Origin of the sequence: Wolbachia endosymbiont (group A) of Lasioglossum fulvicorne (genome assembly GCF_964028605.1) — a bacterium.
Lineage (GTDB): Bacteria > Pseudomonadota > Alphaproteobacteria > Rickettsiales > Anaplasmataceae > Wolbachia.
The window spans coordinates 115,343-230,685 of record NZ_OZ034798.1 but is presented as its reverse complement, the minus strand read 5'-3'; the positions used below and the strand labels follow the sequence as shown (position 1 = coordinate 230,685).

The following is a 115,343-nucleotide window of genomic DNA, read 5'->3' as shown; positions in this document are numbered from 1 at the left end:
TATTAGCTAGTTGTCACTCTCTAATCCTGCAAATTGGCGTGCTATACTGTCTTAAACGACTTATAAGCGCGTTTCAGCTTATATAGGTAAAAACCCAGAAATGTTGTGAAGACATAAGGTGCACATAGTGCAAAAAATTAAAAATAAGACGCCAACTACGTTGTTTTCTTGCTGTTTAATCTGCACAGATGAAGATAACTGAATACCTTCAGTTTCATGATAAGGGGGCTGGCGGAGTTTGTCAAGGAAGTTTTTTCGTTTCTATTCCCAATGTTATATGGTTATGCAAGAAGTCTATTGTATGTTTACATTCTGCATTAAAGCTTTCAGTTAAGAACATATCCATCCACCGCCAATTACTTGCTCATCTTTATACGCTACACAGGCTTGACCTGGACTGATGCCAAAGTAATCGTCGTTTAAAATGACACAGGCTTTATTTTTTTCGTCAGTTGAATGTATTGTTGCTAAACTTCCCGCATGTGATGATCTCAGCTTCACAGTTACTTCCATACCTTCCTTTGGTTGTTCTAACCAATTTAACTCTTTGATCAATATCTTTTTTTGCATTAACGCGTTGATCGGACCTACTATAACCTCATTATTTTCTGTATTAATTTTTATCACGTAAAGAGGTTCACTGTACCCAACACCTAAGCCTTTTCTTTGTCCTACTGTAAAATTTACTATGCCACTGTGCTCACCTAACACTTTTCCATTCACATCCACTATTTTTCCTTTCTGTACAGATTGTGGAGCTAATTTAGCTATTGTTTTACTATAGCTTTCGGAAACAAAGCATATATCTTGACTGTCAGGCTTTTCAGAAATTTGTAAGCCAAAATACTTTGCTAATTTTCTTATATCACTTTTATAGAACCCACCTAGTGGAAATCGCAAAAGCTTCAACTGCTCCTCTGTTGTAGCAAATAGAAAATAGCTTTGATCTTTACTTTTATCAATGCTTCTGCACAACTTTACTTCACCATTTTTTTCTAACCTTCTCACGTAATGTCCTGTTACGAGCACATCCGCACCAAGATTTTTTGTAACTTGCAATAGATCACGAAATTTTACCGTTTGGTTACATCTCACGCATGGTATGGGAGTTTCCCCACGCATATAGGTACTCGCAAAATCCTCTATTACTTCCTTTTTGAATATTTCCTCATAGTTTAAAATATAGTGAGGGAAGCCAACACTTTCAGCCACGCGCTTAGCGTCATAAATATCCTGTCCAGCGCAGCATGCACCCTTTCTTGCGTTAGCATTACCGTCGGTGCCATAGAGTTGAAGAGTCACACCTATCACCTGATACCCAAGGTTATGTAGCAGTGCTGCAGCAACGGAGCTATCAACTCCCCCGGACATTGCAACAATAGCCTTGGTCTGGTGCGGAGCTTTATCTTTTAGCAGAGGTTCAATTTCAAATTCTTTTAGCATAATCGCCTTAATTTATAAACGCAAATCTTGTGTCATTCCAACATACAACTGTGCAAATGTTTTGATTTGGGGGCAATTTACATAGTAGATGATGTCATGAAAGTAGCTGACACTGGAATCTAGTGTCTATTTATGCAAATTCATTTAAACAGCATATTTATTTGTAATCAAGTTTCCTGGATCCCAGTGTCACGCTACTTGGATGATACCCTTTCCTGCTAGAAGTTGCCTTCAAATTACTTAGTGCATGACACTGGGATCTCATTTATATTACATAATTCCATCAAAACAATTCGATAAACTACCTTCAAAAACAATTTAATCTTGCTTGAATAAAACATGGCCAAAATAATCCATGTTTTCAAGCACTTTTCCGCTACCCAAAGCAACACAACAAAGTGGGTCATCTGCAACACGAACCGGTAATTTTGTTGTTTCACTGATAACTTTGCCCAAGTTACGCAATAATCCACCACCACCAGATAAAACTATTCCTTTATCGACTATATCAGAAGAAAGTTCAGGTGGAGTGCTCTCCAGTGCAGTCCTAATAGCAGAAATTATCTGATGTACAGGCTCTATTAAACTCTCTGCAACTTGGTATTCTGATAAAAGCATTTCTTTTGGCATGCCACTCACTAAATCCCTGCCTTTAATTATCATTCCCTCTTTGTTATTTTCATCTGGCAGACTGGCTGAACCTACGTTTTTCTTAATTTTTTCAGCAGTTGTTTCACCGATTAATAACTTATGATTTTCACGAATATACGATTTTATTGCTTCATCCATAATATCGCCACCTACTCTAGCAGAACGTGAATAAACAATTCCGCCTAAAGAAATAATTGCAACTTCAGTTGTACCGCCTCCTATATCAACGATCATAGAACCCTCAGGTTCAGTAACCGGGAGCCCAGCTCCGATTGCTGCAGCCATTGGTTCTTCAATTAAAAATACTTCATTTGCACCAGCACTTTCTGCTGCATCTTGTATAGCACGCCTTTCAACTGGCGTGGATCCAGATGGAACGCATATGATAATATTAGGTTTATTAACAGTGAATCTTGTGTTTGCACTGCGTATAAAATATTTTAGCATTTCTTCCGCACTTTTAAAATCAGCAATAACTCCATCTTTTAAGGGCCTTATCGCCTCTATCTCTCCAGGCGTTTTTCCAAGCATCATTTTGGCTTTTTTACCAAAAGCATAAGGAACGTAGCTTCCTTTTTCCTTTATTCTTGCTACAACTGAAGGCTCATCAAGCACTATTCCCTGATTTTTCTGATAAACTAAAGTGTTTGCAGTACCAAGGTCTATAGCAATATCGCTAGCAAACAAACCTTTGAAAGTAAAAAGGCTATAAAACTTTCCGGTTAATTTTCGAACAAAATTCATACATAACTCAAGAAAACCATTTATTGAGACAAATTATACTTTTCAGATAAGTAGTAAGTAACACACTCAACGTCTAAACCCTTACCTGTTACTTTTCTTAGCAGTTCCAGGTCACACTTTGCACTGTATATATTTTGAGATAACCAACTGATAAGTAAACTAAAATCTCCTTTTATTATAGCACTTAATGACTCGTAATGATTCTTTTTAACGAAAGAGAAAATCTGCACAGCAGCAATTAAAGCAATAATTTTTATAGGAAAGTAGCCCATAACACCGCTTGCCCAATATTCATCTTGAAAATAAGTGTCCAGCTCATTTTTAGCTTTTACTGGAATTTTATAGTGCTTCATACCTTCCAACCACTCATCATGCAGGTCTTTAACTTCCAATGTGCCATTTATTATATCCTGTTCTAACTTAGTTCTCAACATAATATGAGCTAACAGACTAAATTCATCTGCATTTTTTAAAAAAGAAGAAAGATTTATTTCATTGAAAACCAAGTACAAATTTTCAACACTGCTATTGGTTTTGCCTTTTATAGTAAATTTCTCTTTTATGTGTGGTTGAATAAACTCAATAAATTCTCTGGATGTTCCAATCATCCTTTCCATGAATAACCCTTGAGTTTCATACATAACATGTCTCGTAATTGGACTACTTATAGAATTTTGCGCTAAACATTTTTGATAAATTGCATAACCACTATGCCGTAAAAGTGAAAATAAACCATAACAAAAATCAGATTCATCATAATCTATAGGGTAGTAATAAGAAGTACGAATCTCATTTAGTGCAATACCCATTTGCTGTAAACATAACGAGCCAAGTTCAATCTGTTTCTGAGTAGCAATTTTTTGTATATTAGTAACCTTACCCTTTTTCTGCTTTTCAATTATTTTATCTACATTTTCGCTAAAAAATTTGCCTACCTTGGGGAATACTTCCCTTATATTCTTTTCTGTGATATCAGAGTCATAGTCAGCAAGCAGTGAGTCGTATTTTGAGCATTTTAATTGCTGCGATTTTATAGAAGCTACTTCGCGAATGAGTGTGATTAAATCAGTAAAACGTTCTTTTAGTTTTTCTAAGTTACTGGTTTCAGAATGAGATAGCTTCCATAAATTTTGGCATTCAACTTTAGCTTTGGATAAAGACTTTACTAAATCAATAGGAACAGCACTGTTGCTTTTATGTATTCTCTCTATTAACTTTAGCTGCTGAGTATTTGCACTTTTTTTGTTACCAAGAGCATCTGCTAATGATTCCTTTATTGCGTCATGAGAGATAATTTCATGTCTGATTTCTTCTAGAAGACTCATTTGTTCAACTTTGTCCTCTATATTCAATTGGCTTTGGTTTAGCACTTTTAGCGTATTTTCGATATTCTTTACCCTATATAATACTTCCTCTAAAAACTTATAAGATTTCATAATTTGTTCATTATTTTAGAAAACATCTGTTTAACATCGTGATAGATTAATAATAAAGTTAAAAGTATATTTGCTTAAAGTACAATAAAAAATTGTACTTTTTATTCCTTTATTGGATTTTTCTACTCAGAGTCTAGCATATTATAGGAAAATTAATTGTAAGGTTGTAGAAAAAGTATTTAGTATTTTATTTCTCTTGACTATATTACAATATGGAGAGATATTAGCTACTGAAATTAAAGTTACGCACTATTTAAAATTTATGGAGGTTTAGTAATGTGGAGTAGACTGGTTATAATGTGCTGTTTTTGTTTATTACTTACTGGTGTAAGTTCTTGCCCAAAAAAAGGAGCAAATACAACAAATAAAATAAATTCTGTTGTTAAGCAGATAGGTGATAAAAGAGTTTTCTTTGGTTATGATGAATCTAGTATTACTGAAGTAAGTGCAGATGCATTACTTGACGTAATGGAGGTGTTACAAGATAACCCTGACGCGAAGGTTACTTTAACTGGTCACACTGACAACCGTGGTTCTCATGAATATAATCTTGCGCTAGGCGCTAGAAGGGCAGATGCAGCTAAAAAATTTATGGTTAGTTGTACACCCTACATAGAAAACAGAATAAAAACTGCTTCTAAAGGTGAAACTGAGCCTTTGGTTAATGTAAAAGATGATTCTAGAAATTCTAAATATGAAAAAGAGCATGCTAAAAATCGTAGAGTGGAATTTTCATTTTCTGGAATAAAGAAATAGTTTCTTGCATTAAAACCTGGATCCCAGTGTCAAGCACTGGGATGACAAAAGAGAGCAATCCCGCTGCTTGTTAGCGGGATCTATATATACCACAAATAAGTCGCAGTATGATGTAAGAGATCTGACCTATCTGGCCATCAAGAGACATAATGGAATTAGAGTTATTATTTCAAAATGTGGTTAATAGTTTTGCTTTCTATAATAATCAAGTTGCAGTTGCAGTATCAGGTGGTGTAGATAGTATAGTCTTGCTGCACTTAATGACTAACTGGGCAAAAAAAAACAAGCTTTCACTTCCTATGGCATTAACAGTAAATCATGGATTACGTTCAGAGTCTCAAAAAGAAGCTGATTTTGTTGTAAGTTATGCAAAGGAACTTGGAGCAAAGGAATCGTTCATATTAAATTGGGAAAAGCAAAACATTAAAGGTAATATTCAGTTACAGGCACGAAAAGCACGGTATGAGTTACTAGCAGAGTGGTGTAAAAACAATAATGTTAAATGTTTGCTCGTCGCTCATCACAAAGATGATCAAGCAGAAACGTTCTTATTAAGATTAGAGCGAGGTAGCGGCGTAGATGGATTATCATCAATGGACTACAAGTCTTTCTTAAATGGTATTTATATATTTAGGCCATTGTTAAATTTTAGTCGTAGTGAAATAGAAAAGTACGCTAAGCTTCACCAGTTAAAATGGATCGAAGATAGAAGCAACTATGACTTGAAATACAGGCGAACTTTATACCGTAACTTACTTAAAGCAAGTGATAATCAAGAGATTTTAACAGAGCGAATATGCCTCACAGCCCTTCATATGAAAAGAGCTGCAAAAGCGTTGATGCACTACACACGCCTTGCGTTTAATGACTGTGTTAATGTTCATGATCTTGGTTATATTGAAATTAAACTAAGTGAATTTTATCAATTGCCAGAGGAAATAGCCTTGAGGCTTCTTCTTTACTCTATAATGGCAATTGCCAGTAAACATTATAAACCAAGGTACAACAGCCTTATCGTAATATTTAATAAAATATTGCAAAAGGATAGTAATGTTAACTGTACACTTTCTGGGTGTAAAATAAGAAAACATGGAGAAAATATCTTAATAATTAGAGAATCGTCAAGGATACAAGAAATTACCGTAAACCTACCTTTAAATGAACCTATTGAATGGGATAACAGATTTAGCTGCACAATACTCGGAAATCAAGAGTGTTCAGTTATCATCGCTCCATTAAAAAAAACACAAAAAGTTCCTGAATTTCTGAAGGATTACAACTGCTGCTCTGAAGTTTTCTATTCTTTGCCTATAGTACAAAAAGATAGAAAGGTGCTTGCTTATCCTGATGTAAATTATAACGGAAAAAATACCAATGACGATAAGGCTCAATGCATTATTAATAGCACGATAAAACAAAATTTGGTAAGCTTGATTAGTATTTAGTTAGAAATAGAAATGAAAAAATTTTTAGAAGGCTTATTGATCTGGTTAGTAATTATTGTTCTTATTTCAGTTGCTTATATTCAGTTCAGCGGAAATGTAGGTAAAAATAAAACAATTATACCTTTTTCGGAATTTTTAACTAGACTAGAAGACAATGATGTAGAAAATATTGTCATAAAAAATCAGAGCATTGAAGGCAAGTTCAGAGATGGTTCAAGTTTCAATTCAAACGGTGTCATATATAGCGACCTAATAAAAAATTTACATGATAGAAAAGTGAGGTTCTCCTTTTCAACTGGAGATTCTGCCATGAGCGTAATAGGTGGATTACTTATCTCATGGGTCCCAACATTTATCTTTATTGGCTTTTTGCTATTCTTTCTTAAACAAACACAAGCGGGGGGCAACAGAACTATAAGCTTTGGCAAGTCAAGAGCTAGACTCATGACTAGTGGAAAAAAAGTAACATTTGATGATGTTGCCGGAATTGATGAAGCAAAAGAAGAGCTAGTAGAAATCGTTGATTTCCTTAAACAAAGGCAAAAATTTCAAATATTAGGTGGAAAAATACCAAAAGGGTGCCTTTTAATTGGCTCTCCTGGAACTGGTAAAACTTTACTTGCTCGTGCAATTGCAGGAGAAGCTAATGTGCCATTCTTTAGTATTTCTGGATCTGATTTTGTTGAAATGTTTGTGGGTGTTGGTGCAAGTCGTGTTCGTGATATGTTTGATCAAGGCAAGAAAAATGCTCCTTGTATAATTTTTATAGATGAAATAGATGCGGTGGGTAAACATCGTGGCATTGGTCTTGGTGGCGGCAATGATGAAAGAGAACAAACATTAAATCAGTTATTAGTTGAGATGGATGGCTTTGAGTCTAATGAAGGTGTAATAATAATTGCTGCAACTAACCGTCCGGATGTCTTAGATCCAGCACTGCTTAGACCTGGTCGTTTTGACCGACAGATTACTATTTCTTTACCCGATATAAATGGGCGTGAAAAGATATTAAATACTCATATAAAGAAAATATCAATAGCACCAGATGTAAACGTGAAAACAGTTGCAAGAGGAACACCAGGCTTTTCTGGAGCTGATTTAGCAAATTTAGTGAACGAATCTGCACTTATCGCTGCAGGAAGAAACAAGAAGATTGTTACCATGGACGATTTTGAATATGCACGTGATAAAGTGATGATGGGCGTAGAAAGGCGATCTCTCATTATGACAGAAGAGGAAAAGAGACTGACTGCATACCATGAAGCTGGTCATGCGATGATTGCTGTTAATATGCCTGCTTCTGATCCTATACACAAAGCAACAATTATTCCACGCGGTAGGGCACTCGGTTTAGTGATGAGACTACCAGAAACAGATAGAGTGTCCCTCACAAGAGAAAAGATGCTAGCAGATATAACTGTTGCTATGGGTGGAAGAGTGGCAGAAGAGCTAATTTTTGGCTATGATAAAGTCACAAGCGGTGCATCTTCGGATATAAAACAAGCATCAGATTTATCACGTTCTATGGTAACAAAATGGGGAATGAGCGACAAAATAGGTCCGATCTATCACAATCGCGAACAAACCATGCATGGTTCTGACATAATTTCTGAAGATACGTTAAAACTTATAGATGAAGAAGTAAAGAAAGTTGTGTCTTCTTGCTATGAAAAAGCAAAAGACATTTTGACCAAGCATAAGAAAGGCTTAGATCTTATTGCTGAAAATCTACTGGAGTTTGAAACTTTAACAGGAGATGAAATAAAGGATATACTAAATGGAAAAAAAATTGTCAGAGAGGAAAATGAGAAGAATGAGAAAACAAAAAAATCCTCTCTCTATTAGATCTGACCCTAGCTTAAAATGCTAATTAGCTAACGCTGCAATAAAACAATTCAGAATTGTAGCTGTCAATATAAATTATATTAAAATATTCATAATATTGCATTTTCATCACACACAATAATGCTATCATTCAGTTAGTATTACTGTTTAATGAGGTATGAATAATGGTTGATGTCGTTTCTATTGGTGTAAATGCAGTCATTGATCATAAGTATAAAAAAAGAGCGCAATTAACTTTATTAGGGCTATTTCTTGTTGTATCAGCAGCAACTGCTGTCTGGTTTATCTTTCCTGTATCACAAAATGTACTAGTACCATTCTTGCTCCCAGCCGTATTCTTGTTCTTTACTCTATCTATGGGTTATTATAGCTCTTTTCATAGAAGTCCGGATGTGATAAGATAAGGATAGACGATGATAAGGAGGTTGAGTGCCAGCAGCATATAGTTATGACTTAAGGAAAAAAGCAATGGAAGCGCTAGAGGAGGGAGGAAGCAGAGAAACAGTGGCAGCAAGATTTAAAATTGGACGAACTACTTTATGGGAGTGGCAGCAGAGAAGAAAAGAAACAGGAGACTTTCAATCAAAAAAACTTGGAAATGGAAGTTACAATCACAAAATTACCGACTGGGATGCCTTTGCTAAATTTGCCAGAGAAAACGGAGGAAAGACTCTGTCGGAAATGGCTAAACTTTGGGGCAACGTTAGTATCCAAACGATCCACCGAGCTCTCAGAACCTGTACATGATCTCAAGAAAGGAATAAACTAAGAGATAATATATATAAGTTAGGATATATGAGGAGTTTATACCCAAGTGATATAAGTCGGGAAAGATTTGAGATTATGTTACCAGATCTAGAGTCCTGTAGAAAAAAAACAAAACCAAGGAAACTTGATTTGTATGATGTATTTTGTGGAGTGTTATACGTTCTGAAAAGCGGTTGTCAGTGGAGAATGCTACCAAAAGAGTTTCCAAAATGGCGCAATTGTTACAACTATTTTAAGAAGTGGAGTGAAAAACCAGATGCAGATAAAGAAAGTGTTCTGGAGCTGGTGTTAAAAAAAAATAGTTGGCGTGGTCCGACAAAACAATGGTCGGAAAGAAAAAACCAGCTTCTGCATAATTGATGCACAGAGTGTAAAAAATACAGATACTGCTGAAGAAAAAGGCTATGATGCAGGCAAAAAGATTTCAGGAATAAAACGCCATATTGCAGTAGATACGCAAGGTTTGCCCCATGCAATTTATATAACAACAGCAGAGATAACTGACCGTAGCAGTGCTGTGAGAATGGTCGAAAATGCAAAAGAAAACCTCTCGGGAGTTAAAAATGTACTGGTTGATGCAGGCTATACTGGAGAGAATTTTGCAACTCAAATAAAAACGATTATTGGTGCAACCGTTGAAGTGATAAAAAGAAATGAATTACATTCCTTTGTTGTATTGCCCAAAAGATGGGTTGTGGAGCGATCTTTTGCTTGGTTAGAAAAATGTAGAAGATTGTGGAAAAATTGTGAGCGAAAACTCAATACTAGCCTACAAATGGTCGTTCTGGCTTTCACTGCCTTACTTCTGAAAAGATTATGAACAGGCTCTCAGAAAAATTGGATTTACGCGCAAAAAAAGACATATGGATACAAGGAAAGAAACGAAGAAAAACGTGCTGAATTCTTAAAAATTATAGCAACAAAAGAACCAGAAAACTTAGTTTATATAGATGAGTCTGGCATTGATAACACAGAGGACTATCCATATGGGTATTGCCAGAAAGGACAGCGGTTTTATGGCCTAAAATCTGGGAAGAAAACTCAACGAATCAGTATGGTTGCAGCCTTAAGTAGAAGAAAGATAGTTGCTCCATTAACCTTTGAAGGCCACTGTAATATGGATGTTTTTAATGGATGGTTTGAGCAATTTTTGACACCGATCTTGGAACCTGGACAGACTGTCATTCTTGACAATGCTACTTTTCATAAGTCTGGTAAGATTATCGAGCTTGCTAGAGGAGTTGGTGCAGAAATTTTGTATCTGCCGCCGTATTCTCCAGATTTCAACAAAATTGAGCATCATTGGTTTGCTATAAAAAACAGAGCTAGGAAAAACATTCCTCTATTCGAATCCTTTCGTCGTGCTGTTGATTCTGCCTTCTTATGACCTGTTCGGACTATTATGAGAAATGCTATAAAGAGGTCAACAAAGAAAAGAAAAATTTATCTAAAGAATTAAAAGAGAAATTTGAAGAGTGAGATGAAGCAAATGGTTTAATTAAAAATCAATCTTTTGAGTTAGATGGGATAAGAAAAGATTGTGATAATGAGGTGAAAAGATTAAAAAAACTACTTTTAGAACGAGACAGTCAAATAGAAGATTTTTTGAAAGAGAAAGAAAAACAAGTGAATTTTGCGCAACTGTTGATAAGATGCGTAACAGACAATATAGAAGAACCAATAAGAAATAATGATGGAAAAGCAATATTAGATACGATTCAAATATTAAAGTCTGCGTTACAAGGAGAAATTGCACGGCTTTTGCCAGACGAAACGCCTTCTTCTTCACCGAAAGATTCTGGATATGGATCACCTAACAGTCGTCCATCCACCCCGACCAAACCTTTATTTCCACTGTGGGCAGAACGTTGTAAACGCAGTCAATTTCGGAATGTAGGGCTTGTAGAATGAGATAATTAGTCTTATTATAAAATAAATCATGCAAGGAGGTATATAATGAACCCAATAATATGCGCACTGGATACACAAGACTTAAATAAGGCTGTTTCTCTAGCTAATGCCTTACGTGATAGAGTTGGCATGGTAAAGCTGGGATTAGAATTTTTCGCTGCTCAAGGTCTTTCTGGAGTGCAAGAAGTTGCAAAATGCAATGTACCAATTTTTTTAGACTTGAAGTTGCATGACATTCCAAACACTGTAGCCAAAACAGTTGAAGTAATAAAAGTTCTGAACATTGAAATGTTAACTCTGCACATCAGCGGTGGAACAAAAATGCTTGAAGAAGCGCTAAGTGTAGTGCAAGGCACAAAAATAAAGCTGATTGGAGTGACAGTGCTAACTAGTATGAGCAATGAGGATTTAAACGAGCTTGGAGTAGCAAGAGAGGCAAAATCACAGGTAATTTTGCTTGCAAAGCTTGCAAAAAAGATTGGACTCCATGGAGTAGTCTGTTCTGCACTAGAAGCTCAAGAAGTGCGCCGAGAATGCGGTGAAGACTTTAAAATTATTACTCCAGGAATTCGTATAGATCCAGGTCATGACGACCAAAAAAGAACAGCAACACCAAAAGAAGCAATAAATTCAGGAGCTGATTATATCGTCATTGGCAGACCCATTACAAAAACTACAAGTAGTGCGGAGCTAATATTGAAATCCATGAAAGAATTTTAATATAATAACTTAATTTATAAAAATACTAACATATTAATTAGGAATAAGCATGAGTAATATCAATAGAATAATACGCGAAGTAATCAAGGAATTCCGCTCAAAATTACCAGATAAGGAAATAGAGGAATATTCTGGCAAATTGAATAAGCTACATATCTACCAGTGCAATAAGCATATAATAGAAAATAAGAAGCTATATCATTATACAATAAATGGGAAAACCCATGCTATGGGTCAGCATGGGCATAATTTTGTCAAGAGTTTAGAAGTTATCTTGAGGAATAAGCCACAAATTTCCTTAGAACCTGTACATGATCTCAAGAAAGGAATAAACTAAGAGCCTGTTCATAATCTTTTCAGAAGTAAGGCAGTGAAAGCCAGAACGACCATTTGTAGGCTAGTATTGAGTTTTCGCTCACAATTTTTCCACAATCTTCTACATTTTTCTAACCAAGCAAAAGATCGCTCCACAACCCATCTTTTGGGCAATACAACAAAGGAATGTAATTCATTTCTTTTTATCACTTCAACGGTTGCACCAATAATCGTTTTTATTTGAGTTGCAAAATTCTCTCCAGTATAGCCTGCATCAACCAGTACATTTTTAACTCCCGAGAGGTTTTCTTTTGCATTTTCGACCATTCTCACAGCACTGCTACGGTCAGTTATCTCTGCTGTTGTTATATAAATTGCATGGGGCAAACCTTGCGTATCTACTGCAATATGGCGTTTTATTCCTGAAATCTTTTTGCCTGCATCATAGCCTTTTTCTTCAGCAGTATCTGCATTTTTTACACTCTGTGCATCAATTATGCAGAAGCTGGTTTTTTCTTTCCGACCATTGTTTTGTCGGACCACGCCAACTATTTTTTTTTAACACCAGCTCCAGAACACTTTCTTTATCTGCATCTGGTTTTTCACTCCACTTCTTAAAATATAGCTCTTTTCATAGAAGTCAGGATGTGATAAGATAAGGATAGACGATGATAAGGAGGTTGAGTGCCAGCAGCATATAGTTATGACTTAAGGAAAAAAGCAATGGAAGCGCTAGAGGAGGGAGGAAGCAGAGAAACAGTGGCAGCAAGATTTAAAATTGGACGAACTACTTTATGGGAGTGGCAGCAAAGAAGAAAAGAAACAGGAGACTTTCAATCAAAAAAACTTGGAAATGGAGGTTACAATCACAAAATCACCGACTGGGATGCCTTTGCTAAATTTGCCAGAGAAAACGGAGGAAAGACTCTGTCGGAAATGGCTAAACTTTGGGGCAACGTTAGTATCCAAACGATCCACCGAGCTCTCAGAAAAATTGGATTTACGCGCAAAAAAAGACATATGGATACAAGGAAAGAAACGAAGAAAAACGTGCTGAATTCTTAAAAATTATAGCAACAAAAGAACCAGAAAACTTAGTTTATATAGATGAGTCTGGCATTGATAACACAGAGGACTATCCATATGGGTATTGCCAGAAAGGACAGCGGTTTTATGGCCTAAAATCTGGAAAGAAAACTCAACGAATCAGTATGGTTGCAGCCTTAAGTAGAAGAAAGATAGTTGCTCCATTAACCTTTGAAGGCCACTGTAATATGGATGTTTTTAATGGATGGTTTGAGCAATTTTTGACACCGATCTTGGAACCTGGACAGACTGTCATTCTTGACAATGCTACTTTTCATAAGTCTGGTAAGATTATCGAGCTTGCTAGAGGAGTTGGTGCAGAAATTTTGTATCTGCCGCCGTATTCTCCAGATTTCAACAAAATTGAGCATCATTGGTTTGCTATAAAAAACAGAGCTAGGAAAAACATTCCTCTATTCGAATCCTTTCGTCGTGCTGTTGATTCTGCCTTCCTATGACCTGTTCGGACTATTATGAGAAATGCTATATAGTGCTGACATTAGCCAACTGAGAAACAGAGTTTTTGATCGAGACTTTGGAGTAAAGCTTATGTGTTAAGGTGGCACATAGAGGAGTGCTATAAACGACTCAAAGTAGGAGCAGAGTTAGAGAATTTTTCTGGAGAGGCTGTATTACAAGAATTTTGGGCAAACTTGGTCATGTGCAATATATTATCGCTTCATATGTGTGATGCACAAGGGCCTTGGAACCCAGATCAAATTACTGAGTATCGTTTAAATTTTTCAGTTTTATTTGGTGTAATGAGGCAGAAACTCTATCAGGTACTTATTGCGCCAAAAAACTTTCAAGCCCTTTTTAAGTATACGCGCTAAAGTTAAAATCCGACCGGGACAGCCGCGATAAGGTAGATAAGCCCAAACGCCATCATGTCTTTAGGAGAGTTTGCTAATGAAGGCTCTTAAGTTGACGCCATTGGCTGAACGGATACGGAATGACACCATCCTTTTTTCTGGATTCCAGACTGGAATGACACCTCTGGACATTTCCGTCGTAAAGGAACCAGTGTCAGCTACTTGGATGACACCTTTTTTCTACTTAGTTTGGGTTATGCAAGAAGTCTAATGAAGTGAAAATAAATTTATTTACCAAAATAGAGTTGCCTTGGTCTACAGATCTTAGTTTCTTTATCATTTATCATTTCATACCACTGAGTAACCCAACCAGTGGTTCTTGCAAGTGCAAAAATAGGCGTGAACATATTTGAGGGGATATCAATAGCATTCATTATTATACCTGAGTAAAAATCAACATTTGGATATAACTTACGCACGATAAAATATTCATCCTTTAAAGCTATTTCTTCAAGTTTTTTTGCAATTTTAAGCAGTTCATTATTTTGTTCTAGTTTACTTAGAACCTCATGGCAAGCGCCTTTCAATATACGCGCGCGCGGATCATAATTTTTATAAACACGATGTCCAAATCCCATCAATTTAAATGGATCTTTATCATCTTTGGCTTTTTCGATGAATTTATCTATATCTCCACTTTGCTCTATCTCTTTTAACATATTTATAACTGCCTCATTAGCTCCACCATGTGCTGTTCCCCAAAGTGTAGCAACTCCTGCAGAGAGGCTTGCAAACAGATTAGAACCAGCCGATCCCACCAATCTGACAGCCGCCGTAGAAGCATTCTGTTCATGATCAGCATGGAGAGTAAATATTTTATCCAGAGCTTTTGCAAAAAGGGCGCTTTTATCATTATCAACAGCATCGCCAAATATCATCTTTAAGAAATTTCCACTGTAACTTAATTCATGGTTAGCATTTATGAATTCCTGATTGTTGATATGCCTATAAATCATTGCAACAATTGCAGGAACTTGCGCTATTGCAGAAATTCCAAAATCTAGATCTTCACCATTGACACTGTTGCCATGCTTTTCATGGTAAGATGCTGACAAACTTGCAAAACATGCAATTAAAATCGACATAGGGTGAGCAGTCTTTGGAAATGCTTTAATTACATTTGTAACTTGCTCTGATACTTTGGATGATTCTTGTATTTTGAGAAGAAATTTTTTGTGTTGCTCTAAACTGGGTAATTCACCATAGAGCAATAAATAAATCACAGCAGTAAAATTATTACTTTCTGCCAAATCAGCTATATTATGTCCCCTATATTTAAGAACTCCTTCATCTCCATCAATGAATGTAATTGTAGAAGAGCATGAAGCTGTAGAAACAAACCCTGGATCGTAAGTGAATAATCCTGTCATCTTATGTAAATCCTTGATATTTAACACATCAGGACCTGTTGTTCCGCTTAATACAGGTAGCTCGATTTTTAATCCATTACTTAGTTCTAATAGCACTTTTTTATCCATCACTTAAGCTACCTAAATTTTATACAGAATATACAAACTGAGGAGTATATATTAATACAGTTAACTTTACATTAACCGTATTAAGCGGTCATCAATGCTTTTACTTTTGCATTTAAGCGACTTATTTTACGCGCAGCAGTATTCCTATGAATAACACCTTTATTCACACACTTGTGTAAATTAGATTCAGCATTCCGAAATGCCAGAACAACATTTTTTTTGTCGCCAGACTTGATTATATCAACCAATTTTCTAATAGCGGTGCGAGTTTTACTCTTCCGCATCTTATTTATTAAAGTGCGTTTTGCTATTACCTTTATCATTTTTTTAGCACTCTTATGATTTGCCATATATTAATACCTAAAATACTGTACTTTTCTTTTAATTATAAAGTTTTTTTGTTAATTTGCAATATCAGTTTTTTCTATGGTTAATCTACTGCTTCTCTCTTCAATAATTTTTTCTAAACTTTGCAAGAATTCATTTTTGTTTAACCCAGGATATATTGGGGGCAATATTTCTATTACTGCCTTTCCGGGATTCTTTCTCAGAGAAAGTATGCTTTTTGGCCAAAACAAACCAGTGTTTAAAGCAACCGGTAACACAGGAACAGATAATACGCTATATAAAGCAGCAATACCTGGTTGATATTTTATATTTTGGTTTATAGTTGTTCTTGTACCTTCAGGAAATATTATTATGCTTCTATTTTCTTTTATACGCATTTTTGCTAGTTTGATTATATGGCGTATAGAACTGATACCATCTGAACGGTTAATAAAAATCATTTTCAGCGCTATAAGATGCAAACCAATGAATGGAATCCATTTCAATTCACGTTTTAAAATAAAAACCGCTTTTCTAAATAGTAGTATAAAAATAAATGTTTCAAATGGAGATTGGTGTTTAGATGCAATGATAAAAGGTTGCTTAGGGATGTTTTCCATTCCCCTCACTTCATATTTAATGCCACATAATAAATGCAGCATGAATAATACAACTCTCACCGAACAGACGAGGAAAATGGTTATTACACACTCAGGAAAGAAAATTACAGGGAGAGTAATGAAAGTATAGAATACTTCCCATAATATAAGAAAGAAATTAAATAACAAACTTGAAATCACAAACTCACATAAATTTATTTAAATTTAACTTTATTACAAATTAAAAACAATAAGTTTAATTATTTATCATCTGAGTAATAGGATGCGAATCAGCTAATTTGTCCTTTAACTTTTCGTTAGCAATATGAGTATATATTTGTGTTGTAGAAAGGTTAGTATGGCCAAGAACTTTCTGTATCAACACAATATTTGCTCCGCTATTTAGTAGATGGGTAGCAAAAGAATGCCTAATTACGTGTGGAGAGATCTTATTTTCATCAATATTGCATTTTCTTGCTAACTCCTTCATTAATTGACCAACCCTCTGCCTTGAAATTGGTTTATTAGGTTTATCACCTGGGAATAGCCAATCAGACTCCTTTCTGTTAGAGAGCAGATTGTCACGAACTGATAAATAATTTCTAAGGCTCTGCAATGCTTGTTCATTAAAAAGAATTTGCCTCTCTCTACCACTTTTTCCTTTTATTATTATATAGCATTCTTTGTTATTACTGTTTATTAAATGTGACACTTCACATAATTTCATATTAATTAGTTCAGAAACACGCATTCCAGAAGAGTAAAGGATATCTAAAATCGCACACAGCCTTTTACTGCTTATCTCTTTATTCGATTCGCTTGCCGATTTTCTCACTGTGTCCATTAGCAAAAATATTTCTTCGACACTTAAATACTTAGGCAAAGGACGAGAAAGTTTTGGATTCTTTAATTCAGCATCATTAGCCGGCGCTGGATTAAAATCTATTATTCCGTCATTAAATAGACACTTGTAGAAATTTTTCATAGCGGATATTTTTCTTGATATAGAGCTACTTTTATATTTTTTTTGTGTACATAGAGATTTCACATAATCTTTAATATTGGTTTTGTTTACACCAACCAAGGTAGTGCTGCTTTCTAATAAAAATTCTTCAAAATGGTGTAAATCCGAACGATAACTTTCCAAAGTATTTTGCGTAGCGGACCTCTCTGAAGCCAAAGCATCTATGTAATATGCTATGTAAAGATTTTCTTTTTTATTTTGCGACTGTTTATTTTTCATTATCAGCTCCTATATTTATTTCTTTGGCTATAATTTGATTGGAAGTGTTTCCTGTGTTTCTTATGAGAAAATATGAGACAAATAAAGCATTTATCAATAGAGTGAACATCACAAACTTTTGCTTTAACCTTTTTCTTAAATTTAATCTTACTCTTATCATAGTTAAATTATAACGTCAAATCTATAAAAAACACCTTATAAAGTGAGCTCTACTATAAATATAGAATACTTCTTAGCTGTATCTATCTATATTTATTATAACATAACATTGATTATAATTCTAACATGGACAGATAGAGATTTCAATTACGTTAGTGTTATGGGTGTTAATAAATTTTTAATATACACCTTTACAAAAGAAGAAATCAAATGGCATCTTTTTTTAATAAAGTGCTAATAAAAGGAACGGTCACATTCGACCCTATAGATTCATTATCTATCTTTTCTATAATTTTATCAATGCTATAGAAAGAACGTTCTATTCTTGCTAAAATATAATTAATCACCTTTAAATCAATTTTTAACTGTTTATCTGAAAATCGTTTTATTAGCATAATTCTTAATAATTCCTCGCTTGCAGGCAAAATTTTTACGCTGATAGTTGATAATATTCGAGAACTTAAATCTCTTAATTTGAAGTTAAGCTTTTTTGGTGAAATTGAAGAAGTGATTAGCAGCCTCTTGTCACTTTCTTTCATGTAATTGTAACAATGTAATAACATTGCTTCATCTTTAATGTTTTGTACGTCTTCTAAAATAAAAGCATCGCTATACCTAATCTCGCTTACGAAGTTATTCACATTGATAAAAATTGCATCGTTTATTGATTGCCAAATATGAGCAAGATGAGTTTTACCGGAGCTTTTAGGTCCAAAAAGAATCAGACATTTCCAAGATAAATCATTAACTACCGAATTATATACGTGCTTATTTTCATCTAAGATGATGTAATTTTGCCGACTATAATCAGCTTGATTGTTGTTAAATAAATTTAATTGCACGTTAAACCTCTTACGTAACCTCTTTCTGGTAGTAATCTTTGCGCAGAAATTTACTTACGCTCCTCAAATATCTCAGGTATTCTGGGCTCATTTCTCCTCTTACCATAAATTGATTATGCAAAAGGTCTGTTAGCCGTTTTTATAAAGCTCACTTTTAAAATATTTATTGATTGCATATTCTACTGGTACATTGAACATTGCTATTATTGGAATAAAAAGTAATATACCTGTAAATCCAAAATATGAAGCGCATATAGTAATTCCCAGAATAATTACAGTTGGATGTATATGAACTTTTTTTCCTATTAATAAAGGAACTAATATGTTTGAATCTATTAATTGCCCAACACCAAATAATAGCAAAACAGCAGCACTTTCAAACCATCCACTAAATTGAGTGATAGCGCTCAAAAACCCAATAATGGTATATAATAATGGCCCTACGTAAGGTATGAACGTTAACATTCCTGATGAAATTCCAATAACAATAGAGTGTTTCAATCCGATTATGCTCAGGCTCACAGAGTAAAAGACCATCATGACAATACATACATTTACCTGCCCCTTTAGATAATTAGATATAATGAAATCCACTTTGGAAAAATAATCTGCAATTTTTCCTCTGTAAGGAATAGGGATTAATTTATTAGCTTCTTCTATAATTAAAGGCCAATCACGTAATATGTAGAAAAACACTACAGGAGTAATCACCATTAATGATACCGTGTTAAAGCTTGAACTTAACACTTGGATTATAAAGTTACTAGCAATATCAAGAGCATTCATGAAATAAGATACATAGTTGCTGTAATTTTCTGCTAGATTTTTAGATAAGTGATCAAATAAGCTATCCTCGATTTTTATATTAAGAAATTCTAATACAGAGGGGATTACTTTAAGCTTTAATGAAGGCACTTTACTCACTAAGAAATTTAATATTGAAGTAATTTGAACATATATAATAGGTAAAACAAATGTTATGACTAGTATAAAAGCTATTAATAAAACAAGTATTATAAAAATTACAGAACATGAACGTGGTATTCTATACTTTTCAAACTTGACTACTAGCGGATTAAACAAATATGCAATAATAATAGATATTAAACATGGAAAAATCATAGGACGCATCAGGAATAACATCCCTATTATAAAAAGCAGTATGAAACAAATAGTTATATGACGTTTTTGCATGTGCTTAGCATAGCTAATTTACTGAAAAATATGCAATTTATTTTTCCTATGTTGAAAGTATAGCTCTTTTCATAGAAGTCCGGATGTGATAAGATAAGGATAGACGATGATAAGGAGGTTGAGTGCCAGCAGCATATAGTTATGACTTAAGGAAAAAAGCAATGGAAGCGCTAGAGGAGGGAGGAAGCAGAGAAACAGTGGCAGCAAGATTTAAAATTGGACGAACTACTTTATGGGAGTGGCAGCAAAGAAGAAAAGAAACAGGAGACTTTCAATCAAAAAAACTTGGAAATGGAGGTTACAATCACAAAATTACCGACTGGGATGCCTTTGCTAAATTTGCCAGAGAAAACGGAGGAAAGACTCTGTCGGAAATGGCTAAACTTTGGGGCAACGTTAGTATCCAAACGATCCACCGAGCTCTCAGAAAAATTGGATTTACGCGCAAAAAAAGACATATGGATACAAGGAAAGAAACGAAGAAAAACGTGCTGAATTCTTAAAAATTATAGCAACAAAAGAACCAGAAAACTTAGTTTATATAGATGAGTCTGGCATTGATAACACAGAGGACTATCCATATGGGTATTGCCAGAAAGGACAGCGGTTTTATGGCCTAAAATCTGGAAAGAAAACTCAACGAATCAGTATGGTTGCAGCCTTAAGTAGAAGAAAGATAGTTGCTCCATTAACCTTTGAAGGCCACTGTAATATGGATGTTTTTAATGGATGGTTTGAGCAATTTTTGACACCGATCTTGGAACCTGGACAGACTGTCATTCTTGACAATGCTACTTTTCATAAGTCTGGTAAGATTATCGAGCTTGCTAGAGGAGTTGGTGCAGAAATTTTGTATCTGCCGCCGTATTCTCCAGATTTCAACAAAATTGAGCATCATTGGTTTGCTATAAAAAACAGAGCTAGGAAAAACATTCCTCTATTCGAATCCTTTCGTCGTGCTGTTGATTCTGCCTTCTTATGACCTGTTCGGACTATTATGAGAAATGCTATATTTTACGATTTGTAATACTATCGTTTTTTACTAAAATTTAGTTGTTTAATCTGCAGAATTTTGAGCTCTCTAAATATCTCTTTTGCTATTATAATTATGCTAGTTAATAGGGGAAGTAACTTTTATATGATGTCAGAAATTTTATTTTTCAAAAAGAATCTTGGATAGAGAGGAAAGCTTCTACAAAAAGAAATATGTGCGCTAAGAGATACAAAATAGCAGCATTAATAGTTGCAGCGGGAGTAGGCAGTAGATGCAATTCTACGCTTCCTAAGCAATATATAAAACTGGCAGGTAAATCTGTTTTATTTCATACAATTAAAAGATTTCTGGCTAACCAATATATAGATTACATAAGAATAGCAATTAATAGAGACCATGAAAGTTTCTATGAGAAAGCTATATCACTAATTACAGACACTAAATTACTAAGTCCAATATACGGAGGAGAAAACAGGCAAAGTTCAGTTAAACTAGGGCTTGAAAGCTTACAAAAAGTTAACCCAGATTTTGTAGTTATACACGATGCTTGTAGGCCTTTTGTGTCAGATCTTCTGATAGATAACTTGGTTGAATCTATGATTAATGATCAATATACAGGAGTAGTTCCAGCAATAGAAGTCGAAGACACTATGTCATTGGTGGGTAATAATTTCGTTGAATCTACGATTTCAAGAGGAAAGCTCAGAGCCATACAAACCCCTCAAATTTTTAATTTCAAAGAATTATTATCGTGCCATCAATCAGACAAAGAATTTACTGACGATTCATCACTAATGGTAGAGCACAAAAAACATGTTGCGATTATTAAAGGTGAGAAAAGCAATTTTAAGTTAACCACAAAAGAGGATATCAATATGGCAAAGCTTCTCTTTGAAGAGCCAAAATTTCGTGTCGGAGCCGGTTATGATATACATAAGTTCATTAAAGTTCAAAATGGTGCTGAGAGCTTTATAAAAATTTGCGGTGTGAAAATTGAGCACAACATGGCAATAGAAGCACATTCAGATGGTGATGTTGCAATACATGCAATCGTTGATGCAATACTTGGAGCACTGGGATATGGCGACATAGGAGAGTATTTCCCCCCTAGTTCCTCTGAATGGAAAGATTGCAATTCATCTCACTTTCTTGACTTTGCTGCTAAAAAAGCAAAAGAAAAAGGGTACAGCGTGTCTAATTTAGATATTACTATAGTTTGTGAAGAGCCTAAAATATCGCCTTATAAAGTAGAAATGAAGAAATTCATATCAAAAGCATTAGAAATTGATGATGAATTTGTAAATATCAAAGCAACCACTGCAGAAAAATTAGGTTCTATTGGAAGAAGTGAAGGAATAGCAGTGCATGCTTCTGTGTTATTGCATACAAACTTTTATTGGGAATAGAAACGAAAAAACTTACTTGACACCCTTCGCCAGCACCCCTATCATGGTACTGGAGGTATTCATTTATCTTCAATCTGTGCAGATTAAACGACAACAGTATTACGTAATTGGCGTCTTATTTTTAATTTTTTGCACTATGCGCACCCTACGTCTTCACAACATTTCTGGGTTTTTACCTATATAAGCTGAAACGCGCTTATAAAGCGTTTAAGACAGTATAGTACGCCGATTTGCAGGATTAGAGAGTGACAACTAGCTAACACGGGGTTTCTTTTGCCTTTTTTTTCTGCTTAGTAAATTTCTTAAACATTTAAACTAAGGTGAGTTGCATTTAAAAGCAGCTAAATTGCAGTGTTTAAGAACCTGTACATGATCTCAAGAAAAGAATAAACTAAGAGATAATATATATAAGTTAGGATATATGAGGAGTTTATACCCAAGTGATATAAGTCGGGAAAGATTTGAGATTATGTTACCAGATCTAGAGTCCTGTAGAAAAAAAACAAAACCAAGGAAACTTGATTTGTATGATGTATTTTGTGGAGTGTTATACGTTCTGAAAAGCGGTTGTCAGTGGAGAATGCTACCAAAAGAGTTTCCAAAATGGCGCAATTGTTACGAATATTTTAAGAAGTGGAGTGAAAAACCAGATGCAGATAAAGAAAGTGTTCTGGAGCTGGTGTTAAAAAAAAATAGTTGGCGTGGTCCGACAAAACAATGGTCGGAAAGAAAAAACCAGCTTCTGCATAATTGATGCACAGAGTGTAAAAAATGCAGATACTGCTGAAGAAAAAGGCTATGATGCAGGCAAAAAGATTTCAGGAATAAAACGCCATATTGCAGTAGATACGCAAGGTTTGCCCCATGCAATTTATATAACAACAGCAGAGATAACTGACCGTAGCAGTGCTGTGAGAATGGTCGAAAATGCAAAAGAAAACCTCTCGGGAGTTAAAAATGTACTGGTTGATGCAGGCTATACTGGAGAGAATTTTGCAACTCAAATAAAAACGATTATTGGTGCAACCGTTGAAGTGATAAAAAGAAATGAATTACATTCCTTTGTTGTATTGCCCAAAAGATGGGTTGTGGAGCGATCTTTTGCTTGGTTAGAAAAATGTAGAAGATTGTGGAAAAATTGTGAGCGAAAACTCAATACTAGCCTACAAATGGTCGTTCTGGCTTTCACTGCCTTACTTCTGAAAAGATTATGAACAGGCTCTAAGACTTAAAAAACGCCAATACTGAAAATAGACAATGACTAGGGTTTCGTGTGCCTTTTTTTTCATTTGGTAAATTTCTTAATGTTTGTGGCTAAAGCAATTTAAGAGACCGAAAATGGTGTCATTCCAGTGCTTGGCACTGGAATCCAGTTCTTATTGTACATTCACCTGGTGTAAAGTTAAGTTTTCTGGATCCCAGTGTCTGGGCACTGGGATGACACCCTTCCTGGCGGAGATTATTCTCAAATCACAATGTTCGTACAGTTGTGGCGGTATGACGTAGAAAAACTGTTAACTTATAGCTCTTTTCATAGAAGTCCGGATGTGATAAGGTAAGGATAGACGATGATAAGGAGGTTGAGTGCCAGCAGCATATAGTTATGACTTAAGGAAAAAAGCAATGGAAGCGCTAGAGGAGGGAGGAAGCAGAGAAACAGTGGCAGCAAGATTTAAAATTGGACGAACTACTTTATGGGAGTGGCAGCAAAGAAGAAAAGAAACAGGAGACTTTCAATCAAAAAAACTTGGAAATGGAGGTTACAATCACAAAATTACCGACTGGGATGCCTTTGCTAAATTTGCCAGAGAAAACGGAGGAAAGACTCTGTCGGAAATGGCTAAACTTTGGGGCAACGTTAGTATCCAAACGATCCACCGAGCTCTCAGAAAAATTGGATTTACGCGCAAAAAAAGACATATGGATACAAGGAAAGAAACGAAGAAAAACGTGCTGAATTCTTAAAAATTATAGCAACAAAAGAACCAGAAAACTTAGTTTATATAGATGAGTCTGGCATTGATAACACAGAGGACTATCCATATGGGTATTGCCAGAAAGGACAGCGGTTTTATGGCCTAAAATCTGGAAAGAAAACTCAACGAATCAGTATGGTTGCAGCCTTAAGTAGAAGAAAGATAGTTGCTCCATTAACCTTTGAAGGCCACTGTAATATGGATGTTTTTAATGGATGGTTTGAGCAATTTTTGACACCGATCTTGGAACCTGGACAGACTGTCATTCTTGACAATGCTACTTTTCATAAGTCTGGTAAGATTATCGAGCTTGCTAGAGGAGTTGGTGCAGAAATTTTGTATCTGCCGCCGTATTCTCCAGATTTCAACAAAATTGAGCATCATTGGTTTGCTATAAAAAACAGAGCTAGGAAAAACATTCCTCTATTCGAATCCTTTCGTCGTGCTGTTGATTCTGCCTTCCTATGACCTGTTCGGACTATTATAAGAAATGCTATAAATTGCATGGGGCAAACCTTGCGTATCTACTGCAATATGGCGTTTTATTCCTGAAATCTTTTTGCCTGCATCATAGCCTTTTTCTTCAGCAGTATCTGCATTTTTTACACTCTGTGCATCAATTATGCAGAAGCTGGTTTTTTCTTTCCGACCATTGTTTTGTCGGACCACGCCAACTATTTTTTTTTAACACCAGCTCCAGAACACTTTCTTTATCTGCATCTGGTTTTTCACTCCACTTCTTAAAATAGTCGTAACAATTGCGCCATTTTGGAAACTCTTTTGGTAGCATTCTCCACTGACAACCGCTTTTCAGAACGTATAACACTCCACAAAATACATCATACAAATCAAGTTTCCTTGGTTTTGTTTTTTTTCTACAGGACTCTAGATCTGGTAACATAATCTCAAATCTTTCCCGACTTATATCACTTGGGTATAAACTCCTCATATATCCTAACTTATATATATTATCTCTTAGTTTATTCTTTTCTTGAGATCATGTACAGGTTCTGAGAGCTCGGTGGATCGTTTGGATACTAACGTTGCCCCAAAGTTTAGCCATTTCCGACAGAGTCTTTCCTCCGTTTTCTCTGGCAAATTTAGCAAAGGCATCCCAGTCGGTAATTTTGTGATTGTAACCTCCATTTCCAAGTTTTTTTGATTGAAAGTCTCCTGTTTCTTTTCTTCTTTGCTGCCACTCCCATAAAGTAGTTCGTCCAATTTTAAATCTTGCTGCCACTGTTTCTCTGCTTCCTCCCTCCTCTAGCGCTTCCATTGCTTTTTTCCTTAAGTCATAACTATATGCTGCTGGCACTCAACCTCCTTATCATCGTCTATCCTTATCTTATCACATCCGGACTTCTATGAAAAGAGCTATAAATCTATATTGACATGTCCCATTTTACGCTTATCCCTAACCTCTTTTTTCCCATATATGGTTAAACTAGCTTTTTCGTTGCTCAAATACTTGTGAGAATCATATATATCATTACCTATTATATTTTTCGTCATACAAGGAAAGCGTAATACTACTTCCTGCATAGGTAGCCCGCATATTATCCTAACTAGCTGTTCAAATTGACTAACGTTACATGCATCCAAGCTCCAGTGGCAAGAATTGTGAGGTCTGGGAGCTAGTTCATTAACTAACAATTCGTTATCTTTAGTAACAAAAAATTCAATAGCCAGAATTCCTATTACATCGAGCGCATTTGCTATTTTCTTTGCAGCTCGTTGTACCTCTTGAGTTAATTTACTATCTATTTTAGCTGGCACTGTTGAAGTATCAAGTATTCCATCAACGTGGTAATTTTCTGCTATAGGAAAAAAAGCTACTTTACCGTTTTTATCTCTTGCAACGACTATTGAAACCTCTTTCAGTAAATCAACACTTGCTTCAAGAATGTACTCTGTATTCCAATCAAAGGAAGCAAATTGCTTCACTTCAGAATCATTCTCAAGCACATATTGTCCTTTTCCATCGTAACCCATTTCTGTTGTTTTCAGCCTTATTGGATAGCCAAAAGTTCCACTGCTTTTCAGTAGCTCATTATAATTTTGTATACTCTTATAGTTAGCAGTTTTTACACCCAAGTTTTTAATAAAATACTTTTCTCTCAATCTGTTTTGCGAAATGTGTAACGCTTTTTTACCCGGATAAAAATTTACATCGATATCAATTGCGCTACATGGAATATTTTCAGACTCAATAGTAATTAAATCCACACTCTGTGCAAAAGATTCAAGCGCTTTCTTATCAGAGAAATCTGCTATTGTGAAATCATCAGCAACGGAGCAAGCCGGATCGTCTTTAGCACTGGCAAAAACATGTGTTTTTTGTCCAAGTTTTGTTGCAGCGATAGCAGTCATTTTACCTAATTGTCCACCACCTATTATTCCTATTACTTTTTTGCTAAGCGCATCTGGTTCGTTCATACTATAAATTGATATTTCCTAATTAAAGTATACTTGAAAAATCTATGAAAAAAGTATATAATTAGAATATTATCTTTTTATCATGAATATTCTATAATGATTCTAGAATACACATTGACTACCAACTTTGTTGAAGTTACAGTTTTACCAATTTACATTGAAGAGCAATCCATTCCTTATGAAAATTGCTATGTATGGATGTATAACGTTAAGATAAAAAACAAAAGCCAATCAACTATTCAATTGTTAAGTCGTCATTGGCAAATAATAGATTATAAGGGCAAAGTAAATGAAATTGCCGGAGTTGGTGTTATCGGAGAACAGCCTGTGATAAAATCTGGAGAGGTATTTAAATACACAAGTGGAACATACTTAAATGTACCGTCAGGAATAATGCAGGGTAAGTATGAATTTCTGAATGAAGAAAGCATAAAAGTTTTTGAAGTTATGATACCACCCTTTTCTTTGGATAGTCCATACATCAAAACTAGACCCCATTAACTGTCAAAATAGTTTATTTGTAACCAGACTGCATTCTGTGATTTTTAGCAAAGCACGATCTTTCATTTGCGCTTTCTTCAATTTAAAATAAATACAGAAACTAGCTATCTTCAAAAATATGGTTGAATAATTGTTAATAATAGTGTATAATTATTAATATTTTCAAGCATTTTTGCCATGGCTCTTTCAAAATTTCTCGATCCTCGCAATGATTTGTGTTTCAAAAAAATCTTTGGAACGGAAAAAAATAAGAATATCCTGATCCACTTTTTGAACGATATTTTAGGGTTTACTGAGATAAATGCAATACAAGAAGTTGAGTTTCTTAGCACTATTATGGATCCCGAAGTTGCCTCTGATAAACAAAGTATTGTTGATGTTCTCTGCAAGGATTCTCACGGAAATAGATATATAGCAGAAATGCAGCTCGCTAGAGACAAGGGCTTCGAAAAACGCGCTCAATTATATGCCGCTAAAGCCTACTCAAGACAATTAGATAAATCTGGCAACTACATTGATTTAAAGAAAGTCTTCTTTATTGCTATATCAAATTGTAACTTACTTCCTGAAGAAGTTGATTATATTTCTACTCACAATATACGTGATATAAAAACTAACGGCCATTACTTAAAAGATTTTCAGTTTGTCTTTATTGAGTTGCCTAAATTCGCAAAAAATAAAGTAGAGCAGTTAGAAAGTATAGTAGAAAGGTGGTGTTTCTTTTTTAAATACGCAGAAGAAACAACAGAAGAAGACTTAAAAGAGATAGCAGAAAAAGCGCCAATAATAAAGCTAGCATATGATGAATTAGACAAGTTTCGTTGGAACGAAAAAGATTTAGTAGCCTATGAAGAAAGGATAATGGATCTACGCAAAGAAGAAGCTATTCTTGAATACAGACTTGATCTTGCTGAAGAGAAAGGTATACAAAAAGGTATAGAGAAAGGGAAAATTGAAGTCGCAAAAGCAATGCTGGCTAATAATGTTGATGTCAACACTATTGTTAAGTTTACTGGCCTTTCTATTAGTGAGATTGAAGAATTAAGTGGAAATCTGTGAACGGTTACGTTTATTTTTTATCCTTATCATCAAGTGTAAATAAGGTTATTGTAGAGATTAAGCCTATTATAACTATTATTAACGAAAATGGGGCAGCTTCTCTATAGCGCTCATCGCTTACAAGTTCATATATTCTAGTTGATATAGTTTCAAAATTAAATGGTCTTATAATAAGTGTTGCTGTGAGCTCTTTGATAGTATCCATAAATACGAGCAAAAATCCCGATAATATACTCTTCTTGATGAGAGGGATATGAACATTCAAACATGTGGAAATAGGTCCATGACCCATAGTATATGCAGTCCACTCAATTTCATTTGGTGTTTTTTTGAGCCCTGACTCTACCGCCTTGAAAGATATAGCAAAAAAACGAAATAAATATGAGTAAACTAATGCGCCAATAGTTCCTACCAAGCTAATTTCCACAATATATTGAGTAATGAAAGAGGATATTCTGCTTAAAAATATTATTATGCTAATTGCGATAATTGCATTTGGAATTGCGTAGCCTAAAGAAATGAGACGTGCTACATTATTGATTACCTTATTTTTACGCGCCGTATATCCAATAATTATTGCAATGCTAATTGAGATTAGTGCAGTGATGAATGATAAACTAACGCTATTTGCTATTATGTTATAGAACCTTGCTTCGTATATGAAAAACCCCTTCTCTATGCTCCAATATATGAGAGGAATCATTGGCAAAATAAAACCTATTAATATCGGCAATACACACATAAGATAAGCAAAGATCAATGGTATAGTGCCACTTATACTCCGTTTGTTGTGATAATCTGAATTGGTATTGATTGAAGAGTAAGATATTCCTTTTTTTTGTAGTTTTTTTTCGATAGCTATTAGTGTTGCAACGAAAATCAATTCTGCAACTGCTAAAACAGTAGTTGAATATTTGTCATGCAGTAAAAACCAAGTGCGATATATTCCTGTCGTGAAAGTATCAATAGCAAGAAACTGTGGTGTGCCAAAATCCGTAATTACTTCCATTAGTACTAAGGACAACCCTGCTATAATTGATGGACGTATGGAGGGTATGATGACAGAAAACAGGCTCTTCAATGAGGAGAACCCAAGTGTTGATGCAATAGTGACTGAGTTACTAACATTCTTTAGACTTGAGCGGACTAACATATAAACGTATGGATATAGGCTAAATCCCATTACTAATATTCCACCACCTAGGGATTTTATTTCAGGAAACCAATAGTCACCTTTGCTCCAATCTAAAATGTCTCTTAATGAGCTCTGCACCGGACCTGAAAACTCTAGCGTATTTACATAGACGAACGCTACTATATATCCAGGAATCGATATCGGAAAGAACAAAGCAATCTCAAAAATTTTACTTCCAGGAAATGAAAAAAATGTGGTGAGCCAAGCTGGAATTACTCCAAATATGAAAGATATTCCCCCTACTCCTACCATCAAAATTAACGTACTCAGTATATATTCAGGAAAAAGTGTACTAATTACCCATCCGGAGTTCGCTGTATCTGTAAATAAGATTGATATTAATGATAATATTGGGCAGACGAATAATATACTTACTAAAAATAAGAATATATTTTTAAATACTCTCAAAAACATTAATTTGTGTCTATATTTGATATTAAAATGTTATATGTAAAAACTGAAGATATCCAGTAATTAACAGCCGTACTATTGAATATCTTTATAATTTTGTGTATCATGTTCTTAGTTGATAAGTGAATAATCATGAGCTTCGTCATTGCAACTTTCTATCACTTTGTAGAACTTTCTAATTATTATGACATGAAAGATGAAATAAAAACTGCATGCGACAACGTTGAATTAAAGGGTACTATACTCCTTGCAGAAGAGGGTATTAATGCAACCGTATCTGGTGAAAGAAACGCGATTGATAAAATATTTGATTTTCTACGTTCTGATTATAGGCTAAGGGACCTTACATGGAAAGAGAGTGCAGCAGAATATCAACCATTTAGTAAGATGAAGGTAAAGTTAAAAAGAGAGATTGTGAATCTTGGTGTAAGCAATCTTGATATTTCCCTTAAGGGTAAATATGTTGATCCAGAGCATTGGGATGATTTTACTTCTCAACCTGACGTTTTAGTAATAGATACACGAAATGAGTATGAAGTGAAATTAGGCAAGTTTAAGAATGCAATTAATCCACACACACAATGTTTCCGTGAATTTCCTCAGTGGACAGAGTCATTTTCTGAGAGTAAAGACCTGAAAGTGGCTATGTACTGCACTGGTGGAATTAGATGCGAAAAATCTACAGCATATATGAAAAGCCTTGGATTTAGCGATGTTTACCATCTTAAAGGCGGCATTCTTTCTTACCTTGAAAAAACTTATAATAAAAATGGTAATTGGGAAGGTGAGTGTTTTGTTTTTGATGATAGAATTGCTGTTGATAACTCACTTACTCCAAGCAACACAATAAAATGCATATTCTGCTCAAATCAAGTTTCAACTGATAAACTGAAATCAGTTCCACGTGGCCAGGTGGTTTGTTCTGGTTGTAAACTTTAGCATTAGAAAAAAGCTCCTGTACTAGAATTTAACACGGATCTTCAACAACTCCTTCGTGCTTGCATATTGTTTAATTCAGTGCTTTCAAGATATGTACTCACAGCATAACCCACCCCAGCTCCAAGCAATGCACCAATTACAGCAGATGCAATAAACACTGCAACAGAGACGCCAACAGGAGTTAAAGCAGCAGCCCCTAAACGATATGCTGCAACTAGACCAATAACTAAACCAACTGCTGCTCCACAAATATAGTATTTGCTACTGCTTTTAAGTTTTTCTTGCGAGTTTGATACCTCATTCTGCAGTTTTACGTTTGCACCTTTACCGCTAATCTTGTAACCAATTATATTAAGTGAAGAAGGATTTTTTTTGAGTTTATCTAATTCTTTTGCAACTTCATTGCTAATCTTGCAACCAATTAAATTGAGTAAAGTAAGATTTGTAAGTTTGGTTAATTCTTTTGCAACTTCAACACCAATCTTGCACTCAATTAAATGAAGTGAAGTAAGATTTTTGAGCTCAGCTAATTCTTTTACAATTTCAACACTAATCTTGCACCCTCTTAAATCAAGTGAAGTAAGATTTTTGAGCTCAGCTAATTCTTTTACAATTTCAACACTAATCTTGCACCCTCTTAAATCAAGTGAAGTAAGATTTTTGAGCTCAGCTAATTCTTTTACAATTTCAACACTAATCTTGCACTTACCTAAATCAAGTGAAGTAAGATTTGTAAGTTTGGTTAATTCTTTTGCAACTTCAACACCAATCTTGCACCCACTTATAGCTCTTTTCATAGAAGTCCGGATGTGATAAGATAAGGATAGACGATGATAAGGAGGTTGAGTGCCAGCAGCATATAGTTATGACTTAAGGAAAAAAGCAATGGAAGCGCTAGAGGAGGGAGGAAGCAGAGAAACAGTGGCAGCAAGATTTAAAATTGGACGAACTACTTTATGGGAGTGGCAGCAAAGAAGAAAAGAAACAGGAGACTTTCAATCAAAAAAACTTGGAAATGGAGGTTACAATCACAAAATTACCGACTGGGATGCCTTTGCTAAATTTGCCAGAGAAAACGGAGGAAAGACTCTGTCGGAAATGGCTAAACTTTGGGGCAAAGTTAGTATCCAAACGATCCACCGAGCTCTCAGAGCCTGTTCATAATCTTTTCAGAAGTAAGGCAGTGAAAGCCAGAACGACCATTTGTAGGCTAGTATTGAGTTTTCGCTCACAATTTTTCCACAATCTTCTACATTTTTCTAACCAAGCAAAAGATCGCTCCACAACCCATCTTTTGGGCAATACAACAAAGGAATGTAATTCATTTCTTTTTATCACTTCAACGGTTGCACCAATAATCGTTTTTATTTGAGTTGCAAAATTCTCTCCAGTATAGCCTGCATCAACCAGTACATTTTTAACTCCCGAGAGGTTTTCTTTTGCATTTTCGACCATTCTCACAGCACTGCTACGGTCAGTTATCTCTGCTGTTGTTATATAAATTGCATGGGGCAAACCTTGCGTATCTACTGCAATATGGCGTTTTATTCCTGAAATCTTTTTGCCTGCATCATAGCCTTTTTCTTCAGCAGTATCTGCATTTTTTACACTCTGTGCATCAATTATGCAGAAGCTGGTTTTTTCTTTCCGACCATTGTTTTGTCGGACCACGCCAACTATTTTTTTTTAACACCAGCTCCAGAACACTTTCTTTATCTGCATCTGGTTTTTCACTCCACTTCTTAAAATAGTCGTAACAATTGCGCCATTTTGGAAACTCTTTTGGTAGCATTCTCCACTGACAACCGCTTTTCAGAACGTATAACACTCCACAAAATACATCATACAAATCAAGTTTCCTTGGTTTTGTTTTTTTTCTACAGGACTCTAGATCTGGTAACATAATCTCAAATCTTTCCCGACTTATATCACTTGGGTATAAACTCCTCATATATCCTAACTTATATATATTATCTCTTAGTTTATTCCTTTCTTGAGATCATGTACAGGTTCTTATATCACAATGTTCGTACAGTTGTAGGCTTGACCATAAATTATGTTAAGATAGAAAATGACTATTTTAGATAGAGCTTGATGTAATGCAGTGCGATACAAAATAACGGTAGAATATAATGGTAGTAGTTTCTCTGGTTGGCAAAAACAGCAACACTCTGCTAACTCAATCCAGGAGAAGATAGAAAATGCTATATTTAATTTTAGTGGTGAGAAAGTTACTTTGTACTGTGGTGGCAGGACTGATGCAGGGGTTCATGCTTTAGGACAAATTGCTCATTTTGATATGGAAAAGGAATTTGAGCTTTATAGAATAAGGAATGCAATAAACTATCATTTAAAATCAATTCCTATAGTTGTGCTTAATGCGGAAGTTGTAGATGATACGTTTCACGCACGGTTTTCAGCAAAAAAAAGATATTACGAATACAGAATAGTTAATCGCTATGCTCCTGCCGCTCTGGAGAGGGGTTATGTATGGCAAGTGTTTAGCCCACTTGATGTAAATATTATGCGTGAAGCTGCTAAACATCTACTTGGAAAACATGACCTTTCAAGTTTCCGTTCAAAAGATTGTCACGCCGCAAATCCGATAAGAACAATTGATGATATCGATATAATACAAAACGGGAATCATATACACATCAAAATATCTGCTATTTCCTTTTTACATAACCAAGTGAGAATTATTGTGGGTACTTTAGTTGAATTTGGAAAAAATAGAACCAATCCGCAAGAAATGCTAAATATATTAAGCCAATGCAAAAGAAGTGCCGCTGGGGTTACCTCGCCGCCTTTTGGCTTGTATTTGGTAAAGATAGATTACTAATTAATAAAAAATAACATTCTTAGTGAAATAAGTGTCATACCGCCACGGTATCTCCAGATCCAGCTAACAAGCAGCGGATAACGTGTTTAAGTTCTCATTGGCATCACTACATATAATACACTTGAATCGTCTTCATCAGTGATAATTGTAGCACTATTACCATCGGCTAAGCTAAACTTACATTTATTTTTTATGCAGGATAGAACATCAAGCAAATATCGTGAATTGAACCCTATCTCCATAGGGGATTTATCATAGTACACTTCTATGGATTCAGTTGCATCACTGCACTCTTGGGAGTTTGAATGCAGAGTTAGCAGCTTTTCTTGTAGTGAGAATTTAATGGATTTTACTTTATCAGGTACAACAACGGAAACTCGATCTATAACATCTGAAAGTTTTTTACTTTCAATAATCATATGCTTATCTTGAGATGCTGGAATAACTGCTTTATAATTTGGAAAAGTCCCATCTATTAATTTTGATATTAGAATATATTCACCGCATGTAAACTTGATTTTTCTGTCTGAGAGTTTTACTTTAATTTCATTACAATCGTCCAATATTTTTAACAGCTCCATAACAGTTTTACGTGGAATGATCACACCAAATTCGCCATTGATGTTCCCAGGCTTTGGCCTCTTTATACATGATAAACGATGGCCATCAGTTGCAACGCAGTACAGAAACTGCTCATCTGTATGTAGATATATTCCATTTAAATTATACCTTGTATCATCTAGTGATACAGCAAATTTTGTTTTAGTTAATAAGTCTATCAGGTCCGTATTTAGTAGAATAAAATCATGTTTATAATTGTCTTCTTCAAGAGCAGGAAAACTGCTTGAAACTACATTCGGTAAAGAAAAGTTTGCATTTCCGCAAGACATCAATAATTTTCCTTGGTTATTTACTTCAAAATTGACATCCAAATCAGCGGGTAACTTCTTCACTATGTCATGTAAAGTATGCGCTGAAATTTTTACTTCTCCTTCTGTTAATACGGTTGCAGCAAGTGAGGCAAACATTGAAATGTCAAGATCAGTTGCCATTAATTTTATGCTGCCGTGTTGTGCTTTGATATTTATACATGCCAAAACATCTATTGCATTACGCCTTTCAACCACTCCACTTACTCTGGATAATGTATTTAAAAGACTTGTGCGGCTCACGCTAAAATGCATCTGCTCGCACACAGAATTTTGCTTTTTGATTTCTGTATCTACACCTGCAACCTCTGACATTGCTAACTCTCAAAAATATATTTTAAATGATATCCACATCCCATATAAAGTAAAGTGCTATTTATATTCCCATTGAAAGAGTAGTCTAGTTTATACTATAGCTAGGTATTCTGTTACAATAGTTTACTTTGTATGGCATAAATCATGCATTTTTTGATACGCTTTTTGAAAACCAAGTAGGGAATAAGTATCATCAATGGTCACTGTTTTTGCTTTTCCATTCACTACCATTGATAATCCCTGCTTCATTTTTAGAATGAGATCTTGATCTATTTTTGTATGATCTACCCACGCAAAACTTCCCTGTATTATAGGCAATGTATATTTAATTTTTTTGTCGATATTGAGAGCTACAGGCTCCTTGTCATACTGAAAACCAGAGGTAACGCTTACCTCATCTGCTTTTTTATCAACATAACTGACCATTACATACGGCTTGCGGTTGGTTGTATAATGTTCGCTTTTTTTTTTAGGATAGGATACAATATAACATACTTTCTCTCCATCTTCCAATGCAGTATACACGAGCCAATCTTTATATTTTTCCTTCAATTGCACATCACTAACTGATGCAAAAGCGCCTATTGAAAAAAATATTAGAAATATAAAAAAACTACGCATGCAAACCAAATTTCAAACTTTCAGATTGTATATATTGTTTTACCTTAGCCATCGCCTGCTCAGCCAACTGCCTTATTCTTTCTCTTGAAACACAATATTTTTTACTAAGTTCATCCAGAGTTTGAATGTTTTCAGACAAATATCTACTGATAAAAATGTCTCTTGCCCTTTCGTTGAGGCTCGCTAGTGCATTGTTTAAAATTGTTTCTTTTAATTCTTTTTCTTCATGATTCTGATAGGTTACTTCTTGACTGACCAAGTTACATGGGATCATATCTTGCAACTCCCTTTTAGAGTCATCACCTATTTTTATGCAATCGTTTAGCGACTGATCCTTACAAGCCAAACGGTAATTCATTTGTACAACATCTCCTTCGGATACAGAAAGCTCATTAGATATTGCTTTTATTTCTTCATTATTTAAAGTTTCTCTGTTTGTATACCGTAAAATTCTTTTTTTTATTTTACGTAAACTAAAAAATAATCTTCTTTGTGCTTGCGTTGTGCCTATTTTCACAAATGACCAAGATTTCAATATAAAGTCTTTTATTGAAGCTTCAATCCACCACACTGCATAAGTTGAAAAACGAAACCCTAAATCAGGATTAAACTTTTTTACTGCATGCATTAAACCCATATTCCCTTCCATGACCAGGTCCATCAACAATAGCCCATAATTTTTGAATTTCATTGCAATTTTCACTACCAAATTCAAATGGCTGGTAATCAATTTATGAGCAGAAGAAACATCCTTATATTGGTTCCAATTTTTTGCTAATCGTACCTCTTCCTCTTGAGACAGCATAGGAAATTTTTGCACCCTAGCAATATATTGCATGAGATTGGTTCTGCTATCGACACATAAGTTTGCCATTGAGGTCAACATAACAACTTAAATTAAAACTTCATATATATAATATATTGATTTTCCAGCAAAAATTCAAGCTTTGATTTGAAAAAAGTACAAACCTTCCATCTAATTGGGATCTTAGAAACCCCAGCATCAGCTACCTGGGTGACACCATATAATATTAAAATGACATCCTGTCAGCTTGTAATGATGAACATTATAGCTTAAACACACAGCAAGTAGTGTTATCCCAGTGCCTTGACACTGGAATCCACATTTCTTTTTTCTAGATCCCAGTGTCATGCTACTTGGATGACAAGAAAAAACCCACTGGGATAACAAGACTGAGATAGACTAGAAATTAAACGCTACTCCAGCTTCTGCACCAACAGTGCTGTAAAGAACTTTGATTCCGGCATCGTCTTTAGTTGCCTTACCAAAGTTAGCACCATAAGAGCCGAAATAACGAGCTCCAGCATAAAGTTTGACTTCTGGAGTTACATCATAACTAACACCAGCTTTTGCTTGATAAGCAACACCAAACCCAGAGGCTTTATCATCAGTAACTTTTGTTGCTAAAGGATTGCTTACATATGCTGCACCAACACCAACACCAACATACGGAGTAATAGGCATATCTTCAATTGCTATATCGTAATAAACGTTAACTAGTCCTGAAATTGCTGTTAAATTATCTGCAACTGTGTCACCTACTACATCTGCATCTTTATTCAACCATGAGTAAAGTCCTTCAACGTCAACCCTGATGTCGTCCATTTTATAGCCAAACGCACCACCACCAGCTATAAAAGATGCTTTTAAGGGACTATCCTTTTCTTTGCCTGTTGCATTTGTAATACCATCAATTTTTGTGAAAAGAGGTAAAATTTCACCGTTGTATTGCAAACGAACGTAGTAGCTAGTTTCTTCATCACTTATTGGACCAACAGGATCTGAAAAAGCAGAGTTTGATAAACTTAGCAACGTTGCTAAAGCGGCTGCTGAAAAAAACTTTTTATAATGCATAATTGTCCTCGTAAAAAAATTAAAATTCCACTTTAGCAGTCTAAGTAACAACTAAAGTTAAGTCAAGTGCTAACTTAATAACACAAAGTATCCTACATTTTAACTAATTTTTAGGAGAAGACAAAGATTTTATTAATGAATAAATACAACTTTTTTACTCTTGATTTTTTGGTATAGCTAACATAGGTAAGATTTACTATCGAAAGACCTCGTCATTCCGCTGCTTGTTAGCGGATGAGATACCGCGAATGAATCCATAACTGCACGAACATTGCAATTTGGGTCTACCAGGAGGGCAATGCCTCTTATTCAAGTACCCTCTTCTTGTCATCCCAGTGCTTGACACTGGGATCCAGGAATTTTATTAAGTTGGTAAGCATAAAAGTAGCCGTTTTATGTTAAAGCACAACGTTCTTGATGAGATTACGGCAAGGCTGGATTCCAGTGTCAAGCACTGGAATGACATCGTTTACTATGTGCCATATTGCAATGTTCGTACAGTTATGGAATGAACCGCGGCATGACGTAGGGTTGTGCTAGCTATAGGTGCATTATATGAAGAAGTACTAGCGTTGGAAATATTAGAAAAAAATACTTACACTAAAAGAAACTTCAGTAGTATAGAAATAAATTCAAAAAGGAAGTTTAAACCCAGGTGGTAAAACCATCATACCTGCAAGATCAGAAGTTGCATTCGCCATATCTTCTTCTGCTTTTTTAACGGCATCATTAAACGCTGCTGTTACTAAATCCTCTACTATATCTTTTTCCTCATTTCTCATAAGTTCTAAGTCTATGTTCACCTTTTTAGCTTTATAGCTACCTATTTTTATGACTTCCACTAATACAGAAACTTTGCCACCACCAGAAATACCTTGAAACTCTTTTCCAATATATTTTTCTTGAGCTTCTGCAAGCTTTTTTTGCATCTCTTGCGCTTGTTTCATTATTTGACTAAAATCCACAACTTACTCCTTATTTTCTATATTAACTACTTTTGCACCTTTAAACGTGTCAAGTATATCCTTAACTGCAGGTGCATAATTTAAATTACTCACTTCCCTGTTTATATAACCCGTATCAACTGTAATAACCCACTCCTGCTGAGTCACCTGGTTTAAGTAGTTTTTTAAATCATTGCAAAAATTACTATCCAACTTAGATACAGCTTTTAATTTTAAATATCCAGGTTTACAATCTATTAGTTGTAGATTATTACACAGTTGTTTGTAAAGATAAATTTGGTTACTCCGCCTTAATAGTTGCAAAACTTTGTCAAAATCATAATTTTGTTGCTGTTCATTTCTTACATTACGCGTATTTTCCGGCTGTGCATTCTGCGAAAGAATTTTTTTGACCACCTGTTCCGGAGAAGGCAGATCAGAAAGATAACAGAGGCTAATTAACATCATTTCAGCAGCAACATCGTTGCATGTTGAAGTTTTTATATCTTGAATACCTTTAAGCAACACCTTCCACAATCTCGAAAAAAATATTAAAGATCTCTTTATACTTAAATCTTTTATCCTATTCTTTTCATGCTCTGTAACTGCACTATCAATCTCTTTCGTAATTAAAAAACGGCATATTAACTGAATTGTTTGCAATAGACCTTCAAAAATACTAAGTGGGTTTGCTGTTTTTATCGCCTTGTCAAACACTGATAGAGCTTTCTGTAAATCACCTTCTAATATTGCCCCTAATAGATCGAATATAATATCTTTATCCACTAGGCCAAGTATGTCTGTCACATTTTTAGTGGATATTGCACCATCTTTGCTATATAGCACTGCTTGATTCATCAAAAACAAGGCGTTACGCATTGAATTTCCAGAATGTCGTGCAATTAATTCTAATGCTCCCTTTTCAATGGAATAACTCTCTTTTTGTGCAACATCATTTAAACGTTCCACTATTTTAGCTACAGGAATGTTGTGTAAATCAAACCTTTGACAACGTGCAATAATAGTTATCGGTATCTTTTTTATTTCCGTAGTTGCTAAAATGAATTTTACACTAGATGGTGGCTCTTCTAGGGTTTTAAGTAATGCGTTAAATGCGCTGCTGGATAACATATGTACTTCATCTATAATGTAGACTTTGAATTTAGAGCTTATAGGTGAATAGCAAATATCTCCCAGGATTACTTTAATATCGTCAATGCTAGTGTGACTTGCCGCATCGATTTCAATTACATCTGGATGGCTTGAATTTTTTATTGCTAGACAATTTTCACATGATCCGCAAGGTTCAAAAATTGGTCCCATGGAACAATTCAAACATAAAGCTATTATCCTTGCAGTGGTGGTTTTACCAACTCCACTACTACCAGAGAGCAGTATAGATTGTGGGATTTTGTTTAAAATAAAAGCATTTTCTAATACACGCACTAGTATATCTTGACCTACTAGATCTTTGAAGCTACTAGGACGATGTTTTAATGCTATATTCATAGCCTCGGATAAAACAAATAATGAAATAGGTATGCAACCCAAAAAGGTTCTGATATGGCTGCTTCATTTCTGATCTGACCAAATTACAGAGTTCTTGCCTGCATACCTTATAAAATATTATACTTTTTTTTTTATTTAGCAAGGTATATCCTATATTAGCTCTATAATTTGATATGTTAAATTTTTTACAGTGCTATTTTGAAGTAAACAAAAAGTTAGTTGTCATGCAAAGATTGTCATTTCAGCCCTCACCTTTGTCATCCAGGTGCTTGTTAATGCTACCCCAGTGCCAATTTTTGTCATCCCAGTGTGTGACACTGGATCTCTTCAACAACTGGACCATGTGGTCAAGTCATAAAATGATAAGTGCTGAAGCAATAAAAGGTTATGCAAGAGATCTACTAAGATCCATATCTTTTTTTCTGGATCCCAGTGTCAGCTACTTGGATGACAAAGGAAAGGGAGATGACAAAGGAGAGATGTTATGATTTTATATCATTTTCCTCTTTGTCCATTTTCACGAAAAGTTAGAGCTTTTCTAAAAGAAAAAAAATTGGGCTGTGATCTAGTATATGAAAATCCGTGGGAAAAGCGGAATGAATTTATGGAGATCAACCCAACCGGGCAAGTACCAGTATTAATAGATAATAACTTTGTAATAGCGGACAGTAATGCCATTTGTGAATATATAGAAGAGACTTACAATAGCGACGTCAAATTACTTGGTTCATCCACTATTATTAAGTCTAAAATACGCGCTCTAATCAATTGGTTCGATAACAAATTTTACAATGAAGTTACTAAGTATATTATGAATGAAAAAGTAATTACTAACCGCAGCCCTGACTCTAGATTTCTTCATGCAGCTCAGCATAACCTGCCTTGCCATATGGAATACATCGAACACTTAATTAACAAGAACGTTTGGCTTGCAACTGATAAGTTCACTTTAGCTGATATTGCTTTAGCATCGCATATTTCCGTAATGGATTATGTAAGTAGTTTTCCATGGGAAAAAAGTAAAATTTTAAAAGAATGGTACTCCATTGTTAAATCAAAGCCTTGTTTTCGTGAGATATTATTAGAGAGGATTTCTGGTTTAATCCCTCCTAAACATTATGCTGACCTTGATTTTTAACTTATGTTAGCTTTAAAGCTACAGTCATTCCTTCATCAGTTGGAATCAATATAGAGAAATATTTCTTTTCATCTGATAATCTATTATTAAACTCCCTCATAGCATGCCATGATTTTTCTGATACTTCTTTTGGAGGCGATTCTAAAAATACTGTGTTAAACAGTAGAGTGTTATCTGCAACGATTAGCCCATCTTGTTTAATGTATGACTCTGCCCAATCTAAATACTTAGGATAACTACTTTTGTCAGCATCGATAAATATCATGTCAAATGGTGCTTTTGCTGATAATTCATTAATTTTTTCCAGTGCATCGCCTTCTATTAGAGTAATTTTATCACTTAGATTAAAAGCACTAAAATTTTTTTTTGCTATTCTTGAGTGTTGAGGATTATTTTCTATTGTATATATATGACCGTCTTCTAGTAAAGCTTTTGCCATGCAAATCGACGAATAACCATATAACGTGCCAATCTCAACAATACTTTTGATTTTTTGGATTTTTATAAATAAACTTAATAGCTTTCCTTCTTCAGGGCCAATTTGAATATGTTGCTTTTTTTCAAGAATACAATATTTTTCTATTTTTTTATATTCTTTTGCAAATAGATTTCTTATATATGACAATTTTATACAAAAGTTGTTACGCATTACGTTTCATATTATAAATTAGGGAGACTTAATTCATACACAATTTATAAATATAATAATATAGTTTAAAATAATAAAAACATTTATTTTAAGTTATTATTTCATAGTATAAAATTTTAAGTGACAAAAATTATTATATATCGTACTATAGTTAACTAGTATAATAAACAGTCGATTATTATGCTAGAATTAAAGGGATTGTTTATGCGCATTTCTCTTTTTAAAATATAATTTTTATAATCAATTAGAGGGGGTTATATGTCTTATACTATTGCTGGTGAAGTTGAAACGTTAAACAAAAAATCTAACAAGAATGAAGGGGTTATGTTACTACATAATCCAGCTTATCGTGAAAAGTATAAAGAACGTTTTGATGAAGCTCAGAGAAAAGTTATGGATATGGTTCAGTTTTATGATGGGACAATAGTATTAATAGAGAATAAAATCGCTATGTATTACTACACTTGGCACAGTAAAAAAAGAGAGTTTGAGCGTAAAAAACAACAAACAGTAGTGAAAAACAATGACTCAGCATAGAGTCTTTTATATGGTAAGCTACAGTGGTATTACTCCACTATGGCTTTTCCATATAATTTATCTATCACATCAGTGAAGTATTTCAGCTCTTTATACCCTTCATGTTTAACTTTATTATGCTCTATATATGATTTATTATCGTTAAGCTTGATGAAAAATATTGGAGTGGCTGTGATACCAAGTTTATTAATTGCCAGTGATTTATCATTTACGATTTTATCCATTATTTTCTTATCATTAATGCATTGGTTAAATGCATCTTGCTTTAAGTTGCTTAGTGCAGCAATTCTTTGTAGTAAAGTCAAATCACTTAAATTGTAGTAATTCCACGAATCTATTGAGTTAAAAACAGCTTTGTTAAAATTAAAGTAGTCTTCTTGTTTTTCGTAGCAATGACTTAGCATTGCGGCCTTTAGCCCTCTGTAATCCAAAGGAAAATGACGAAATATATATAACATCTTACCTGTGTCTATATATTTCTCTTTAATTTTAGGAAAAACATTCCTATGAAAAAGAGAGCAGTGATAACAAGTTAATGAAGCATATTCTACCATTAGAATTGGTGCTTTTGGATCTCCTAATAATTTATCATCAGGTAATGGCGATAATAGCTCATTTGATGTTATTTCATTGGTTTTTTTTTGAATGTATTGGTTATCGGATAAATCTTGCTTAACAACTGCATAAGAATTAACACTTATGAAAATTAATAAAAACAATAGTCTAAAAATCATTACAATATAAACACTTAACTTACTAAAAAAAATTATACATTTATATTAATAATGTCAAGATAACTTTTGTTTAGCAAGGCTTTCAGCCCTATCTTTAAATGCAGCAATTATTTTACTTTGTGTATACTTATATACTGAGTTTAATAAAGTGGAAAATGAGTTGGACTTAAACTTAAACTCTATATAAAACTTTACCATAGTTTTATTTTCATCTATGGGAATGAATTGCCATTCATTGTATAGATGTTTAAATATTCCATTTGATGATACAGCTTTTATCCAACCTTCATTTGTTCCACTTGGAGAAAGAGAAGTAACTTCTGATGTATATCTACCTTTAATTCCATGAAAAGCTGCGAGGAGATCCACAACCATTTGGTTGTTAATTTTTTCTTTTATATAAACTGCTTTGCACCAAGGAACAAAATCAGGATACCTTTCAACATCAATTACAATTTGGAATACTTCATTAGGCGAACATAGGAAAACACCCTGTTCTTTGTACTGATGAAGCATAAATGTTAAACCAATCAAAATAGGATCCGTATCTACCGTCAGCCTTAGTAGATTCCTGAGACTAAAGTTAAGGTGGGCATCGCGTATCAATTTCAACGAAATTAACAGAGGCAATTCCCTTGACTAGAAATTATCGCTCGGGAAATTTAACTTAACTCATAACGCATAGAACAGACCCTTAATTAATTGTAGATGATTTATACAAGGTGTGTCTATAGATATATTAAAGCTAGCGATCATTATTTAATCTTTATTAAACTTTGCATTCTAAGTATCATAGCTAATAAATATATCTTATGAACATTACTAAAGTTTTAACCATTATTGTTTTTATTGTAACTTCCTCAAGTGCTTACACTAATTGTACAGATCACAAAATTTTTGTGCATACTATGAAGCAACAAGTGGATGGTATATCTACAAAGGAGAATAAAAAAAACCGGGAATGTGTGCGAAAAAAGCTTCAGGAGGTCATTCAAAACAATGTTAACCTCAAAGGAATATCGCAATTCGTTATAGGAAAACATTGGGCTTTAGTTAAACAAAAAGAAAAAGAAGATTTTTTAAGAGAGTATGAAGTGTATCTTACGCATTTGTGCGTTAAAATTTTATATAAATACATGCATGATAGTGAAATGATCATAATGAGTACAAAAGCAGTTGATGATGAAACTTGCTTAATTGGTACAAGATTTTCTTACGGTGATGAAGAATTTACAAATATTGATTTCAAAGTTACTAAAAATCACAGTTCTTTCTTGATAAGTGATGTTGTAATGAGTGGAATAAGTATTGCTATTAATCAACGTTCTCAATTTAGTGAAAAAATCGACACGCATGGCATAGCAAGCGTTATAGCTGAATTAAAATGCAATAACAATCCATGATATATATGCCTCATTGGCCTAAGCCACTTGGTAGCAGGCCGAATGATTTTTCTCTTGATCGCATAAGAAGCTTTCTTAGTAAACTAGATAATCCCGAGAAAAAAGTGCCTCCCGTAATTCATATAGCTGGAACTAACGGGAAAGGCTCAACACTAGCATTTATAAGATATATAATGCAGGCAGCAGGGTATAAGGTCCATGCATACACTTCTCCACATTTGGTGAATTTTAATGAAAGAATAGTTATTGCAGGCAGTTATATCGATGATAATGAATTATATAGCTTGTTAGAAGAATGCCGTGCCGTAATTGCAAAGCAGCCTATCACTTTGTTTGAAGCTGCAACTATTGCAGCTTTTTTAGCTTTTTCTCGTCATAAAGCCGATATAACTTTAGTTGAAGTGGGTATGGGTGGAAGGCTTGATGCAACAAATGTTATAGATAGTCCGATTTTAACAATCATTACTTCCATTGCCCTTGATCATACAGAATATCTTGGCCCTACTGTAGAGACCATAGCAGGTGAAAAGGCTGGAATAATGAAACCTAATATTCCTTGTGTAATAGCACCACAAAAAAAGTCTATAATGAACACACTAGAATTCCATGCAATAAATAGGAAATCTCCTCTGTATAGAGGAGGCCTTGAATGGAATTGTGAAAAACAAGGTAATAGGATGGTCTTTCAATCAGCTATTCAATCAATAGAATTTTCTTTGCCATCTTTAAAGGGTGATCATCAGGTGATTAATGCAGGCAATGCTATTGCAGCATGTAGCATTTTGAGTGGAAAGTATGAATTTGATATTGGAGAAGAGGATATCACTTCAGGTTTACAGTGCACTTATTGGCCTGCACGGCTAGAGTCTATAAAAGAAGGTAATTTAATTTCCCTACTACCGAAAGATTGGCAATTATTTTTAGATGGTGCGCACAATAATGACGGTGCTAGAGTGCTATCTCAGTGGGTAAAAGATAATTTTGCTGAAGGTATTTATGTGGTTTTTGGTGTTACTCGTAACAGAAATGTGGAAGAGTTCTTAGAGCACTTAAAGCCATATATTAAGCTACTATGTGCGGTTTGTGTTAAGTCTGAACCTAAAGCAACAAATACAAATTTGATTAGGGAAAAAGCCAATAACATAGGAATAAAAGCAGTTGAATGTGAATCAATTGGCGATGCAATATCAAATCACATATTAAAAGCCTCTATCCAAAATGTCAAAACCATACTAATCTGTGGCTCATTATTTCTAGCGAGAGATTTGAGTATGGAGAATACTAACTTTTATGATATGTGAGCATTAACTGACCGATGGGGAAATAACTTTATAGTACTGTATGAAGCGACTAAAATTGTCGTTACAGCGCTTAGTGTACGACAGTGCTCCAACATTTAGGGTTGCAGTTTTCATGGCAGATCTGAGTAGCTGACCCATCCAAGAGGTGTCATTCAAGTAGCTGACACTGGAATGGCTTTGTTGCATCGCACCTTATACAGTAGTAATTTACAATAAATTCATGTAGCCATTTCGAATTTAGTCATTTCAGTGTTGGCTACTTGGATGACACCACCTGCTATGCTGCAAATTGCAACGTTCGTACACTAAAGTATAGTGTGTTACTAACGAAGGCAAACAAATATCTGCTTTATGAAAACGTTAATATTTTTCATTGAAATAATACATAAATACTAGAAAAACCTTGGCAGGTTATTCGCGTTTGATTATCACAGAGAATTATATAAATTAATAAATGATCTATGGCAAGTAACCCAGAAGAAAGAAATAGTGATAAACAAAAAGCGCTAGATAACGCAATAAGCCAGATTGAAAAAGCATTCGGTAAAGGTGCAATAATGAAGTTGAAGCAAAACCCTGTAGAAAAAATAGACACAATATCCACAGGATCAATTGCGCTTGATTCGGCTCTAGGTGTTGGAGGTCTGCCAAAAGGGCTTATAATTGAAATATTTGGTCCCGAGAGTTCTGGTAAAACCACTCTTGCCTTGCATGTGATTGCTGAAGCACAAAAAAAAAGGAGGATCATGCGCATTTATCGATGCAGAACATGCATTGGATGTCTTATATGCTCGTAAACTTGGGGTAAGCACTGATGATTTAGTGATTTCACAACCAGACACTGGAGAGCAGGCGTTGCATATTGTTGAGTATTTAGTGTGTTCTGGCGCGGTTGACGTGATAGTTATTGACTCTGTTGCAGCGTTAACTCCAAGAGCTGAAATTGAGGGTGATATGGGTGATCAGCACATGGGGCTGCAAGCAAGGCTTCTAAGTCACGGGCTACGAAAGCTAACCTCTGCTGTTTCAAAAGCGAACTGTATATTGATATTTATTAATCAAATTCGTACGAAAATAGGAGTAGTGTATGGAAATCCTGAAACTACCACGGGTGGAAATGCATTAAAATTCTATACTTCTGTAAGGCTTGATATAAGAGCCTGTTCATAATCTTTTCAGAAGTAAGGCAGTGAAAGCCAGAACGACCATTTGTAGGCTAGTATTGAGTTTTCGCTCACAATTTTTCCACAATCTTCTACATTTTTCTAACCAAGCAAAAGATCGCTCCACAACCCATCTTTTGGGCAATACAATAAAGGAATGTAATTCATTTCTTTTTATCACTTCAACGGTTGCACCAATAATCGTTTTTATTTGAGTTGCAAAATTCTCTCCAGTATAGCCTGCATCAACCAGTACATTTTTAACTCCCGAGAGGTTTTCTTTTGCATTTTCGACCATTCTCACAGCACTGCTACGGTCAGTTATCTCTGCTGTTGTTATATAAATTGCATGGGGCAAACCTTGCGTATCTACTGCAATATGGCGTTTTATTCCTGAAATCTTTTTGCCTGCATCATAGCCTTTTTCTTCAGCAGTATCTGCATTTTTTAGAACCTGTACATGATCTCAAGAAAGGAATAAACTAAGAGATAATATATATAAGTTAGGATATATGAGGAGTTTATACCCAAGTGATATAAGTCGGGAAAGATTTGAGATTATGTTACCAGATCTAGAGTCCTGTAGAAAAAAAACAAAACCAAGAAAACTTGATTTGTATGATGTATTTTGTGGAGTGTTATACGTTCTGAAAAGCGGTTGTCAGTGGAGAATGCTACCAAAAGAGTTTCCAAAATGGCGCAATTGTTACGACTATTTTAAGAAGTGGAGTGAAAAACCAGATGCAGATAAAGAAAGTGTTCTGGAGCTGGTGTTAAAAAAAAATAGTTGGCGTGGTCCGACAAAACAATGGTCGGAAAGAAAAAACCAGCTTCTGCATAATTGATGCACAGAGTGTAAAAAATGCAGATACTGCTGAAGAAAAAGGCTATGATGCAGGCAAAAAGATTTCAGGAATAAAACGCCATATTGCAGTAGATACGCAAGGTTTGCCCCATGCAATTTATATAACAACAGCAGAGATAACTGACCGTAGCAGTGCTGTGAGAATGGTCGAAAATGCAAAAGAAAACCTCTCGGGAGTTAAAAATGTACTGGTTGATGCAGGCTATACTGGAGAGAATTTTGCAACTCAAATAAAAACGATTATTGGTGCAACCGTTGAAGTGATAAAAAGAAATGAATTACATTCCTTTGTTGTATTGCCCAAAAGATGGGTTGTGGAGCGATCTTTTGCTTGGTTAAAAAAATGTAGAAGATTGTGGAAAAATTGTGAGCGAAAACTCAATACTAGCCTACAAATGGTCGTTCTGGCTTTCACTGCCTTACTTCTGAAAAGATTATGAACAGGCTCTAAGAGGTCATCAAGGATCTGGAAGAGTAATGGCAGTCAAAGGTGTAAACAAAGCGCTAGTACCACTTAGCAGCCCAAGTAGAGTAGATATAACAGTTGGAGGGCAAAAGCTAAAAAGAGGAATAAAGCTCTGGCCAGTAGGAGTATCGATATTAAAGTCAGAGCTTTTTCAATTGCTTAATATTTTAAAAGAAGGTGAAGAAACACCTCCAGGGTACTGCCATTTTCCGGAGTATGCACCTGAATATTTTAAGCAGCTAACGGCAGAGCAATTAGTCAGCAAGGTAGTAAAAGGATACACAAAACAAGAGTGGCAAAAGGTAAGAGAAAGAAATGAAGTACTAGATTGCCGAATTTACGCGAGAGCAGCATCGATAGCACTGGGAATAGACAGATGGCCAGAGAGTAAATGGAATAGTTTGAGTGGAAAAATGGAAAGTAAAAAGCCTAAAAAAGTAAGGCAAAGCCAATGGTTGAATGAGAAGTGAAATGTATAACGAAGAGTATTTGTTTCAGGTTGAACAAGCAATTCAAAAGCTTCAGAGTGGCGAAAGAGTAGTATCAATTGCATATGGTGACCATGTTGTGAGATATGCTGAAGTTCAGATAAATGACTTGCTGAATCTACGGCAACGTATTAAGGCTGAATTGAAAATTGCAGGTATAAAGCAAAAGAGAAAGATTGTTTTTTCAACGAGTAAGGGGATTGACAAAATTATGTAAAAATGTTATAGTTTAGAGTTGATATCTTACAGTGAATAATATGGATCAAAGTCAAGGAAGGCTTAATGTTAATGTAAATTTTGAGGGGGAATTTGCTCAGTACCTTACAGAAATGGCAAAAGTTCAAAATAGAACTATTGAAGAAATTGTAAAAGATCTAGTAGAAGAAGAACTTGAGGTAAGTAAACTATCTGAAGGTGACGAAATGGATGAAGGAGAAATAGCTCTACTTGAACTTGCTGATAAACGTAATGTTCCTGGAGCAAAAATAATTAGACATGAAGATATCAAGTGGGGATAATTTACCAAATTGGTTATTTAGAAGGTGTAGATACCGAAGATCTTCCTTCTCTTCCGAAAACAATACGGTTAAGGGTGCAAAAAGCTATAGAAAAACGTCTCACAATTATTCCTGATAAAGTGGGTGAGGCTTTATCGCATAAATGGGTAGGCTACTTTAGGTTGCGTGTTGGCGATTATCGAGTCATATACTTAATAGATAACTCAGAGCACATGGTCAAAATTGCAGCAATAGGACATCGAAAAGAAATTTATAAACGTAGTCCAGAGTAATGACTCTCTACATACAATCTGTTGACCAAATTCTCTAGCAACTTGCTATAATTTTTCAATGTCAAATTGTGCAACAACTTGTTGCATAATCAAAGAGGCAAAATGTTATTAAAATCATTCAAGCAATTATTTAATAAACCAAAGATCAAAAGTTCTGCATGGGATGCGTCAGGCTCAGGAAGAAGGGTAATGTATTGGCAACCGGAGAAAAGTAGTATAAATAGCTTACTCTCTCACAGCCTTGAGCACTTACGTAGTAGATCACATGACATGGTAAGAAAAAATCCTTACGCTGCAAATATAATTGATACGATAGTAAGTATAGCTCTTTTCATAGAAGTCCGGATGTGATAAGATAAGGATAGACGATGATAAGGAGGTTGAGTGCCAGCAGCATATAGTTATGACTTAAGGAAAAAAGCAATGGAAGCGCTAGAGGAGGGAGGAAGCAGAGAAACAGTGGCAGCAAGATTTAAAATTGGACGAACTACTTTATGGGAGTGGCAGCAGAGAAGAAAAGAAACAGGAGACTTTCAATCAAAAAAACTTGGAAATGGAGGTTACAATCACAAAATTACCGACTGGGATGCCTTTGCTAAATTTGCCAGAGAAAACGGAGGAAAGACTCTGTCGGAAATGGCTAAACTTTGGGGCAACGTTAGTATCCAAACGATCCACCGAGCTCTCAGAAAAATTGGATTTACGCGCAAAAAAAGACATATGGATACAAGGAAAGAAACGAAGAAAAACGTGCTGAATTCTTAGAGCCTGTTCATAATCTTTTCAGAAGTAAGGCAGTGAAAGCCAGAACGACCATTTGTAGGCTAGTATTGAGTTTTCGCTCACAATTTTTCCACAATCTTCTACATTTTTCTAACCAAGCAAAAGATCGCTCCACAACCCATCTTTTGGGCAATACAACAAAGGAATGTAATTCATTTCTTTTTATCACTTCAACGGTTGCACCAATAATCGTTTTTATTTGAGTTGCAAAATTCTCTCCAGTATAGCCTGCATCAACCAGTACATTTTTAACTCCCGAGAGGTTTTCTTTTGCATTTTCGACCATTCTCACAGCACTGCTACGGTCAGTTATCTCTGCTGTTGTTATATAAATTGCATGGGGCAAACCTTGCGTATCTACTGCAATATGGCGTTTTATTCCTGAAATCTTTTTGCCTGCATCATAGCCTTTTTCTTCAGCAGTATCTGCATTTTTTACACTCTGTGCATCAATTATGCAGAAGCTGGTTTTTTCTTTCCGACCATTGTTTTGTCGGACCACGCCAACTATTTTTTTTTAACACCAGCTCCAGAACACTTTCTTTATCTGCATCTGGTTTTTCACTCCACTTCTTAAAATAGTCGTAACAATTGCGCCATTTTGGAAACTCTTTTGGTAGCATTCTCCACTGACAACCGCTTTTCAGAACGTATAACACTCCACAAAATACATCATACAAATCAAGTTTTCTTGGTTTTGTTTTTTTTCTACAGGACTCTAGATCTGGTAACATAATCTCAAATCTTTCCCGACTTATATCACTTGGGTATAAACTCCTCATATATCCTAACTTATATATATTATCTCTTAGTTTATTCCTTTCTTGAGATCATGTACAGGTTCTTAAAAATTATAGCAACAAAAGAACCAGAAAACTTAGTTTATATAGATGAGTCTGGCATTGATAACACAGAGGACTATCCATATGGGTATTGCCAGAAAGGACAGCGGTTTTATGGCCTAAAATCTGGAAAGAAAACTCAACGAATCAGTATGGTTGCAGCCTTAAGTAGAAGAAAGATAGTTGCTCCATTAACCTTTGAAGGCCACTGTAATATGGATGTTTTTAATGGATGGTTTGAGCAATTTTTGACACCGATCTTGGAACCTGGACAGACTGTCATTCTTGACAATGCTACTTTTCATAAGTCTGGTAAGATTATCGAGCTTGCTAGAGGAGTTGGTGCAGAAATTTTGTATCTGCCGCCGTATTCTCCAGATTTCAACAAAATTGAGCATCATTGGTTTGCTATAAAAAACAGAGCTAGGAAAAACATTCCTCTATTCGAATCCTTTCGTCGTGCTGTTGATTCTGCCTTCCTATGACCTGTTCGGACTATTATGAGAAATGCTATATCTCTTAGTTTATTCCTTTCTTGAGATCATGTACAGGTTCTGAGAGCTCGGTGGATCGTTTGGATACTAACGTTGCCCCAAAGTTTAGCCATTTCCGACAGAGTCTTTCCTCCGTTTTCTCTGGCAAATTTAGCAAAGGCATCCCAGTCGGTAATTTTGTGATTGTAACCTCCATTTCCAAGTTTTTTTGATTGAAAGTCTCCTGTTTCTTTTCTTCTTTGCTGCCACTCCCATAAAGTAGTTCGTCCAATTTTAAATCTTGCTGCCACTGTTTCTCTGCTTCCTCCCTCCTCTAGCGCTTCCATTGCTTTTTTCCTTAAGTCATAACTATATGCTGCTGGCACTCAACCTCCTTATCATCGTCTATTCTTATCTTATCACATCCGGACTTCTATGAAAAGAGCTATAATTGTAGTTGCAGTAAATCTTAATTTCAAAACCAATAAGTTGATTTTATACTTCAAAAATCAGGTAAACCTTTCTCAGGTATATTTTCAAACTCACCAATTAAAGTTTTTATATCTTGCGGTAAATCAGAGACAAATTCCATGTATTCCTTACTTTTTGGGTGGTATAAGCCCAGTGTATAAGCATGTAGTGCTTGTCTGTTGAAATTACGAATGAAATTAGAGTTTTTAGCATATTTTGTGCTTTTACTACTATTTTTTCCATAAACCTGGTCACCAACTATGGAATGTCCTATGTGGCTCATGTGGACTCGAATTTGGTGTGTTCTACCTGTCTCTAGAACACATTTGACTAAGCTTACTTGTCCTATAATTTTCTGCACCAAATAGTGAGTGATTGCTAATTTTCCGGTTGTTTTTGTAACACACATCATTTCTTTATTACCGCGTTTGGGAGCAATGTTAGTTTCTATAGTTCCCTGCTGGGAAGATAATGCTCCCCAAACTACTGCTAAATATTCTCGCTTTATTTTACGATTTGATAACAATTCAGACAAAAAACCATGGGCTTCTTCATTTTTTGCAATTACCATTAGTCCACTGGTATCTTTATCGAGTCTATGAACAATTCCTGGTCTTACATCAAGGTAAGCGATAACTGCGTTCAAAAGCGTATCATTGTTTGTACCAGCACCTGGGTGCACTGTTAATCCACTTTGTTTACTCAGAACTATAATGTCCTCATCTTCATAGACGATATCAAGTTTTATGTCATAATTAGGCTCGATTGATGTGGATATGTCAGGTTGAACGAAATGTACTACATACTCTTCACCTGGTTTTACTATGTGGTCATTATTAATTATCGGTGTGCCAAGTAATTTCACCTGCTCATTTTGTATCAATCTTTGAGCTTTGCTGCGTGATATGTTGCACTTTTCAGCTACGTAGATATCTAGCCTTAATTTCTCTTTATCATTATTAACACTTAAGGTTATTACTGAGTGATCTATAGTGATTTACCCCGCGCCATTTCCCATGCTGCTTGAACATTTGGGTCTGTAAACATTGTTGCACTAGACTCAATTTGTAGATCACCTTGTTTTTTAGTATGGCAAGTTGTTTGAAAGCCATCTTTCCAGTGAATTGTAACTTTATTATCAAAATTTCGTAATGTTGCCTCAACCTTATTATCTTTTTCTTCCAGCTTAATAGATTCTAATAAATAATATAAAAATTCACTTGGTTTGCCGTTGATTTTTTCTTCCCATTCATCTGTTTCTTTCTGCTCAGAAGACTCTTGTTCTAATTTTTTTTGTTTCTTTGCTAATCTGCGGCTTTCTTTTTGTGATTCCAAATCTCTAACTTTTTTACGTTGTTCTGCCACTGTGTTTTCTAATGAGTCAGCGTTATCATTCCTTCTATCATTATCGCGACTGCCATTAGTCCTACTATTTTGCGTTGAATTTTGCAATTCTGTAAGTTGTGTTTGCATTGACTGAAGTGCTTTTTGAACTTCATCATGTATTGCTCTATTTATTCTTTCTCTATCTTCCTGAGTCAAGCCCAAAGAATCAAGATACACATTTCTGTCAGCACTCTCTGAAGAGCTATCATGATTATTATCATTATAAGTGCCCTCAGTATTACCAGGTTTTATATTATTTGCAGGAGGAGAAAGCGTACAAAACCAACTTGCTGCTTTTCCAAGTTTAACCTGGTTAAGTTTTTCTTTTACATCAGTACGTATTTCTTTCAATGACTCATCTATACTTTTACTGATATCTTGTGAGCATTTAGCGATTTCGCTGTTAGCCTTTTTCTTAACTTCATCTACATCTTTTTTTATGCTTTCTTCTAAATTATTAAAAAAAGTTTCTATATTACTTCCTATGCCATCAAGCGTTTTCTCGATGTTAGCATTCGCAAGCTCCAAAAATTCTTTACCAAGTGAATTTTTTACTTCATCTAAGTGCTTGTCAAATGAGTCAACAATCTTATCTGTGAAATTAGTTAAATGCGTATCAAGTAGTTTTATCAATCGAGATATAGGATCATTTTCCTCTTTACTTTCAAATTTATTCTCCATTACCGATACAATCGTACCACTTCTGAATGGGAGTAGAATATCCACATTGTTAAATTTTTTAACGATATTATGTGCGTTACTTACTTCATTATTTTTTAACTTACTTAGTGCTATACATACTCCAGCGATGAAAATAGCACTCACGAATGCAATGAAACCCCATTCTGCCCAACCCTGAACATTGGCAAAACTAAATTTATTTTGTATCAATGCACCAACTACAATTAGACCACTTAGCACATATGGCACAGTAAGAAAAATAACTTTATTCCTATTCTCTTGTCTTTTGTTTTCTAATATTTCTCCCTGTTTTTTAGAGATTGGTAAAACTATTGAAAAACCTTGCTTTTTATCGACCAAATCAGGAACAATTTCTATTGTTAATGCATTTTGAGCGATCTCATTTATTTCATCACTTTTTCCACCTCTAATCTTTTCATCTATTGGGCTATCACCATCTTTTGATTTCTCATCTTTTATCTCTTGCCTGTTCATATGTTTTATAGCAAGAGATGCTACAAGAATCACCCCAAAAATAATAGAAGCATAAACATAGGCTGGCACTATTCGTGAATTAAGAATGCTTGTGATGAAACTTACATCACTATCAGTTATCATGACTGCAGCAACATAGGCTAAAGAAAATTGAAGCCAAGTATTCACAGCTGCTATGGGTAGGGTATTATTTACAGAATATTTTTTTGCTGCACGCCACAATTGAGTGGGGTACCTAATGACGTTGTTTAGCTGAGTTACATCGTGATCTATCTTAAAATTACGAGAGTCTTCTTTAGTACTTTCAGTCACAAATTTCCTTACATTTCAATTTAATTAATTATATATTAATAACACTTTAAAATCAAGCTTTTTAACTTATGCCAAGGCCTATTGGAGCGCACTTTATTAATCTTTATGTAACGATTTGTTAACCAAATTGAATGTGTGCCATATGTTTTTAGATTGGCATATTTGATAGTTTTAGTATTACAAACTGAATAGTCGAATTCACTTAATTGAATTATTAAATCAACTTTATCACAATTTTCTAGAATATTTTCTTTTTTATAAGCTAGCAACACTGACTTATTATTTCCTTTATTATATATACAGCCATAATCGTCACACTTTAGCCTTTTATCTGAGTTATTGTATTTTTTATGATTCAAAATTTGATTCTGCCCATTTTGCTTCGCCCATGTTTTGACAACAAAGTTCCTATTTTTTCTGGTGAGAGAATATAGTAAGTTATCACTTTCTTTTACAGCAATATTGTCGCTACTCACTAAAATATTAGGAGTTTTATATGTGGCACTAAAACAAATACCCAGCACAATAAAGAAAATTCCGAAGAAACGCCAATTTCTTTCCCACAAGCACAGCCACAATAAACCAAGTGTTATTATAATAATTGATGATGCAGGAAAAGTACGAATGGGAATAACCAAATACTGAAGACTAGCGATTGCGTTTGTAATATACAAAATACTGTCAATTGGGCGCTCTATAAATGGCGCTATAATCCATTCAATACCTAAAGGAATCAACAAAACATAAATTATTCCAAGTGGAATAATAATTAATGTAACTATTGGTATAGCAACTAAATTTGTGATAATGCCACTAATTGAAAAATAATTAAAATTGTATATCGTATACGGAACAGTTGCTAAACTTGCTATTACTGAGCTGGTCATTATCGATACAAAATATTTCATGATTTTTATTTTGAACAATTTATTAGCATTAATTTGATAACTGGCAACCAGTGCCAAAACAGCAGAAAATGACATCTGAAAGCCTGGCTTTAAAATTGCTTCTGGTTCTACTGAGAGTATCACTGAAGCAGCAAACGCAATTGCTATTAACCCTCGATATTTTCTCTCTATCATTATTGCAACGAGTACTAAAATCACCATGATGTAGGCACGCTGAGCAGAAATTTGCATACCGGTAATCAACAAATAAAACGTGGTTGGCAAGATAGTAAGAAATGCAGATATTTTCTTGGTGTTATACTTAAGAGTCAAAGTTTCAGATATTGCGAATAAATTACGAAACACTACAAAAAACAGACCAGCAACGAATGATAAATGCAAACCAGATATGGCAAACAAATGTGCTATACCTGAATCTCGTATCGCGTCCATAGTTTTTTGATCTATGCCATCTTTTTTACCGATCAGTAATGCAGAGATTATATCCGCATGTGGTTTTTTGATATTTTGCTGCAGGTTTTCATAAATGTATTGACGGAAAGATTCTATATATTCTTGAAATTTCCTTGCTTCAGCCTTTTTATGCAGGGCTATTTTGCTTGTTGCAAAGCCTGTTGCACTTATTTTCTGGTAATATGCTATTCTTGCAAAATCGTATGCATACTCCGAGGGCGCAATCTTTAGAGGGAAGAGTTTTGCTGATAATTTTACTTGATCGCCTATTTTAATGCCTTTTTCCACTTTGGTTCTAACTGATATTCTGATGTTATCTAGAGCTCTATCCGGTGTCATTCCAGCGCGTGACGCTGAAATCCATATCTTTTTTTTCTGGATCCCAGTATCAAGCACTGGGATGACAAAAGGGGGCACTGGGATGACAGAAGAGGGTGCTGGGATGACAGAAGAGGGCGCTGGGATGACAGGAGAGGATTTTGAGATAGTAGGGGATTTTTCAACAGAAAGCAGAAATTGTTTATATGAGCCCCTGTCGTTAATATCCTTCACTGTGGCAACGATATCTTTTACATATCTCTCTTTATCAAGAATTTGAGTATCAACTAAAGCTGTTCTTAATTTACTAGCTGTAAATCCTATGAGCACTGCAATCAAAGCAATGCATAATATCGCGTACTTTTTGTATAATATTGCAATCAAAATTAGTGTGGGTAAAAGCAAAAGAAAAATAGATATGCAGCTTGGTTCAAAACTTAGGGAAAAATAGGTTAAAATCCCTACACACTGAAAAACAGGAACCCACAGTATCAAGTTATATTTTTCATTACGTAGGTTATGACGTATATAACTAACTATTATGTCAAAGAAAGTTAGTAAACATATCGACATGTGACTGTGACGCAATTTTATTCTTTTATTTTCTATTATTGTATATATAATAACTAAATAAGCAACGACGCGGGATGGAGCAGCTCGGTAGCTCGTCAGGCTCATAACCTGAAGGTCGTAGGTTCAAATCCTACTCCCGCAACCATTTTTAAGGATATAGTTGTTCTATTTTCCAATCGCTTCCCTCAACAAGGGTGTATCTAAATCTAATATGCTTCCTATATTCACCTTCTTGCCAAGATTCAATTACTTTTGGGATTACGCAAAATCCCACCCAAAAGTCAGGACGAGAAACTTGTGTATTGTGAAATTCTTTTTCCTTCAATTTTATAGCTTGCTCAAAATCTTGCCAATCTTTCAGAATGCTCGATTGTTTTGAGCACCATGCGCTAATTTGACTATCACGTGCTCGAGAAGAGAAATATTCATCAGCTTTTTTACTGTTTAGGAGTTTAACCTCTCCTTCAATTCGCACTTGCCTAGCAAATTCTATCCAATGAAACACTAACGCAGCTTTGGGGTTCTCAGTCAATTCTTTCCCTTTTTTACTGTTTACGTTAGTGAAAAACACAAAACCTTCTTTGCTGTATTCCTTTAGTAATACTACTCTTGCAGATGGAATACAGTCTTTGCTACAAGTTGCTAGCGTCATTGCAGTTGGTTGTTTACACGGAGAATTAAGTACTGCTTTGTACCACTTTGAAAACAAATCAAATGGATCTTTTTCAGGTGAAAATGTCATATCAAAAAATAAAATCTTAATTCTGGCACGCGTTGCAAAAATAAGTGCTACGGCCATTTTGTCGTATAAGTGTTATGATATTATTGCAAATCTTGCAAGGTTTTTGAACTTTACCATATACGTAAAAGTTATTTTGAAAGTATCCAGCAGATCCAGATGGCTGTGCATAATCTTTCAGTGTTGAACCGCCTGCAGCAATTGCGTCACTCAGAGTATTTTTTATTTCAGCAGCAAGTTTTTCGCACTCTCTATAGGTCAAGTCTTTTGCTGACCTGAGTGGTGATATGCGAGCTCTAAACAAGCTCTCAGAAGCATATATGTTGCCTACGCCAACTATTAATTTATTGTCCATTAATGCTGATTTGATATTCACTTTTTTGTTTTTCAGCAACTCCTGTAAATAGTCTCCACTGAATTCATCCGTGAGGGGCTCTATTCCAAAATCGCTAAAAAAATCCGTTTCTTGTTCTTTATTTAAAACGATAACTAATCCAAACCTTCTTGGGTCATTAAAAACTATTGAAGTATTGTCGGAAAATAAAAATACCACGTGATCGTGCTTATTCCGCACTTGATCGTGGTCAGCATATATAAGCTTTCCGCTCACGCCAAGATGTATGATTACAGCCACACTACCATCTGTATTCCAGATGGTATACTTACCTCTACGCTTGATGTTGCGTATGACTTTGCCCTTTAGCACATCATCAATATTTTTTGTTATTGGGGCACGTAAATTCCAATTATTCACTATAACATTACTAATTTGCTTGTTTTTAATTTTATCAAGCAAGAAGTTAGAGATTACTTCCACTTCCGGTAGTTCTGGCATGATACCTCCTTCAAAACTTAAGTTTCTGATGGTAATTTTGTCGTTAAAGCTTCCTCAAATACATTCGAGTATTCTGCGGTGCTTTCTCCTAAAAATTCCTCACCACAAACGAGTTTTGAAAGGGTTCTCTGTCTACTCTGTTGCTGCTTTTTTCTTTTCAAAATATTTTGCTTTAAAGCTTTCGCTAATCTTTTTTTCTCCTCTTCTTTTTCCTTATTCTTTTTTGTGTTATTCATTATCATAATATATAAACTTGCCGTTGTAGCTCAGGTGGTAGAGTACGTCATTGGTAATGACGAGGTCCCAAGTTCGAGTCTTGGTAACGGCACACTATTATACTTATAATATTGCATAACTTGTAAGCAAGGCTTAAAAGAAAGTTACAGAGGTAAGTTGTCATGCTTTTTCCATATCCTTTCTACCTTCTTGTTTTTGAGTAGCTCTAATGCTTTACAAAAGTGATAGCTTGTTTTACTTGGCACTATAATGTCATCAATGTATCCATGTGATGCAGCAAAAAATGGATTAGCAAATTTTTCTTTATATTCTTTGATTAACGTTTGCTGATCTTTTTCGTGTCGAAATATAATCTCAACTGCACTTTCAGGGCCCATCACAGCTATTTCAGCAGTTGGCCAGGCATAATTTATATCACCTTTTAGATGTTTCGAATTCATAACAATGTATGCACCACCATACGCTTTTCTGGTGATCAAACTAATTTTCGGCACGGTCGCTTCAGCGTAAGCGTAAAGCAGTTTCGCTCCGTGTTGTATTATATTATTGTATTCTTGATTTGTACCTGGCAGAAATCCTGGAACATCAATAAGTGTGATGATGGGAATGTTAAATGCGTCACAGAATCTTACAAACCTCGCAGCTTTTCTTGAAGAATCAATATCCAAACATCCTGCAAGGTGCATAGGTTGATTTGCAACAATACCGACAGTATTTCCTCCAATTCTACCAAAACCAGTTATGATATTACGAGCAAAATCAGGTTTTAACTCAAAAAATTTCCTTCCATCACAAACTTTTTCAATAAGTTCATACATATCATAAGGAGTATTGGGATTGGTAGGAATTAGAGTGTTTAAGGATTCATCAATGTTGTCAACATCATTGCAGATTGGTGCAGATTTTGGTGATACTTGATTATTTGCTGGTAAGAAAGTAAAGAATTCACGCATTTTCAGCAGCATTTCAACATCATTATTGAATGCAAAATCCGCTACTCCTGTTTTGCTTGTATGAATTTTTGCTCCACCAAGGTCTTCGAAACTTACATCTTCGTAGGTAACCTTTTTTACTACATCTGGCCCGGTTATAAACATATATGAACTGTTTTTCACCATAAAAGTAAAGTCAGTTAATGCTGGGGAATAAACTGCACCTCCTGCACACGGACCCATAATTAAAGAAATTTGTGGTATAACACCCGATGCATTTACGTTCCTTTGAAAGATTTCTCCATAACCAGCAAGGGAATTTACTCCCTCCTGAATTCTGGCTCCACCAGAATCGTTTAGCCCAATGATTGGAACTCTGGCATTAATTGCCATATCCATAATTTTGCATATTTTTTTTGCATGTGACGCACCAAGTGATCCACCAAAGACAGTAAAATCTTGAGAGTAAACAAAAACTTTTCTGCCATAAATAGTACCATGACCAATCACTACCCCATCACCTAAAAAATTAGCATTTTGCATGCCAAAATCATTTGCATGATGTTTTACGAATTTATCGTATTCTGCAAAAGAACTTTCATCGAGCAATATACTGAGCCTTTCTCTAGCAGTTAATTTCCCTTTTTCGTGTTGTTTATTGATTCTGTTAGAACCGCCTCCTTTTTCAGCTTCTAGTGCTTTGGTTTTTAGATTTTCTAGTATTTTAAAGTCTTGCATACAATAAAGTAGTTTTCAAATTAGTTGTAGTATACATTACCTTATTGAGCTCATAAAGACTAGATTTTCTTACCAGCTATACACATACAAACCATTTCTGTCATTCTATCCATAGGACCCAGTTTTAAAGGATCTGGGTCAAGCGCACAACTGTACGAACATTGTGATTTGAGAACAATCTCCGCCAGGAAGGGTGTCATCCCAGTGCTTGACACTGGGATCCAGAAAACTTAACTTTAAATGAGCACACCAGGTGAGTGTACAATAAGAACTGGATTCCAGCGTCAAGCGCTGGAATGACAATTTCGGTTGCTTTACTATGTATATCAACTACTCACACTCTGGCCACTACTTTGAGAATGTTGCGATATGTCAGCACTTTTCATATTAGAAAGAGGTGGACTAACTTCACTGCTTTTCTTTTGTGCGAAACTTTTAGCAGCTTCAACAACCTTGCTTATACGTGGTTCTTTTTCTAGCTCTTCACGGTACTTTAAGAATATTTCACAACTTTTATCATCCATATGTACCATTATTTTGCCAAAACTCTCAGCTTTTTCAGAAGATAAAATCATTTCAATCTTTTCATCATTATCTACTTTAAAAGTCATCTTTACTTTGCCTTTCATATCGCAATATTGTCCATTTTGTATTCGGATTACATTATCTCCTTCTCCCATTTGTAACGCACCATATTCTAAGTTCTTAAATTCCTTTAAGTTCATAAATTTTGCAGGAGTGATCACACTTTCTTCTGGACATTTTACGCAATAAAATTCATTATCTTTTTGTGCTACAATACCTTCTTTGTCACCATTTTCGATGCTATCACTTACAATTTGTTTTAGGGTTGACAAGTAACTTTCGCGGTTTTGCAGTATATCGCTTTGCAGCTTCCCCGAAGCTTCTTTGCTCACATTATTACCTTTTGAAACTAGAGCAGACATTTCTAACCAAAGAGGCATTAGTTTGCTTTTTCCAATCTCAGTAACGTGTGCATCATTCTTCATGAGGTGGTGTAAAACCAGTATCGAATAATCTATTATTGATAACTTGTTGGACAAAATAGGAGACGGCACGCTAAACATGCACTTGTTCTCTTTTGCGTCTTTTATGGATTTTTGAAATTTCTTTACTAAGTTTTCTATGGCTTTATCGTTGGATAGGTGTTCTGATTCGCCATATGACTCAAAAGCATCATATATTTTACGCAATGTACTTGAAATGTTTTTTTCCATATGTTGATTAACATGTCCATATATTGTTGTCTCTTCTGAACACTCTGTATCTTTACGTATATGATTTTGTTGCTTTAATTTTTCTCTATCTACACTCTCTATTTGCTCTAGCATAACCACCTCCTAGTTTACATAACGAAATAAAAAAAATTCTAATTATAGTATACTTATGTAATCTACGAAGTCAATAGTTAAATTGAAAAGTTTCGGTTATAATTCACCTCATATAGAACATGCCCTTGAATTATGCTAAAAATCGCCATAGTAGGTCTACCAAATGCTGGAAAATCGACCCTATTCAACAGATTAGTGGGAAGAAAAGCAGCAGTAGTGAGTAATATTCCAGGGGTGACGAGGGATAGGCGAGAGGGAATAGGGAGAATTAGCGATTTGGAGTTTAAAGTTATAGATACAGGAGGATGGAACGACCAAACTAGTTTTTCACTACAAGTTATTGAGCAAATAGAGTTTTCTTTATCCAGTTCAAACATAATTTTCTTTCTTGTTGATGCAAAAGTGCAAAATGAGCGAAACAAAGAATTTGCAAAGTGGCTGAAGAGAAAAATAAATAAACCTGTGATACTGATAGCAAATAAATGCGAGAGTCATAAATCCGAAAATGTTGATTATTTGCAGTTTTTTGATTTTCTTGGCCCGGTGTATATCTCAGCCGAACATAATCTTGGCATGGTTGATCTTTATGATGCGTTGGCTAGTGTTATTGAAAATATCAGTGCAAATAGTCCTCCTTTCGGTGTCATTCCAGTGCTTGACACTGGAATCCAGAAAAAAAATAGTATGGATCCCAGTGTCAAGCACTGGGATGACAATAAGAGCTCTAATGAGTCCGGTAAATTAAGAATTTCGATAATCGGTCGCCCAAACGTAGGCAAGTCAACTTTTTTAAATGGTTTACTTGCAGAAAACAGACTAATAACAAGTTCAGAGCCAGGTACCACACGTGATTCTGTGGATATTACATATGATCATGATGGAGAGTTAATTACTCTAATTGACACTGCCGGAATCCGCAGAAAGGCAAATGTTATAGATGAATTAGAATCAAGATTTGTTGAGAAAAGCATGGAATCAATCAAGCGCTCTCATGTGGTAGTTTTAATGCTAGACTCCCTAGTTGGTATTGAGCAGCAGGATTTATCAATTGGTGAAGCTGCAATTAAGGGAGGGAAAGGGATTATTGTTGTTTTAAATAAGTGGGATTTAATAGGTAAGGATGACAGAAGCAAGTTAATAAAATTTGTCAAACAACAGGAAGTGACTCGGTTATTCTTGGAAGTGCCAACTATAACAATTTCTGCGTTAAAAGGCATGCGCTGCAGTGATGTGATAGATAAGTGTCTTGAAGTGAGTGAATCCTTGAACAAGAAGATCAGCACTGCAAAACTGAATAAGTGGCTAATCGATGCTCTAGATAGGCACTCTCACCCGCTTGTAAAAGGCAAAGCAGTTAAAATGAAGTATATCGCTCAAATTGGTACTAAACCTCCAGCTTTTTCTTTGATATGTAACATACCTGAAAGTGTTGATGAAAGTTACAAACGCTATTTAATTAATGACCTTAGAAAAAATTTCTTTGCTGAAGGCGTGCCAGTCAGATTACTTTTGAAAAAAAATAAAAATCCCTATGTAAAATGAATACTCTGCTTTATACTTTCAGGGATAATTTACTTAAAGTTATGTGTAATAATTCCAGAATTCCTACAATTTTTCTGCTATCAAGTGCTTTCGCTCTAATTTTTGCATATGTGCTAGAATATTTTTTCAACATGCTGCCATGCAAGTTATGTACATACGAGCGGGTAGTTTACTATGTTGCAGGGTTACTTGCAGTAGTATGCATGCTTAAAGACAACAAAATTCTAATCTATGCAATGTTTTGCAGTTACCTCGTAGGGGCAATAATATCTTTTTATCATGTAGGTCTTGAACTCCACTTGTTTCATGATGTTTTAGGTTGTACAGAGCAAGCAAGTGGTAACGTTAGTATAGAAGAGCTCAGAAATAATCTACTAAATCCTAATTACTCTCCATCTTGTGACAGACCTCATTACGTTCTAGGTGTTTCCTTAGCAACATGGAATTTAATTTATCTCATAGTAGCTCTGTTCGTATCAGGTAAGGTGTATTGTGGAGAAAGAAAGAAATCTAAATAATTTAAGGTACAGCAACAATCAGTTCTTGCAACAGGCAATTAGAGTAGATCACGCTGGAGAATATGGAGCTATTTGCATTTATTCTGGTCAAAAATTTATTCTTAAAAAATCTTCTATAATCAATGAAATAATTGAAATGGAAGAGCAGGAAAAAAAGCATTTTCACTATTTTAATGAGAAAATCAAGGAGCAAAAAGTTCGTCCTACTGTTTTGTTGCCAGTTTGGCGTGTGTTAGGAGTGTCGCTTGGCGTTGCAACTGCCATTATGGGCAAAAAAGCTGCTATGGCTTGCACTGCTGCAGTTGAAGAAGTTATAGGGGAGCACTACAAAGAGCAAGTTTCATATTTAGAAGATGGGGAGTTAAGAGAAACTATAAGTAAATTTCGCGACGAGGAGTTAGAGCACAAAGATATTGCAATTCAGCACAATGCTGAAAGCGCATTTGGCTATAACATTTTATCTTCATTCATAAAAACAGGCTGCAAAGCTGCTATTTACTTGTCTAAGTTAATTTAACTAAGCAGCTTTCTTAAAGTGTTTTTAATGTTTTGATAACAATAGAAACCAGAAAGAAATTCAAGTGTAACAATTATTCTATAACTATATTTACATATCACCATTATTAATCAATAATTAATGTTTGTAAATTATAGCATTTCTCATAATAGTCCGAACAGGTCATAGGAAGGCAGAATCAACAGCACGACGAAAGGATTCGAATAGAGGAATGTTTTTCCTAGCTCTGTTTTTTATAGCAAACCAATGATGCTCAATTTTGTTGAAATCTGGAGAATACGGCGGCAGATACAAAATTTCTGCACCAACTCCTCTAGCAAGCTCGATAATCTTACCAGACTTATGAAAAGTAGCATTGTCAAGAATGACAGTCTGTCCAGGTTCCAAGATCGGTGTCAAAAATTGCTCAAACCATCCATTAAAAACATCCATATTACAGTGGCCTTCAAAGGTTAATGGAGCAACTATCTTTCTTCTACTTAAGGCTGCAACCATACTGATTCGTTGAGTTTTCTTTCCAGATTTTAGGCCATAAAACCGCTGTCCTTTCTGGCAATACCCATATGGATAGTCCTCTGTGTTATCAATGCCAGACTCATCTATATAAACTAAGTTTTCTGGTTCTTTTGTTGCTATAATTTTTAAGAATTCAGCACGTTTTTCTTCGTTTCTTTCCTTGTATCCATATGTCTTTTTTTGCGCGTAAATCCAATTTTTCTGAGAGCTCGGTGGATCGTTTGGATACTAACGTTGCCCCAAAGTTTAGCCATTTCCGACAGAGTCTTTCCTCCGTTTTCTCTGGCAAATTTAGCAAAGGCATCCCAGTCGGTAATTTTGTGATTGTAACCTCCATTTCCAAGTTTTTTTGATTGAAAGTCTCCTGTTTCTTTTCTTCTTTGCTGCCACTCCCATAAAGTAGTTCGTCCAATTTTAAATCTTGCTGCCACTGTTTCTCTGCTTCCTCCCTCCTCTAGCGCTTCCATTGCTTTTTTCCTTAAGTCATAACTATATGCTGCTGGCACTCAACCTCCTTATCATCGTCTATCCTTATCTTATCACATCCGGACTTCTATGAAAAGAGCTATAACTGTGTCTAAAACATAGACCACAAAGGAAGGGAAAATGCGTTTTAAACTAGAAAAGGAAGATGACCCAGGTAAAGACTGTAGTAACGCATCTCGTTATGTGATAACTACTAAAGTAAGAGTAAATAACGAAACAACAGTTAGTTTACCTACTACATCTTATGTCATTATTGATGAGCCTGGAGATCAGCGCCTTATTGTGATTGACCATAGCTGTAGAACACAAAAGGTGCTGAATGGTTTATCTCAAGGACTACAACTAAAGCTAGAAAAAGTAGGAGATGACAACAAGTTAGCTTTGGTTACTGACTCAGGTGAATATTACTATTATTACCATGATGGCAATATTATTAGTATAGCTACTATTGATTTTATACTTCAATCCCGCAAGAATGGTGAATATGTTCATGTATATGATTATGATACACGTTCTATAAAACTTAAACCACTTGAAAGTAGTAAGGTTTTAATAGATCCAAAAGATATAATAAGTAGTAAAAATATGAGTCTTATTGGCAATAGACTTGATATACGAATTGGAGACAATTTTTTTAAGGGATCGGAAAATCAATTATACCAATCTTACAGGAGTGTTGAGGTATATAACTCCGCTAGCAGTAAAGTTGGTATGTTGAATAATGTTGTTCCAATATTCGATCGGAGAGATGATAATTTCAAATTATTTCCTTTTCATGAAATAGAGAGATTGAATGTGAAAAATAGCTATTTCGCAACAGAAAAGTTAGGCAGCAATTACGTTGGTTGTATATCAGACGAAAATAGCGAATGTAAGAATTTTTATGGTTTAAAACCTGATTTTGTAGGATATAACTACAGCCATAACTTATGGTTTATACCCTTATTATTATAACTTAGAAAATTTTGGTAACTTTTTGGAGGTTGATATGAAACTTGGAGAACTTATAGATTTAGAAGAAAGGGTTAGAATTTTAGAAGATAAAATTAAAAAACTAAACGAAATACAAATGGTAGGAATGCCTGGACCTCCAGGTCTTCCAGGCTCTAAAGGTGAGCCTGGCGTTTCAAACATTCCAGGTCCAAAGGGTGAGTCAGGTCTTCCGGGTTGGGATGGTTTACCAGGCTCTAAAGGTGAGCCTGGCGTTTCAAACATTCCAGGGCCAAAAGGTGAGTCAGGTCTTCCGGGTTGGGATGGTTTACCAGGCTCTGAGAGCCTGTTCATAATCTTTTCAGAAGTAAGGCAGTGAAAGCCAGAACGACCATTTGTAGGCTAGTATTGAGTTTTCGCTCACAATTTTTCCACAATCTTCTACATTTTTCTAACCAAGCAAAAGATCGCTCCACAACCCATCTTTTGGGCAATACAACAAAGGAATGTAATTCATTTCTTTTTATCACTTCAACGGTTGCACCAATAATCGTTTTTATTTGAGTTGCAAAATTCTCTCCAGTATAGCCTGCATCAACCAGTACATTTTTAACTCCCGAGAGGTTTTCTTTTGCATTTTCGACCATTCTCACAGCACTGCTACGGTCAGTTATCTCTGCTGTTGTTATATAAATTGCATGGGGCAAACCTTGCGTATCTACTGCAATATGGCGTTTTATTCCTGAAATCTTTTTGCCTGCATCATAGCCTTTTTCTTCAGCAGTATCTGCATTTTTTACACTCTGTGCATCAATTATGCAGAAGCTGGTTTTTTCTTTCCGACCATTGTTTTGTCGGACCACGCCAACTATTTTTTTTTAACACCAGCTCCAGAACACTTTCTTTATCTGCATCTGGTTTTTCACTCCACTTCTTAAAATAGTCGTAACAATTGCACCATTTTGGAAACTCTTTTGGTAGCATTCTCCACTGACAACCGCTTTTCAGAACGTATAACACTCCACAAAATACATCATACAAATCAAGTTTCCTTGGTTTTGTTTTTTTTCTACAGGACTCTAGATCTGGTAACATAATCTCAAATCTTTCCCGACTTATATCACTTGGGTATAAACTCCTCATATATCCTAACTTATATATATTATCTCTTAGTTTATTCCTTTCTTGAGATCATGTACAGGTTCTAATATAACAATCTGTCTTGTATCAAAAAGACTTTGCTGAAGCAGTTAAAAAAAGCTTTTCATGAGAAATTATAAATGATAAATTGTTAACAATAGGTTATTGTGAATAAGATTATGTGTTTTGGTTTACCTAATATAAACAGGGAAGGTTACTCATTTATAGTAGTTTCCTTTATAGTAACGTGTATAGCATTCTCTATATCTTGGGGGTTTGGTGTTACGTGCTTGTTCCCGACATTATTGTGTACTTATTTCTTTCGTGATCCAGCAAGAGCTGTGCCAAACAATAAGGATCTTATATTAAGTCCTGCTGATGGTGTGATTTCAAAAATTGAAGAAGTTAATTATCCTTTATCGGCAGAAAATGGAGAAGAGAAGAAGTTTACGCTTGTTAGCATATTTTTAAGTGTTTTGAACGTCCATGTGAACCGTATACCAATATCTGGTACGATAAAGGAAATGAGTTATAAAAAAGGCAAGTTTGTATCCGCAATGAGCAATAGGTCTAGTAATGAAAATGAAAAGCAGGTTATTGTAATTGAATACGAAAAGGGAAAAGAAATTATTGTGGAGCAAATAGCTGGATTAATTGCACGTCGTATCGTTTGTAATTTAGGAGTATCCCAGAACGTAAAAGCAGGTGAAAGGTTTGGAATTATAAGATTTGGCAGTAGAGTGAATATTTATGTTCCTGCTGATATAGAAGTAAGAGTTTCAGAAGGGCAAACTGTTATTGGTGGTGAAACAATTATAGCAAACTTAAATAAGGAAAACGTTCAAGAGAAGCTTACTTTTGACGTTATATGAATAACGATGGAAGTAACAGTAGATCCTTACCTATTACTAAATTATTCCCAAACTTTATAACTTTATTGGGTTTATGTTCTGGTCTCACTTCACTTAAATTTACATTTAATGAACAATGGGAATTCTCAGTAATTTTTATCATCATTGCAGCAATAATAGATGGAATGGATGGCAGAATAGCTAGAATTCTAAAATCAACCAGCGATTTTGGAGCCCAGCTTGATTCTTTTGCAGATTTTCTAAATTTTGGTGCAGCGCCTGCATTTCTTTTGTATTTTTGGAAGCTAAACGAAATCAAAGTCATAGGTTGGATTTTAGTAATGATATACGTAATCTGCATATCAATAAGACTTGCAAGATTCAATGTTTCGCTACACTCAGAACAATCACACTGGGAAAAATTTTTCTTTTCTGGTGTTCCAGCTCCAGTGTGTGCTTTACTTTCTTTGTTACCAATAATTATTACCTTTCAATCTCATGAGAGTGAATACTTACTTTTCATAGAGCGATTTTTTAACACAAGAAACGTAGCTTGTTACTTTCTGGCCATTTCATTTTTTTCGATAAGTCACATTCCAACTTTCTCTGCAAAATATATTTATATTCCCAAAAGCCTATCCTATATATTTGTGTCATTTTTTGGAGTACTTATTGTATTTTTCATCAGTAAGCCCTGGATGACTCTACCAATTTTAGGTATAGTGTATACACTTACTATTCCAATAAGCATCGGGTTTTACATATATTTTACATATAAAACTCGTTAGCTAACAAAAAATAGAAAACTGCATGATTTTGAAGATAAGTGAACTATTAAATTCATTTCTGTATATAAAGATATTCAACATTCCATTTATAATTATTTGGGTAATTGCAACTGGAATCTTTTGTACTGCTCAGTTCAAATTCATTAACTTTAGGTTACTTAAATATGGAATACAGACGCTATTCAATCTAAAGTGTAATAACAGCAACAATGGCATAATCACTCATATTCAAGCGTTTGCAACAGTAATTTCAGGAACAGTTGGTCTTGGAACAATATCAGGAGTTGCAATAGCTATCACAATAGGAGGCCCAAGTGCAGTTTTTTGGATGGTAATTACTGGAATACTTGGTATGTCGATAAAGTTTGCCGAGGTGGTGCTTGCATTCACTTATCGCTCTGAAAATACAACTGGTGGTGCTTTTTATTACATGGAATACGGGCTTGCAAAGATTGGATTTGCAAAAACTGGTAGATTTCTTGCCTTCACTTATGCGATTATGCTACTTATTGCAATGATTTTGGGTGGTATACCATTTCAAGCAAATCAAATAGCAGCACTATCAAATAACCTCCTAGAATACAATGCGTCCATTATTATATCCCTGCTTGTCTTTATTGTAATATTGGGAGGAATAAAGCACATTGCTTTCGTTTCAACGAGCTTAGCACCAATTATGATAGTGCTATATGTTTGTATGTGTATATATTTAATTTATGTAAACGGAAGTAATTTGCTGAATGCTCTATCCATAATATTCCAAGATATCTTCAATAAATCAGCTATAGGAGGCGGAGTATTGAGCGGATTAATAGCCGGAGTGAGAAGATCAGTGTTTGCTAACGAAGCAGGTACCGGAACAGCAGCTATAGCACATTCAGCTGTAAAAGAAGAAGATCCAATTAAAGTTGGGTGCGTTGCAATGATTGCACCACTTATAGACACAATATTAATCTCATTTTTGACTGGTATCGTGATAATTATCACTGGTATGCACAGCACTGATAACGTGAGTGATATTACACTAATTAGTTCGGTATTTTCAACAGCTTTGCCCTTGTTCAGCAAGTTAGTTTTTCCGCTAATGATGTTTTCCTTTGCATTTTCCACAATAATAGCTTATTGTTACTACTGTGAAGTTGCTTTGCTGTACTTATTTGGTAATAAAAAAATACTGATATTGTTCCAAATTCTTATAGTGGTTTCAGTGTATATTAGTTGTATGTCAAAGAATATAGAATTTATATCTTATCTAGGTGACAGTTTATTTATGTGCCTTATGATTCCAAATGCTGTTGCAATATATCTACTGAGAAGGGAAGTTTTGAATACAATAGATTCTTATTACAATTCTAAAGGGTATTAAACATGATTTATAGATTGCTTTGTATGGTATTATTTTGCCTATCGTTTAATGATGTGTACGCTGCTTCAGGTTTTCACGAAAGTTATGATGCTGTGTTGAACGGAATAAGTAATTTCATGAATGAAGTACTGTTTTTCAAGATCCTTTACGTGCCATTTATAATCCTTCTACTAGTTTTTGGTTATGTGTTTCTAACATTACGTTTTGGATTTCTCAACATAAGAATGTTTAAGCATGCGTTTGCTATTTTATGTGGAAAATATGACACGAATCACCATGATGGTCATATTACGCATTTTCAGGCATTTATGACTGCACTTTCAAGCACAGTAGGCCTTGGAACTGTTGCTGGAGTCGCAATTGCAGTTTCAATGGGTGGACCAGGAGCGGTGCCTTGGATGATGATTACAGGTTTTTTTGGTATGTCAGCAAAATTTGCTGAGGTAACGTTGGCGTTTAGACATAGAACAGAAGATCAGGACCAATTGTTTAGTGGTCCCTTTCAGTATATAAGGAATGGTCTGGAGGAATTTGGATTTAAAAAACTTGGTATTGTGCTGGCTGCCATGTATGCAGTATTCTTTGTATTATCAGGTCTTGGTGGAAGTGTAGCGTTTCAAACCAACCAAATGGTTTCCATATTATCTGGCTATTCAAGTTGGGTAGATGGTCACTCTTGGTTTCTTTCTTCCATAATCTCTGCGCTGCTTGCTCTAGTGATTATTGGCGGAATTAAAAGGATAGCTAGAGTATCTTCTGCACTAGTGCCTATTATGTCACTTATATATATCTTTAGTTGTATTATTATTATTGCATTTAATATTCATAACCTTGGTTATACGTTGAAAATATTATTTTCCACTATGATAGATTTCAATGCTGTTGGTGGAGGGATGGTAGGAGCATTTGTTGCTGGAATTCAAAGGGCAATCTTTGCCAGCGAAGCGGGTGTTGGTTCTGCTTCAATTACTCATGCAACAACTAAAGATGAAGAACCAGTAAGAACTGGGCTTGTTGCTATGATAGAACCATGCTTTGACACAATGTTAATTTGCTGTTTAACAGGAATAACAATAGTAATAACAGGTGCATACCAGACTAGTGTTGGTGAAGGGATATTAATTACTCAAAAGGCATTTGAGACAGTTTCTCCATGGTTTCCTATACTTTTAACCATAGCTGCACCTTTGTTTGCATTTTCTTCGGTAATTTCATTTGTATATTGTTGTGAAATGGGGTGGTTATATTTGTTTGGTGCAAAAAGTATAGTGATATATCGCATAGCGGTAATAATTGTGGCATTTTTCTCTGGCCTTTCTAAAGATATAATGGCTATTGCTAATATTGGCGGAACTTTATTCTCTTGTTTAGCTCTTATCAACATGACAGCGCTTATACTGTTTAGTAATCAGATTAACGACGAAGTTCAGTGCTACCTGAAAAGGCTGAGGAATAATAAAATTAATTAAATTTTGGCATATGCGGAGAGGTATAGCTATAATAAGTAAGATTTCCCTACGTCATACCGCGATTTATTCGCGGTATCTCAGCATAGATCCCGCTAACAAGCAGCGGGATGACGAAATTTTGCGATTATTAATCAGTAAATTTTACCTGTGTTAGTTATAGTCCTTATACTATCCTACGTACTCGGTTCAATACCGTTTAGCTTAATCATTACAAGAATAAAAGGGATAAACTTAAGAGAAGTAGGTTCAGGAAATATTGGAGCTACAAATGTCCTAAGAACTGGAAATAAATTTCTTGCTGCTTTGGCATTACTTCTGGATTCCTTGAAAGGATTTATTGCAGTTTATATAGCACAACAATTTTGTGATAATAACGATTTTTATATGTATGCATCCGCAATTTTAGCAGTTTTAGGACACATGTTTCCTATTTGGCTAAAATCCAGTGGAGGAAAGGGCGTTGCAACCACTCTAGGGATACTGATAGCATTTAACATTGATATTACTTTAGTATTCGTAATAATTTGGATAATAGTCTTTCTTGCCTTTAGATACTCTTCCCTTGCTTCACTCAGTGCTACTTCAACGGCTGTAGCATGGTCCTTTTTTTTTCAGAGGAATTTGTTCTTAACATTACTAGTTATAGGAGCACTAGTTTTCCTAAAACACCACAGAAATATTGCAAATCTTCTGCAAGGTAAAGAGTATAAATTTTATAGATAATGTACTGCCAAATTATTGACACTTAAACTACGAGACAAATTGCTTGACGGTATGATTTTGTCCTCTTTGTTTAAGTCTATGATTTTTGCTTTTGTTATATTCTCTACTTCTTGAGGTGTTAAAAGACCATCTTCAATGAATTCCTTTTTTGTTTCTCTTATTTTTTCATAAAGTTGAGTAACGTGATCTTTATAGCTCTTTTCATAGAAGTCCGGATGTGATAAGATAAGGATAGACGATGATAAGGAGGTTGAGTGCCAGCAGCATATAGTTATGACTTAAGGAAAAAAGCAATGGAAGCGCTAGAGGAGGGAGGAAGCAGAGAAACAGTGGCAGCAAGATTTAAAATTGGACGAACTACTTTATGGGAGTGGCAGCAAAGAAGAAAAGAAACAGGAGACTTTCAATCAAAAAAACTTGGAAATGGAGGTTACAATCACAAAATCACCGAATGGGATGCCTTTGCTAAATTTGCCAGAGAAAACGGAGGAAAGACTCTGTCGGAAATGGCTAAACTTTGGGGCAACGTTAGTATCCAAGCGATCCACCGAGCTCTCAGAAAAATTGGATTTACGCGCAAAAAAAGACATATGGATACAAGGAAAGAAACGAAGAAAAACGTGCTGAATTCTTAAAAATTATAGCAACAAAAGAACCAGAAAACTTAGTTTATATAGATGAGTCTGGCATTGATAACACAGAGGACTATCCATATGGGTATTGCCAGAAAGGACAGCGGTTTTATGGCCTAAAATCTGGAAAGAAAACTCAACGAATCAGTATGGTTGCAGCCTTAAGTAGAAGAAAGATAGTTGCTCCATTAACCTTTGAAGGCCACTGTAATATGGATGTTTTTAATGGATGGTTTGAGCAATTTTTGACACCGATCTTGGAACCTGGACAGACTGTCATTCTTGACAATGCTACTTTTCATAAGTCTGGTAAGATTATCGAGCTTGCTAGAGGAGTTGGTGCAGAAATTTTGTATCTGCCGCCGTATTCTCCAGATTTCAACAAAATTGAGCATCATTGGTTTGCTATAAAAAACAGAGCTAGGAAAAACATTCCTCTATTCGAATCCTTTCGTCGTGCTGTTGATTCTGCCTTCCTATGACCTGTTCGGACTATTATAAGAAATGCTATATATCTTAGTGAAAAAATATAAGTAATTAATTTAATATGAACAATATAAGATATAGCTATAACTAAAGCAATTTAGATTTACCGATAATTTGGTAAGCTATGAACTCGTCATTCCGCTACGTGTTAGAGCCTGTTCATAATCTTTTCAGAAGTAAGGCAGTGAAAGCCAGAACGACCATTTGTAGGCTAGTATTGAGTTTTCGCTCACAATTTTTCCACAATCTTCTACATTTTTCTAACCAAGCAAAAGATCGCTCCACAACCCATCTTTTGGGCAATACAACAAAGGAATGTAATTCATTTCTTTTTATCACTTCAACGGTTGCACCAATAATCGTTTTTATTTGAGTTGCAAAATTCTCTCCAGTATAGCCTGCATCAACCAGTACATTTTTAACTCCCGAGAGGTTTTCTTTTGCATTTTCGACCATTCTCACAGCACTGCTACGGTCAGTTATCTCTGCTGTTGTTATATAAATTGCATGGGGCAAACCTTGCGTATCTACTGCAATATGGCGTTTTATTCCTGAAATCTTTTTGCCTGCATCATAGCCTTTTTCTTCAGCAGTATCTGCATTTTTTACACTCTGTGCATCAATTATGCAGAAGCTGGTTTTTTCTTTCCGACCATTGTTTTGTCGGACCACGCCAACTATTTTTTTTTAACACCAGCTCCAGAACACTTTCTTTATCTGCATCTGGTTTTTCACTCCACTTCTTAGAACCTGTACATGATCTCAAGAAAGGAATAAACTAAGAGATAATATATATAAGTTAGGATATATGAGGAGTTTATACCCAAGTGATATAAGTCGGGAAAGATTTGAGATTATGTTACCAGATCTAGAGTCCTGTAGAAAAAAAACAAAACCAAGGAAACTTGATTTGTATGATGTATTTTGTGGAGTGTTATACGTTCTGAAAAGCGGTTGTCAGTGGAGAATGCTACCAAAAGAGTTTCCAAAATGGCGCAATTGTTACGACTATTTTAAGAAGTGGAGTGAAAAACCAGATGCAGATAAAGAAAGTGTTCTGGAGCTGGTGTTAAAAAAAAATAGTTGGCGTGGTCCGACAAAACAATGGTCGGAAAGAAAAAACCAGCTTCTGCATAATTGATGCACAGAGTGTAAAAAATGCAGATACTGCTGAAGAAAAAGGCTATGATGCAGGCAAAAAGATTTCAGGAATAAAACGCCATATTGCAGTAGATACGCAAGGTTTGCCCCATGCAATTTATATAACAACAGCAGAGATAACTGACCGTAGCAGTGCTGTGAGAATGGTCGAAAATGCAAAAGAAAACCTCTCGGGAGTTAAAAATGTACTGGTTGATGCAGGCTATACTGGAGAGAATTTTGCAACTCAAATAAAAACGATTATTGGTGCAACCGTTGAAGTGATAAAAAGAAATGAATTACATTCCTTTGTTGTATTGCCCAAAAGATGGGTTGTGGAGCGATCTTTTGCTTGGTTAGAAAAATGTAGAAGATTGTGGAAAAATTGTGAGCGAAAACTCAATACTAGCCTACAAATGGTCGTTCTGGCTTTCACTGCCTTACTTCTGAAAAGATTATGAACAGGCTCTTAGCGGAATCTATGCTGAGATACCGCGAATGAATCGCGGTATGACGTAGGAAAACCTGACCTGCACTAGCTATAGGCTCTATAGCTTGACTACAAAAAAATCTAGATTCTAACGTTACGTTAGGATAGGGTAAGAATTTAAAAGCAAATTGACTTTCATTCCACCAAAGCACTATACTAAAACCACGATGGGTAATTAGCTCAGTTGGTAGAGCACTTGCTTGACGTGCAAGCGGTCGCTGGTTCGAACCCAGTGTTACCCACGTTTTTGTTTATGAAAAGATTTTATATGACAGCAGTGCATAACGGTAAACACTCAGCAGCGCAGTCCAAGCGCTTAATCTATTCCATAATAATAGTTGCGATAACAATGTTTATGGAAATAGTAGGTGGAATAATTTCACATTCGCTTGCTCTATTATCAGATGCAGGGCATATGCTTACTGATCTTTTTGCCTTGGTTTTAAGCTGGTTAGCACATAGGTTTTCAGCTAAGAAATCCGATTTGCAGAGATCATACGGGTATCATCGGTTGCAGATAATTGCAGCATTTGTTAATGGTTTAACTCTATTCCTCATTGCAGTAATCATTATAATTGAGTCAATAAAAAGGTTTATTTTTCCAGTCAATGTTGAGTGGAAAGTAATGTTAATAATTGCTACACTTGGCCTGATCTCTAATATCATAGTCTTTTTTATATTACATAGTAAATGCGAAAGCAATATAAACATAAAAAGTGCTGTACTACACGTTATAGGAGATATCTTAGGTTCTGTAGCTGCTATACTTGCATCCATAATTATCATGCTTACCGGGTGGCAAGTGGTGGATCCAATTCTGTCAGTACTTGTTAGTGTAATAATTTTAAATAGTGGCTACAAAATTCTAAAGAATTCTTGCCACATACTTCTTGAAGGTACACCTGAAGGCATATCAACTGAAGAAATAAAAAGTAAGATCACATCAGAATTACCTGAAGTGATAGATGTGCACCACATACATACATGGTCGCTGTCTGATAATTATTTTATAATTACCATGCATGCTAAAATAAAGCAAAATGTGCAGCACACCAATGTTTTATATGAAATAAAAAAAATATTGCTAGATAAGTTCGAGATAGCACACTCTACAGTCGAGATCGAATACGATGAGTGTGCAGATAATAAGATACTTAAACATTGACGTTTTAAATTATTATACTATTACTATAATGTAATGATGTTGAAGGTAAGCTATGATAGGTATTTCTCAATTACAATTTCCTTCAAAGGAATCTAGCAGGCTAAAGTTTGTTAGTTATTTTGCAACTTTTGTTTCTTTAAGCATTATCACTAATCCCGTTAATGTTCTTTTTTCTCTTGGTACTATATTCTTCAGGTCTGAAATTAAAACTCTTTATACCTACAAAGAAATAAAAGCGGCAAAACAGCAAAAAATGAGCAAAAGGGAATATTGGGAAATATTTTTTAAAAACAATACAATCAAGGTAGCAGCCTTCCTCTTGTTTTCTGCTTTCATAACATATCTAACTTTCACTACCACTTTCTTGCTTATTTCGTTACTGGGAACTATACCACTTACAATGCTATTAATTTTATTGCAGAGTGAACTAAGGCCAAAAGATTTTAACCCATTTACGCTGCTTAAAGCTTCTATAAATTTCTTTTTGGAAGGTATAAAAGAGAATTTACGTGGTATGGTTAATAGTTTTGATGTTAAGCTCGAGCATTTGCTTCCTCATAAGTTAAATGATGATATCATTAAAAATATTGATAAATTAAAAGATAAGTATGGTGAAGAAGTATCCAAAGACGTTATTAATGATAGGGAATTCAAGCAATTTATTGAATATATAAATGATTTATATGAACTTAATTATCGTCAATTTAGTGATGAAGATAAAGGAAGAGTAATTGCATTTTTAAATGACTTTTGCAAAGATGATCAAAAGCATAGCTCCGGCTTTACAGGTGGACGGATTTTACTTTTAGTTCTGAAAGCCTGCAATGATGGAGACAGAGAAGCTGTAAAAAATAAAAAAGACGCGTTAATTACAAATTTGCTTGATAGCCAAACTTTCTCTAGAAAAGAGCGAATTCCTAACACTTGCTTCACCGGTATTATCTATAGAATGTTAAGCACGCTAGAGGGTATTCATCCTGATCCAGAAATTAGATTTACTCCTCCAAGGCAAATATTACTTTCAGAAGCACAAAATGAAGCACGTGAGTTTATGTTAGAACCTGTACATGATCTCAAGAAAGGAATAAACTAAGAGATAATATATATAAGTTAGGATATATGAGGAGTTTATACCCAAGTGATATAAGTCGGGAAAGATTTGAGATTATGTTACCAGATCTAGAGTCCTGTAGAAAAAAAACAAAACCAAGGAAACTTGATTTGTATGATGTATTTTGTGGAGTGTTATACGTTCTGAAAAGCGGTTGTCAGTGGAGAATGCTACCAAAAGAGTTTCCAAAATGGCGCAATTGTTACGACTATTTTAAGAAGTGGAGTGAAAAACCAGATGCAGATAAAGAAAGTGTTCTGGAGCTGGTGTTAAAAAAAAATAGTTGGCGTGGTCCGACAAAACAATGGTCGGAAAGAAAAAACCAGCTTCTGCATAATTGATGCACAGAGTGTAAAAAATGCAGATACTGCTGAAGAAAAAGGCTATGATGCAGGCAAAAAGATTTCAGGAATAAAACGCCATATTGCAGTAGATACGCAAGGTTTGCCCCATGCAATTTATATAACAACAGCAGAGATAACTGACCGTAGCAGTGCTGTGAGAATGGTCGAAAATGCAAAAGAAAACCTCTCGGGAGTTAAAAATGTACTGGTTGATGCAGGCTATACTGGAGAGAATTTTGCAACTCAAATAAAAACGATTATTGGTGCAACCGTTGAAGTGATAAAAAGAAATGAATTACATTCCTTTGTTGTATTGCCCAAAAGATGGGTTGTGGAGCGATCTTTTGCTTGGTTAGAAAAATGTAGAAGATTGTGGAAAAATTGTGAGCGAAAACTCAATACTAGCCTACAAATGGTCGTTCTGGCTTTCACTGCCTTACTTCTGAAAAGATTATGAACAGGCTCTTAAAAATTATAGCAACAAAAGAACCAGAAAACTTAGTTTATATAGATGAGTCTGGCATTGATAACACAGAGGACTATCCATATGGGTATTGCCAGAAAGGACAGCGGTTTTATGGCCTAAAATCTGGAAAGAAAACTCAACGAATCAGTATGGTTGCAGCCTTAAGTAGAAGAAAGATAGTTGCTCCATTAACCTTTGAAGGCCACTGTAATATGGATGTTTTTAATGGATGGTTTGAGCAATTTTTGACACCGATCTTGGAACCTGGACAGACTGTCATTCTTGACAATGCTACTTTTCATAAGTCTGGTAAGATTATCGAGCTTGCTAGAGGAGTTGGTGCAGAAATTTTGTATCTGCCGCCGTATTCTCCAGATTTCAACAAAATTGAGCATCATTGGTTTGCTATAAAAAACAGAGCTAGGAAAAACATTCCTCTATTCGAATCCTTTCGTCGTGCTGTTGATTCTGCCTTCCTATGACCTGTTCGGACTATTATGAGAAATACTATAAAGATTTTCATGAGTGATTTAAAAAAAGTATATCAGGCTTCAAGTAGAGAAATAGCTGAAAATTATAGCTCTTTTCATAGAAGTCCGGATGTGATAAGATAAGGATAGACGATGATAAGGAGGTTGAGTGCCAGCAGCATATAGTTATGACTTAAGGAAAAAAGCAATGGAAGCGCTAGAGGAGGGAGGAAGCAGAGAAACAGTGGCAGCAAGATTTAAAATTGGACGAACTACTTTATGGGAGTGGCAGCAAAGAAGAAAAGAAACAGGAGACTTTCAATCAAAAAAACTTGGAAATGGAGGTTACAATCACAAAATCACCGACTGGGATGCCTTTGCTAAATTTGCCAGAGAAAACGGAGGAAAGACTCTGTCGGAAATGGCTAAACTTTGGGGCAACGTTAGTATCCAAACGATCCACCGAGCTCTCAGAAAAATTGGATTTACGCGCAAAAAAAGACATATGGATACAAGGAAAGAAACGAAGAAAAACGTGCTGAATTCTTAAAAATTATAGCAACAAAAGAACCAGAAAACTTAGTTTATATAGATGAGTCTGGCATTGATAACACAGAGGACTATCCATATGGGTATTGCCAGAAAGGACAGCGGTTTTATGGCCTAAAATCTGGAAAGAAAACTCAACGAATCAGTATGGTTGCAGCCTTAAGTAGAAGAAAGATAGTTGCTCCATTAACCTTTGAAGGCCACTGTAATATGGATGTTTTTAATGGATGGTTTGAGCAATTTTTGACACCGATCTTGGAACCTGGACAGACTGTCATTCTTGACAATGCTACTTTTCATAAGTCTGGTAAGATTATCGAGCTTGCTAGAGGAGTTGGTGCAGAAATTTTGTATCTGCCGCCGTATTCTCCAGATTTCAACAAAATTGAGCATCATTGGTTTGCTATAAAAAACAGAGCTAGGAAAAACATTCCTCTATTCGAATCCTTTCGTCGTGCTGTTGATTCTGCCTTCCTATGACCTGTTCGGACTATTATGAGAAATACTATATCTGCTTGAGTTGGAAGAAAAATGGAGAGAAAAATATCCACTAGTCATAAAATCCTGGCAGAATAATTGGGAAAACTTATCCGGCTATTTCAAGTATTCTGGCCCAGTCAGGAGGCTAATTTATACTACCAATCCTATTGAGGGGCTACATAGACAGATCAGAAAATTCACTAAAACCAAGGGTTCATTTACCAGCACAAATGCCTTGTATAAACAAGTGTATTGTGCTATAAAAAAGGCAGAGCAAAATTGGACTATCCTAATCGGGCTTTAACTATATCTCAACTTGATATCTTCTTTCCCGGCAGATTGTGAAAATTGAGTTGAATTAAAAATGCGGTTTGACACACTTTTTTGAACATTCCCAACGAAAAAAGAAAAACAAGGTTTAATTTTCTTTTTTATTTGCGATTCATCTATTAATTAACCGTGAAAGGTTACGTGTAATGCTCCTTCACATAATTATCAATAATTGCCTTAAATTCTTCAGAGACATTATCACCTTGTAAAGTTTTGAAATATTTGCCGTTTTTGTAGACTGCTGAAACAGGTTTTTCTCCATATCCAGGCAAGCTGATTCCCAAATTTGCGTGTTTGCTTTCTCCAGGACCATTTACTATGCATCCCATAACAGCAATGTTCATATGCTCTACACCTGGATTTTTTTTCTTCCACATCGGCATATGAGTTTTTATATAGCCATTCACCTCTTCAGTTAATATACGAAAACGATCGCTACTCGTGCGCCCACAACCAGGACATGAATTAACCTGAGGGTTAAAGTATCGCAAGCCTATAGACTGCAATATTTCCTGACACACCACCACTTCATTAGTACGCGATTCACCAGGACGTTGAGTCAAAGAAGCCCTTATTGTATCTCCAATGCCATTTTGCAATAAATAAGTAAGCCCTGCTGCGGTATTCACCACACCTTTATTGCCCATACCAGCCTCAGTTAAACCCAAATGCAGCGCATAATTGGAAGATTTTGCAAGTGCCATATAAACTAAAATTAAATCTTGTACTTTGCTAACTTTACATGAAGTGATTATTTTGTTTGAATTTAGACCAATTTCTTCAGCTTTTCTTGCACTATCAAAAGCAGACATTACAAGTGCTTTGCGCAGTATAACATCAGAAGGCCTTGAATTACTAAGCGAAGAGTTTTCATCCATCAATTTTTGCAAAAGGTATTTATCAAGACTACCCCAATTTACTCCAATTCTAACCGGAAGATCGTGCATTATTGCATACTCTATCACCCTTTCAAACTTCTCATCACGTTTGTCGCCAAAGCCTATATTGCCTGGATTAATTCTAATTTTACCCAGCATTTTGATGTTGTCTGGATAATCTTGAACTAATTTATCTAGCTCATATTGACCGCAGCCTACCAATATTTTACCGTCAAAACCTTCTTTATTTATCTCTTCTACTATATAAGGTATTGCTCTTGCTACCTCTTCTGAGTTCAAGGCAATTCGCACCAATTCTGAACCTGTACGCGCTAGTTCTGTTATCTCTTTTGCATAATGTTTTGCGCTACTTTTTATATTATCAGAATCTATATGCACACCAAGCGCCATAGATTGTACAACTACAGGATTATTTCCGCCTATCTTTACTTTTCCAACTTCTACAACATGAGTTTTGTGCCTGGAAATCGGCAATAATTCATATGCATCATCATTTAATATCAGGTCTTTATCTAGCATATTATTAATTGTGATACTATTTTACTGTGTCAGCTACGCTGCCAAATGAACTTGAACCATTCAAACTATAAGCATCTACGTTATCCAAATTAGCAATAGAATCATGTGAGCACGTTCTTCTTGATGGAGTTTCTTTTATAGTGACATTTATAGGAGAAACTTTTTTTTCTCGTGTTGAAGTAACTTTCCTCTCTTTTTGTTGTTCACTTTCATGCTGCTTATTTTCATACTGGGAAACTGGCTCTTGATCTATAAATACAGCACCCTTTAAACGTGCGATATTAATACCATGCTGATTTATCATAGCGCTCTCTTCATCGTCAACTATGCAAGCTTCCATGTCATTTAGTTCATTATCAAGACTAGCAATTTTCTTCTCTTTTAATTTTTTGATTAGATCTTCTTTATTTATAGCTCGATCTTGTAATTTTTTTTTCTTGAGCAATTCCCTACGCTTCTCATACAGTTTATATGACTCAGCAAAATCCTCATCTGTATGAAAGTTTGCACCACCAGGGTTACCAGGAGGTATGTATTTCTTACTGAGCTTTACCTTAGACTTAGCTTCAGCACTATGCACAGTAAAAAAGCTAGAAACCAAAAACATTAATATAAACAAAACTTTAGAAAAAATCCTAAGCATATGGTGCTATAGTAAATATCGTGTTTTAAAAGATAGCAATTAACAAACTTTAAGTAAACCAGAATCTTTACTAACTTTACAATACAAATATTTTTCTAAAAAGTGATATATTTACTATCAAAAACCTACATAAGCTAAGAGAAGAGCAAGGTGTTACAAGTTGTGTAACACCTTTTCAAGAAGAGTATAGCTCTTTTCATAGAAGTCCGGATGTGATAAGGTAAGGATAGACGATGATAAGGAGGTTGAGTGCCAGCAGCATATAGTTATGACTTAAGGAAAAAAGCAATGGAAGCGCTAGAGGAGGGAGGAAGCAGAGAAACAGTGGCAGCAAGATTTAAAATTGGACGAACTACTTTATGGGAGTGGCAGCAAAGAAGAAAAGAAACAGGAGACTTTCAATCAAAAAAACTTGGAAATGGAGGTTACAATCACAAAATCACCGACTGGGATGCCTTTGCTAAATTTGCCAGAGAAAACGGAGGAAAGACTCTGTCGGAAATGGCTAAACTTTGGGGCAACGTTAGTATCCAAACGATCCACCGAGCTCTCAGAAAAATTGGATTTACGCGCAAAAAAAGACATATGGATACAAGGAAAGAAACGAAGAAAAACGTGCTGAATTCTTAGAACCTGTACATGATCTCAAGAAAGGAATAAACTAAGAGATAATATATATAAGTTAGGATATATGAGGAGTTTATACCCAAGTGATATAAGTCGGGAAAGATTTGAGATTATGTTACCAGATCTAGAGTCCTGTAGAAAAAAAACAAAACCAAGGAAACTTGATTTGTATGATGTATTTTGTGGAGTGTTATACGTTCTGAAAAGCGGTTGTCAGTGGAGAATGCTACCAAAAGAGTTTCCAAAATGGCGCAATTGTTACGACTATTTTAAGAAGTGGAGTGAAAAACCAGATGCAGATAAAGAAAGTGTTCTGGAGCTGGTGTTAAAAAAAAATAGTTGGCGTGGTCCGACAAAACAATGGTCGGAAAGAAAAAACCAGCTTCTGCATAATTGATGCACAGAGTGTAAAAAATGCAGATACTGCTGAAGAAAAAGGCTATGATGCAGGCAAAAAGATTTCAGGAATAAAACGCCATATTGCAGTAGATACGCAAGGTTTGCCCCATGCAATTTATATAACAACAGCAGAGATAACTGACCGTAGCAGTGCTGTGAGAATGGTCGAAAATGCAAAAGAAAACCTCTCGGGAGTTAAAAATGTACTGGTTGATGCAGGCTATACTGGAGAGAATTTTGCAACTCAAATAAAAACGATTATTGGTGCAACCGTTGAAGTGATAAAAAGAAATGAATTACATTCCTTTGTTGTATTGCCCAAAAGATGGGTTGTGGAGCGATCTTTTGCTTGGTTAGAAAAATGTAGAAGATTGTGGAAAAATTGTGAGCGAAAACTCAATACTAGCCTACAAATGGTCGTTCTGGCTTTCACTGCCTTACTTCTGAAAAGATTATGAACAGGCTCTTAAAAATTATAGCAACAAAAGAACCAGAAAACTTAGTTTATATAGATGAGTCTGGCATTGATAACACAGAGGACTATCCATATGGGTATTGCCAGAAAGGACAGCGGTTTTATGGCCTAAAATCTGGGAAGAAAACTCAACGAATCAGTATGGTTGCAGCCTTAAGTAGAAGAAAGATAGTTGCTCCATTAACCTTTGAAGGCCACTGTAATATGGATGTTTTTAATGGATGGTTTGAGCAATTTTTGACACCGATCTTGGAACCTGGACAGACTGTCATTCTTGACAATGCTACTTTTCATAAGTCTGGTAAGATTATCGAGCTTGCTAGAGGAGTTGGTGCAGAAATTTTGTATCTGCCGCCGTATTCTCCAGATTTCAACAAAATTGAGCATCATTGGTTTGCTATAAAAAACAGAGCTAGGAAAAACATTCCTCTATTCGAATCCTTTCGTCGTGCTGTTGATTCTGCCTTCCTATGACCTGTTCGGACTATTATGAGAAATGCTATAAGTTTCCTGGATTCCAGTGTCAAGCACTGGAATGACACCATAGGGGGAGCTACTTGGATGACGGGAGAAGGAGGTTGCTTGGATGACACCCTGACAACCGTCATCCCGCTACGTGTTAGCGGCTAAGAGATACCGCGGCGGTATGACGGTTAAATAATTCGTCATCCCGCTGCTTGTTAGCGGGATCTCTTGTTAGCGGCTGAGATACCACGAATGAATCGCGGTATGACGGCTAAGTAGGGTGTCATCCCAGTGCCCAGACACTGGAATCCAGTTTTCTTTACAAATTCACCAAAAGTGCTTCATTCTATAACGCAAAACCCATACTCACCAAACCCAATGCATTACTTGCAATTAAGTTTCCTGGATTCCACTGTCTGGGCACTGGGATGACGTTATACGGTTCTTGGATGCAAAGAAGAGTGAGAAAAACTCTATAGTTAGCAAACTTTCAATCAGAAACAGCCAAAGATCTCTCTAAGATGTCAGTTTCTTTTGTATCTGCAACTTTACCGTCCTGGTCGAATGAAATTTGCAGAGACTTACTGCTATACTTCCTTTTTCCTAAGAAGTTAGCTTGTTTAATTTTATATGAGACATAGTACCAAACGTTATCATCGAACTTTGATACTAATGTTGGTGATCCTAAAGTGTGAACCACTTTTTCTTTATCGTCACCTACTTTTATCTTGCTCCACAATTCAACACTAATGCCAGGAGCTCCGTGATTGTGAATAGTGTGAGTGCAGCTCACTGTAAATAATAAAATAAAAGATATTAATACTCGCATTTCTGTTGATAAATTACTTGAAGCTATAATACACTAATAAATTACCTGCCGTCAAATTTCAAAAAAGTTAAATTGACTAGTTCTCAATATCACTTAATATAATATTTACTTTAGAAAATAATAGGTGTCTTATGTCATTGTTAGAAGCAGATCCAATATACAAACCTTTTAATTACCCTTGGGCTTATGATGCATGGCTGCAGCAGCAAAGAATCCATTGGATACCTGAGGAAGTTCCGCTTGCTGATGACGTAAAAGATTGGAAAGCTAAACTTTCAAACGTAGAGAAAAATCTACTAACTCAGATTTTTAGATTCTTTACTCAAGCGGACATTGAAGTAAATAACTGCTACATGAGGCATTATTCAAATATATTTAAGCCAACAGAAATATGCATGATGCTTGCAAGCTTTTCCAATATGGAAACTATACACATTGCAGCTTATTCTTATCTTTTAGACACAATTGGCATGCCAGAAAGCGAGTATCAAGCATTCTTAAAGTATGATGCTATGAGAAAGAAGTATGAGTACATGCTAGAATTTGAGGAAAGCAAAAAACATGATAAAAAACATGTAGCTAAAACCCTAGCAGTGTTTGGTGCATTTACCGAGGGGTTGCAGTTATTCGCATCGTTTGCAATTTTGCTCAATTTCCAACGCTTTGGAAAAATGAAAGGAATGGGGCAGATAATCGCCTGGTCAGCCCGTGATGAAACTTTGCACACCAATTCAATTATTATGTTATTTAATACATTTATTAAAGAGAATAATGAAATTTGGAACGAAGGGTTTAAAGAGGAATTATATTCTGCATGCCGCACTATTGTTGAGCTTGAGGATGAGTTTATAAAGCTTGCTTTTGACTTCGGAGACGTTGAAGGACTGTCTGCAGAAGAAGTGCGCAATTACATACGCTACGTAGCAAACAGAAGGTTAATGCAATTAGGTCTTGAGTCCATATATGATGTTAATGATAATCCCATTCCGTGGCTTGATGAAATACTAAATGGCGTGGAACATACGAATTTCTTTGAAAATAGAGTAACAGAGTATAGCCGCGCAGCAACTCAAGGCACATGGGAGGAGGCTTTTACTGAAAACGACACGAATAATAAGTGAGTGCTAATTTCACTCTTTTTTGTCATTCCAGTGTCAGCTACTTTCATTACACCATTTGCTATGCAGTTTACAGCAGTTTAGACAGTTTTGCTTTACTTAACAACTAACTTACCATATATATGTCCATAGGACATTGGTATATAAGAACGTGCTACAACTATTAATCTTACTCACGGTCATCACTTCAGTTGCATTCTTTGGTCATTTAGTTCCAATGGAAGCAAAAACCTTCTTGTACTCAACGAGCCTGAGTATAAAAGAGGTTTTGCTATTTATAATGCCTTTTATTATTTTTGCGTTAATCTTTAGCAGTGTTAACAATCTTAAGCAGTCAGCTATAAAGTTCATATTGTTACTTATTATAATGATCTTCTTGTCAAATCTGACTTCAAGTTTAATAGCTTATTCTGTTGGGCATTTTATCATACAAAACACTTATTCAATACAAGATATAACGTATGAAGAAACAATTGTTCCCTTATGGTCGTTTAGGCTGCCTGCATTGCTTTCTAATTTTTATGCCCTTGCTTGTGGATTTGTGTCCAGCATAGTAGTGTCCACACTCCTGCCCAAGAAAAGCAAAGAGCTTTCGAACAAAATGTTAGATTTAACTCTCTTTATTTTGAAGACGTTTTTGACGCCGATTATTCCAATATTTGTACTTGGGCTTGCTTTAAAAATGCAGCATGATCAAGTTTTATCTATAATATTTAAGGATTACTCGATAATTTTCATTATTATAGCATCTGCAACCTACCTTTATGTTTTCCTCTTATATGGAGCAGCAAATTCATTCAAAATCACAAGCTGGATAGCTAGTATAAGCAATATGATACCGGCATTTATTACTGCGATGAGCACAATGTCTAGTAATGCAACTATGCCTCTTACTCTTGAAGGAAGCAAAAAAAATGTAAAGCAACCTGACATAGCATCGTCTGTTGTACCAATAACTGCTAGCTTTCATTTAGTAGGTGATTGCTTTTTTATCATAATATTATCAATGATAATTGCCTCCGGTTATTCATTGTGCACAACAGACTATGTAACTTTCCTTCTCTATTTTTTGTTATTTAAGTTTGCTATCGTTGCAGTGCCGGCAGGAGGAATTATGGTAATGCTACCTATTCTTAAGAAATACCTCAAATTTTCTCCAGAAATGCTTTCGTTAATCACAGCATTGTATATAGTGTTTGATCCAATAATCACTTCAGCAAATGTTATGGGTAATGGTGCCTTTACTATGATATTTTCAAAACTATATGATAAGCTTAAGTAATGTCTATTTTAGCGATTGATACTGTAGGTATTGGTAGTTCAATAGCAATAGTTGATTATGATGGTAACTGTTTTGTAGAGCGCAATTCCACCAGCAATAGTCATGCAGAATCATTTTTTCAAATACTGAATACTTTGTTTGATAAGCACAACTATAATTATGATAAAATAGATCATTTGGCGGTAGTAGTTGGACCAGGAAGTTTCACTGGAATTAGAGTTGGTATATCAGCTGCACAAGGTATAAATCTTGCTACAAATAAGCCGTTATACGGAGTTAGTGCGCTGGAAGTTCAAGCCTACGCAATATCTTTGCTTTGTGCAAATAGCAAAAAAAATATCAGAGCTATAATCAAGAATGCTCAAGGGTTTTATACGCAGTTATTTGATTTCAATTTATTGCCGCTATCTGATCCAACTGCAGTACGTGACCCTGGTCACGCTACAAGCAGTACACATATGGATTGCAATTTAAATGCTAGCCATGCAGGACTATTAGTTCATTATAGACTGAAGAACAAGCAAAAATTAAATGAAGTTGAGGCTCTATATTTAAATGAGCCTCAGTATATGAAATCATTATAAACTATTCTTTCGCGTACATGCTAATTTGGCTAAGCTTGTGCATCTGGTTTACTATCTCTTGAGCTACTTCTTTTATACTCATATCTGAATTTTCTATCTCTATAGCACTTGGTGGTATAAATAAATTGTTAATCCTACATTGCTCTATCATGCTATTTACATTAATCACCTTCATATTTTTTCTTTGCCTTTTTAATGCAATACGCTTTTGTAATGTCGGTAGATCACACCTAAGTACCACAGGCAGGATTTCTGTGTTCATTTTTTTACTAAGCCTTACTATTGAATCATACATCCTCATGTTCTGGTCATTATTTTCCATCCACTCATCAATAAATATGTAATTTTTTGAGTGAATCGGATAATTTTCTATTACCTGAAGCATAATTTGCATAATGCCATATATTCTATCTTGAACTTCTTTAGGTATTTGATCACGTTCAAAGACACCATCGTATATAGAGCAAGATTGAACATTGTTATAGAACTTACTATTTACAATTAATGCGTTTATCATATTAGATAATTCTATTGCTGTGGAAAGTTTACCACTTCCCGAAAGACCAGAGAGATATATGAAAAATCCTGCTAGCTGTTTTTTTGTGTTAATGTTTACCATATTATTTTCAATCTTGAAACTTACATTTATAATAACATAAAAATGAAGCTTTAAAACATACGAAATATTATATAGAAAATTATTTTTATAGTTAAGATATTATGTCATTTAAAAACATAAATTCTGTATATAAACTCTATAATAACGATAACTATTTTTAAGCAAGCTACAACACAAAAGTGTTTGGTATTCAAGACAGAGTGACATAGACTTATTAGTTTACTACAAGTCTCTTTTTGCGTATAAACCTTCAGAAGATTTTAACAGATATGTTAACAAAAAGCAGAGTAAAAAGGGATCTAGTCTATGCCTATCAGATTTTGTCTTACCTTAAACTGGATGATCATACATATACTCACCTTTCGGTGCGTTCTGAAGATCAAAAGTCGTTTTATATTTATCCGTTTGGTATGCGTTTTGATGAAGTAGATGAACGTTCGTTAATGAAAGTATCATTTGATGGAGATGTGATTGAAGGCAAAGAATATCAATATAATAGAACTGGCTATATAATTCATGGTTTTGTTTATCAAGCAAGGAAAGATATTCAAGCAATTTTTCACTTGCATACACCTTCTATTGTAGCGGTTTCTTCTCTCAAAGATGGGCTGCTTCCTATAAGTCAATGGGCACTGCACTTTTACAATAAAATCTCTTACCATAATTATAATTCCCTAGCACTTAGCGATACAGAAGGAAAGAGGTTAATAGCTGATCTGAAAGAAAATTTTGTCATGTTAATGCGTAATCATGGATCTATAACGTGTGGTCGGACTATACAAGAAGCAATGTTTTACACGTATCATTTAGAAAGAGCGTGCAAAACTCAATGTTTAACGTTAGCAATGAATAAGGAGTTATCAATTCCAAGTGAAGAAATTTGCTCAAAAGCTGTAAAGGATCTCCTATCTTTTGAAAGCAATCTTGGTGAGAGGGATTGGCACGCATGGGTTAGACTAATTAAAAGTAAGTTGTAAGAGGCTTTCGCACTACTATCTGTCATCCAAGTAGCGCCTTCTCCCGTCATCCAAGTAGCTGACACTGGTTCCTTTATGACGGTTGTAAGTTGGAAATGTGATATAAAAGAAGCAAGAAGGAAGATAACTCTATAAAAATGTGGTTATCGCAGGCTTGAGCGACCGTAAGACGGTAGTATTATAACATACGTAGATATCAAGGTCTATTCTTCGATACGTTTGAATAGTTGCATGGGACATATATATGCACCCGTTTACAATCTTAAATTTTAACTTAAACTCTCGAGGTTTTTTATGGTTACATCTTATCAAAATTTTATTGGCATTGATATCGGAAAACTTGAATTTGTTACTGCAGTTAATGAACAAAAAGGTGTCATCAAATTTGACCTTACTCAGAAAAAGTAGAGAGAAAGTTAAGACGTTTTTGGAGTAAAATAAAACTTTTTTTCAAAATATGACAAATAGAAGAGAATATACAGCAGAATTCAAATTAGAAGCTGTTAAGCTGGTTAAAGAAACAGGTCAAACAAGTACAAAAATAGCAAAAGATCTAGGTATAGATGGCAGTATGTTAAGTAAGAAAATATGATGGAAAAATGTCTGGAGCATACGCATTTCCAGGCAAAGGCTCCTTATGACAAAGAAAGATTTGATCTAAAAAAAGAGCTATAGCTCTTTTCATAGAAGTCCGGATGTGATAAGATAAGGATAGACGATGATAAGGAGGTTGAGTGCCAGCAGCATATAGTTATGACTTAAGGAAAAAAGCAATGGAAGCGCTAGAGGAGGGAGGAAGCAGAGAAACAGTGGCAGCAAGATTTAAAATTGGACGAACTACTTTATGGGAGTGGCAGCAAAGAAGAAAAGAAACAGGAGACTTTCAATCAAAAAAACTTGGAAATGGAGGTTACAATCACAAAATTACCGACTGGGATGCCTTTGCTAAATTTGCCAGAGAAAACGGAGGAAAGACTCTGTCGGAAATGGCTAAACTTTGGGGCAACGTTAGTATCCAAACGATCCACCGAGCTCTCAGAAAAATTGGATTTACGCGCAAAAAAAGACATATGGATACAAGGAAAGAAACGAAGAAAAACGTGCTGAATTCTTAAAAATTATAGCAACAAAAGAACCAGAAAACTTAGTTTATATAGATGAGTCTGGCATTGATAACACAGAGGACTATCCATATGGGTATTGCCAGAAAGGACAGCGGTTTTATGGCCTAAAATCTGGAAAGAAAACTCAACGAATCAGTATGGTTGCAGCCTTAAGTAGAAGAAAGATAGTTGCTCCATTAACCTTTGAAGGCCACTGTAATATGGATGTTTTTAATGGATGGTTTGAGCAATTTTTGACACCGATCTTGGAACCTGGACAGACTGTCATTCTTGACAATGCTACTTTTCATAAGTCTGGTAAGATTATCGAGCTTGCTAGAGGAGTTGGTGCAGAAATTTTGTATCTGCCGCCGTATTCTCCAGATTTCAACAAAATTGAGCATCATTGGTTTGCTATAAAAAACAGAGCTAGGAAAAACATTCCTCTATTCGAATCCTTTCGTCGTGCTGTTGATTCTGCCTTCCTATGACCTGTTCGGACTATTATGAGAAATGCTATAATAAGAGAAAGAGACATTTAAAAAAAAGCCCTGGGCAAAGAAAAAGAGTAAAGTATTCTTTTATATAGAAATTGCTATAAAACACAGGAACTATGTAGGGTTTTGTGCTGGTAGTATGGGTTGCTAAGGAAAAAAGCAGTAAAGAATTAGCAAAAGAAGGGCTTCTAGCAGATATTCAAAAAATACATCAAGCTTCTATAGCATTTCTTATAATAGTCCGAACAGGTCATAGGAAGGCAGAATCAACAGCACGACGAAAGGATTCGAATAGAGGAATGTTTTTCCTAGCTCTGTTTTTTATAGCAAACCAATGATGCTCAATTTTGTTGAAATCTGGAGAATACGGCGGCAGATACAAAATTTCTGCACCAACTCCTCTAGCAAGCTCGATAATCTTACCAGACTTATGAAAAGTAGCATTGTCAAGAATGACAGTCTGTCCAGGTTCCAAGATCGGTGTCAAAAATTGCTCAAACCATCCATTAAAAACATCCATATTACAGTGGCCTTCAAAGGTTAATGGAGCAACTATCTTTCTTCTACTTAAGGCTGCAACCATACTGATTCGTTGAGTTTTCTTCCCAGATTTTAGGCCATAAAACCGCTGTCCTTTCTGGCAATACCCATATGGATAGTCCTCTGTGTTATCAATGCCAGACTCATCTATATAAACTAAGTTTTCTGGTTCTTTTGTTGCTATAATTTTTAAGAATTCAGCACGTTTTTCTTTGTTTCTTTCCTTGTATCCATATGTCTTTTTTTGCGCGTAAATCCAATTTTTCTGAGAGCTCGGTGGATCGTTTGGATACTAACGTTGCCCCAAAGTTTAGCCATTTCCGACATAGTCTTTCCTCCGTTTTCTCTGGCAAATTTAGCAAAGGCATCCCAGTCGGTGATTTTGTGATTGTAACCTCCATTTCCAAGTTTTTTTGATTGAAAGTCTCCTGTTTCTTTTCTTCTTTGCTGCCACTCCCATAAAGTAGTTCGTCCAATTTTAAATCTTGCTGCCACTGTTTCTCTGCTTCCTCCCTCCTCTAGCGCTTCCATTGCTTTTTTCCTTAAGTCATAACTATATGCTGCTGGCACTCAACCTCCTTATCATCGTCTATCCTTATCTTATCACATCCGGACTTCTATGAAAAGAGCTATACATCTTTGTTAGATACATATTTCAGAGAATTGCGTATCTGATGCACCACACATAGCTGTACTCCGCATTAGGAAACACACTGTTTATGGCTGTAGGAAAGCTTTTTAGCCCATCAACACAGGCAATTAGAATATCTTCTACTCCTCTTTCTTTTAGATCATTTAGTACTCCCAACCAGAAGTTAGCTCCTTCACTTTCAGCCAAATAAAAACCTAATACTTCTTTTTTACCATTTTGATCTATGCCTAATATATTATACATGCATTTACTTACGCAATGTCCGTCCTCTTTGACTTTAAAAAACCATGAAAACTATCGGATATACAGATTGCAGCGGACGACTGCGCCATTCATTGATTACTGGTAGCAATTTGTCGGTAATACTTGATATCTCTGCTGCAGATATTTTGTGATCATACGATCAATCACCTTAATACCCCATTCAATAATCAAGTCACTAACGAGATTATAGTTACAGATCCAACACATCCGCTATTTGGTAGAACTTTTCCTATATCCTCTATCAGTTCAAGAGCTCATTGTGGTGGTAATGTATTTGTTATTTATCGTAATAACATCATTCTGCGTATTCCGTTTTCTGCTACTAATTTAGCCAGTAAGCAAGATTTTCTCACCAGCAAGTTAACACGAGCGTCATTATACGAATTTGTTTCTTTAGCAAAGGAGTATAAATTATTATGCCATGCAAACCATATCAACTGTGGCAGCGAATGTCTCAGCGTTTTAAATCAGAAGTTTTAGAAAATATATTATTAATATCTAAGGAGGTTATCGATGAGCACATCAGAGTTGATCACAGCACAACACTTAGCACGCGAAGCAATAATTTATAGCATTTCTTATAATAGTCCGAACAGGTCATAGGAAGGCAGAATCAACAGCACGACGAAAGGATTCGAATAGAGGAATGTTTTTCCTAGCTCTGTTTTTTATAGCAAACCAATGATGCTCAATTTTGTTGAAATCTGGAGAATACGGCGGCAGATACAAAATTTCTGCACCAACTCCTCTAGCAAGCTCGATAATCTTACCAGACTTATGAAAAGTAGCATTGTCAAGAATGACAGTCTGTCCAGGTTCCAAGATCGGTGTCAAAAATTGCTCAAACCATCCATTAAAAACATCCATATTACAGTGGCCTTCAAAGGTTAATGGAGCAACTATCTTTCTTCTACTTAAGGCTGCAACCATACTGATTCGTTGAGTTTTCTTTCCAGATTTTAGGCCATAAAACCGCTGTCCTTTCTGGCAATACCCATATGGATAGTCCTCTGTGTTATCAATGCCAGACTCATCTATATAAACTAAGTTTTCTGGTTCTTTTGTTGCTATAATTTTTAAGAATTCAGCACGTTTTTCTTCGTTTCTTTCCTTGTATCCATATGTCTTTTTTTGCGCGTAAATCCAATTTTTCTGAGAGCTCGGTGGATCGTTTGGATACTAACGTTGCCCCAAAGTTTAGCCATTTCCGACAGAGTCTTTCCTCCATTTTCTCTGGCAAATTTAGCAAAGGCATCCCAGTCGGTAATTTTGTGATTGTAACCTCCATTTCCAAGTTTTTTTGATTGAAAGTCTCCTGTTTCTTTTCTTCTTTGCTGCCACTCCCATAAAGTAGTTCGTCCAATTTTAAATCTTGCTGCCACTGTTTCTCTGCTTCCTCCCTCCTCTAGCGCTTCCATTGCTTTTTTCCTTAAGTCATAACTATATGCTGCTGGCACTCAACCTCCTTATCATCGTCTATCCTTATCTTATCACATCCGGACTTCTATGAAAAGAGCTATACATCAGACAATCAACACCTCACCAAGCATTGAGCAATCAAGAGAGTCTGGAGCTGCAGTATGCACTGAAACAAAGAGCAATTGACCTTGGCTGGAAAGCTGATAATATTGTAGTCATTGATAGTGATCTTGGTTTGACTCCTGCAACAATGTTGCAATAAACTTTGGTCCGCTTTTCCACTGTGTGTGAAAGAGTCTGGCAGCTCTTTTACTCGAAACACGATATGCACGTCTTCATGGTTAATCTCAATTCGCTTAACTAATGTTCTAATGATATCACGTCTAGTTAGCCAATCTGCGTTATCAAGACTTGAGTTAACGCTAGAAGAAAACTCTTCTAAAGTAGTTACCACTAGAGTTAAGTCTTGTTCAAGTCTTTTTTGATCAAATATCTTTTTCTTTTGCTCTCCGATCATTTGTAAGGTTTGTTTCATTGCTTTAATTCTTGGTTTAAACTCTTCTTCATTGATGTATCCTTGAGTATAGCCATCAATAAGCCTTGCAATGCCACAGTTTAATTGATCTTCTTTTTTCTCAAGAAAGTCACTTTTTTGATCTAATGGTGATTTTTTAATCTCTGAAAGTCTACGCTTGTATTCTTCTAAGAGCCTGTTCATAATCTTTTCAGAAGTAAGGCAGTGAAAGCCAGAACGACCATTTGTAGGCTAGTATTGAGTTTTCGCTCACAATTTTTCCACAATCTTCTACATTTTTCTAACCAAGCAAAAGATCGCTCCACAACCCATCTTTTGGGCAATACAACAAAGGAATGTAATTCATTTCTTTTTATCACTTCAACGGTTGCACCAATAATCGTTTTTATTTGAGTTGCAAAATTCTCTCCAGTATAGCCTGCATCAACCAGTACATTTTTAACTCCCGAGAGGTTTTCTTTTGCATTTTCGACCATTCTCACAGCACTGCTACGGTCAGTTATCTCTGCTGTTGTTATATAAATTGCATGGGGCAAACCTTGCGTATCTACTGCAATATGGCGTTTTATTCCTGAAATCTTTTTGCCTGCATCATAGCCTTTTTCTTCAGCAGTATCTGCATTTTTTACACTCTGTGCATCAATTATGCAGAAGCTGGTTTTTTCTTTCCGACCATTGTTTTGTCGGACCACGCCAACTATTTTTTTTTAACACCAGCTCCAGAACACTTTCTTTATCTGCATCTGGTTTTTCACTCCACTTCTTAAAATAGTCGTAACAATTGCGCCATTTTGGAAACTCTTTTGGTAGCATTCTCCACTGACAACCGCTTTTCAGAACGTATAACACTCCACAAAATACATCATACAAATCAAGTTTCCTTGGTTTTGTTTTTTTTCTACAGGACTCTAGATCTGGTAACATAATCTCAAATCTTTCCCGACTTATATCACTTGGGTATAAACTCCTCATATATCCTAACTTATATATATTATCTCTTAGTTTATTCCTTTCTTGAGATCATGTACAGGTTCTGAGAAACTGAAAACAGTATTTTTAGATGTAGGTAAGAAATTACCTGAAATTTGGCATCAGTCAGTTCTTTCACGTTAGCAACAGAAATCCTTTCTTCGTTGTCTAATTGATAAAGTTGTAACACACCGGATCAGACGCGATTGCTTGCAAATACGTATTATATGGCATGGTGGAGACACTACTACTTCTCATGTTCGCATTCCAGTAAACTCTTTTTACGAATTGACCACGGCAACAGAAATGGAGCAATCTATAATAAAGTTAAGTAAAGAAGGCAAAACAGATACAGAAATTGCTAAGTACTTAGAAAAGCAGGGTCATCGCTCTCCCATGAAAAATACCGTATTAGAAAGCACAGTAAAAACGATTCGATTAAAAAATAATATTATGCGAGAAAAGCATCAATCACATCCCCTTAAAGTGCCTGGCTACCTTACTGTCTCACAAATCGCAAAAATCCTCAAAGTTACTAATCATTGGCTTTATGATAGAATCAATAATGGTCAAATTAAAATACGAAAAGACGATAGTAAAACCAGAGGCAAATACTTATTTGAAGATAACCCAGAAACTGTTAGAATCCTGATGGATTTTAAAAATGGTAAATTCAACAATCCAAATTTTTTATAGGAGTATCAATATGCATAATCATACTACCGCATAAGGTGCGATGCAACAAAGCCATCCCAGTGTCAAGCACTGGGATGACATCATAGAGACACTGGGATTACACCCTGACAATCGTCATCCAGCTACTTGTTAGCGGCTAAGAGATACCGCGGCGGTATGACGGTTCGCGGCGGTATGGACGTAGGAAAACCTTTCTTGGGTCAGCTATAGAGACTCTCATCTTTAGCGAGCTTCAAGGTAATTGGTTGCTATTTGCGAAAATATTTGCATAATTCAAGTAACATTACTTGATAAAAATTAACTGTGGAGCTTAATAAGATTGCAGCATCGATTTTACTTTCTGGGCTAATCATTATGATAGTTAGCAATGTAGTTGATATGCTTTACAGTCCAGAGGAATATAAGATTGAACACCAAACGATAGTAGCTGCTGGCAGCAATGAGTCCCAGCAAAAAATCGAGCAAGTGGCGCTTGATATTGGAGCGCTCATGCAGAATGCTAGCTTTGAGAAAGGTAAATCAGCAGCGAAAAAATGTATAGCTTGCCATAGCTTTGAGAAAGGTGGAATGAATAAAGTAGGACCAAATTTATGGAACGTAGTTGGAAACAAAAAGGCTCATCTTGGCAACTCATTCAATTACTCAAAAGCAGTGCTTGAAAGAGGTGGAAAATGGGAGTATGAGGAGCTATTTGCCTTTTTAAAGAACCCAAAAGCCTATATAAAAGGTACACGTATGGCATTTGCAGGTGTTTCCAATCCACAAGAGATTGCAGATCTAGTCAGCTATTTGCGTTCGATGAGCGATAGTCCGGTTGCTTTGCCAAAGTAGTATGGATTATTGTAAATTGTTTGATGGAAATAATGGTCACATAGCATATCGAAAGCTACAAGGAAAGAAAGCTTCTATAGTTTTTTTCGGTGGATTTGCATCTAATATGGATGGAACTAAAGCAACTGCTATTTACAAATTTTGCCAAGAAAACGATATAGCACTTGTACTGTTTGATTATTTTGGTCACGGTCATTCAAGTGGTGATTTCATTGATTACACGATAAGTGATTGGCAAAAAAATTGTGCTAAAGTGATGAGTGAATTAACTAGCGGTAAACAAATAATTATAGGTTCAAGTATGGGGGGATGGCTGATGCTGCTCACTGCCCTTCAATTTCCAGAAAAAATTGCAGCATTAATCGGCATATCGTCTGCTCCTGATTTTACTGAAGATTTGATATTCAAGCAATTGTCAGGCAAGCAAAAAGAAGAACTAGATTCTAACGGTGTAATAGATTTCACTTCAGAGCATTGTACATACAAAATAACTAAAAATTTGATCGAAGATGGCAGAAAGAACCTTCTTTTAAATAAAGAGACAATAGATATAAACTGTCCTGTGCGCTTACTGCATAGCATTAATGATAAAGATGTTCCTTATCAAACTTCATTGAATTTAGCTGAAAAAATCAAGTCAACCGATGTTGAAGTACACTTAATAAAATCAGCAGAGCACAATATGTCTGACAATCATTCACTGGAAGTTTTATTTAAGACCATTAGAGAATTTTGTAACCAGACTGCATTCTGTGATTTTTAGCAAAACACAATTTTTCATTTGAGCTTTCTTCAACTGAAAATAAATACAGAAAATTGCTGCCTATAGCTAAACTGACTTAGATTTACCGACAATTTGAAAAACCGTCATCCCGCTACTTGTTAGCGGCTGAGATACCGCGAATGAATCGCGGTATGACGGTTCACAGTGGTATGACGATAAGCTCATTCCAGTGTCAGCTACTTGCATGACATCGTCCTTTTTTCTGGATTTCAGTGTCAAGCTACTTAGATGACAAAAAAAGTGAACAAAATTTCCTGATTTATTTATACCTACACTTTGGAGCCTTACAGATATTGAGCAAATCCAATAATATCCTTGATTTCTTTTATATTATGGGTTGCAATTTCTGCTGCTTTCTTTGTACCTTTTTTTAATATTTCATGTAAATGGAATTGGTCTTTTAAAAGATCATTCATTCTCTCACGTATGGGTGATATAACACTGATAATTAAATCAGCTAACTCTTTTTTGAAGTGCTTCATGTCATGTTTGTTCACTTCTTCACATACTTTTTCCACATTTACATTACTAAGCACTGAATAAATGTTTATCAAATTGCTTATTTCTGGTCGGCACTCTAAAGTAGCAAAGCCTAGAATTGAATCTGTTTTTGCTTTTTCTATTTTTTTGACAATTAAGTCATCCGTATCATCAAGGTTAATGCACGAATGTTCTGAAGGATCAGATTTACTCATCTTGCTTGTACCATCTCTTAAGCTCATTATCCTTGATGTGCAATCCAAAGTTAAGATTTCAGGTACGATGAAATGATCCAGCTTATAATGATTGTTAAAAGCTGATGCAATATCACGTGCAAGCTCCAAATGCTGTTTTTGATCATCACCAACAGGAACGTATTTAGTTTGATACAACAATATATCTGCAGCCATAAGTACTGGATAACTATATAATCCAAGAGAGGCTTTTTGTTTATCGCTGCCAGCTTTATCCTTAAATTGAGTCATGCGATTAAGCCAACCAATTGGTGTATAGCATCCAAGCAGCCAGCCCAGTTCTGCATGACCGCTAACTGTGGACTGACTAAAAATAATGGACTTTTCTGGATCTATTCCACATGCAATATAAGCTGCTGCTGTTTTGAAAATATTACTTTTTAATTCACTTGCGGGAAGCTTATTTGCTGTGATTGCGTGTAGGTCGACAATACAAAAAAGAGATTTGTATTTATCCTGTAAGTCTATCCACTGTTTGATTGCACCAAGATAATTACCTAAATGTAGTACGCCACTTGGCTGGATACCTGAAAAGACAATACTTGTCATTATACATTTACCTCATGTGTTTCGCTAATCGCTTCCACAATCAGCAGATTTCTTAGAAATAATAACCATTGCAGGACGGAGCAACCTATTTTTGATAGTATAACCAGTTTGTAGTACCTCTACAATGGTGCCAGGCTCTTTTTCATTGTCTTCTCTTTCCACAACAGCTTGGTGTAAATTACTGTCAAAAAGCTCACCAAGTGGGTCTACTTCTTCTATTTCATGTTTTTTTAGATCATTTATAATTTTTTGATAAGCTACTTTGATTCCTTCATGAACAGGATCACCGTCTTTCAAAATTTCCATTACTTTTTTTAAATTGTCGCACGAGTCGATCATATCACGTGCAAATTTTGTGACTGCGTAGTCACTTGCATCGCTAATTTGCTTTTGCATTATACGTTTGACGTTTTCATTATCTGCAACAGCACGGCGTAAATGATCTTCAAGCTGGGCTGCACGTTCTTTTAATGTATTGAGATCTTCATTTAAATCATCAGTTTGCTTATGGTTATCACTTTGTTGGTCGTTACCTTTCTGCCTACTTACCATATCAGCAAACTTCTTCTTTTTCTCCTTACTGCTATCTGACATATCATTACCCTTAAGAATCTAATAAATATATAACAATTAATCTGAAAATATCAAGCGCCAGCTACATTCGTCTTTCTATGCTCGCATTTAAAAAGTTAATTAAAGTAGTTTTATAAAAAGAATCAGAAAAAGTACTAATATCATTTAGCGCCATATTAATGTAGTGTCTAGCTTTTTCCATAGAAAGCTGAATGGCATTATGGTGATTAATATAGTGTAATGCTTGGTCAAAATTGTGTCTAGCTGAAGAAAAGCATTTTTCCCAGAATTTTTGCTCTGCTGGACTGCCCTTTTCGTATGCTATAATAGCAGGTAAGGTGATTTTACCTTCGAAAAAGTCTTTTCCGATTTGCTTTCCAGAAGTGCCTTGATTAGCAGTATAATCGAGCATATCATCAACTATTTGAAATGCCATACCAAAATTAAAACCAAAATTCTTTAGCCTCTCTGTTTCGTCATTTGTTGCACCAGATACTGTTGATGCAGCTTCACAGCATGCAGAAAATAAAGATGCTGTCTTTTCTCCAATGATATCAAAATAATTTTCCCTGACTGTGTGGGGGTCAAAACGTGTTGTCATCTGCTTTATTTCACCCTTCACAAGTAAATGCGATGCTTTAGATAAAATAGAGAGAATATTTAAATTTCCACACTCTATAAGCCATCTAAATGCTAGAGTCAACAATAGATCACCAACTAAAATGCTCGATTTATTTCCCCAAATTTTATTCGCTGTTTTAACTCCATGGCGTGCCTCACTTTCATCGAGCACATCATCATGAAGTAAAGTAGCATTATGTATAAACTCTACCGATGCAGCAACGTTGATCCTATTCTCCCCAGAATAGTTTAGCATTTTACATATAATAAAAACTAGTTTAGGCCTTATTTTTTTTCCACCTGACCTAACAAGATGAGATATAATATCAGTAGCAAGCTTGGCATCTTCATCATTGACATTTTTGAAGACAAAGTCATTCATAGCTGACAAATCAGAAGATACAATATCGTCTAATTTATCGCTGTTTGTTATTAGCATTTTAAGAGACTTATGCCTCTTGCCCTTGTGCTTTCTCGTTCTCTACTTCCTTCTTTTCTGTTTTCTTTGGTTCTGTTTCTAAAGTTACTATGCCTTTTTTGATAAACCACAGTACTCTTTCAGTTGCCTGCGCGCCTACACTTAGCCAATGTTTTAATCTATCAGCTTTCACCACAACACGATTTTTATTGTCTTTTGGTAACATTGGATCATATTGTCCTATTTTCTCAATAAAACGCCCATCCCTTGGTGCTCGTGAGTCAGCTACAACTATCCTATAAAAAGGACGTTTCTTTGCGCCAAACCTCGCCAACCTTATTTTAACTGCCATGTTAACCTTTATTCATATATTAGTTACAATTTTATACAATGAGCCATTTTAAGTCAAATGAATTATACAACTTTTGCACCTTATAATATAATTACCAATAATGTAGGGCAGTGCCGGGCGCACAGCTATACAAACATTCATTTTTGAAGGTAAATTGCACAGCAAATGGTGTCATTCCAGTCTGGAATCCAGCCTTTTTTTAATCATTAAAACGTTGTATTTTAACATAAAACGGCTACTTTTATGCTTACCAACTTAATAAAATTCCTGGATCCCAGTGTCTGGGCACTGGATGCGTTTGAAGCAACTTATAAGATTTTTGATTATATATCATCAAGTATAGCGTGATTAACTTCGACTTTATACTTTGATTCCAGATAGCTAATTAATTGCTCTTTTAGCGATATCATCACATGTTTTCCGGTGTCAAGCGTGTTTAATTTGCCATTTGATGAATGCATTTCTTTTAGAACACCTATTATAATTTCATTATTGTATTGAATAGGATCTGTCACTGAACCAGTTGTTCTCATATTGAAAATCTCTTCTACAAAAGAAAAGGGGTAGTTTTGTTGATCCACTTCATTGCGGTGTATCTGCTGACCTTTAACTAATTCCACACCTTGAATTTCTTCCAAATCTGTTTTTTCTCTTAGTTGAACTGCAACCTCTTGCCCAAATTTAAACATTCTTTCTTTTATAAACTCACTACGCCAAAGCTCTACCGCTAATGCCTTGCCTTCTTCAAAACTTTGCAATTTGGGTGGAACGATATCGACGATTTTTACACTAACAACAGCGTCCCCAACGCCCTTAAAATAACCTTTCTGATCCTTTTCTCGCGAAAAAATAAAAGAAATCAAATCACCAGAATCTCCTACGCTATTACCGAGTTGATCTTTTCCACTCGCATCTACTGGACCAATAGTTTGCATAGGTAAATTATATTCATTCAATATTTCTTCAATTGTTGAACCATTGTATATTTTATAGTTCACTTGGTTTATGAAATCATTGACTCTTTCAAAAGACTTTTGGTTAGTTAAAACTGACTTTATATCTTGTTTTAAATCAACTAAGTCTTCATCAGAGATTTGATGCGCACTTTCCACTTTTACTATGTGCCAACCAAAACTGCTTGCTAAAACTTCACTTACTTCACCTACTTTGAGAGCAAATACCTTCTCTCTCACGTCTTCTGGTAAAAAATCCTTAGTTATATTATTTACTCTAGTTTCCTCAAGTTTTGTTTTGCCAAACTCTTCTACTATCTGTTCAAAGCTTGTTTTACCCTCCTCAAATGCTCTTCTTGCTGTCTCAGCTTCTTCTTTGGTAGAAAATATTACATTGAATATATCTCTTTGATCTTTAAGTTCTTGTTGTTCTATTATACCATCAACTTCTTCATCTGAGATCTTGATTTGATCTTCAAAATACTTTTGGTCTAGGGAAATATATTGCGCAGTTCGATACTCAGGATAATAAAAATGGGATTGATTTCTTTCATACAAATCAAGCAAGGCTTGATCATCTGGTTCAGGAATGTTTGTAACTGCATCTTCAGTTATTTTAACAATATCAACTACTCTAGTTTGGTAGCGACTTTTGTATATCTGCTCATCAATTTTCTCGCCAAAAGTCACCGGATAATTATCTTTAAATAATGAAGTCATGAACATCATTGCAGGCAGGACTTTCTCTAGCTTTGCTATATACTCTTTCTCTGTCATATGCAGGTCATTTAGCGTTTCATGGAATTTATTTTTGTCAAATTCGCCTTTATCATTTTGAAAGTATTTGGTGTTTTTAATATGGTTTTTTATAGACTCTTCTCCAACTGTCAACCCCAGCTCACTAATTAGGTTAAACAATAGTTTTTGCTCTATAAGTGCGTTAAGCAAATTATATTTTAGCTTTTTTACTTGTTCTCTACTCGCATCAGATCCAGAAATTTGCTTTTCATAATTTTGATATAGTGACTTATACTCATCTGACGTTATAACTTCTTTTCCAACCCTAGCTACCTCTTCTTTTTCATCATCACCTGATAAAAGGTTGCCAATTCCCATGAAGATTAACAAGCAAGCTAAAAGGACAACGGTTACTTTAGTGAAAAAATTTTTAACATTCATTTTAAACCCTGTTAATTAATGGTTAATTATAGAATAGTGATAATTTAATGCTTGTAAACCTGTTGCTTTATTAGCTAATATATATAATATTACAATATATTAACTTAAAATTTAATTCTCTAATCTTAAATAGGAACATATGTTTAACTGAGTTATACTATACCTTAGAACCTGTACATGATCTCAAGAAAGGAATAAACTAAGAGATAATATATATAAGTTAGGATATATGAGGAGTTTATACCCAAGTGATATAAGTCGGGAAAGATTTGAGATTATGTTACCAGATCTAGAGTCCTGTAGAAAAAAAACAAAACCAAGGAAACTTGATTTGTATGATGTATTTTGTGGAGTGTTATACGTTCTGAAAAGCGGTTGTCAGTGGAGAATGCTACCAAAAGAGTTTCCAAAATGGCGCAATTGTTACGACTATTTTAAGAAGTGGAGTGAAAAACCAGATGCAGATAAAGAAAGTGTTCTGGAGCTGGTGTTAAAAAAAAATAGTTGGCGTGGTCCGACAAAACAATGGTCGGAAAGAAAAAACCAGCTTCTGCATAATTGATGCACAGAGTGTAAAAAATGCAGATACTGCTGAAGAAAAAGGCTATGATGCAGGCAAAAAGATTTCAGGAATAAAACGCCATATTGCAGTAGATACGCAAGGTTTGCCCCATGCAATTTATATAACAACAGCAGAGATAACTGACCGTAGCAGTGCTGTGAGAATGGTCGAAAATGCAAAAGAAAACCTCTCGGGAGTTAAAAATGTACTGGTTGATGCAGGCTATACTGGAGAGAATTTTGCAACTCAAATAAAAACGATTATTGGTGCAACCGTTGAAGTGATAAAAAGAAATGAATTACATTCCTTTGTTGTATTGCCCAAAAGATGGGTTGTGGAGCGATCTTTTGCTTGGTTAGAAAAATGTAGAAGATTGTGGAAAAATTGTGAGCGAAAACTCAATACTAGCCTACAAATGGTCGTTCTGGCTTTCACTGCCTTACTTCTGAAAAGATTATGAACAGGCTCTTAGGAAGGGGGAAATATTTTGTTTGAAATATGCTTAAAGGTAAGCGCATTTAATTAACTTAAGAGGTGGGAAGTGACAAACAAAAAGTTATTGGATGACAAAATTAATGCTTTTTTAGTTTTAATAGTTTATATTTTAGCTCTGTATAACAGTAAGGGATACTTTAAATGGGAGATGCTTTTTTGATGTCAATGGAATCTTCTAAGGGCAATAACGATAGAAATAAACAGTTTCTAGTGCAAATAGCTGCTTGGTTAGTAGACAACACTGGTTTAACTTTTAATCAAATAGCACAATGTTGCAGATTGGCCCTTGAAGAAGTACAAGACATAGCTGATGAGGAAATAGAAGTCGAAAAATATAACCCTATTATTTCTGGAGTAATTACTGAAAAAGAAATCGATGATTGCAAAAAAAATCCAAACCGTGTACCAAATTTGATTATAAAAAATATAAAAAAAAGGAGTAAAGCGATTGGTAGCATTCTTGGCTTTGCCTCTACGGCAAGGCGTAGAGATAAACCTGATGCGATTTATTATTTAGTAAAAAAATTTCCTATCTTGGACAATAACGTTATAGCTAAATTAATTAGTACAACAAATTACACAGTTGAGCAGGTAAGAGATGGATCTCATCATAACATGCAAAATATAAAACCCCAAGATCCTGTACTACTCGGCTTATGTAGTCAAGAAAATTTAGAAGCAGAAGTGGAAAAAGCAAAAGTAGAAGAGGAGAAGCAAGAAAGGTTAAAAAAATATAAAGAATAGCTATTGAAAATCCTCAAATTTTTGTGCTTTGTTAACATTAAATTAACTTGACTTGCTAGTGTTTATTAGTATAATGTAAGTAAAGTACGGGGTTTAATGATAATTAAGCTTAATACGCACTGAAACTAACTCAGCCTAATTTATTATCTTATAGTCACATTTTAGGCTAGTAAGCATCAATTAAAATTTTTGGAGGATTATGACAACAATCAATGGAGATGTTTTGGCAGAAGGAAAGGTTACAGCTCAACCTGAAAAAAGTGAGCAAATTTGCAATAACGATACAGTAAAACAGATGGTCAACGAAGGTACTGAGAAAAACAGAAAAACATTAGATCTGAGCGAATTAAAAGAGAAAACAGCAGAAGAATTGTTAGAGTTAGCTGAAGAAAGAAAAATTTTAACTAACGGTAAAAGCAATGGTAGAATGCTAAAGCAGGAAATAATATTCAGCTTAATGAAGAAAATGAGTGAAGAAGGAGGCATAACCACAGGGAGTGGAATAGTGGAAATATTGCCTGATGGTTTTGGTTTCTTACGTTCAGCAAGTGCAAATTATGCCCCAAGTACCGATGATGTTTATATTTCTAACGGGCAAATAAAGAAGTTTAATTTACGTACAGGAGATATGGCATATGGAGAAATAAGGCCACCTGGTGATAAAGAAAGATATTTTACTTTAACTAAGGTTCAAAGTATAAACTCTACTGAAGTAAGTGAATTAAGAAAGTACGTCCATTTTGATAATTTGCTTCCTCTTTATCCTGAGGAAAGCATAGTACTTGAGTGTAATAGTGGTGATGATAAAAAAGGCTTAAGCATGCGTGCTATAGATATAGTAGCTCCTCTTGGAAAAGGGCAAAGAGCGTTAGTAGTTGCTCCACCTCGCACAGGAAAAACTGTATTGCTTCAGCAAATGGCTAACTCTATAGCTATAAATCACCCTGAAGTAGAATTAATAGTGTTACTTATAGATGAAAGACCTGAAGAAGTAACAGATATGATACGTTCTGTAAAAGGTGAGGTAGTAAGTTCTACGTTCGATGAGCCTGCTTACCGTCACGTACAGCTTGCTGAAATAGTAATAGAAAAAGCTAAAAGAATGGTTGAGCATAAAAAAGATGTGGTAATTCTACTTGACAATATTACTAGACTTGCACGTGCTTATAATGCGGTTATTCCTTCGTCTGGGAAAGTTCTAACTGGTGGTGTAGATTCAAACGCACTGCAGAGACCAAAACGCTTTTTTGGAGCAGCTCGTAATATTGAGAATGGTGGTTCTTTAACTATAATCGCCACAGCTCTTATAGAAACTGGCTCAAAAATGGATGAAGTTATTTTTGAAGAGTTTAAAGGTACAGGAAATGCTGAGATCATACTTGATAGAAAACTTTCTGATAAACGTATATTTCCAGCTATTGATATTACAAAATCCGGAACAAGGAAGGAAGAGCTATTAGTTGATAAGGCTATACTAAATAAAATATGGGTGGTGCGTAGGATACTCAATCCTATGGGACTTGTTGAAGCAATGGAATTTTTACGTGACAAACTACTTTTAACAAAGAGCAATGCTGACTTTTTTAACTCCATGAATCACTAAAAGTAAGCCAGTTATGATGGATATGCTGAGCAAAAAGTAAAACGCTCTTATAGCTAAAATAATTTGAATTTACCAAAATATATTTATAGTTAAATTGGCAACTTACCTTAAGTTAGCGCGTGACACTGGAATGACACCCTTGGTGGCAGACAGCTAAAGGAAAATATCAACTAGGTTTATAATCTATCACTACCGTGTTTGCAATTTTGTCGTGAAAAGCTTGTTTATGTTCATCACCTACTGCACACACTAAAACTAAGATTAGTATAGCTAAGAATAAAATAGGATTACAAAGTGATATGCGATAAATTATAAAAAGAGCTATAGTCCTTTTTATTGCTTGCATTGTAGTGATTGACTCAAATGTATCTTTGTCTTTTACACGCATGCTAAATAACAAGTGTCCTGGAGTGCCGCCAAATTTTACTAGCATGAATATATGAAATATACATGGTATAGCATTTCTCATAATAGTCCGAACAGGTCATAGGAAGGCAGAATCAACAGCACGACGAAAGGATTCGAGTAGAGGAATGTTTTTCCTAGCTCTGTTTTTTATAGCAAACCAATGATGCTCAATTTTGTTGAAATCTGGAGAATACGGCGGCAGATACAAAATTTCTGCACCAACTCCTCTAGCAAGCTCGATAATCTTACCAGACTTATGAAAAGTAGCATTGTCAAGAATGACAGTCTGTCCAGGTTCCAAGATCGGTGTCAAAAATTGCTCAAACCATCCATTAAAAACATCCATATTACAGTGGCCTTCAAAGGTTAATGGAGCAACTATCTTTCTTCTACTTAAGGCTGCAACCATACTGATTCGTTGAGTTTTCTTTCCAGATTTTAGGCCATAAAACCGCTGTCCTTTCTGGCAATACCCATATGGATAGTCCTCTGTGTTATCAATGCCAGACTCATCTATATAAACTAAGTTTTCTGGTTCTTTTGTTGCTATAATTTTTAAGAATTCAGCACGTTTTTCTTCGTTTCTTTCCTTGTATCCATATGTCTTTTTTTGCGCGTAAATCCAATTTTTCTGAGAGCTCGGTGGATCGTTTGGATACTAACGTTGCCCCAAAGTTTAGCCATTTCCGACAGAGTCTTTCCTCCGTTTTCTCTGGCAAATTTAGCAAAGGCATCCCAGTCGGTAATTTTGTGATTGTATAGTATTTCTCATAATAGTCCGAACAGGTCATAGGAAGGCAGAATCAACAGCACGACGAAAGGATTCGAATAGAGGAATGTTTTTCCTAGCTCTGTTTTTTATAGCAAACCAATGATGCTCAATTTTGTTGAAATCTGGAGAATACGGCGGCAGATACAAAATTTCTGCACCAACTCCTCTAGCAAGCTCGATAATCTTACCAGACTTATGAAAAGTAGCATTGTCAAGAATGACAGTCTGTCCAGGTTCCAAGATCGGTGTCAAAAATTGCTCAAACCATCCATTAAAAACATCCATATTACAGTGGCCTTCAAAGGTTAATGGAGCAACTATCTTTCTTCTACTTAAGGCTGCAACCATACTGATTCGTTGAGTTTTCTTTCCAGATTTTAGGCCATAAAACCGCTGTCCTTTCTGGCAATACCCATATGGATAGTCCTCTGTGTTATCAATGCCAGACTCATCTATATAAACTAAGTTTTCTGGTTCTTTTGTTGCTATAATTTTTAAGAATTCAGCACGTTTTTCTTCGTTTCTTTCCTTGTATCCATATGTCTTTTTTTGCGCGTAAATCCAATTTTTCTGAGAGCTAGGTGGATCGTTTGGATACTAACGTTGCCCCAAAGTTTAGCCATTTCCGACAGAGTCTTTCCTCCGTTTTCTCTGGCAAATTTAGCAAAGGCATCCCAGTCGGTAATTTTGTGATTGTAACCTCCATTTCCAAGTTTTTTTGATTGAAAGTCTCCTGTTTCTTTTCTTCTTTGCTGCCACTCCCATAAAGTAGTTCGTCCAATTTTAAATCTTGCTGCCACTGTTTCTCTGCTTCCTCCCTCCTCTAGCGCTTCCATTGCTTTTTTCCTTAAGTCATAACTATATGCTGCTGGCACTCAACCTCCTTATCATCGTCTATCCTTATCTTATCACATCCGGACTTCTATGAAAAGAGCTATAACCTCCATTTCCAAGTTTTTTTGATTGAAAGTCTCCTGTTTCTTTTCTTCTTTGCTGCCACTCCCATAAAGTAGTTCGTCCAATTTTAAATCTTGCTGCCACTGTTTCTCTGCTTCCTCCCTCCTCTAGCGCTTCCATTGCTTTTTTCCTTAAGTCATAACTATATGCTGCTGGCACTCAACCTCCTTATCATCGTCTATCCTTATCTTATCACATCCGGACTTCTATGAAAAGAGCTATATCATTAAAAATAAAGAAAATACAATCGTGGTGATTACAATTATTGCACCCATGATCCCTTGTATTGCGTGTGTAAGTGAGAAACCCACCGCCATTAAACCAAATGGTATTGCGATAAATAAAATACAATCAACTATAAATGCTAGAGTACGTCTTGTCATCGTTGAGTAGTTTACTTTTTTATCCATGTACTACCTATAAAGAAAAATATCAACTAGACTTATAGTCTATCACTACTGTTTTTACAATTTTATCGTAAAAAGTCTGTTTGCGTTGATCAAATACTGCAAACAAAAATAAAATTAGCACAATTAAAAGATATAGAAAAGTATAACCATGATAATGCAGATGAAGCAAAAAGCGAAAAATAATCCAGATGCTTCCCTTAGAGCCTGTTCATAATCTTTTCAGAAGTAAGGCAGTGAAAGCCAGAACGACCATTTGTAGGCTAGTATTGAGTTTTCGCTCACAATTTTTCCACAATCTTCTACATTTTTCTAACCAAGCAAAAGATCGCTCCACAACCCATCTTTTGGGCAATACAACAAAGGAATGTAATTCATTTCTTTTTATCACTTCAACGGTTGCACCAATAATCGTTTTTATTTGAGTTGCAAAATTCTCTCCAGTATAGCCTGCATCAACCAGTACATTTTTAACTCCCGAGAGGTTTTCTTTTGCATTTTCGACCATTCTCACAGCACTGCTACGGTCAGTTATCTCTGCTGTTGTTATATAAATTGCATGGGGCAAACCTTGCGTATCTACTGCAATATGGCGTTTTATTCCTGAAATCTTTTTGCCTGCATCATAGCCTTTTTCTTCAGCAGTATCTGCATTTTTTACACTCTGTGCATCAATTATGCAGAAGCTGGTTTTTTCTTTCCGACCATTGTTTTGTCGGACCACGCCAACTATTTTTTTTTAACACCAGCTCCAGAACACTTTCTTTATCTGCATCTGGTTTTTCACTCCACTTCTTAAAATAGTCGTAACAATTGCGCCATTTTGGAAACTCTTTTGGTAGCATTCTCCACTGACAACCGCTTTTCAGAACGTATAACACTCCACAAAATACATCATACAAATCAAGTTTCCTTGGTTTTGTTTTTTTTCTACAGGACTCTAGATCTGGTAACATAATCTCAAATCTTTCCCGACTTATATCACTTGGGTATAAACTCCTCATATATCCTAACTTATATATATTATCTCTTAGTTTATTCCTTTCTTGAGATCATGTACAGGTTCTTAGAAATACATCTTATTGTTGCTTGCATAAGGGTAACATTTGTAAATGTATTAGCATCTTTAATATGCATACCACACAATAGTTTTCCTGGGGTACCACCAAGTTTTGTTACCATTAATATTTTGGATATTGTTAGTACTAATGTTGCGATCACTGTAGAAACTATAAATGGTATTTCTGTTGCTAGTTGTGCAAGTTCCTGAAAAGAGTCTTTATCTTGATCTTGTAATGATACGATGAATACACCATAGATAAAACCGAAGATAAAATGAGGGGAAAATATGATGAGGTCAAGTATTTCTGCTACAATACGCCTTGTAAATCCTACATAATTTACTTTAACATTTATTTCAGTATTCATAACCCCACCTATATTTCATAATATCATCATGTAATATAAAAATACGTTATTAAATAACCGTAAATATACTAACTTGGGTAATATTAGCTACTTGTGCCACTCTATTATTTAAATTAATATTAAATCATTTATAACTAGGGAAGTTATGTCAACACCAATCACAGTTGCATATGGCGACGGTATCGGACCAGAAATCATGGAAGCGGTGCTGTCGATATTGCGCGAAGCAGAAGCGGAAATCTCAATAGATATTATTGAAATAGGGGAGCGTGTTTACAGTAAAGAATGGTCTCACGGAATTTCTCCAAGTGGTTGGGAATCAATTGAAAGGACAAAAATATTATTAAAATCTCCGACAACAACTCCTCAAGGTAAAGGCCACAAAAGCTTAAACGTTGCACTCAGAAAAAATCTAGGGTTGTATGCAAATATCAGACCATGCATTTCATATCATCCTGTTATAGAAAATAAATTCGATAAGTTTGATATCGTAGTAATACGCGAAAATGAAGAGGACGTTTACACCGGAATAGAGCATAGGCTCACTGGTGACTCTTACCAATGCACTAAAATTATTACTAGGTCTGGCTCAGAGAAGATATGCAGGTACGCTTTTGAATACGCGAAAAAACACAACAGAAAAAAAGTAACTTGCCTGACTAAAGATAACATCATGAAAATGACTGACGGAACTTTCCATGCCGCGTTTGATCGCATTGCAAAGGAATACCAGGACATAAAGGCAGAACATTATATAGTTGATATTGGAATGGCACGTGTTGCCACAGAACCGGAGAATTTCGATGTTATAGTAACCGAGAACTTATATGGCGACATATTATCAGATATAGTCGCACAAACCTCTGGATCTGTGGGGCTTGCCGGAAGTAGCAACATCGGAAATGAATACGCAATGTTTGAAGCAGTGCACGGTTCTGCCCCTGATATTGCAGGAAAAAACATAGCCAATCCTTCTGGTCTTTTAAATGCTGCAGTGCATATGCTAATTTACATAGGTCAAGTGGGTACTGCAAAACTAATCTACGATGCATGGCTCAAGACTTTGGAGGATGGAATACACACTGCCGATTTGTATAAGGAGAAAAGAAGTAAACAGAAAGTTGGTACCAAAGAATTTGCAGAAGCTGTTATAGATAATTTAGGAAAGAAACCTGCTGAGCTTATAATTGGCAGTGGTTCGGATAGTAAAATAAATTTGGATAGTAAAATAAATAAAGTACAAGACAATTACGAACAAGATTACAAAGTTAAAAAGCTAGTGGGTAGTGATATAACTCTCGCTTGGGACAAATCCAGTAATTTTGATCAAATAGTAGGATTATTTGAATCAAGTAATCCGCAAATTATAGCAATATACTCAAAAGGACTTGCGATTTGGCCAGGAAACTCAAAACCTTCAAGTGACCAAATAACCTGTAGGTTTATCGCAAATAATGAAAAGCAAGCTATTACAAATAGTGATGTAAATAACTTGCTAATCAAACTCGAAGAACACAATTTTGACGTGGTGAGAATGGACAAATTGTATTTATATGATGGGAAAGAGGGGTTTTTCGTTTAAATATTTAAAAGAGGTGTGGTAAATGAAATGGACTCAAAAAAAGTAGAACTAATATTTGAAAAGTTTCAACAATCAAATCCTGCGCCAAAAATAGAGCTAAATTACACCAATCATTTTACATTATTGGTTGCGATAGTTTTATCAGCACGGACAACTGATGTAAGCGTTAACAAAATTACAAGAGAACTATTTGACATTGCTGATACGCCAGAAAAAATGCTGAGCTTTGGGCAGAGTGAGCTGAGAAAATGCATAAGCAGTATTGGTTTATATAATTCCAAAGCAAAAAATATAATCGGGCTCGGCAAAATATTGATTGAGTGGCACAATAGCAAAGTGCCTACTGATTTCGATGATTTGGTGTCTTTGCCTGGAGTGGGGAGAAAGAGCGCTAATGTGTTCTTAAATTCGGGGCTTGGCATTCCAACATTGGCAGTTGATACTCACGTTTTTAGAGTGAGCAATAGAGTTGGGCTTGTGAAAGAAAAAGATGTGTTTAAAACAGAGCAATCTCTTTTAAATGTGGTTCCCAAAAAATACCTGCTTTATGCTCATCATTGGCTAGTTTTGCATGGTAGATATGTTTGCAAAGCACAGAAACCTTCGTGTGAAACGTGCATAATTCATGATTTATGTGAATTTGAGTGCAAAAGGTATAAAGTCTAGTATTTCTTTTTTTGTCATCCAAGTAGCTATAGAAACGAAAAAACTTACTTGACACATTTTGCTGGAATGACACCAGTTGTTATTCAAACAACAGTTATGCAAGAGATCTGATTACATCTAAGCTAACAATGGACCGCTAGATATACTACTAACTACGTTGACCTGATTCAATATTTTATTAGTGGGATTGAAATAATTTTCTATAAACTCCTTATATATAGCTGTTAACTTGTGTACATCGTCTACTAATACGCATTCATTTGTCTGATGTGCGGTTTTGTTGATTATACCAAATTCAATCACTGGACAAACATCTTTGATAAACGCAGCGTCAGATGTGCCACCACTTGTGCTCAGCACAGCATCAATACTGGTAACTTTATTTATCGCATCAAGCATAATATCAGTATTTCTATCGGGAGTAGAGAGGAAAACGTCCCTGCTGCTATGCACAGAAAGTTTATAATCGCTAGTTACACTAGAGCATATTTCATCAATCAGCTTATATAAGCCACCCGGTGTTTGTTCATTGTTATATCGAATGTTAAAACGTGTAGTTGCTGAACCAGGTATTAGATTGCTAGTATTATTTCCAACATCGATAGTAGTAACTTCGCAATGTGAAGGCTGAAAATATTTATTACCATGATCAAAAGTAGTATTTTTTACCTTACTCAATATCGATATTACCTTATATATTGGATTATCTGCTAGGTCTGGGTAGGCAACGTGCCCTTGTTTTCCATGGCAAATTAATTCAAATGTTACAGAACCTCTTCTGCCTATTTTTATGGTATCACCTAATTTCTCACTACTGGTTGGTTCGGCAACTACACAAAAATCTATCTTTTTCTGCTTACTTTTCATCCATTCCAAAACTGCCTTTGTTCCATATTCTTCCATGCTTTCTTCAGCACTGGTAATCAATGCACTTATCGAACCATTAAATTGAAACTTCTCTGCAATCAAATTTACCATAGCAGCAATAAATGCAGCTACTCCGCTTTTCATATCAGCGGCCCCTCTTCCATATAACATTCCATCCCTCACTTCTGGATTAAATGGACCAAATGCCCAATCTTTTAATTGACCTGGTGGCACAACATCAACATGCCCAGCAAAGCACAAATTTGGTACTCCATTTATATATTTCGCATAAAGATTTTTAACTTTATCACCAAACTCTAAAATTTCACAATCAAAGCCACTCTTCTTGAAGATTGTTGCTATATACTCTATTGCCCCGCTGTCTTCTGGTGTTATACTCTCAAAAGAGATCAATTTTCTAGTTAGCTCTACAGGGTCAATTTTCATGTCAATCTTAAAATACTTATACTGCTATATTGTAAACACTCTATGCACTATTTAAAACAAATATTACATCAAGCCGAACAAACTTTTCTAAGGGAAGTAATAACAGATTACCACCTTGCTGATGATATCTATGAAATATGCACACGACACGGAAATGACATCTTTCTAGTTGCAGATGAAAATACAGCAAAACTTTTAAACAAAAACGTATTTGATAAAATTCCTAACTTAATTATTCCAGCTCCACCTGTCATTCCAGCGCGTGACACTGGAATCCATAAGTTGTTTTCCTGGATCTCAGTGTCAGCTACTTGCATGACACCAAGCAGAGCTGCCTCTCTTGAAACCGTAAATCTAGTTAGAAACAAAGCAAAAGACAGTGACTTAATAGTTGCATTTGGTAGCGGCACCGTTAACGATATCTGCAAATATGCAAGCTACCTCGAGAAAAAAGATTATATATCGTTCCCAACAGCCGCTTCTATGAATGGATATACATCTGCAAATGCTTCAATATTAGTAAATGGATATAAAAAATCGTTCAAAGCACATCTTCCAAGAGCAGTATATATAGATATAGACATACTTGCCAATGCACCACTGCGCCTCACATTAAGCGGATTTGCAGATTTCATTTGTCGTTCAACAGTTCAGGCTGACTGGCTGCTATCTCATTTGTTGCTTGGCACAGAATACAATGAATTACCTTTTACATTTGTTCGCGATTTGGAGCAAATTTTGCTAAGAGAGTATACGGCACTTACTAAAAGAAGTAGAAAAGTGGTCCTATTACTTATGGAAGTTCTACTAATTTCAGGACTTGGAATGGTGATGTCAAAAGGCAGCTATTCTGCAAGCCAAGGAGAGCATATGATAGCTCACGCAATGGAAATGGTAACAAAAGATTATTCTTCACTACATGGCGAAAAAATTGCTGTTACG

The 115,343-nt window shown here is 35.4% G+C and carries 106 protein-coding genes, 3 tRNA genes, 2 other RNA genes and 23 pseudogenes (1 of these 134 cut by a window edge); 72 read left to right on the top strand and 62 right to left on the bottom strand.

The window, feature by feature from the left end; genetic code table 11:
* Positions 1-330 precede the first annotated feature (330 nt).
* The 3 genes from mnmA to ABWU71_RS01280 all read right to left on the bottom strand — a co-directional run bounded on the left by mnmA (position 331) and on the right by ABWU71_RS01280 (position 4,274).
* Positions 331-1,443, bottom strand: a complete 1,113-nt coding sequence (gene mnmA, locus ABWU71_RS01290; protein WP_353284601.1) for a tRNA 2-thiouridine(34) synthase MnmA — start codon at positions 1,441-1,443, stop codon at positions 331-333.
* A gap of 318 nt (positions 1,444-1,761) precedes the next feature.
* Positions 1,762-2,838: a rod shape-determining protein gene (locus ABWU71_RS01285; protein WP_353284600.1), complete on the bottom strand. Its 1,077-nt coding sequence runs from the start codon at positions 2,836-2,838 to the stop codon at positions 1,762-1,764.
* Between the two features lie 20 nt (positions 2,839-2,858).
* Complete coding sequence (locus ABWU71_RS01280) at positions 2,859-4,274, bottom strand: carboxypeptidase (RefSeq protein ID WP_353284599.1); 1,416 nt, start codon at positions 4,272-4,274, stop codon at positions 2,859-2,861.
* Positions 4,275-4,550: 276 nt separating this feature from the next.
* Here ABWU71_RS01280 and ABWU71_RS01275 point away from each other — a divergent pair, with 276 nt between their 5' ends.
* The 8 genes and pseudogenes from ABWU71_RS01275 (at position 4,551) to pyrF (ending at position 11,719) form a co-directional block, all read left to right on the top strand.
* A complete protein-coding gene (locus tag ABWU71_RS01275; protein ID WP_353277222.1) occupies positions 4,551-5,030 on the top strand; it encodes an OmpA family protein in 480 nt (159 codons plus the stop codon).
* Between the two features lie 149 nt (positions 5,031-5,179).
* Positions 5,180-6,475, top strand: a complete 1,296-nt coding sequence (gene tilS / locus ABWU71_RS01270; RefSeq protein ID WP_353284598.1) for a tRNA lysidine(34) synthetase TilS — start codon at positions 5,180-5,182, stop codon at positions 6,473-6,475.
* A 12-nt stretch (positions 6,476-6,487) separates the two neighbouring features.
* The gene (gene ftsH / locus ABWU71_RS01265) at positions 6,488-8,320 is read left to right on the top strand and encodes an ATP-dependent zinc metalloprotease FtsH (RefSeq protein ID WP_353284597.1); all 1,833 of its coding nucleotides are present in this window, start codon (positions 6,488-6,490) and stop codon (positions 8,318-8,320) included.
* 429 nt (positions 8,321-8,749) lie between these two features.
* Positions 8,750-9,055 (top strand): annotated as a pseudogene (locus ABWU71_RS01260) (IS630 transposase-related protein); the annotation flags it as partial.
* A gap of 60 nt (positions 9,056-9,115) precedes the next feature.
* Positions 9,116-9,908, top strand: a protein-coding gene (locus ABWU71_RS01255) for an IS5 family transposase (protein ID WP_353284596.1) whose coding sequence is annotated in 2 segments (ribosomal slippage) — positions 9,116-9,379 and positions 9,381-9,908 — 792 coding nt in all. Because the reading frame shifts where the segments join, the coding sequence is not laid out codon by codon here.
* A 1-nt stretch (position 9,909) separates the two neighbouring features.
* Positions 9,910-10,475, top strand: a pseudogene (locus tag ABWU71_RS01250) (IS630 family transposase); the annotation flags it as partial.
* A 164-nt stretch (positions 10,476-10,639) separates the two neighbouring features.
* Complete coding sequence (locus ABWU71_RS01245) at positions 10,640-10,999, top strand: hypothetical protein (RefSeq protein WP_353284595.1); 360 nt, start codon at positions 10,640-10,642, stop codon at positions 10,997-10,999.
* Between the two features lie 45 nt (positions 11,000-11,044).
* Positions 11,045-11,719 (top strand): orotidine-5'-phosphate decarboxylase, encoded by a 675-nt coding sequence (pyrF, locus tag ABWU71_RS01240; protein WP_353284594.1) that lies wholly within the window; start codon positions 11,045-11,047, stop codon positions 11,717-11,719.
* A gap of 345 nt (positions 11,720-12,064) precedes the next feature.
* Here the strand turns inward: pyrF and ABWU71_RS01235 are convergent.
* Positions 12,065-12,656: pseudogene (locus ABWU71_RS01235) on the bottom strand (IS5 family transposase); the annotation flags it as partial.
* A gap of 62 nt (positions 12,657-12,718) precedes the next feature.
* On the opposite strand from ABWU71_RS01235, the gene ABWU71_RS01230 reads away from it, so the two are divergent.
* A protein-coding gene (locus ABWU71_RS01230) for an IS630 family transposase (RefSeq protein ID WP_353284076.1) occupies positions 12,719-13,578 on the top strand; the annotation gives its coding sequence in 2 pieces (ribosomal slippage) (positions 12,719-13,043 and positions 13,043-13,578; 861 coding nt in all).
* An 81-nt stretch (positions 13,579-13,659) separates the two neighbouring features.
* Positions 13,660-14,030, top strand: a pseudogene (locus tag ABWU71_RS01225) (IS4 family transposase); the annotation flags it as partial.
* Positions 14,031-14,219: 189 nt separating this feature from the next.
* Here the strand turns inward: ABWU71_RS01225 and ABWU71_RS01220 are convergent.
* The 6 genes from ABWU71_RS01220 to ABWU71_RS01195 form a co-directional block, all read right to left on the bottom strand.
* On the bottom strand, positions 14,220-15,470 hold the full coding sequence (locus tag ABWU71_RS01220; protein ID WP_353284857.1) for a citrate synthase: 1,251 nt from the start codon (positions 15,468-15,470) through the stop codon (positions 14,220-14,222).
* Between the two features lie 80 nt (positions 15,471-15,550).
* The gene (gene rpsT / locus ABWU71_RS01215) at positions 15,551-15,820 is read right to left on the bottom strand and encodes a 30S ribosomal protein S20 (protein WP_353284593.1); all 270 of its coding nucleotides are present in this window, start codon (positions 15,818-15,820) and stop codon (positions 15,551-15,553) included.
* Positions 15,821-15,871: 51 nt separating this feature from the next.
* Positions 15,872-16,597 carry a lysophospholipid acyltransferase family protein gene (locus ABWU71_RS01210; protein ID WP_353284592.1) on the bottom strand — a complete coding sequence of 242 codons (726 nt, stop codon included), beginning with the start codon at positions 16,595-16,597 and terminating at the stop codon, positions 15,872-15,874.
* Positions 16,598-16,652: 55 nt separating this feature from the next.
* Positions 16,653-17,639 carry a tyrosine recombinase gene (locus tag ABWU71_RS01205; RefSeq protein ID WP_353284591.1) on the bottom strand — a complete coding sequence of 329 codons (987 nt, stop codon included), beginning with the start codon at positions 17,637-17,639 and terminating at the stop codon, positions 16,653-16,655.
* 365 nt (positions 17,640-18,004) lie between these two features.
* Entirely contained in the window at positions 18,005-18,640 is a 636-nt protein-coding gene (locus tag ABWU71_RS01200; RefSeq protein ID WP_265026005.1) for a DnaA ATPase domain-containing protein, read from the bottom strand.
* A 129-nt stretch (positions 18,641-18,769) separates the two neighbouring features.
* Positions 18,770-19,834 (bottom strand): AI-2E family transporter, encoded by a 1,065-nt coding sequence (locus ABWU71_RS01195; protein ID WP_353284590.1) that lies wholly within the window; start codon positions 19,832-19,834, stop codon positions 18,770-18,772.
* A gap of 122 nt (positions 19,835-19,956) precedes the next feature.
* On the opposite strand from ABWU71_RS01195, the gene ABWU71_RS01190 reads away from it, so the two are divergent.
* The 4 genes from ABWU71_RS01190 (at position 19,957) to ABWU71_RS01165 (ending at position 24,678) form a co-directional block, all read left to right on the top strand.
* A protein-coding gene (locus tag ABWU71_RS01190; protein WP_353284076.1) for an IS630 family transposase occupies positions 19,957-20,816 on the top strand; the annotation gives its coding sequence in 2 pieces (ribosomal slippage) (positions 19,957-20,281 and positions 20,281-20,816; 861 coding nt in all).
* 224 nt (positions 20,817-21,040) lie between these two features.
* Entirely contained in the window at positions 21,041-22,234 is a 1,194-nt protein-coding gene (ispD, locus tag ABWU71_RS01185) for a 2-C-methyl-D-erythritol 4-phosphate cytidylyltransferase (protein ID WP_353284589.1), read from the top strand.
* 421 nt (positions 22,235-22,655) lie between these two features.
* Positions 22,656-23,448 (top strand): IS5 family transposase gene (locus tag ABWU71_RS01180; RefSeq protein WP_353284447.1). Its coding sequence is split into 2 segments (ribosomal slippage): positions 22,656-22,919 and positions 22,921-23,448, totalling 792 coding nucleotides; the frame shifts between segments, so codons are not numbered across the junction.
* Positions 23,449-23,818: 370 nt separating this feature from the next.
* A protein-coding gene (locus ABWU71_RS01165) for an IS630 family transposase (RefSeq protein WP_353284076.1) occupies positions 23,819-24,678 on the top strand; the annotation gives its coding sequence in 2 pieces (ribosomal slippage) (positions 23,819-24,143 and positions 24,143-24,678; 861 coding nt in all).
* A gap of 27 nt (positions 24,679-24,705) precedes the next feature.
* Here the strand turns inward: ABWU71_RS01165 and ABWU71_RS01160 are convergent.
* The 3 genes and pseudogenes from ABWU71_RS01160 to ABWU71_RS01150 form a co-directional block, all read right to left on the bottom strand.
* Positions 24,706-25,159: pseudogene (locus tag ABWU71_RS01160) on the bottom strand (IS5 family transposase); the annotation flags it as partial.
* 60 nt (positions 25,160-25,219) lie between these two features.
* Positions 25,220-25,525 (bottom strand): annotated as a pseudogene (locus tag ABWU71_RS01155) (IS630 transposase-related protein); the annotation flags it as partial.
* A gap of 59 nt (positions 25,526-25,584) precedes the next feature.
* The gene (locus ABWU71_RS01150; protein WP_353284588.1) at positions 25,585-26,646 is read right to left on the bottom strand and encodes a 5-(carboxyamino)imidazole ribonucleotide synthase; all 1,062 of its coding nucleotides are present in this window, start codon (positions 26,644-26,646) and stop codon (positions 25,585-25,587) included.
* 99 nt (positions 26,647-26,745) lie between these two features.
* Here ABWU71_RS01150 and apaG point away from each other — a divergent pair, with 99 nt between their 5' ends.
* Together apaG and ABWU71_RS01140 are read left to right on the top strand one after the other, a co-directional pair.
* Positions 26,746-27,147 (top strand): Co2+/Mg2+ efflux protein ApaG, encoded by a 402-nt coding sequence (gene apaG, locus ABWU71_RS01145; protein WP_179951370.1) that lies wholly within the window; start codon positions 26,746-26,748, stop codon positions 27,145-27,147.
* Positions 27,148-27,324: 177 nt separating this feature from the next.
* Positions 27,325-28,206 carry an Rpn family recombination-promoting nuclease/putative transposase gene (locus tag ABWU71_RS01140; protein WP_341811433.1) on the top strand — a complete coding sequence of 294 codons (882 nt, stop codon included), beginning with the start codon at positions 27,325-27,327 and terminating at the stop codon, positions 28,204-28,206.
* A gap of 10 nt (positions 28,207-28,216) precedes the next feature.
* Here the strand turns inward: ABWU71_RS01140 and ABWU71_RS01135 are convergent, their stop codons facing one another.
* Positions 28,217-29,815 (bottom strand): ABC transporter permease, encoded by a 1,599-nt coding sequence (locus ABWU71_RS01135; protein ID WP_353284587.1) that lies wholly within the window; start codon positions 29,813-29,815, stop codon positions 28,217-28,219.
* Positions 29,816-29,944: 129 nt separating this feature from the next.
* Here ABWU71_RS01135 and ABWU71_RS01130 point away from each other — a divergent pair, with 129 nt between their 5' ends.
* Positions 29,945-30,751, top strand: a complete 807-nt coding sequence (locus ABWU71_RS01130; RefSeq protein ID WP_353284586.1) for a rhodanese-related sulfurtransferase — start codon at positions 29,945-29,947, stop codon at positions 30,749-30,751.
* 41 nt (positions 30,752-30,792) lie between these two features.
* On the opposite strand, the gene ABWU71_RS01125 is transcribed toward ABWU71_RS01130, so the two are convergent.
* On the bottom strand, positions 30,793-31,548 hold the full coding sequence (locus ABWU71_RS01125) for a leucine-rich repeat domain-containing protein (protein ID WP_353284585.1): 756 nt from the start codon (positions 31,546-31,548) through the stop codon (positions 30,793-30,795).
* 49 nt (positions 31,549-31,597) lie between these two features.
* Between ABWU71_RS01125 and ABWU71_RS01120 the strand changes: the two are divergent.
* A pseudogene (locus ABWU71_RS01120) lies at positions 31,598-31,903 on the top strand (IS630 transposase-related protein); the annotation flags it as partial.
* Positions 31,904-31,909: 6 nt separating this feature from the next.
* Here ABWU71_RS01120 and ABWU71_RS01115 read toward each other — a convergent pair.
* A protein-coding gene (locus ABWU71_RS01115; protein WP_265023453.1) for an IS5 family transposase occupies positions 31,910-32,702 on the bottom strand; the annotation gives its coding sequence in 2 pieces (ribosomal slippage) (positions 31,910-32,437 and positions 32,439-32,702; 792 coding nt in all).
* A 153-nt stretch (positions 32,703-32,855) separates the two neighbouring features.
* Between ABWU71_RS01115 and truA the strand changes: the two genes are divergently transcribed.
* Entirely contained in the window at positions 32,856-33,593 is a 738-nt protein-coding gene (gene truA, locus ABWU71_RS01110; RefSeq protein WP_353284584.1) for a tRNA pseudouridine(38-40) synthase TruA, read from the top strand.
* An 86-nt stretch (positions 33,594-33,679) separates the two neighbouring features.
* Here the strand turns inward: truA and dnaN are convergent, their stop codons facing one another.
* The 7 genes from dnaN to ffs form a co-directional block, all read right to left on the bottom strand.
* The gene (gene dnaN, locus ABWU71_RS01105) at positions 33,680-34,777 is read right to left on the bottom strand and encodes a DNA polymerase III subunit beta (protein ID WP_410530530.1); all 1,098 of its coding nucleotides are present in this window, start codon (positions 34,775-34,777) and stop codon (positions 33,680-33,682) included.
* A 183-nt stretch (positions 34,778-34,960) separates the two neighbouring features.
* Positions 34,961-35,458 (bottom strand): invasion associated locus B family protein, encoded by a 498-nt coding sequence (locus ABWU71_RS01100; RefSeq protein WP_353284582.1) that lies wholly within the window; start codon positions 35,456-35,458, stop codon positions 34,961-34,963.
* Positions 35,451-36,344, bottom strand: coding sequence for an RNA polymerase factor sigma-32 (locus tag ABWU71_RS01095; protein WP_353284581.1), 894 nt, complete (start codon positions 36,342-36,344; stop codon positions 35,451-35,453). Before ABWU71_RS01095 ends, ABWU71_RS01100 begins: the two co-directional genes overlap by 8 nt.
* A 318-nt stretch (positions 36,345-36,662) precedes the next feature.
* Positions 36,663-37,334, bottom strand: a complete 672-nt coding sequence (locus ABWU71_RS01090; RefSeq protein WP_353284580.1) for a P44/Msp2 family outer membrane protein — start codon at positions 37,332-37,334, stop codon at positions 36,663-36,665.
* 632 nt (positions 37,335-37,966) lie between these two features.
* Entirely contained in the window at positions 37,967-38,281 is a 315-nt protein-coding gene (locus ABWU71_RS01085; RefSeq protein ID WP_353284855.1) for a YbaB/EbfC family nucleoid-associated protein, read from the bottom strand.
* A gap of 21 nt (positions 38,282-38,302) precedes the next feature.
* Positions 38,303-39,787, bottom strand: a complete 1,485-nt coding sequence (gene dnaX / locus ABWU71_RS01080; RefSeq protein ID WP_353284579.1) for a DNA polymerase III subunit gamma/tau — start codon at positions 39,785-39,787, stop codon at positions 38,303-38,305.
* Positions 39,788-39,808: 21 nt separating this feature from the next.
* Positions 39,809-39,898: signal recognition particle sRNA small type (gene ffs, locus ABWU71_RS01075), an RNA gene on the bottom strand.
* A gap of 373 nt (positions 39,899-40,271) precedes the next feature.
* Here ffs and ABWU71_RS01070 point away from each other — a divergent pair.
* Positions 40,272-40,925: a glutathione S-transferase family protein gene (locus tag ABWU71_RS01070; protein WP_353283116.1), complete on the top strand. Its 654-nt coding sequence runs from the start codon at positions 40,272-40,274 to the stop codon at positions 40,923-40,925.
* 1 nt (position 40,926) lies between these two features.
* Here ABWU71_RS01070 and ABWU71_RS01065 read toward each other — a convergent pair whose 3' ends face one another.
* Entirely contained in the window at positions 40,927-41,574 is a 648-nt protein-coding gene (locus ABWU71_RS01065) for an O-methyltransferase (protein ID WP_353284578.1), read from the bottom strand.
* Between the two features lie 258 nt (positions 41,575-41,832).
* Here ABWU71_RS01065 and ABWU71_RS01060 point away from each other — a divergent pair, with 258 nt between their 5' ends.
* Positions 41,833-42,111 (top strand): DUF2671 domain-containing protein, encoded by a 279-nt coding sequence (locus ABWU71_RS01060; RefSeq protein ID WP_006279425.1) that lies wholly within the window; start codon positions 41,833-41,835, stop codon positions 42,109-42,111.
* 29 nt (positions 42,112-42,140) lie between these two features.
* On the opposite strand, the gene ABWU71_RS01055 is transcribed toward ABWU71_RS01060, so the two are convergent.
* From ABWU71_RS01055 to ssrS, 3 genes are all read right to left on the bottom strand, one after another.
* Complete coding sequence (locus tag ABWU71_RS01055; protein ID WP_353284577.1) at positions 42,141-42,845, bottom strand: DsbA family protein; 705 nt, start codon at positions 42,843-42,845, stop codon at positions 42,141-42,143.
* A gap of 54 nt (positions 42,846-42,899) precedes the next feature.
* Positions 42,900-43,379 (bottom strand): type II toxin-antitoxin system RatA family toxin, encoded by a 480-nt coding sequence (locus ABWU71_RS01050; protein ID WP_265015777.1) that lies wholly within the window; start codon positions 43,377-43,379, stop codon positions 42,900-42,902.
* A gap of 1 nt (position 43,380) precedes the next feature.
* A non-coding RNA gene (gene ssrS, locus ABWU71_RS01045) (6S RNA) lies at positions 43,381-43,541 on the bottom strand.
* Positions 43,542-43,657: 116 nt separating this feature from the next.
* Between ssrS and ABWU71_RS01040 the strand changes: the two genes are divergently transcribed.
* The 3 genes and pseudogenes from ABWU71_RS01040 to recA all read left to right on the top strand — a co-directional run.
* The gene (locus ABWU71_RS01040; RefSeq protein WP_353284576.1) at positions 43,658-44,248 is read left to right on the top strand and encodes a phospholipid-binding protein MlaC; all 591 of its coding nucleotides are present in this window, start codon (positions 43,658-43,660) and stop codon (positions 44,246-44,248) included.
* Complete coding sequence (locus ABWU71_RS01035) at positions 44,245-45,549, top strand: bifunctional folylpolyglutamate synthase/dihydrofolate synthase (RefSeq protein ID WP_353284575.1); 1,305 nt, start codon at positions 44,245-44,247, stop codon at positions 45,547-45,549. The genes ABWU71_RS01040 and ABWU71_RS01035 overlap by 4 nt, the downstream gene beginning before the upstream one ends.
* Positions 45,550-46,010: 461 nt before the next feature.
* Positions 46,011-46,716: pseudogene (gene recA / locus ABWU71_RS01030) on the top strand (recombinase RecA); the annotation flags it as partial.
* Here the strand turns inward: recA and ABWU71_RS01025 are convergent.
* Positions 46,714-47,169, bottom strand: a pseudogene (locus tag ABWU71_RS01025) (IS5 family transposase); the annotation flags it as partial. The pseudogenes recA and ABWU71_RS01025 overlap by 3 nt on opposite strands.
* 55 nt (positions 47,170-47,224) lie before the next feature.
* Here ABWU71_RS01025 and ABWU71_RS01020 point away from each other — a divergent pair.
* The 7 genes and pseudogenes from ABWU71_RS01020 to ABWU71_RS00990 all read left to right on the top strand — a co-directional run.
* Positions 47,225-48,017, top strand: a protein-coding gene (locus ABWU71_RS01020; protein WP_353284574.1) for an IS5 family transposase whose coding sequence is annotated in 2 segments (ribosomal slippage) — positions 47,225-47,488 and positions 47,490-48,017 — 792 coding nt in all. Because the reading frame shifts where the segments join, the coding sequence is not laid out codon by codon here.
* 7 nt (positions 48,018-48,024) lie between these two features.
* A pseudogene (locus ABWU71_RS01015) lies at positions 48,025-48,513 on the top strand (terminase gpA endonuclease subunit); the annotation flags it as partial.
* A gap of 1 nt (position 48,514) precedes the next feature.
* A complete protein-coding gene (locus ABWU71_RS01010) occupies positions 48,515-48,748 on the top strand; it encodes a gpW family head-tail joining protein (RefSeq protein ID WP_353284854.1) in 234 nt (77 codons plus the stop codon).
* A gap of 40 nt (positions 48,749-48,788) precedes the next feature.
* Positions 48,789-49,049 (top strand): hypothetical protein, encoded by a 261-nt coding sequence (locus tag ABWU71_RS01005; RefSeq protein WP_353284853.1) that lies wholly within the window; start codon positions 48,789-48,791, stop codon positions 49,047-49,049.
* A 74-nt stretch (positions 49,050-49,123) separates the two neighbouring features.
* Entirely contained in the window at positions 49,124-49,321 is a 198-nt protein-coding gene (locus tag ABWU71_RS01000) for a type II toxin-antitoxin system RelE family toxin (protein WP_353284573.1), read from the top strand.
* Positions 49,322-49,423: 102 nt separating this feature from the next.
* Positions 49,424-49,642: pseudogene (locus ABWU71_RS00995) on the top strand (phage portal protein); the annotation flags it as partial.
* A 63-nt stretch (positions 49,643-49,705) separates the two neighbouring features.
* Positions 49,706-50,088, top strand: a pseudogene (locus tag ABWU71_RS00990) (IS630 transposase-related protein); the annotation flags it as partial.
* A gap of 5 nt (positions 50,089-50,093) precedes the next feature.
* On the opposite strand, the gene ABWU71_RS00985 reads toward ABWU71_RS00990, so the two are convergent.
* A protein-coding gene (locus ABWU71_RS00985; protein ID WP_265023453.1) for an IS5 family transposase occupies positions 50,094-50,886 on the bottom strand; the annotation gives its coding sequence in 2 pieces (ribosomal slippage) (positions 50,094-50,621 and positions 50,623-50,886; 792 coding nt in all).
* 59 nt (positions 50,887-50,945) lie between these two features.
* Between ABWU71_RS00985 and ABWU71_RS00980 the strand changes: the two are divergent.
* Positions 50,946-51,431 (top strand): annotated as a pseudogene (locus tag ABWU71_RS00980) (IS630 family transposase); the annotation flags it as partial.
* 68 nt (positions 51,432-51,499) lie between these two features.
* Here ABWU71_RS00980 and ABWU71_RS00975 read toward each other — a convergent pair.
* From ABWU71_RS00975 to ABWU71_RS00960, 4 genes and pseudogenes are all read right to left on the bottom strand, one after another.
* Positions 51,500-51,805, bottom strand: a pseudogene (locus ABWU71_RS00975) (IS630 transposase-related protein); the annotation flags it as partial.
* A gap of 116 nt (positions 51,806-51,921) precedes the next feature.
* Positions 51,922-52,887, bottom strand: a complete 966-nt coding sequence (locus ABWU71_RS00970; RefSeq protein WP_353284852.1) for an RluA family pseudouridine synthase — start codon at positions 52,885-52,887, stop codon at positions 51,922-51,924.
* On the bottom strand, positions 52,878-54,764 hold the full coding sequence (locus ABWU71_RS00965) for a hypothetical protein (protein WP_353284572.1): 1,887 nt from the start codon (positions 54,762-54,764) through the stop codon (positions 52,878-52,880). Before ABWU71_RS00965 ends, ABWU71_RS00970 begins: the two co-directional genes overlap by 10 nt.
* Positions 54,765-54,799: 35 nt before the next feature.
* Complete coding sequence (locus ABWU71_RS00960; protein WP_353284571.1) at positions 54,800-57,016, bottom strand: ComEC/Rec2 family competence protein; 2,217 nt, start codon at positions 57,014-57,016, stop codon at positions 54,800-54,802.
* A gap of 68 nt (positions 57,017-57,084) precedes the next feature.
* Here ABWU71_RS00960 and ABWU71_RS00955 point away from each other — a divergent pair.
* Positions 57,085-57,161, top strand: a tRNA-Met gene (locus ABWU71_RS00955).
* A gap of 3 nt (positions 57,162-57,164) precedes the next feature.
* Here the strand turns inward: ABWU71_RS00955 and pdxH are convergent.
* From pdxH to ABWU71_RS00940, 3 genes are read right to left on the bottom strand one after another with little or no spacing between them, the layout of a single operon-like run.
* Positions 57,165-57,758 (bottom strand): pyridoxamine 5'-phosphate oxidase, encoded by a 594-nt coding sequence (gene pdxH, locus ABWU71_RS00950; protein ID WP_353284851.1) that lies wholly within the window; start codon positions 57,756-57,758, stop codon positions 57,165-57,167.
* Positions 57,759-57,774: 16 nt separating this feature from the next.
* On the bottom strand, positions 57,775-58,590 hold the full coding sequence (mutM, locus tag ABWU71_RS00945) for a bifunctional DNA-formamidopyrimidine glycosylase/DNA-(apurinic or apyrimidinic site) lyase (protein WP_353284570.1): 816 nt from the start codon (positions 58,588-58,590) through the stop codon (positions 57,775-57,777).
* Between the two features lie 17 nt (positions 58,591-58,607).
* The gene (locus tag ABWU71_RS00940) at positions 58,608-58,826 is read right to left on the bottom strand and encodes a hypothetical protein (RefSeq protein ID WP_353284569.1); all 219 of its coding nucleotides are present in this window, start codon (positions 58,824-58,826) and stop codon (positions 58,608-58,610) included.
* Positions 58,827-58,845: 19 nt separating this feature from the next.
* On the opposite strand from ABWU71_RS00940, the gene ABWU71_RS00935 reads away from it, so the two are divergent.
* Positions 58,846-58,918, top strand: a tRNA-Thr gene (locus tag ABWU71_RS00935).
* Positions 58,919-58,970: 52 nt separating this feature from the next.
* On the opposite strand, the gene ABWU71_RS00930 is transcribed toward ABWU71_RS00935, so the two are convergent.
* Together ABWU71_RS00930 and ABWU71_RS00925 are read right to left on the bottom strand one after the other, a co-directional pair.
* Complete coding sequence (locus ABWU71_RS00930; RefSeq protein WP_353284568.1) at positions 58,971-60,497, bottom strand: acyl-CoA carboxylase subunit beta; 1,527 nt, start codon at positions 60,495-60,497, stop codon at positions 58,971-58,973.
* Between the two features lie 326 nt (positions 60,498-60,823).
* Positions 60,824-61,711 (bottom strand): hypothetical protein, encoded by an 888-nt coding sequence (locus ABWU71_RS00925; protein ID WP_353284567.1) that lies wholly within the window; start codon positions 61,709-61,711, stop codon positions 60,824-60,826.
* Positions 61,712-61,981: 270 nt separating this feature from the next.
* Between ABWU71_RS00925 and der the strand changes: the two genes are divergently transcribed.
* From der to ABWU71_RS00910, 3 genes are read left to right on the top strand one after another with little or no spacing between them, the layout of a single operon-like run.
* Entirely contained in the window at positions 61,982-63,391 is a 1,410-nt protein-coding gene (gene der, locus ABWU71_RS00920) for a ribosome biogenesis GTPase Der (protein WP_353284566.1), read from the top strand.
* Positions 63,388-63,909 (top strand): disulfide bond formation protein B, encoded by a 522-nt coding sequence (locus tag ABWU71_RS00915; RefSeq protein WP_353284565.1) that lies wholly within the window; start codon positions 63,388-63,390, stop codon positions 63,907-63,909. The genes der and ABWU71_RS00915 overlap by 4 nt, the downstream gene beginning before the upstream one ends.
* On the top strand, positions 63,884-64,426 hold the full coding sequence (locus ABWU71_RS00910) for a demethoxyubiquinone hydroxylase family protein (RefSeq protein WP_353284564.1): 543 nt from the start codon (positions 63,884-63,886) through the stop codon (positions 64,424-64,426). Before ABWU71_RS00915 ends, ABWU71_RS00910 begins: the two co-directional genes overlap by 26 nt.
* Before the next feature lie 162 nt (positions 64,427-64,588).
* Here ABWU71_RS00910 and ABWU71_RS00905 read toward each other — a convergent pair.
* Positions 64,589-65,448 (bottom strand): IS630 family transposase gene (locus ABWU71_RS00905; protein WP_353284076.1). Its coding sequence is split into 2 segments (ribosomal slippage): positions 64,589-65,124 and positions 65,124-65,448, totalling 861 coding nucleotides; the frame shifts between segments, so codons are not numbered across the junction.
* 100 nt (positions 65,449-65,548) lie between these two features.
* Between ABWU71_RS00905 and ABWU71_RS00900 the strand changes: the two genes are divergently transcribed.
* Together ABWU71_RS00900 and ABWU71_RS00895 are read left to right on the top strand one after the other, a co-directional pair.
* Positions 65,549-66,382 (top strand): hypothetical protein, encoded by an 834-nt coding sequence (locus ABWU71_RS00900; RefSeq protein WP_353284563.1) that lies wholly within the window; start codon positions 65,549-65,551, stop codon positions 66,380-66,382.
* A 22-nt stretch (positions 66,383-66,404) separates the two neighbouring features.
* Positions 66,405-66,737, top strand: coding sequence for a hypothetical protein (locus tag ABWU71_RS00895; RefSeq protein ID WP_353284562.1), 333 nt, complete (start codon positions 66,405-66,407; stop codon positions 66,735-66,737).
* On the opposite strand, the gene ABWU71_RS00890 is transcribed toward ABWU71_RS00895, so the two are convergent.
* A protein-coding gene (locus ABWU71_RS00890; protein WP_353284463.1) for an IS5 family transposase occupies positions 66,709-67,501 on the bottom strand; the annotation gives its coding sequence in 2 pieces (ribosomal slippage) (positions 66,709-67,236 and positions 67,238-67,501; 792 coding nt in all). The genes ABWU71_RS00895 and ABWU71_RS00890 overlap by 29 nt on opposite strands.
* Before the next feature lie 176 nt (positions 67,502-67,677).
* Here ABWU71_RS00890 and ABWU71_RS00885 point away from each other — a divergent pair.
* The 6 genes from ABWU71_RS00885 (at position 67,678) to ABWU71_RS00860 (ending at position 73,809) form a co-directional block, all read left to right on the top strand.
* A complete protein-coding gene (locus tag ABWU71_RS00885; RefSeq protein WP_353275023.1) occupies positions 67,678-68,370 on the top strand; it encodes a phosphatidylserine decarboxylase in 693 nt (230 codons plus the stop codon).
* A complete protein-coding gene (locus ABWU71_RS00880; protein WP_353284561.1) occupies positions 68,367-69,137 on the top strand; it encodes a CDP-alcohol phosphatidyltransferase family protein in 771 nt (256 codons plus the stop codon). The genes ABWU71_RS00885 and ABWU71_RS00880 overlap by 4 nt, the downstream gene beginning before the upstream one ends.
* A 22-nt stretch (positions 69,138-69,159) precedes the next feature.
* Positions 69,160-70,503, top strand: a complete 1,344-nt coding sequence (locus ABWU71_RS00875) for an alanine/glycine:cation symporter family protein (RefSeq protein ID WP_353284560.1) — start codon at positions 69,160-69,162, stop codon at positions 70,501-70,503.
* 2 nt (positions 70,504-70,505) lie between these two features.
* A complete protein-coding gene (locus tag ABWU71_RS00870) occupies positions 70,506-71,972 on the top strand; it encodes an alanine/glycine:cation symporter family protein (protein WP_353284559.1) in 1,467 nt (488 codons plus the stop codon).
* Positions 71,973-72,119: 147 nt separating this feature from the next.
* Positions 72,120-72,695, top strand: coding sequence for a glycerol-3-phosphate 1-O-acyltransferase PlsY (plsY, locus tag ABWU71_RS00865; protein WP_353284558.1), 576 nt, complete (start codon positions 72,120-72,122; stop codon positions 72,693-72,695).
* A gap of 254 nt (positions 72,696-72,949) precedes the next feature.
* Positions 72,950-73,809, top strand: a protein-coding gene (locus ABWU71_RS00860) for an IS630 family transposase (RefSeq protein ID WP_353284557.1) whose coding sequence is annotated in 2 segments (ribosomal slippage) — positions 72,950-73,274 and positions 73,274-73,809 — 861 coding nt in all. Because the reading frame shifts where the segments join, the coding sequence is not laid out codon by codon here.
* Between the two features lie 163 nt (positions 73,810-73,972).
* Here ABWU71_RS00860 and ABWU71_RS00855 read toward each other — a convergent pair.
* A pseudogene (locus ABWU71_RS00855) lies at positions 73,973-74,555 on the bottom strand (IS5 family transposase); the annotation flags it as partial.
* A 66-nt stretch (positions 74,556-74,621) separates the two neighbouring features.
* Between ABWU71_RS00855 and ABWU71_RS00850 the strand changes: the two are divergent.
* The 8 genes and pseudogenes from ABWU71_RS00850 to ABWU71_RS00815 all read left to right on the top strand — a co-directional run.
* Positions 74,622-75,414 (top strand): IS5 family transposase gene (locus ABWU71_RS00850; RefSeq protein WP_265023453.1). Its coding sequence is split into 2 segments (ribosomal slippage): positions 74,622-74,885 and positions 74,887-75,414, totalling 792 coding nucleotides; the frame shifts between segments, so codons are not numbered across the junction.
* A 198-nt stretch (positions 75,415-75,612) separates the two neighbouring features.
* Positions 75,613-75,685: transfer RNA gene (locus ABWU71_RS00845), tRNA-Val, on the top strand.
* 35 nt (positions 75,686-75,720) lie between these two features.
* Positions 75,721-76,608 (top strand): cation diffusion facilitator family transporter, encoded by an 888-nt coding sequence (locus tag ABWU71_RS00840; protein ID WP_353284556.1) that lies wholly within the window; start codon positions 75,721-75,723, stop codon positions 76,606-76,608.
* A gap of 52 nt (positions 76,609-76,660) precedes the next feature.
* Positions 76,661-77,701, top strand: a complete 1,041-nt coding sequence (locus ABWU71_RS00835; protein WP_353284555.1) for a hypothetical protein — start codon at positions 76,661-76,663, stop codon at positions 77,699-77,701.
* 26 nt (positions 77,702-77,727) lie between these two features.
* Positions 77,728-78,520, top strand: a protein-coding gene (locus ABWU71_RS00830; RefSeq protein ID WP_265023453.1) for an IS5 family transposase whose coding sequence is annotated in 2 segments (ribosomal slippage) — positions 77,728-77,991 and positions 77,993-78,520 — 792 coding nt in all. Because the reading frame shifts where the segments join, the coding sequence is not laid out codon by codon here.
* Between the two features lie 5 nt (positions 78,521-78,525).
* Positions 78,526-79,011 (top strand): annotated as a pseudogene (locus ABWU71_RS00825) (IS630 family transposase); the annotation flags it as partial.
* A 157-nt stretch (positions 79,012-79,168) separates the two neighbouring features.
* Positions 79,169-80,028, top strand: a protein-coding gene (locus ABWU71_RS00820; protein WP_353284076.1) for an IS630 family transposase whose coding sequence is annotated in 2 segments (ribosomal slippage) — positions 79,169-79,493 and positions 79,493-80,028 — 861 coding nt in all. Because the reading frame shifts where the segments join, the coding sequence is not laid out codon by codon here.
* A 28-nt stretch (positions 80,029-80,056) separates the two neighbouring features.
* Positions 80,057-80,390 (top strand): annotated as a pseudogene (locus tag ABWU71_RS00815) (transposase); the annotation flags it as partial.
* 105 nt (positions 80,391-80,495) lie between these two features.
* Here ABWU71_RS00815 and ispG read toward each other — a convergent pair.
* Positions 80,496-81,776, bottom strand: a complete 1,281-nt coding sequence (gene ispG / locus ABWU71_RS00810; RefSeq protein ID WP_353284554.1) for a flavodoxin-dependent (E)-4-hydroxy-3-methylbut-2-enyl-diphosphate synthase — start codon at positions 81,774-81,776, stop codon at positions 80,496-80,498.
* A 16-nt stretch (positions 81,777-81,792) separates the two neighbouring features.
* On the bottom strand, positions 81,793-82,419 hold the full coding sequence (locus tag ABWU71_RS00805) for a TRP75-related protein (protein ID WP_353284553.1): 627 nt from the start codon (positions 82,417-82,419) through the stop codon (positions 81,793-81,795).
* 249 nt (positions 82,420-82,668) lie between these two features.
* On the opposite strand from ABWU71_RS00805, the pseudogene ABWU71_RS00800 reads away from it, so the two are divergent.
* The 3 genes and pseudogenes from ABWU71_RS00800 to ABWU71_RS00790 all read left to right on the top strand — a co-directional run.
* Positions 82,669-83,051, top strand: a pseudogene (locus ABWU71_RS00800) (IS630 transposase-related protein); the annotation flags it as partial.
* A 59-nt stretch (positions 83,052-83,110) separates the two neighbouring features.
* A protein-coding gene (locus ABWU71_RS00795) for an IS5 family transposase (RefSeq protein WP_265023453.1) occupies positions 83,111-83,903 on the top strand; the annotation gives its coding sequence in 2 pieces (ribosomal slippage) (positions 83,111-83,374 and positions 83,376-83,903; 792 coding nt in all).
* 5 nt (positions 83,904-83,908) lie between these two features.
* A pseudogene (locus ABWU71_RS00790) lies at positions 83,909-84,394 on the top strand (IS630 family transposase); the annotation flags it as partial.
* A 481-nt stretch (positions 84,395-84,875) separates the two neighbouring features.
* Here ABWU71_RS00790 and ABWU71_RS00785 read toward each other — a convergent pair.
* On the bottom strand, positions 84,876-85,214 hold the full coding sequence (locus tag ABWU71_RS00785) for an outer membrane protein assembly factor BamE (protein WP_353284552.1): 339 nt from the start codon (positions 85,212-85,214) through the stop codon (positions 84,876-84,878).
* A gap of 131 nt (positions 85,215-85,345) precedes the next feature.
* Here ABWU71_RS00785 and ABWU71_RS00780 point away from each other — a divergent pair, with 131 nt between their 5' ends.
* The 3 genes from ABWU71_RS00780 to tsaB all read left to right on the top strand — a co-directional run bounded on the left by ABWU71_RS00780 (position 85,346) and on the right by tsaB (position 88,198).
* On the top strand, positions 85,346-86,335 hold the full coding sequence (locus ABWU71_RS00780) for a ribonucleotide-diphosphate reductase subunit beta (protein WP_353284551.1): 990 nt from the start codon (positions 85,346-85,348) through the stop codon (positions 86,333-86,335).
* Between the two features lie 148 nt (positions 86,336-86,483).
* A complete protein-coding gene (locus ABWU71_RS00775; protein ID WP_353284550.1) occupies positions 86,484-87,614 on the top strand; it encodes a cation:dicarboxylate symporter family transporter in 1,131 nt (376 codons plus the stop codon).
* The gene (tsaB, locus tag ABWU71_RS00770; protein WP_353273907.1) at positions 87,614-88,198 is read left to right on the top strand and encodes a tRNA (adenosine(37)-N6)-threonylcarbamoyltransferase complex dimerization subunit type 1 TsaB; all 585 of its coding nucleotides are present in this window, start codon (positions 87,614-87,616) and stop codon (positions 88,196-88,198) included. The genes ABWU71_RS00775 and tsaB overlap by 1 nt, the downstream gene beginning before the upstream one ends.
* A gap of 1 nt (position 88,199) precedes the next feature.
* On the opposite strand, the gene ABWU71_RS00765 is transcribed toward tsaB, so the two are convergent.
* On the bottom strand, positions 88,200-88,817 hold the full coding sequence (locus tag ABWU71_RS00765) for a hypothetical protein (protein WP_353284549.1): 618 nt from the start codon (positions 88,815-88,817) through the stop codon (positions 88,200-88,202).
* A gap of 269 nt (positions 88,818-89,086) precedes the next feature.
* Between ABWU71_RS00765 and ABWU71_RS00760 the strand changes: the two genes are divergently transcribed.
* The 4 genes and pseudogenes from ABWU71_RS00760 (at position 89,087) to ABWU71_RS00745 (ending at position 91,388) form a co-directional block, all read left to right on the top strand.
* Positions 89,087-89,794: a class II aldolase/adducin family protein gene (locus ABWU71_RS00760; protein ID WP_353284548.1), complete on the top strand. Its 708-nt coding sequence runs from the start codon at positions 89,087-89,089 to the stop codon at positions 89,792-89,794.
* Between the two features lie 294 nt (positions 89,795-90,088).
* Positions 90,089-90,184 (top strand): annotated as a pseudogene (locus tag ABWU71_RS00755) (IS110 family transposase); the annotation flags it as partial.
* Between the two features lie 67 nt (positions 90,185-90,251).
* On the top strand, positions 90,252-90,386 hold the full coding sequence (locus ABWU71_RS00750; RefSeq protein ID WP_353274342.1) for a transposase: 135 nt from the start codon (positions 90,252-90,254) through the stop codon (positions 90,384-90,386).
* A gap of 142 nt (positions 90,387-90,528) precedes the next feature.
* A protein-coding gene (locus tag ABWU71_RS00745; RefSeq protein ID WP_353284076.1) for an IS630 family transposase occupies positions 90,529-91,388 on the top strand; the annotation gives its coding sequence in 2 pieces (ribosomal slippage) (positions 90,529-90,853 and positions 90,853-91,388; 861 coding nt in all).
* A gap of 256 nt (positions 91,389-91,644) precedes the next feature.
* On the opposite strand, the gene ABWU71_RS00740 is transcribed toward ABWU71_RS00745, so the two are convergent.
* The 5 genes and pseudogenes from ABWU71_RS00740 to ABWU71_RS00720 form a co-directional block, all read right to left on the bottom strand.
* Positions 91,645-92,504 (bottom strand): IS630 family transposase gene (locus tag ABWU71_RS00740; RefSeq protein WP_353284547.1). Its coding sequence is split into 2 segments (ribosomal slippage): positions 91,645-92,180 and positions 92,180-92,504, totalling 861 coding nucleotides; the frame shifts between segments, so codons are not numbered across the junction.
* A gap of 65 nt (positions 92,505-92,569) precedes the next feature.
* Positions 92,570-92,986 (bottom strand): annotated as a pseudogene (locus tag ABWU71_RS00735) (transposase); the annotation flags it as partial.
* A gap of 461 nt (positions 92,987-93,447) precedes the next feature.
* Positions 93,448-94,307, bottom strand: a protein-coding gene (locus ABWU71_RS00730) for an IS630 family transposase (protein WP_353284076.1) whose coding sequence is annotated in 2 segments (ribosomal slippage) — positions 93,448-93,983 and positions 93,983-94,307 — 861 coding nt in all. Because the reading frame shifts where the segments join, the coding sequence is not laid out codon by codon here.
* Between the two features lie 74 nt (positions 94,308-94,381).
* Positions 94,382-94,987 carry a hypothetical protein gene (locus ABWU71_RS00725; protein WP_353284546.1) on the bottom strand — a complete coding sequence of 202 codons (606 nt, stop codon included), beginning with the start codon at positions 94,985-94,987 and terminating at the stop codon, positions 94,382-94,384.
* Positions 94,984-95,776, bottom strand: a protein-coding gene (locus ABWU71_RS00720; RefSeq protein ID WP_265023453.1) for an IS5 family transposase whose coding sequence is annotated in 2 segments (ribosomal slippage) — positions 94,984-95,511 and positions 95,513-95,776 — 792 coding nt in all. Because the reading frame shifts where the segments join, the coding sequence is not laid out codon by codon here. Before ABWU71_RS00720 ends, ABWU71_RS00725 begins: the two co-directional genes overlap by 4 nt.
* 207 nt (positions 95,777-95,983) lie before the next feature.
* On the opposite strand from ABWU71_RS00720, the gene ABWU71_RS00715 reads away from it, so the two are divergent.
* From ABWU71_RS00715 to ABWU71_RS00705, 3 genes are all read left to right on the top strand, one after another.
* Positions 95,984-96,469 carry a hypothetical protein gene (locus ABWU71_RS00715; protein ID WP_353284545.1) on the top strand — a complete coding sequence of 162 codons (486 nt, stop codon included), beginning with the start codon at positions 95,984-95,986 and terminating at the stop codon, positions 96,467-96,469.
* A gap of 303 nt (positions 96,470-96,772) precedes the next feature.
* Positions 96,773-97,300: a c-type cytochrome gene (locus tag ABWU71_RS00710; RefSeq protein ID WP_353284544.1), complete on the top strand. Its 528-nt coding sequence runs from the start codon at positions 96,773-96,775 to the stop codon at positions 97,298-97,300.
* Between the two features lies 1 nt (position 97,301).
* Positions 97,302-98,063 carry an alpha/beta hydrolase gene (locus tag ABWU71_RS00705; protein WP_353284543.1) on the top strand — a complete coding sequence of 254 codons (762 nt, stop codon included), beginning with the start codon at positions 97,302-97,304 and terminating at the stop codon, positions 98,061-98,063.
* Positions 98,064-98,368: 305 nt separating this feature from the next.
* On the opposite strand, the gene trpS is transcribed toward ABWU71_RS00705, so the two are convergent.
* From trpS to ABWU71_RS00680, 5 genes are all read right to left on the bottom strand, one after another.
* Entirely contained in the window at positions 98,369-99,367 is a 999-nt protein-coding gene (trpS, locus tag ABWU71_RS00700) for a tryptophan--tRNA ligase (RefSeq protein ID WP_353284542.1), read from the bottom strand.
* 24 nt (positions 99,368-99,391) lie between these two features.
* Positions 99,392-99,961: a nucleotide exchange factor GrpE gene (locus tag ABWU71_RS00695; protein WP_353284541.1), complete on the bottom strand. Its 570-nt coding sequence runs from the start codon at positions 99,959-99,961 to the stop codon at positions 99,392-99,394.
* Positions 99,962-100,022: 61 nt separating this feature from the next.
* Complete coding sequence (locus tag ABWU71_RS00690) at positions 100,023-101,000, bottom strand: polyprenyl synthetase family protein (protein ID WP_353284540.1); 978 nt, start codon at positions 100,998-101,000, stop codon at positions 100,023-100,025.
* Between the two features lie 10 nt (positions 101,001-101,010).
* Complete coding sequence (gene rpsP, locus ABWU71_RS00685; protein WP_353284539.1) at positions 101,011-101,331, bottom strand: 30S ribosomal protein S16; 321 nt, start codon at positions 101,329-101,331, stop codon at positions 101,011-101,013.
* A 323-nt stretch (positions 101,332-101,654) separates the two neighbouring features.
* Positions 101,655-103,463 (bottom strand): peptidylprolyl isomerase, encoded by a 1,809-nt coding sequence (locus ABWU71_RS00680; RefSeq protein WP_353284538.1) that lies wholly within the window; start codon positions 103,461-103,463, stop codon positions 101,655-101,657.
* A gap of 229 nt (positions 103,464-103,692) precedes the next feature.
* Between ABWU71_RS00680 and ABWU71_RS00675 the strand changes: the two genes are divergently transcribed.
* The 3 genes from ABWU71_RS00675 to rho all read left to right on the top strand — a co-directional run bounded on the left by ABWU71_RS00675 (position 103,693) and on the right by rho (position 106,867).
* A protein-coding gene (locus ABWU71_RS00675; protein ID WP_265023453.1) for an IS5 family transposase occupies positions 103,693-104,485 on the top strand; the annotation gives its coding sequence in 2 pieces (ribosomal slippage) (positions 103,693-103,956 and positions 103,958-104,485; 792 coding nt in all).
* 176 nt (positions 104,486-104,661) lie between these two features.
* The gene (locus tag ABWU71_RS00670; protein WP_353284537.1) at positions 104,662-105,264 is read left to right on the top strand and encodes a cell cycle transcriptional regulator TrcR; all 603 of its coding nucleotides are present in this window, start codon (positions 104,662-104,664) and stop codon (positions 105,262-105,264) included.
* Positions 105,265-105,463: 199 nt separating this feature from the next.
* A complete protein-coding gene (gene rho / locus ABWU71_RS00665; protein ID WP_353284536.1) occupies positions 105,464-106,867 on the top strand; it encodes a transcription termination factor Rho in 1,404 nt (467 codons plus the stop codon).
* 166 nt (positions 106,868-107,033) lie between these two features.
* Here the strand turns inward: rho and ABWU71_RS00660 are convergent, their stop codons facing one another.
* From ABWU71_RS00660 to ABWU71_RS00630, 6 genes and pseudogenes are all read right to left on the bottom strand, one after another.
* Positions 107,034-107,336, bottom strand: coding sequence for an RDD family protein (locus ABWU71_RS00660; protein WP_353284535.1), 303 nt, complete (start codon positions 107,334-107,336; stop codon positions 107,034-107,036).
* Between the two features lie 15 nt (positions 107,337-107,351).
* Positions 107,352-108,034 (bottom strand): annotated as a pseudogene (locus ABWU71_RS00655) (IS630 family transposase); the annotation flags it as partial.
* Positions 108,035-108,062: 28 nt separating this feature from the next.
* A protein-coding gene (locus ABWU71_RS00650) for an IS630 family transposase (RefSeq protein ID WP_353284534.1) occupies positions 108,063-108,922 on the bottom strand; the annotation gives its coding sequence in 2 pieces (ribosomal slippage) (positions 108,063-108,598 and positions 108,598-108,922; 861 coding nt in all).
* 58 nt (positions 108,923-108,980) lie between these two features.
* Positions 108,981-109,163 (bottom strand): annotated as a pseudogene (locus ABWU71_RS00645) (IS630 transposase-related protein); the annotation flags it as partial.
* A 459-nt stretch (positions 109,164-109,622) separates the two neighbouring features.
* Positions 109,623-110,415, bottom strand: a protein-coding gene (locus tag ABWU71_RS00635) for an IS5 family transposase (RefSeq protein ID WP_265023453.1) whose coding sequence is annotated in 2 segments (ribosomal slippage) — positions 109,623-110,150 and positions 110,152-110,415 — 792 coding nt in all. Because the reading frame shifts where the segments join, the coding sequence is not laid out codon by codon here.
* A 31-nt stretch (positions 110,416-110,446) separates the two neighbouring features.
* Entirely contained in the window at positions 110,447-110,839 is a 393-nt protein-coding gene (locus tag ABWU71_RS00630) for an RDD family protein (protein ID WP_353284533.1), read from the bottom strand.
* 145 nt (positions 110,840-110,984) lie between these two features.
* Here ABWU71_RS00630 and icd point away from each other — a divergent pair, with 145 nt between their 5' ends.
* Together icd and nth are read left to right on the top strand one after the other, a co-directional pair.
* Entirely contained in the window at positions 110,985-112,421 is a 1,437-nt protein-coding gene (gene icd / locus ABWU71_RS00625) for an isocitrate dehydrogenase (RefSeq protein WP_353284532.1), read from the top strand.
* Positions 112,422-112,448: 27 nt separating this feature from the next.
* Entirely contained in the window at positions 112,449-113,087 is a 639-nt protein-coding gene (gene nth, locus ABWU71_RS00620; protein WP_353284850.1) for an endonuclease III, read from the top strand.
* A gap of 117 nt (positions 113,088-113,204) precedes the next feature.
* Here nth and dapE read toward each other — a convergent pair whose 3' ends face one another.
* The gene (dapE, locus tag ABWU71_RS00615; RefSeq protein ID WP_353284531.1) at positions 113,205-114,401 is read right to left on the bottom strand and encodes a succinyl-diaminopimelate desuccinylase; all 1,197 of its coding nucleotides are present in this window, start codon (positions 114,399-114,401) and stop codon (positions 113,205-113,207) included.
* A 42-nt stretch (positions 114,402-114,443) separates the two neighbouring features.
* Between dapE and ABWU71_RS00610 the strand changes: the two genes are divergently transcribed.
* A protein-coding gene (locus ABWU71_RS00610; protein ID WP_353284530.1) for an iron-containing alcohol dehydrogenase crosses the window boundary here: on the top strand, positions 114,444-115,343 show its 5' portion. 381 nt of this gene lie beyond the right edge of the window; 900 of the gene's 1,281 nt are visible here — the first part of the coding sequence; its start codon is at positions 114,444-114,446; its stop codon lies beyond the right edge, outside the window.

Excerpts from the sequence above, each read along its gene's own strand:
- ABWU71_RS00750 (WP_353274342.1), top strand. The coding sequence starts at position 90,252 with ATGACAAATAGAAGAGAATATACAGCAGAATTCAAATTAGAAGCTGTT.
- trpS (WP_353284542.1), bottom strand. The coding sequence starts at position 99,367 with ATGACAAGTATTGTCTTTTCAGGTATCCAGCCAAGTGGCGTACTACAT.
- ABWU71_RS00705 (WP_353284543.1), top strand. The coding sequence starts at position 97,302 with ATGGATTATTGTAAATTGTTTGATGGAAATAATGGTCACATAGCATAT.
- tilS (WP_353284598.1), top strand. The coding sequence starts at position 5,180 with ATGGAATTAGAGTTATTATTTCAAAATGTGGTTAATAGTTTTGCTTTC.
- ABWU71_RS00670 (WP_353284537.1), top strand. The coding sequence starts at position 104,662 with ATGGGAGATGCTTTTTTGATGTCAATGGAATCTTCTAAGGGCAATAAC.
- ABWU71_RS00835 (WP_353284555.1), top strand. The coding sequence starts at position 76,661 with ATGATAGGTATTTCTCAATTACAATTTCCTTCAAAGGAATCTAGCAGG.
- ABWU71_RS00900 (WP_353284563.1), top strand. The coding sequence starts at position 65,549 with ATGCGTTTTAAACTAGAAAAGGAAGATGACCCAGGTAAAGACTGTAGT.
- ABWU71_RS00660 (WP_353284535.1), bottom strand. The coding sequence starts at position 107,336 with ATGAGAAATGCTATACCATGTATATTTCATATATTCATGCTAGTAAAA.
- ABWU71_RS00785 (WP_353284552.1), bottom strand. The coding sequence starts at position 85,214 with ATGCGAGTATTAATATCTTTTATTTTATTATTTACAGTGAGCTGCACT.
- ABWU71_RS01060 (WP_006279425.1), top strand. The coding sequence starts at position 41,833 with ATGTCTTATACTATTGCTGGTGAAGTTGAAACGTTAAACAAAAAATCT.
- ABWU71_RS01285 (WP_353284600.1), bottom strand. The coding sequence starts at position 2,838 with ATGAATTTTGTTCGAAAATTAACCGGAAAGTTTTATAGCCTTTTTACT.
- ABWU71_RS01040 (WP_353284576.1), top strand. The coding sequence starts at position 43,658 with ATGAACATTACTAAAGTTTTAACCATTATTGTTTTTATTGTAACTTCC.
- ABWU71_RS01280 (WP_353284599.1), bottom strand. The coding sequence starts at position 4,274 with ATGAAATCTTATAAGTTTTTAGAGGAAGTATTATATAGGGTAAAGAAT.
- ABWU71_RS01150 (WP_353284588.1), bottom strand. The coding sequence starts at position 26,646 with ATGAACGAACCAGATGCGCTTAGCAAAAAAGTAATAGGAATAATAGGT.
- pdxH (WP_353284851.1), bottom strand. The coding sequence starts at position 57,758 with ATGACATTTTCACCTGAAAAAGATCCATTTGATTTGTTTTCAAAGTGG.
- der (WP_353284566.1), top strand. The coding sequence starts at position 61,982 with ATGCTAAAAATCGCCATAGTAGGTCTACCAAATGCTGGAAAATCGACC.
- ABWU71_RS00690 (WP_353284540.1), bottom strand. The coding sequence starts at position 101,000 with ATGCTAATAACAAACAGCGATAAATTAGACGATATTGTATCTTCTGAT.
- ABWU71_RS01095 (WP_353284581.1), bottom strand. The coding sequence starts at position 36,344 with ATGTTGACCTCAATGGCAAACTTATGTGTCGATAGCAGAACCAATCTC.
- ABWU71_RS01205 (WP_353284591.1), bottom strand. The coding sequence starts at position 17,639 with ATGAAAAATAAACAGTCGCAAAATAAAAAAGAAAATCTTTACATAGCA.
- ftsH (WP_353284597.1), top strand. The coding sequence starts at position 6,488 with ATGAAAAAATTTTTAGAAGGCTTATTGATCTGGTTAGTAATTATTGTT.
- ABWU71_RS00930 (WP_353284568.1), bottom strand. The coding sequence starts at position 60,497 with ATGCAAGACTTTAAAATACTAGAAAATCTAAAAACCAAAGCACTAGAA.
- ABWU71_RS01125 (WP_353284585.1), bottom strand. The coding sequence starts at position 31,548 with ATGAAAAGAGCTATAAGTGGGTGCAAGATTGGTGTTGAAGTTGCAAAA.
- mutM (WP_353284570.1), bottom strand. The coding sequence starts at position 58,590 with ATGCCAGAACTACCGGAAGTGGAAGTAATCTCTAACTTCTTGCTTGAT.
- mnmA (WP_353284601.1), bottom strand. The coding sequence starts at position 1,443 with ATGCTAAAAGAATTTGAAATTGAACCTCTGCTAAAAGATAAAGCTCCG.
- ABWU71_RS00870 (WP_353284559.1), top strand. The coding sequence starts at position 70,506 with ATGATTTATAGATTGCTTTGTATGGTATTATTTTGCCTATCGTTTAAT.
- ABWU71_RS01055 (WP_353284577.1), bottom strand. The coding sequence starts at position 42,845 with ATGATTTTTAGACTATTGTTTTTATTAATTTTCATAAGTGTTAATTCT.
- ABWU71_RS00760 (WP_353284548.1), top strand. The coding sequence starts at position 89,087 with ATGTTAACAAAAAGCAGAGTAAAAAGGGATCTAGTCTATGCCTATCAG.
- ABWU71_RS01195 (WP_353284590.1), bottom strand. The coding sequence starts at position 19,834 with ATGCAAAAACGTCATATAACTATTTGTTTCATACTGCTTTTTATAATA.
- ABWU71_RS00805 (WP_353284553.1), bottom strand. The coding sequence starts at position 82,419 with ATGCTTAGGATTTTTTCTAAAGTTTTGTTTATATTAATGTTTTTGGTT.
- rpsT (WP_353284593.1), bottom strand. The coding sequence starts at position 15,820 with ATGGCAAATCATAAGAGTGCTAAAAAAATGATAAAGGTAATAGCAAAA.
- ABWU71_RS01090 (WP_353284580.1), bottom strand. The coding sequence starts at position 37,334 with ATGCATTATAAAAAGTTTTTTTCAGCAGCCGCTTTAGCAACGTTGCTA.
- ABWU71_RS01035 (WP_353284575.1), top strand. The coding sequence starts at position 44,245 with ATGATATATATGCCTCATTGGCCTAAGCCACTTGGTAGCAGGCCGAAT.
- tsaB (WP_353273907.1), top strand. The coding sequence starts at position 87,614 with ATGTCTATTTTAGCGATTGATACTGTAGGTATTGGTAGTTCAATAGCA.
- ABWU71_RS01065 (WP_353284578.1), bottom strand. The coding sequence starts at position 41,574 with ATGCGTAACAACTTTTGTATAAAATTGTCATATATAAGAAATCTATTT.
- icd (WP_353284532.1), top strand. The coding sequence starts at position 110,985 with ATGTCAACACCAATCACAGTTGCATATGGCGACGGTATCGGACCAGAA.
- dapE (WP_353284531.1), bottom strand. The coding sequence starts at position 114,401 with ATGAAAATTGACCCTGTAGAGCTAACTAGAAAATTGATCTCTTTTGAG.
- ABWU71_RS01130 (WP_353284586.1), top strand. The coding sequence starts at position 29,945 with ATGAGCTTCGTCATTGCAACTTTCTATCACTTTGTAGAACTTTCTAAT.
- ABWU71_RS01070 (WP_353283116.1), top strand. The coding sequence starts at position 40,272 with ATGATTTTATATCATTTTCCTCTTTGTCCATTTTCACGAAAAGTTAGA.
- ABWU71_RS01275 (WP_353277222.1), top strand. The coding sequence starts at position 4,551 with ATGTGGAGTAGACTGGTTATAATGTGCTGTTTTTGTTTATTACTTACT.
- ispD (WP_353284589.1), top strand. The coding sequence starts at position 21,041 with ATGTGCGCTAAGAGATACAAAATAGCAGCATTAATAGTTGCAGCGGGA.
- ABWU71_RS00885 (WP_353275023.1), top strand. The coding sequence starts at position 67,678 with ATGTGTTTTGGTTTACCTAATATAAACAGGGAAGGTTACTCATTTATA.
- pyrF (WP_353284594.1), top strand. The coding sequence starts at position 11,045 with ATGAACCCAATAATATGCGCACTGGATACACAAGACTTAAATAAGGCT.
- ABWU71_RS01220 (WP_353284857.1), bottom strand. The coding sequence starts at position 15,470 with ATGGATAAAAAAGTGCTATTAGAACTAAGTAATGGATTAAAAATCGAG.
- ABWU71_RS00880 (WP_353284561.1), top strand. The coding sequence starts at position 68,367 with ATGAATAACGATGGAAGTAACAGTAGATCCTTACCTATTACTAAATTA.
- ABWU71_RS01135 (WP_353284587.1), bottom strand. The coding sequence starts at position 29,815 with ATGTTTTTGAGAGTATTTAAAAATATATTCTTATTTTTAGTAAGTATA.
- ABWU71_RS00780 (WP_353284551.1), top strand. The coding sequence starts at position 85,346 with ATGTCATTGTTAGAAGCAGATCCAATATACAAACCTTTTAATTACCCT.
- ABWU71_RS00725 (WP_353284546.1), bottom strand. The coding sequence starts at position 94,987 with ATGAACAGGCTCTTAGAAGAATACAAGCGTAGACTTTCAGAGATTAAA.
- nth (WP_353284850.1), top strand. The coding sequence starts at position 112,449 with ATGGACTCAAAAAAAGTAGAACTAATATTTGAAAAGTTTCAACAATCA.
- ABWU71_RS00915 (WP_353284565.1), top strand. The coding sequence starts at position 63,388 with ATGAATACTCTGCTTTATACTTTCAGGGATAATTTACTTAAAGTTATG.
- dnaN (WP_410530530.1), bottom strand. The coding sequence starts at position 34,777 with ATGCATTTTAGCGTGAGCCGCACAAGTCTTTTAAATACATTATCCAGA.
- ABWU71_RS00960 (WP_353284571.1), bottom strand. The coding sequence starts at position 57,016 with ATGTCGATATGTTTACTAACTTTCTTTGACATAATAGTTAGTTATATA.
- ABWU71_RS00940 (WP_353284569.1), bottom strand. The coding sequence starts at position 58,826 with ATGAATAACACAAAAAAGAATAAGGAAAAAGAAGAGGAGAAAAAAAGA.
- ABWU71_RS00680 (WP_353284538.1), bottom strand. The coding sequence starts at position 103,463 with ATGAATGTTAAAAATTTTTTCACTAAAGTAACCGTTGTCCTTTTAGCT.
- ABWU71_RS00695 (WP_353284541.1), bottom strand. The coding sequence starts at position 99,961 with ATGTCAGATAGCAGTAAGGAGAAAAAGAAGAAGTTTGCTGATATGGTA.
- ABWU71_RS01010 (WP_353284854.1), top strand. The coding sequence starts at position 48,515 with ATGTATAACGAAGAGTATTTGTTTCAGGTTGAACAAGCAATTCAAAAG.
- ABWU71_RS00875 (WP_353284560.1), top strand. The coding sequence starts at position 69,160 with ATGATTTTGAAGATAAGTGAACTATTAAATTCATTTCTGTATATAAAG.
- ABWU71_RS00630 (WP_353284533.1), bottom strand. The coding sequence starts at position 110,839 with ATGAATACTGAAATAAATGTTAAAGTAAATTATGTAGGATTTACAAGG.
- ABWU71_RS01005 (WP_353284853.1), top strand. The coding sequence starts at position 48,789 with ATGGATCAAAGTCAAGGAAGGCTTAATGTTAATGTAAATTTTGAGGGG.
- ABWU71_RS01100 (WP_353284582.1), bottom strand. The coding sequence starts at position 35,458 with ATGCGTAGTTTTTTTATATTTCTAATATTTTTTTCAATAGGCGCTTTT.
- ABWU71_RS01085 (WP_353284855.1), bottom strand. The coding sequence starts at position 38,281 with ATGAAACAAGCGCAAGAGATGCAAAAAAAGCTTGCAGAAGCTCAAGAA.
- ispG (WP_353284554.1), bottom strand. The coding sequence starts at position 81,776 with ATGCTAGATAAAGACCTGATATTAAATGATGATGCATATGAATTATTG.
- rpsP (WP_353284539.1), bottom strand. The coding sequence starts at position 101,331 with ATGGCAGTTAAAATAAGGTTGGCGAGGTTTGGCGCAAAGAAACGTCCT.
- ABWU71_RS01140 (WP_341811433.1), top strand. The coding sequence starts at position 27,325 with ATGGCTCTTTCAAAATTTCTCGATCCTCGCAATGATTTGTGTTTCAAA.
- ABWU71_RS00765 (WP_353284549.1), bottom strand. The coding sequence starts at position 88,817 with ATGGTAAACATTAACACAAAAAAACAGCTAGCAGGATTTTTCATATAT.
- rho (WP_353284536.1), top strand. The coding sequence starts at position 105,464 with ATGACAACAATCAATGGAGATGTTTTGGCAGAAGGAAAGGTTACAGCT.
- dnaX (WP_353284579.1), bottom strand. The coding sequence starts at position 39,787 with ATGAATATAGCATTAAAACATCGTCCTAGTAGCTTCAAAGATCTAGTA.